Below are 114793 nucleotides of genomic sequence, written 5' to 3'. Positions count from 1 at the left end.
TGATCTTGGGAAGACCGTCCTTCTCGGCCGCCAGCACATAGAGTGCGCCGACGCGGTCACGATAGAGGCCGAAGTTCTTGTCGCACGAATAGCACACGATCGCCTCGGGCACCGATGCGATGACGCGGCGCAGGCCGTAGGCGTCTTCTTCCATGCCGTTGCCAAGCCCCTGATAGGCAAGGTCGATAATCGGCAGGATGCCCTTGTCGGCGATGAGGCCGACGATCTCGTCCCACTCGGCGTTCGAGTAGTCGATGCCGGTCGGGTTGTGGCAGCAGCCATGCAGCAGGATCGCGTCGCCCGGCTGGGCCTGCGCTATTGCACCGCGCACCGCGTCCATGTCGGTCTTGCCATCGGCATTGGCATGGCCGAATTCGAAGACTTCAAGGCCGAGATCGGCGCAGATCTGGTTGTGGTTCGGCCAGCTGGGCTTGCCAACGATCAGGCGGGTCACGCCGGCGCGCTTGGCCATCGCAATGGCAAGGCGCAGCGAACCGGTACCGCCCGGGGTCTGCATGCCTTCGATGCGGCCGTCCTGGGTCGGGTTCGCCTGGCCGAAGACATAGGGCATCAGCGCTTCGACGAAGCCCATGTCGCCCTCGGGGCCGAGGTAGGCCTTGGAGTCCTGCGTCTCGACGAGTTTCTTCTCTGCCGCCTTGATCGCACCGAAGACCGGGGTTTCCCCGTCACCGGTCCGGTAAACACCGACACCGAGGTCGATCTTGTCGGCGCGCGGGTCCGAATTGTGGAGCTTGATCAGCGCAAGAAGCGCGTCGGCGGGCTGTTGCTGAAGATTGTTTAGCATGGCGGGCGCGGCCTTACTCTCGCCCGGGAGCGGAAGCAACAGGCGATCTGTGCGAAGCCGCGCCAGCGACGCAACAACGATACAAAAAAGAAAGCCGGTGCGGCAAAAGTGTTACCTTCTGCCGCACCGGCTCCAGCCCACTCCCCATTCCAGCCCCTTCGCGGGCGCCCTGCCCTTCAGTCCTGAAGGGGCTCGGATGGGGAGCGGACCGATCCAGTGATAACTTTCTGACCCTGCCCGGTCAGAAAGGCAGCCAGCGCTGCTTGTGCGAGAACTTCATGTAACCGACGTTGGCGCCAAGGCGCAGGCCGGCGCCGGCCCGAACCGGGATCAGGACGATGTCGCCGCGGCGCAGGTAGCTGACGGTGAAGCCACCGATCAGATAGGCCTGCCCCTCACCCGCCCCGAAGCGATGATAGAGGTCTTCGGTATCGTAGAGGTTGTAGACGAGCACGAAAGCGTTACCCGCATTGGCCCCGGCATCGAAGCCGATGGAAGGTCCGGTCCAGTAGACCGGCCTTTCGCCTTCCACCTTGTGATAGAGCGTGCCCGAGCCGTACCGCAAACCGATTGCGATGGCGCCGCCTGCTTCACGCCCGACGATGTAGCCATTAGGCTCCCCCTGCTTGGCGAGCAGGTCCTTGATGACATCGGCCAGCCCCTTGGCGCCCTTGCCGAACACGCCCTCAGCTGCGCCGATCAGGTCGTCCTCGTGGTACGTTGTCGAATTGTCGGCGGCGGGCGTCGCAGGCGCGACCGGAGCGGCCATCTTGTCGGCATTCCAATCCGAGACGCTGCTGCTCGGCTCCATCGGCGTGCCGTTACCCGATGCTGCAGCCGGTCCGTCCTGCGCGGGCAACTCGCCGCTAGGGTTGGACGAGAACGTGGTGTCTCCGCCCTTGAGATCCCCATCAATCGCCGCGTCGGGATCGACAGTCGTCACTTGCGCCGCAGCGGGCGCAAGAGGCGAGACTATGGCGAGAAAGGCCGCCGCGAGCGCGATCAGCGATCGTGATGCACGCGCGCCAGCCCGTTTCGGAGCCTTCTTCCGGCTCTTTTCGGTGATTGGCTTGCAGACTGACATGACTTTCCGATCCTCCCTCGCGGTACGGCGGTAAAACTGGCGCCGAAGCGCGGCAACATTGCGACATCGCACAAGAATCCACTGCTAGGGCGCCTGCAATGAACGGGCGATGGACCGAGTCGGTTTTGCGGCAGACCGAATCGCCAAGCCCCCGAATCAGCCCTCGAGAACTAATTTCACCTTCGGCGCTCATCCCCCCTTGATGCCCCCGATCCCCCCAGCTATAGGGCCCGCCTGCGCCGCATCCGGAGACGTGGGTGAGTGGCTGAAACCAGTTCCCTGCTAAGGAACCGTACTCTATCAGGGTACCGAGGGTTCGAATCCCTCCGTCTCCGCCACTGGCCAATCCCCCGCATCCTTGAAAATCTCGGAACGGCCAGCTTTTCTGCGGCTTTACGAGATAATTCACACCCCGCGCGATCCCGACCGGCCCGCTCGTGACCGATTGTATCCGTGGTTGAAAATGTGGGAATAATCGAGATCATGGGAAAGCTTGCCGGGACTGCTGCAACGGCGCGCAACGAAACCCCCAAACTTCATGGGGGCCAGGGTCCGGACCCCGCGCAAATTTACGCGCCGGCGCGCCAAGCTTCAGGCGTCCAGCGCAGCCCTTGCACTTCTCGCCACCAATGCATGATCAATGTCGCGGGGAGCTCGACTCAAGGGGTCATAAGGCTGGATGAGTTGCTTGTTTCGCAGAAGTGCGAGCCCGTAGATCGTTGACCAATAGCCCATCACGCGCATGGATCGATCATCGAAGGGTGCATCCGGCATGGCTTTCGTGACTGCACCAAGCAGCGCCTTGTAACCCTTTTGCTGGTATTCGAGCAGAACGGGATCCACGGTTGGATTGGTGAGCTCGCTCTCGTACATCAGTTCCATCATCCGCGGCTGCGAGTATGCGAACTCAAGGAACGCCTGCCCCATATTGATCAGTTGATCGAGCGGTGAAAGATTGGCCGTGTCGACGGCTTGCGCCCCGTCGATGAGTTCCTCAAAGCCTTCCAGCGCCAGTGCTAGAAGCAATGCTCTACGATCTGAAAAGTGGTGATACGGCGCTGCAGTCGTGACCCCCACTTGTTGGGCAAGGCCGCGCAGCGAGAGTGATGAGTGTCCGTTCCTGGAAACAAACTCGCGCCCTGCATTCAGCAGGTCGCGCCTCAGATCTTTCTTATGATAGCTCTTAGCGCGGGCCATTGCGTTCCTTCACCTTCCACATGTCCAAGTCCCTAACAGCGATCGAATGCGCAGCAAGCCGTCAAATTGGAGCTTGCGACATTTTCTAGCATCGCTTAGATAAATCTAAGCACCGCTGAAATTATAGGCAATTCGGAAGGGAAGAAGGATGAACGGCTCAAAAGGCCGCATTGCTATTGTGGGCGCAGGGCCGGCTGGCATGGCCGCTGCTCTTGCTGGGCTCAGGCTGGGTTTCGATGTCACGTTGTTCGAACGCGCGAAGGAGATTCGGGCTGCCGGTAACATCCTCAACCTGTGGCCGCCGCCGCAGAAAGTGCTGAAGCTCATCGGCGTCGACACCGAGGATCTCGGTGCGCCGTGTCACACCTACTTCGAGAATTCCAAGGGCAAGCGCCGCGCTGACGTCCAGTTGCCGGCTGAAGTCGAAGCCGAGTACGGCGGCGGCTTCATCGGCCTGCTGCGCTGGGGTCTTTACCAGCGCATGATCGATGCGATCCCGCCGGGCGTGGTGAAGCTGGATCACCAGCTCTCCCACATCGAGGACAAGGGCGATTTCGTTCGGCTCAAGTTCGCCAATGGCCTCAGCCACGACGCGGACGTGCTCATCGGAGCCGATGGCATCAATTCGTTCGTCCGCAAGCACCTGTGGGGTGACAAGCCCATTCGCCATCAGCGCTTGCACCTCGTTGGCGGCTACCTGTTCCTCGACGAAGAGCCGCAGGGTGTCGGCATTCTCGCGCACAACCGGACCACGCAGGTCAGCTACACGCCGATCCGCCATGAAGGTAAATGGGGGTACGAATGGTGGGTCCTGGAAGCATGCGACCCTGGCGCGGCCCCGCCGGAGGACCTCATCGGTTTCTGCCGGACCCGCGCAAAGGGCTTCTCCAAAACCGTGCGAGACTTGATCGAGGCCACTCCGCTCGAGCACATGCAGCGGTGGGAAATCCGTGACAGGCCACCTCTTAAAGCCTGGAGCAAAGGTCGTGTCACGCTGGTTGGCGACGCAGCCCACCCGACATCGCCTTACGCTGCCTATGGCGCAGGCATGTCCATCGAGGACGGCTACTTCCTGGCTCGTGAGCTGGACGCGGTATCCATGTCCGATACGGCAGCTGTTCGATCGGCGCTCGTCGCGTTCGAGACGCGGCGCATTCCCCACACCGTCCAGATTACCCAAGGGGCCTATTTCACCGGCAAGATCTTCCATCATTGCCCGGCTTTCCTGCGACCGCTTCGCGACTGGGTGTTCGATAACACGCCATTTCTCCAGAAGATGGTCGGTGATGAAATGCCCGCACATATCCTGTCGCAGCTGGCCGAGATCGAAGATGGCGAGCCCTATGTCCCGGTCCACAAGCGCGTGAAGGAGCCTGCGCTATGAGCGGTTTCAAATATGGCGTGTCGCTATACAGTTACACGGACGACCTCGGTACGGTCATGACCCTTGAAGATGCCTTCGACCATGTCGCTGAGACCGGATCAACCGGCATCGAGATCCTCGGCGAAGCCAACATTGCCGGATACCCCGAACCGTCCAGTGCCTGGCTCGACAACTGGTTCGCCTTGATCGACCGGTACAAGCTGGAACCTACCAACCTGGCCTCGTGGCTCGACACCTGCCTGACCCTCGACCACACCATGAGCGTCGAGGAAGGCACGGCACAGGTTGCGCAGGATCTGAGACTGGCGAACCAGCTCGGCTTCAAGTTCATTCGCCCCAAATTCGGCGTCATCGACGAAGAGCTGACGCCGCATCCGATCTGGGAAGCCACGATCGAACGCAACCTCGATCTGGCGCACCAACTCGGGATCGTGATCATTCCGGAAATCCATGCGCCGACCCCGATCAAGCATCCGGTGACGGATGCCTACATCGAGTTCATCGAACGCACGGGAACCAAGAATTTCGGCATCATGATCGATACCGGGATCTTCCAGGATCGCCCGCTGCCTTACTGGCCCGGCGAGACCCCGGAAATCCGCGCGGCGGCCCTGAGCTTCCTCGATGGCATCAAGGTACCGGTCGAACATCTTGCCGACGTCATTCAGTATGTGCCGTTCATTCAGGCCAAGTTCCATCACATCGACGAGAACCTGCACGACCACCATATCCCCTGGGAGAAGGTGATCCCGATGCTGAAAAAGCTCGGTTACACCGGCTATCTCTCCAGCGAATACGAAGGCGTCCGGGACCCCTGGGTCGCCATCGAGCAGGTTCGCCGCCAGCACTGTCTCATCCGCAAACTCGAACGCGATTTAGAAGTCGCCCCGGAGAAGCTCGATGCTTGAACGCACCCACATCCAAAGCAGTGGCTTTCGCAATACCGGGGTGCCCGGGGCCTATGATGGTTTTCAGGTCCGTCTCCGCCAACCGAACTACCGTGGGACGCGCCTTAGCCTCCTGGCAGGCATCGACATCACGGTGGATGGCGAGTCCTACCGGTCCACCGACAACCGGTTCGTCGTTGGAGGCCGGGAGTACACGCACGCTGAATTGCTTGCTGCCAAAGAAGATCGCTGGGAGGTCGGCACCTGCATGACCGTTCTGATCAAGCGCCCCGGAGGATTGCCGGCAGGAGTGCACGATGTGGCGAGCGAGATTGCCTTTCGGCATCCCTACTTCCCACCACAGTTTCAACCGACGTTCGTGCGAGACAGCCGCATGATCACAATAATTATCTGACCTTTGGACTGGTATAAGGGAGAGCGGGACGTGACAGCCATCAGGCAGGCCCAATTTGCGCCGCCGAAACAGAAAGCCGCAGGAGCTGGCCAGGGCATCGTCGTGGTACTGGCGGGCTTCCTGCCTATCCTTGCGATTGTTGCTCTGGCGCCGGTCGTACCGAGGATGGTCGAGCAATTTGCATCGGTCCCCGGTGCCACAACGCTCGTGCCATTGGCTGTCACCGCGCCGGGCCTGATGATTGCGCTGTTTTCTCCGCTCATGGGGTGGCTTGCGGATCGTTATGGCCGGCGCCGGTTGCTGCTGGTTTCGACCTTCATCTACGGTGTGGTCGGGGTCGCTCCGTACTTCCTGTCCGACCTCACCGCGATTTTTGCATCCCGATTGGCTCTAGGCCTTTGTGAAGCGGCGATCCTGACCGTCACCAATACTCTCATCGGTGACTATTTCGCGCAGGATCAGCGCCGCACATGGTTGATGTTCCAAGCCGCCATCGGTCCCGTGTTCGGTGTATCGGTTCTGACTTTTTCCGGATATCTGGCGGCAATCAGCTGGCACGTGCCATTCCTGATCTACGCTGTCGCAATTCCGATTTTCGCAGCGATGCTGGCTTTCATCTATGAGCCGGACGTCGAAGATACACGCGGTTCGCGTGATAGCAGCGTTGCGTTTCCTGTTCGCCACGCCGTGCTTTGCGGTGCCGTGACCCTCGTGTCGGCAAGTCTGTATTACGTCTATATCGTGCAGGTCGGACTGGCGTTCGGCGGAATCGGTGTGACATCGCCGGAAACCGTCGGGATGCTGATCGGTATAGCCAATGTAGGCGTATTCATAGGTGGCCTGCTCTTCAAGCCCATCTCCGCGCGGCTCTCCTCTTCGTGGCAGATTGCAATTTTCCTGTCGCTCATGGGAGCCGGAATGGCCGGAATTGGTCTAGCCCGCAGCGAACAGGTCATGACGCTGGCTGCTTGTCTGCAGCAACTTGGCGCGGGGATCCTGATCCCGGCTCTGGTGTTGTGGGCGATGAACGCACTTCCGGCGCAGCATCGGGGACGCGGAATGGGGATATGGAGCGCCTGCTTCTTCCTCGGCCAATTCACCAGCCCGCTTCTCGTGACCGGCGTAGGAGTCTTCACCGCCGGAATTGGCGGAGCCTTCCTGGCCCTCGGAGTCGCCGCATTGCTCTGTGCGCTCGCAGCACGGGTTTTCGCCCGATCGATCGACGCTTGATCGACAGCCAACGGCGTAATTCTGGGAGAAGAACCTGTAAAAGCGGCAAGTACGATAGCGGAGCCGCAAACGCCGTCGCTCGAGAAGTCGGCGCCTTAGGTAGCACCGATCGCCACAGGCCTCATGCCCAATGCGACAAACTCCGCTGAGGATGGGGGCGCAGTACATTCGCAAAAAGTCGCTGCCCGTACCGATGCATCAAGAGACCCGGGAGACAAGAATGACTGATTACGTGCGCAACCTGTGGTACATGGCAGCCTGGGATGATGAGATCCCTGAGAACGGTATGCTCTCGCGCACACTGCTGGACGATAAATGGCTGATCGCCCGCCTGTCCGATGGCAGCTACGCGATGCTGGCCGACCGGTGCCCGCATCGCTTCGTTCCGCTCAGCAAAGGCAAGCTCGAAGCAGACGTGATCCACTGTCCCTACCATGGACTTGGCTTCGACCGCACCGGTGCGTGCGTACACAATCCCTTCCCGGCCGAGCCGCCGGCCCATGTCCGGGCGCGCACCATGCCCGTCGTGCATCGTCACCATGGACTCTGGTTCTGGCCGGGTGACCCGCAGAAAGCCGATCCTGCCTTGATACCGGATTTCGGTTTCGTGGAGCGCGCGGGCATGAGCCGCAGTCGGCTGGTCATCAAGGGGCACTACGAACTGTTGACCGACAATCTCATGGACCTGACCCATGCCGAGTTCCTGCATGTCACCAGTTTCGGTGTGAACGGCTCAATCTTTCTCGGCAGCCAATCGGTCAAGACCGACGAAAGCGGGGCGATCTGGAACAACTGGGACATGGAAAATGTGTGCCCGCCCGACTGGGCGAAGGCCATTCTGCAAGACGAATCATCGGTGGACCAATGGCTTCACATGCGCTGGCACGCGCCGGCTTCCATGGCGCTGACGGTCGGCCTGGCTCGCGCCGGGACGGATCGTAACGACATGGTGGTGCCGCAAATGGTCAATCCCCACATCATCACGCCGCAGACAATACGCACCTCGCATTACTTCTTCGATCACGAAGCGAGTGAAGCGGCGGCGGTGCTGGCCCGCCAGGTTTTCGTCGATGAGGACGAGCCGATGATCGAGGCCGCCCAGGAAGCGCTGGGCGATATGGATTTCTGGGACGCACGCCCAGCCATCCTCGAAACCGACGCAGGCGCAATCCGCGCCCGACGGCGCTTGATGCAGTTGCGCAGGCATGAAGAGCGGGAGCGCGATCTCGAGTCAGACCGATCGGATACCCTGCGATAATCAGGCGGGCCGTCGCTGCCGGCTTATTGCAGGCTCTCTCGTATGAAGCCGCCCGCCTTCATGTGATAGTGGCGGGTGCGTAGCGCGATTGAAACATCCGCTACGTTCTGAATTTTTCGCGTTCCCGCGCCATGAGCGCGCAAAGTACTCCCAAGACTGACGTCAGGGCCTCGGCTCACAAGCAAGGGCGGCGCAGACCAAATGTCTACGCCGCCCTGAATATCGATGCTTGAGCGGCATCAGCGCCAGCCCGGCCCCTCGAAAGGGGCCGGGCTGGCGTCGATCAAGCGGCCTGCGGCGGAGCGAACTTGGTCAGGTCGATACCCTGCACGGCGCTCTTGTACTCGTCCATGTTCGGCGTGCGGCCCAGGATCGTGGAAAGCACCACGAGCGGAGTCGAGGCCAGCAGCGATTCACCCTTCTTATCGGCAGCGTCTTCCACGACGCGCCCCTGAAACAGGCGGGTCGAGGTGGCCAGAACGGTGTCGCCCTTGGCAGCCTTTTCCTGGTTGCCCATGCACAGGTTACAGCCCGGACGTTCGAGATACAGGGTGTTCTCGTATTCGGTGCGGGCAGCCTGCTTCGGCGCGACGTCGTCGAACTCGAAGCCGGCGTACTTCTTGAGCACATCCCAGTCGCCTTCGGCCTTCAGCTCGTCGACGATGTTGTAGGTCGGCGGAGCGACGACCAGCGGCGCCTTGAACTCGACCTTGCCTTGCGCGGCTTCGATGTTCTTGAGCATCTGAGCCAGGATCTTCATGTCGCCCTTGTGCACCATGCACGAGCCAATGAAGCCCAGGTCCACCTTCTTGGTGCCGCCGTAGTACGAGACCGGGCGGATGGTGTCGTGGGTGTAGCGCTTGGACACGTCCGCGTTGTTCACGTCCGGGTCGGCGATCATCGGTTCGTCGATCAGGTCGAGGTCGACGACGACTTCAGCGAAGTACTTGGCGTTGGCGTCGGGGGCCAGAGCCGGCTTTTCGCCCGAACGGATTTCCGCGATGCGGGCGTCGGCCTTGTCGATCAGGCCCTGCAGGGTCCGGGCGGCGTTGTCCATGCCCTTGTCGATCATGATCTGGATGCGCGACTTGGCGATTTCCAGCGACTCGATAAGGGTCTCGTCCTGCGAAATGCAGATCGAGGCCTTGGCCTTCATTTCTGCCGTCCAGTCGGTGAAGGTGAAGGCCTGGTCGGCCAGCAGCGTGCCGATGTGGACTTCGATCACGCGGCCCTGGAAGACATTCTCACCGCTGAACTGTGCCAGCATCTGCGCCTGGGTTGCGTGCACTACGTCACGGAAGTCCATGTAGGGCTGCATCTTGCCCTTGAAGGTCACCTTGACCGACTGCGGGATCGGCATGGTCGCCTCGCCCGTGGCCAGAGCCAGAGCGACGGTACCCGAGTCCGCGCCGAAAGCGACGCCCTTGGACATGCGGGTGTGGCTGTCGCCGCCGATGATGATCGCCCAGTCGTCCACGGTGATGTCGTTCAGCACCTTGTGGATGACGTCGGTCATCGCGTGGTAGACGCCCTTGGGGTCACGCGCGGTGATCAGGCCGAACTTGTTCATGAAGGACATGAGCTTCGGGATGTTCGCCTGAGCCTTCTTGTCCCACACCGAGGCGGTGTGGCAGCCCGACTGGTAAGCGCCGTCGACCAGCGGCGAAATGACGGTGGCAGCCATCGCTTCCAGTTCCTGCGCGGTCATCAGGCCGGTGGTGTCCTGCGATCCGACGATGTTTACCTTGACGCGCACGTCCGACCCGGCGTGCAGCACCTTGCCCGGCGTCACGCCTACGGCATTGCGGTTGAAGATCTTCTCGACAGCGGTCAGGCCCTGGCCTTCGACGGAGATTTCCTTGTTCGGCGCGAAGACTTGGGTCGGCTCGACGCCCAGCGTTTCAGCCGCGAAGGTCTGGAGCTTCTTGCCGAAGACGATGGCATACGAGCTGCCCGCCTTCATGAATTCCATCTTCTGCGGCGTGAACGAACTGGCTACGTTAACCAGCTCATTGCCGGCTTCGTCGCGCAGGACCTTGTCCTTGACGTCGATCTTGAGGATCGTGCCGGTCTCGACCGAGAACTTCTGCTCCAGGACGGGGTTACCGTCGTTGTTGAGGATCGCCTTCCCGTCTTCGCCGAGCTTCTTGACCCAGTTCTTCAGGTTGATGCCGATGCCGCCGGTCACGTCGACGGTGGTCGCGAAGATCGGCGAGATGCCGTTGGTGCCCGCAACGACCGGCGCATAGTTCACGAAAGGCACATAAGGGCTGGACTGCTTGCCGGTCCATAGCGCCACGTTGTTCACGCCCGACATGCGCGAGGAGCCCACGCCCATCGTGCCCTTCTCGGCAATCATCATCACGCGTGCGTCGGGATGCTGCGCCTTGAGCGCGACGATCTGTTCCTGTGCTTCGGGCGAGATCATGCACTTGCCGTGCAGTTCGCGGTCGGAGCGCGAGTGAGCCTGGTTGCCCGGCGAAAGGAGGTCAGTCGAGATATCGCCTTCGCCGGCAATGAAAGTGACGACCTTGATCTCGTCCTCGACGTCAGGAAGCTTGGTGAAGAATTCGGCCTTGGCGTAGCTTTCCAGCACGTCCCTGGCGATGGCGCTGCCGGCCTTGTAGGCATCCGCGAGGCGGGCCATGTCGGCGTCGTAGAGGAAGACCTGGGTCTTGAGCACATCGGCAGCTTGCGCGGCAACTGCTGCCTCGTCGCCCAGCGCGATGTCGAGCAGGACCTTGACCGAAGGACCGCCCTTCATGTGCGAGAGCAATTCGAGCGCGAAGCCGACCGAAATTTCCGGGACGATAGCTTCGCCGAGCACGACTTCCTTCAGGAAGGCCGCCTTTACCGCAGCAGCGCTCGTAGTGCCGGGCAGCGTGTTGTAGATGAAGAACTTGAGAGCATCGGCGCGGTGTTCGCTGCCGGCATCCTTGATCAGGACGATGATCTCTTCGATGAGCTTGCCATCGTCGATGGGCTTGGGCGCAAGTCCTTGCGCAGCTCTGCTGTCGATTTCGGTCAGATAATCCAAGTAGATGCTCATCGTAATCCCAAGCTCATGAGTGAATGGAGCCAAAAAAGTGCCGTCATCCGGCCTTCTTCGGTTGCCCGAAGGCATGCGCGGCTCCCGCTACGCCAACGCAAATCAACTGGCAAGGCATCACGATTCAACAAAACCGCCTCGGGACAAAGACGAAACGGAGGTCGGCGAGGCGAAGCAGCTGCCCGTCCGCCCTCCTTCAGGATATACCGAAAGTGCGCAGGGCCCTGAAACGTCAGTCCATCTCGTCGACCGGCACGCGCATGCGCAGCGATGTGGAGCCCGGGTTCGAGACAATCTCCAGCGTCCCCCCGCGCTCGGTCAGGCGTTCGCGGATGGAGCGCGGGAAGATCGGCTCATTGCTCTCGCCGAAGCCCTGGCCGTTGTCCGTCACCTCAATCTCGATCCCGATCGCGCGCATGCGGCACTTGATTGTCACTCTGGTGGCCTCCCCATGACGCACGCCGTTCGAAACGGCCTCGCGCACGATCTGCTGGATCTCCAACGAGAGCCATACAGGCACCGGCACGCGATAGTCGGACTCGATAATGTCGACAGTGATCTGCCAACGCAGCGCCAGCGCTTCGCTCGTCGCCTCCAGATCGTCAATCAGATTGCGCACACGCGCGTCCGAATCCGTCTCGCGCAATTGCTCGATCAAGCGGCGAACATGGATGTGCTCGGCAGCCAGTGCATCCTTGATGGCGTCGATCTCGCCTGTGATCTCGGCATCGGCACCCGCCTTCGAACGCAGCGCGACGAGCAGGAACTTCGCACCGACCAGAGAATGCGCAACGCTGTCATGCAGGTCGCAGGCAACCGACTTGCGCAGCCGGCTCAAGGCGCGGTCGAGCGCATTGACCGCACTGACCTGCCAAGCCACGCCCTGCGCCACTTCCGAAGCGATGGCGTGGGCAAGGTAGAGATGCCCCCACCCCAGCATCGGAATGCCGGTAAGGATAAGGCAATTGGAGCCCTCCTCGCCGCTGGTCGGGATGCACAAGCCCCGCTCCACTCCAAGCTCCCTGAGGAGCTGGAAGCCCGGTAGCGCGGTGACTTTACATGCCCTCAACATACCTTCTGCCGAAACGATCGCGCGATCGCGGGCGAGATCGAACAGCATCGGCTCAAGCTGTCGCAGGCGATCGGCCGCGCCGAAGCTCAACTTCCTGGGCTGGAGCCGTTCCTCGAGCGAGGCAGGCGTGCAGGAATAACAGCCGAGATCTTCGCGATCGATCCAGCACAGCACGGCATCGGAAGAATCGGCGGCTTCCATGGCATAGCCCATCGCCGATGCGGTGACCGGATAACCGGGCCCCGGCGTCTCTCCCGCGAACCGGGGGAGGTTCGTCTTGATCATCTGGCCGCTCGCCCAGACGAGCACCAGCGAGCCGAGCGGAACGAACAGCCCCCACCGCACCACGCTAGCCCAGGCCACCGTCCCACGAGGAACTTCGACAAGCAGGATATCGCCGATCCACACCGCATTGAGGAAAGCGGCAATGGCGAGAACGAGCGCAAGCCGCCAGCGCAGGACACTGCTGAACAGGATATGCCCGATCAGGCACAGGGACAGCACGACCCACGTCACGCCTTCGTCCATGGCCGGGACCGTCAGTGCCAGGAAAGCCAGGACATCCAGCCCAATAAAAGCTTCGGACGCGATGAAGTCGAGATACCAGTCATTGAAGGCAATGATCAGTGCGACGAACGCAAAGACCGCATAGGTCAGCGCGAAGACGTCGAAGTATCCGCCTTGAAGGCCCAGCCCCGAGGACTTTGTGAAAGCGAACAGCAGCAGCACGAATGCGCAGAAAACCCGACTAACTGCAACGATGTGATTGGAGTGGGCGCCGCATGTCAGTTCGGACAGGAAATGCATTAGCCGCGCCCCGGCGCCGGACTGCTCGCCCGCCTCCGGCCCGAGCAGCTGCTCCCCGGTCTTGTCGAAGTCATGAACCACGCCGTTCACGCCACTATTCTTTGAAGGAAACGTACTTGCCTGACAGGGAAGCGCGCGAAACTGCGCGCAGCAAACCTCGCCGCTGGGTGCTGCACCGAAGCTGGCGGCATTGGGCCTGAGACCGCGAAAGCCATTCGAACGCCATCTTTCTTTGTGTGAGCCTGCGTCCGGAACGATGGCTGAGGGGCACGCGCGCCCCGGTGGCTCAACTTTCGCAACCTTGAATACGCCCCTAGATACGAAGCAGGAACCTCAATAACCTGCCCTCACAGGCATCTTTTGCTTATGCACTTCGACTGGCCGAAATTAAGTATCTATCGATAGTTAGTCAAGTTTCCTAACTGAGGTAGCTGATGTGGTGCTTCAAGGCCAATCCTGCGAGTCTCCGAGGGGTGACCTGCCCGCCTGCGATACAACCGGTCATCGACCGCGATATCAGGCCGAATGGCTCCATCCTGCTGCAGAAAGGCTATTCGCCGGCATCTTTCAGACTGTTCGCCAGCTCGGTCCGATTCGAAATGCCCAGCTTGGTATAGATATTGTGGAGGTAGACTTTCACCGTCCCCTCGGTCGTCCCGAGGCGCGCCGCGACCTCACGGTTCCGCAGGCCGCGAGCCACATGCTGGGCCACGTCCAGCTCCTTTGGGGTAAGGCCCGCAAGACGGGAAGACGGGCTTGCGGAACTGGCGTGGGCAATCGCCTTGTCGATCAGATCGCCATCCAGGTAGCGCATGCCATTCTTGACCGAGTCGATCGCCTTGAGCAGACAGTGCTCGGCATCGTGCTTGAAGACGATCCCGTTTACCTGCGACCGGATCACCGAAAGCAGCTGTTCGTCGTTCATTTCCACGGTCAGGATGATCACGGGCCGCGTATCGCCCCGCCTGCGCAGTTCCGAAAGCGTCGAAACGCCGTCACGACAGGGCATGCGCACATCGAGCAGGACGATGTCAGGATCCTCACGCTCTATCGCTACAAGCGTTTCATCGCCGTCGCCGGTCATGGCGACGACTTCGTGCCCCCCCATTCGGAGTACGGCTTCGACACCCAGTCGAAAAAAGGGATGATCGTCGGCAACTAATATTCGCGACACGATTTATACTTCCCACCCGACGACTGCCTTTCGGCAGCTTGACGCCCCCAACCCGATGGTAACGCCCGATCATTACCTATCGCCGGATTTTGCAGGGGTGCACGGACAAGGTCAATAAAATAGCACCCCCCGCTCAACCGATTTTCACAATCGATTTAAGTTCTGGCGCCCGGCGCGGCACCGGTACTCAGATAGTATGACTTGCCCAGGCCAGGTCACAAACCGATGCATTAACTTGCGTTAGGAGGATTGACTAACGGTCTATATCTTTAGATACTAAGCGCGTCTTTCAGCACAATGACCGATCATGGATAACGGCTCAGGACGCGGAGTTGTCAGATGACAGTGATGGCCAAGATAAATCTGCGCAGCCGAACGGGCTACCTGCACGGGCAACCCACCCGCAAGCTCAGCCTTGAAGGGACCGCCGCCAGCTTCAAGGGGCAGCGCGAGTCGGTGTCCGTCACCAATCTCTCGAAGACAGGGATGTTGCTCGAAACATCGGCTCCCCTCTCGGTCGGCGAACCGCTGTCGATCCTCTTTCCCGAAGGAGAAACGCGCAACGCCAGCATCGTCTGGGCAGCCGAAACGATCTTCGCATGCGAATTCGAAAAGGCCCTTTCCATCGCCACGATCAGGAAGGTGCAACTGCAAAGTCCACCGGAACCGCGCGCCGATGAAGAAGCCGTCACTTCCGAAACTCTCGGTGCCCGCATCAAACGACTGCGCCGCGAGCGAGGCTTTGGGGTGGATCATTTCGCCAGCCAGATCGGCGTGAGCCGCCCTACCCTGTGGAAATGGGAGAAAGGCACTGTCTCTCCGCGGCAGAACATGGTCCAGACGATCGCCAGGGTGCTCGGCGTTCCGGAAAGGGAACTGCTCTACGGCAAACGTCCCGACATGGTGCAGGACGAAGCGCGCCAGGTTACTGCATTCGATGCGTCAAGCTCGGTCATTGCCAGCAAGAAGGTGGAGATTGCACAGCTCATCGGCGTCGATCCCCATCGCGTACGCATCCTGATCGAAACCTGATCCCTGAGCCACTGCTGAGGCGAAACTCGCGCCAGCCTCAAGGCGCGAGGTCAGGTCTGACGGCCGCTATCGCCTGGTGCTTTCGCGGATCACCAGCTTGCCCGGCACCGGGGTCGTATCGATGGCATCGCCCGAAGATACCCCGATGAAGTTCGAGACGAGCCGTCTGGCAATGCCCGGCATGTCCTGTTCGACAGTCGTGATCGATGGATTGGTAAGGCGCGTCGCATAGATGCCATCGAAACCGCACAAGGCCACTTGCCCGGGCACACGCAGCCCGCGCTCGTGCAAGGCCCTCAACGCTCCGATTGCCATGAGATCACAGGTGGCGAAAATTCCGTCGACCTCTGCGCCTTCGTCGAGCACCTGGTGCATCAGCTTGAAGCCCTGCTCGAGCCGATCTGTCGGCACATCAGAATAGCGCACCACTTCCTTCATGGTGCAGCGGCTCATGACCGACCGGTAGCCCTCGACGCGATCGGCAAATTGCCGCTGGTCGCCAGGCCGCGGCGAGAGACAGGCGATCGCCCGGCAACCGATGTCAACGAGATGCTCGACAGCGCCGGCTGCCGCGGCGAAATTGGCCGCGGAGATCGCCGAGAGGCGCTGCGAGGCGATGCCCCATCCCACTACCGGAACCCCATCATCGGCGAGCGCCCGGAAACGATCCCAGCAGACCTTGTCCCGGCCGCTGCCGATGACGATGTAACCATCGGCCAGCCCTCGCATGACAAGGCCGACATCGCCCATCTTCTCGCTCATCAGCGAGGTGAGGACGGCATAACCCTTAGCATTGGCCGCCACTGAGATGTGGCCCTGCAAGGTGGTGTAGAAGGGATTGAGCGAGCCGATACCTTCCTGATCGTCATAAAGCACGACAAGAGCAATTGTGCGCGTGGTGCTGCGCCGCAGGTTGGAAGCGGTGGCATTGGCGATATAGCCCAGCTTGCGGGCCGCTTCCTCGACACGCACACGAATGTCCGGCCGCACCGAAGTCTTGCCGTTGAGGACGCGCGATACCGTCGACTGCGATACGCCCGCCAGACCCGCAACATCATATGCCGTGACGCGGCCCGAATTCACGCCTTCCCCTCCTGCACGACCCGACCGGGACAGCGAACGTCCGGTCAGCCCCTCTATCGGCACAAGCCCATAGCAGCGCAAGCCCGGTGTAGGAACGCCAGAGATCGGCGATGCGTCTATACGGCCTACCGCGCAGGTACGGCCTTGCGGCATCGCATGCGGAAAGAACGCCACAGCCTCCCGGATTACGTCATGCTTCGGGCCGCTTCGCGCGCCTCCTTGTACCGGGCGCGCCGCCCTTCCTCGATCTTGAGCCGGGCATCCAGCCCCGGATCTGCAGGATAATCCCGAAATGCGTCGATCACTTCGGCAAAGACCTCTGCAAGTTCCTCGCGGAATTCCGGGTGCGAGAAGATGTAGAAGCGATTCTCCTTCACCGCATCGATCGTGCGCTGCGCGATCACTTCGGGCTCCATCCCGGCTTCATGGACTTTTTCAAGCTGGCTGACGAATGCCCTGTTCACGTCTTTCGCCCCGGCCCGGAGCGTCGAAGGCCGTATCTCATCGCTGGCGAAGATATGCGTCTTGACCAGGCCAGGACAGAGCATCGATACACCGATCCCGTGCGGGGCAAGGCTGTAACGCAGCGATTCGCTCAATCCTCGTACGGCGAATTTGGTCGTATTGTAGATGCCGGGCACACCGCTGCCCAGGAAAGCGGCCATGGAGGCCGTGTTGCAGATATGGCCACCCTGCCCTCGCTCCTTCATGCGCGGCGCGAAAGTCGCCACGCCATTGATCACACCGTGCAGGTTGACCCCAAGCAACCAGTCCCAATCGTCGTATGAAGATTCGTCGATCGACTGGAAGAGGTTCACGCCGGCATTATTGAACAGCAGGCTGACCGGTCCGAGTTCGCGCTCCACCCTATCGGCGGCCTCGGCGAAGCCCTCACGCGAGGAAACGTCGAGCTGCACGCCCATCACTTCCTGATTTTCGAGGAGCTTCAATGCCTGCTCCAAGGCATCCTCGCGAATGTCTGCGATGGCGACCTTGCAGCCCTCCGCCACGAGCGCACGCGCGAGCCCCAGCCCGACACCGTTTGCCCCGCCGGTTACGAAGGCCGTTCTTCCCGAAAGATCCTGCATAACCATTTCCTCAGGCCGCGCTGATTTCGGAGAGCTGATCGGCGCGCAGCGCGGTCTGGCGCTCAATTTCATCAGCGATGGCCGGATTTCGGAACAAAATTGCGAAGGTACGCTTATATTCTTCATTCTCCGGGAGGTGGGTCTGAACCGCAGCAGTGGTCGCTTCGCCCCGTTCGCGCACACCGTCCAGGAACTCACTGTGCGTGAGGATGTAAAGCTCATCATTCACAATGCCGCGCAGCACCCGCTGCCCCACCTCTTCCTTCGTCTGGTAGAGGTGGAAGAACTGGTCACCTGACTGCCGGCGCTTGTCCGCCTCGGCATAGCCGGTTGCACTCAGTTCCTCCGGCCGGGTCTTGCCCGCCTCGGCGATGTTCGACTGAACGGCGCCCGGACAGAAGGCCGAGCAGATCACGCCGCGCGATTCCAGTTCCGGTCGCATGCATTCCATCATGGAAACGACCGCGGCCTTGCCGGATGAATAGATCGTCGTGCCTGCCGCCGGCACCAATGCAGACATCGACGCCGTGTTGACGATATGCCCGCCTTCGCCATGGGCCAGAATTCTCGGCAAAATCGTGACAATCCCGTTGATTGCGCCACCGAGATTGACGCCCATCACCCAGTCCCAATCGGCATAGGTCGCAAGGTCGGTGGGGCCGACAACCGCAACGCCTGCATTGTTGAGCAGCATGTGGATCTTGCCGAACTTCGCCTCTGCGCGGTCTGCAGCCGCGGCAAAGGCCTCGCGGTCGGTCACGTCCAGCTTGATCGCAAGAACCCGGCCACCGCCATCCAGTTCGGCAACGGCTTCGTCGAGATGGTCCTGGCGGATATCGGCAATCGTCAGGTTCATGCCTGCGCCCAGCAAGGCCTTGGCAATGCCGAGCCCAATGCCGCTGGCGCCGCCTGTCACGAATGCGGTCTTACCCTGAAGATCCTGCATGATTTGCGTCCTCTCTGAATGTTTTTCCTGCGTCGAAACGAATCTCCCCTCTTTTGTTCACCATCCAAAGTTAGTATGCAAGACAAACATTCACGATTGATCCCGTGCCCAAGAAGGCATTTGTAGGACGAATGGGAGAAGCCATGGCCTTAGCAACTGCCAATGTCGCGACGCTGGAACAGTCCCCGCAAATTGCAGCACCGGAGCGTGCAGACGCGCGGGAATGGCCAAGTTCAGCTTCAGCCTATTGGGCCCTGACTGTCATCGTGCTCGCGACCTTCATGACCTTCTTCGATCAGGTTGTGTTCGGAATGCTGGCCGAACGAATAAAGATCGATTTCGGACTGAGTGATTCGCAACTCGGCTTCCTCGCGGGCCCCGCCAGCATCATCTGCTATCTCTTCGTCGGCATTCCACTTGCGCGTCTGGCAGACATCTGGCCGCGCAAGTACGTGCTCGCCGGAGGCGTTTCCGTCATCGGTTTCGTCACCGTTCTTGGCGGGATCGCGCAGACCTTCACGCAGTTCGTGGGGACCCGCGTATTCCTTGCAGCGGGTGGCTCTGCCCATGCCCCCTCATCCTATTCGCTCATCGCTGACATGTTCCCCCCTGCGAAGATCACGCGCGCTTTTGCGATCCTGCAGTTCGGTTTCATCGGCGGATCGACCCTGGGACCGCTGGTCGGAGGACAGCTCATTGCGCTGACCGCGTCCTGGGCACCTACCGAGATCGGACCGATCCAGATCCTTGGCTGGCAATGGATCCTGATCTGGACCGGACTCCCAGCTTTCTTCATCGCCCTGCTCTTCCTGACCGTTCGCGAACCGCGCAGAAGACTGCCTGCCGGCGAGGCACCCGCCATGCGAACCGGTACGGGTCTCGTCCGGCGGGCGCTCACCTTCACCGGCCTCGATGCGGCCAAGGCCATCCGCGCCAATCGCAAGGTCTATTACCCGATGTTTCTCGGTCTTGCCCTGAGCGCACTGGAAAGCACCGGGTTCGCATTCTGGCGGGTTCCCTTCCTGATCCGCACGTACGGCTGGACCGAGGCCCAGATCGGCGCCGTGACATCGGCCTCGATACTCGTAGCTTCGCTTCTCGGCCTGCTGCTAGGCAGCACCCTCGTCGAATGGCTCGCAAGGCGGCACAAGGATGCGAACGTACGCGCGGCCTTCATCTGCTTCGTTGCCGTCACGATCTGCGCGATCCTTGCGCCGCTCATGCCTTCCGCCGTGCTCTCCATTCTCGTCATGTCGATAGGCGTGATGTTTGGCATAGGTGGCGCGGTGCCGCAGAATGCGGCAATCCAGCGCGTCGCCCCAGGCGCCATGCGCGGACAGGTGACCGCCATCTACCTGTTCATGTTCACGTTCTTCGGAGCGATGGGCAGCTTCGCGATCGGCCTCGTTGCGCAGTACGTTGTCGTCGATCCGGCCAAGCTCTGGCTGGCACTGGAGATCACGGCGGTAGTCCTGATGCCGCTTGCAACCCTGTGCATCTACCGCGCCATTCGCCCCTATCGCGAAGAGATCGAGCGCCTCGAGGCAGCAGGAAGCTGATGTCCGGACGGCATTCATAACAACAAGGAGAAGACTGAAATGGCAGAGACCGACCGCATTGCCGTGCTCGAGGCACAAGTTGCGAACCTCTCACAGCGCCTTACCCAGCGTGAAGACGAACTGGACGTGCGCAAGCTGCAGCACCTCTACGGCTATCTGATCGACAAATGCATGTACAACGAAGTCATCGACCTGTTCACGGACGACGGCGAAGTCCGCTTCTTCGGCGGCGTCTGGAAGGGCAAGGAAGGCGTGCGCCGGCTCTACGTCGAGCGGTTCCAGAAGCGTTTCACCCACGGCAACAACGGCCCGATCGACGGCTTCCTGCTCGATCATCCGCAGCTGCAGGACATAGTTACCATCGATCCGGACGGCGTGACGGCCCATGCCAGGGCCCGTTCGATGATGCAGGCCGGTCGTCACCGCGATTTCGTCGATGCCTCCAATCCGCTCACCGCAAGCGCGCGGCAATGGTGGGAAGGCGGCATTTATGAGAACACCTATCGCAAGGTGGACGGCGTGTGGCGCATCCATGTACTCAACTACTTCCCGCACTGGCATGCCGATTTCGACAAGGGCTGGGCTTTCACGAAAGCCGAATACGTGCCCTTCCCTAAGGAGCTTTACCCGCAGGATCCTAGTGGCCCCGATGCCCTGATCGAAGATCACTGGCTCTGGCCGACACACAAACTTCTGCCTTTCCACATGCCGCACCCGATCACCGGAAAGCCGATGGTCGCGCAGAGATGGCAGGGCGACATCGATCGCGAATATGCACGCAAGGAAGGCTTCCCGGCCACGTAATCCCTGCCATCCGCACCTGCCAACCTGTCACCGCGCGCCACTGTACGGCGACAGGTTGGCCACCAGCTCGATCCAGGTGAGGCATGATCCAGTACCCTACGCTTTCCATGATAATCGACGGCGAACGCATCTCCGGCGAAGGACGACGCACCCACACCGTGCTAAATCCGGCCACTGGCGAAAAGCTGGCCGAACTGCCGCTCGCTCGGACTGAGGATCTCGACCGCGCCCTTGACGTCGCCGCTTCCGGCTTTCGGCTCTGGCGCAGGTCATCGCCTCAGGAACGCGCTGCAGTGCTGCAGGGCGCGGCGCGACTGATGCGCGAGCGATGCGAGGACATCGCGCAGGTCGCCGTGCTCGAACAGGGCAAGACCCTTGCCGAAGCGCGCATCGAAGTAGCCATGAACATCGGCCTGTTCGAATTCTACGCAGGCGAAACCTTTCGCATCTACGGCAGGACCCTCGTGCGGCCCGAGGGGATGCGATCGACCGTCCAGTATGAACCGGTCGGCCCGGTCGCCGCCTTCGCGCCCTGGAACTTTCCGATCGGCAATCCCGGACGGAAGCTCGGAGCACCGATTGCTGCGGGCTGCTCGGTCATTCTCAAGGCGGCGGAAGAAACACCCGCGTCAGCCCTGGCTGTCCTGCAGTGCCTGCTGGATGCTGGCCTGCCCTCCTCCGTGGCACAGGCCGTATTCGGCGTGCCGCATGAAGTCAGCCGACACCTGCTGGCAAGTCCGGTGATCCGCAAGCTATCCTTCACCGGCTCGACTGCGGTGGGGCGCCACCTCGGCACGCTTGCCGCGGCGGGCCTGCAGCGCACGACGATGGAACTGGGCGGCCACGGCCCCGTGCTGGTCTTCGAAGATGCCGATCTCGACCGCGCGCTGGATACGCTTGTCGCGCAGAAGTATCGCAATGCCGGGCAAGTGTGCGTTTCACCGACGCGCTTCATAGTCGAAGACGGCATTTTCGAGGCCTTCTGCGACGGTTTCGCCGAACGGGCGCAGGCCCTCAATGTCGGAGAAGGCCTCGATCCCGCAAGCCAGGTTGGCCCGCTCGCCAATGCCCGGAGGGTGGAAGCGATCGATACGCTTGTGAAGGAAGCGCTCGAGGCGGGAGCCCGGCTGGAGACCGGCGGAGAACGCCTTGGAAACCGGGGTTTCTTCTATGCACCAACGGTCCTTCGAGACGTGCCGAAGACGGCCCGGATCATGAATGACGAACCCTTCGGACCGGTCGCCCTGATCAACCGCTATCCGAATGAGGAAGCCATGATCGCGGAAGGCAATCGGCTGCCCTATGGCCTCGCGGCCTATGCGTGGACGCGGGACAGTGCTCGTCAGAAGCGCCTCGCCGCGCAGCTCGAAACCGGAATGCTCGGGATCAACACGTCGATGATCGGCGGTGCGGATGCGCCCTTCGGCGGGGTCAAATGGTCCGGTCATGGGCATGAAGATGGACCGGAAGGGCTCATGGCCTGCCTGGTCGCAAAAGCCGTCCACGAAGGCTGAAGGAAATTCATACGATGTCAGATATCGCGACCGCTGCCGATTTGCAGACCGGCGGCAGGCAAGGCTACTTGCGCATCGCCACCGAGGAAGCCTTCGCCACGCGGGACCAGATCGATGTATATCTGCGAATGGTCCGCGATGGCACGGCCGACCGCGGGATGACCTCGCTCTGGGGGTTCTATGCGCAGAGCCCGAGCGCTCGGGCCACGCAGATCATCGAACGCCTGCTGGATCTGGGCGAGCAACGTCTCGCCGACATGGACGCAGCCGGGATCGACAAGGCAGTGCTGGCGCTGACCTCCCCCGGCGTTCAGCCGCTTCTCGACATGGAAGAGGCACGGCGCATCGCGGGCAACGCGAACGACCGGCTGGCCGAACGCTGCGCAGCCCATCCCGACCGCTTCATCGGCATGACCGCCGTCGCACCGCAGGACCCGCAATGGTCGGCGCGCGAAATCCTGCGGGGCGCAACGCAGCTCGGCTTCAAGGGCGTCCAGATCAACAGTCACACGCAGGGCCGGTATCTGGACGAGCCCTTCTTCGACCCGATCTTCCGCGCGCTGGGCGACGTCGGCCAACCCCTGTACATCCATCCCGGCACGCCGCCCGATTCCATGATCGGCCCTCTTCTCGATGCCGGCCTGGACGGGGCGATCTACGGCTTCGGAGTCGAGACAGGCATGCATCTTCTGCGCCTCATCACGGCTGGCATCTTCGACCGCTACCCCGATCTGCAGATCATGGTCGGCCACATGGGCGAGGCCCTGCCCTACTGGCTCTATCGCCTCGACTACATGCACCAGGCCGGCATCCGCTCGCAGCGATACGAACGCATGCGCCCGCTGAAAAGGACGATCGCCGGGTATTTTCGCAGCAATGTCCTCGTGACCTGCAGCGGCATGGCCTGGGAACCTGCCATTCAATTCGCCCGGCAAGTGATGGGCGAGGATCGGGTAATGTACGCCATGGACTACCCTTACCAGTACGAAGCCGATGAAGTCCGCGCTTTGGATGTGATGGACCTCTCACCGGAGAGCAAACGCAAGTTCTTCCAGACCAACGCTGAACGGTGGTTCGACCTGTGAAGGCAGACGTCAGGAACGCCTTCAAAGCGGATCGCACTTTCGAGCCACCGCGCAAAATCGCCCGTGGCGGATGGTACGCGCTTGCGCTGATTTCACTCACCAATGCGCTAAGCCTACTCGATCGCCAGATACTCGCCATTCTCGCGCCAGCGATCAAGGAGGACCTGAAGATCGGCGATGCCGAGATGGGTCTGCTGTTCGGAACGGTCTTCGCCTTGTTCTACGCCCTGTTCTCGCTGCCGGTCGGACGCCTGGCGGACGGCTGGCTTCGGGGTCGTCTCCTGTCGTTGAGCATCCTGTTGTGGTCGGCAGCCACCGCCATCGCCGGCCTGACCTCCAGCTTTGCGATGCTCGCAGCTTCGCGCCTGTGCGTGGGCATCGGCGAAGCGGCGACGCAACCTGCGGGCACATCGCTGATCTACGACTACTGGCCGCGCCATCGTCGCGGCTTCGTAATGGCGGTCCTCGCCGCGGCCATTGCGCTGGGGCTTGGCGGATCGCTCGTCTTGGGCGGGGTCGCCGCACAGACCTGGACCGATGCGTTCCCGCCTGGCGAAGCCCCGTTCAAATTGCGCGGCTGGCAGTTCGCCTTTCTCGTCGCCGCGACGCCGGGCTTCATCCTTGCCTGGTTTCTCTGGCACCTCAGGGAGCCGGAACGCGGCGCGATGGACGGCATTTCCTCCCCTACCGATCCGCATCCGTTCCGATCCAGCCTTGCCCTGCTCGGCGCTGTCACGCCGGGCCTGCACCTCGTGGCCATGAAGCGCCGCAAGGCTGGCGCGCGCAGCATCGCCCTGAACCTTGCGGTGCTCTTCGCGCTCGTCCTTGGCATGGCTGTCCTGTCCCGGATTGGCGCAGCACACTCGCCGCGCCCGCCACTAGGCTTCGGGTCATTCGCCATCGACCCCCACGTCCTGCAATGGCTGGTCATCGGCATCGGCCTGCTGACCATCGTGAACCTTCTGCAAGGCATCAAGGCCAGCGACAGTCAGGCATTCCGCGTGCTCGCCGGTTCGCCGACACTCATCATGGCAATCGCGGTAGGCACGCTGCAATCGGCAATCAACTACGGGTTGATGGCATTCAATCCAAGCTTCCTGATCCGCACCTACGATCTCTCGCTTTCCGAAGCCGCCTTGCAGTTCGGCCTGCTCTCGGCCGCGACAGGCATAGTCGGCCCGTTGTTCTGGGGGTCGTTGTCGGATCGCCTTCACCAGCGCTTTCCCAGCAGCGGCCGCGCCATGATCGCGCTCGTATCGATGGGCGTTTCGCCCCTGCTTTCGCTATGGGTTTACACCGCAGATGCGCCTTCCGACTTCTACTTGCGCTTCGTCTTCTACGGCCTGCTTCTGACCGGTTGGATGCCCCCGCTTTATGCGATCCTGTATGATCAGGTGCTCCCGCGCATGCGCGGCCTAACCGCCAGCCTCTATCTGCTGGTCATGACAATCCTTGGCATGGGAGTCGGGCCTTACGTCGTCGGTCTGGTGTCGGACGCGACGGGCGACCTTCGCCTTGCAATGCTGTGCATCAACTTCGTGGCAGTGCCGATTGTCGTCCTGATGGTACTGATCGCCCGGCGCTCTGCACGCGACGAAGGCAATCTGCTGAAGCGCGCCGGCCAGTCTGGCTGAAGGCCGGCGCGACTTCCCCTACCGGTGCTTCAGGCAGCGAGGCCGATGGCGTCGGCGTCGGCCCAGTTGCCGTGAAGCCCGAAGCGCAGGCGGATCGGCACTTCGATAGTCGCCACGGGACCCTTCTCGATCTCCAGCGCATCGAAGATCAACAGGTCGCTGCGATGCTCCTCCAGGCGATTGCAGACCTGCAGGATCCAGCCGTCGCCTTCCGGGGCATCCGGTGAGCGCGGCACGAAACAGGGTTCCTGCAGACTGCTGACGGGACCGCACCACCAATGCTGCTCACGTCCTGTCTCCAGGTCTTTCAGGAACAGACAGTTCATCAGCAACCCACCTGCACTTCCACCACGGATCTCTACCGGACGGCGCATGTCCATTTCCAGCATCCAGCCGTAGCGGGTCCTGAGACCGGTAAACCGATCATCGATGCGGGGAAACTCGGCCGCCGTGTCGGTCAGGCGGGTGATCGCCGAAAACTCGGCTCCGTTGGATGCCATGTCGACCGTCCAGTCGGTCAGATAGCTCATCGCTTCCTGCCCGTTGAACGGTGCTCCATGCACATCCGGAAAAAACGGGAACATGTTGTTCTTTGCCTCGGCGGTCAGGAAGTGGATCTGCGATCCTTCCTGCCAGGCATTCAGGACATGGCTGGCAAAGCAATTGTCCCGACGGAACCAGCGGATCTGATCGCCGCTCACGCCTTCGCGCCGCGGCAAAACGCCAAGGTAAACGGGCATAGTCGTATCGAAGCCGAAGTGCGGGAGCCCCTGCTCCAGTCGCTCCCAGCTGCCGATCGAGGGGACGATGTGGATGACGAGGTAATCTTCGGTAATCGCGAAGTCATGCATCATGCAGTAGTAAGGCGCCTTGAACCAGACCTCGCGCACCAGTGCTCCGCTTTGATCGACCTCGTAATAGGCCACGTCGTCGCTGCACAGGCCCGAGGCGGCATAGCCGATCGCCACCATGTTGCCGGTCTTCGGATCCACCTTGGGATGCGAAGTGAAAGTCTGCCCCCGCATGGTCCCTCCGAAGGTCTCGAATCCGATCGTCTCCATCGAGGCGGGATCCATCAGCAAGGCAGGGCTGTCTTCCTTCATCGCCCAGAGCTTTCCTGCATAGATCCATGCATTGGTATTGGCAGTGGACCGGTAGACACCCTTGACCGCCTCGTCGTCCGTCAGTGGGTTGCGATAGGCACCGAACAGACCGCGCCCAGCCGCTCTCTCATGCAACCACTTGTCGGTTCTGGCCCAACGCTGGCGCAGGTCGCATTGCCCGTCGTGAATGTGGAAGCGGGTGATCATCCCGTCGCCATTGAAGGAGATGTCGTCGCCAAGCCGAGGCGGGAACTGCGGGTCGGGCTGGACGCGGAAGAAAGCACCGTTGAGTTCGCCCGGGATCGTACCCTTGTGGGCAAGGTCAGCGATGTCGGCTTCTATGCGGGACGGGGTATTGAATCCCGTGAAGTTCGGCGTCTCGGGAAAGTGGGACATGGCCTCTCCAGCTCAGATATTTTCGGTGAATTTTGTATGCACTACTAACATATTTATTCCAAGCCATCGCTTGACGATTCCCGAAAACGCAAGCAACAGGGAAAAATGAAGGATGCCGAAACATTCGCAGGACTGACAGCTGGTCGCACCCTGGACCACGTACTGGATCTACATTTGCGCCTTGCGCAAAGTGCCACGCAGCGTCGCTTCTCGGAGATCTTCAGCGATCTGGGAATCACCCAGACACAGCTGACGGCGATGCTGCTGATTGCTGAAAATCCCGGCACCTCTCAGGCGGACATCGGCCGTACCCTGCAGATGGACCGGGCAACGGTAATGGGCATCATCAACCGTCTCGAAGGCCGCGGGCTGATCGTGCGCGGGCAATCGGCGGAAGACAGGCGCCGGCAGACCCTGGAAATCACCGAGGACGGCGTCGCCATGCTGTCGGCGGCGCATGAACTGAGCGGCGAACTGGGCAGATGGCTGCGCGAAAGGTTTTCCGAAGCCGAATTCCACATGCTGGCTGCCCTCCTTAAACGCATCCACGAGGTCGAAATCGGCGGGGTGTAAGCCTCAATCGAACAGGCTTCTGAAATCCTCAAGCCGATCTGCTCCCAAGCAGGCAAGATCGGCCGCCGCCGCTGCACGGATCGGCAATTCTGCAAGGAAGCAAGCCGCAGCAAGTTTCATGCGCCGGGCAACGCCGTCGTCACCCGCCCTGTGAAGGATCCGCAGGGCAATCCAACCGCTGGCGACCATCGTGCAAAGATCGAGATAGGCGACGGCGCCAGCATCAGCATCGCGCTGTCTGTCGCGAAGGGCATCTATCTCCTGCGTCACCCTCTCCAGGCTCGCGATGCCCCTGGCAAGAAGCCGGGACGGCTCGTCCTCGCGCAGGTCTGCCCGAACCATTGCCGCAAAGCGCGCCAGCCCCTCGCCTTCCTCCCGCCAAATGCGGCGATGGACCAGATCGGCGGCCTGCATCCCGGTGGTACCTTCGAACACCGCAAAGACCCGCGCATCGCGCAGGCGCTGCTCGACTGGCCACTCACGCGTATACCCTGCCCCGCCGAAAACCTGCAACGCCGTGCTCGACACATCGAAGGCCAGTCGCGCCGCGCCGTCCTTCACCAGTGGCAGCAGGAACTGCGCAATGGAGGACCAATGGTCTCGCCCTTCGGCGTCCGGGGCGCAAGTGGCAAGGTCCAGGGCAATTGCACAGGCCATCGATAGCCCTCGCGCGGTCTCGATACGTCCGGCCATCTGCAGCAGCATGCGCTGAACGTCGACATGTTCGCAAATCGGCACGGGAGGCGCGTCGGGCCGCCCGCCCTGCCGCCTTTCCCGAGAATAGCGCAAAGCCGACTCGAACGCGCCGGTCGCCACCCCGACACCCTGAGGCCCACAGGACAATCGCATGCGCAGCATCATGTGAAACAGCGTTTGCAGCCCGCGCCCTTCCGCACCGATCAAAACCCCGCGCGCATCCTCGAACCCCATGGCGCAAGTCGGCGATCCGTGAAGACCCAGCTTTTCCTCGATGCGCCGAACAAAGACCCCGTTAGGAGGTCCGTTCTCATCGCGATCGGGCACGAGGAAAAGACTGAGGCCGCGAACCCCGCTGTCGGTGCCTGAACGGGCCAACATGAAGTGCCCGATACGCGCCGTGAGGTCGTGAGCACCGAAGGAAATCCAGCATTTCTCACCGGTTATACGCCAGCCTCCGCGCCCGTCAGCGACCGCACGCGTGCGGATACGTCCAACGTCCGAGCCTGCATCGGGCTCCGAAATACAGATCGTTGCGCCCCACTCGCCGGCGATAAGGCGCGGCACCCATTCCCTCGCCAGCTCCTCCGATCCGGCCTCGGCGAGAAGTTGCGCTGCCGTGCGATTGGGCGTCGCCAACATCGCGAAGGCGGGCGATGCGCGATTGAGCAGTTCTTCGCAGGCGGTTTGCAAGGCGAGCGGCAGGCCCATGCCGCCATGCTGTTCGGACAACGGCAGACCGATCCATCCCCCTTGCGCATAAGCCTGCCATGCCGCGCAATGCCCCTGCACGGTGACGACCCTGCCATCGACGAACCTTGCCCCTTGCCGATCCATGACACAATCGACCGGCGCCACCACGCCTTCGCAGAGACCTCCGGCCTCCTCGACGACGGCCTGCCATGTGTCAGCGTCGTACTCGATACCGGCCGCCTCGAGGGCATCGCGAAACGGAGCGATCTCGAGGTGCCGGCAAAGCGACTCGATGTGGGACCGATATTCCAAGCTCATTCTCCTGTAGCCGGAAACGCAGGCTCGAATGCCTCAGTCGCGGGGACGGAACCGCATGGCAATGAGCGCGAGCGCAGCCAACAGGGAGCCAGCCGCAATAAGCGTAGAAACCCAGGCCAGGGAAAATCCCGCCTCGAACAGCACGCCTGCCAGGATCGGCGAGAGTGCGGCACCGCCGCGACCGATCCCGATGGCGAATCCGGTCCCGGTGGCCCGCACATGAGTCGGGAAACTTCGAGCAAAGATAACATAGAGGCCGGATACCGCGCTGTTGGTAAAGAGACCCGAGACGAAAGCCAGCGCCGAAAGGCCAGCCAATGTCCGTACACCCGAGGCCCCGAACAGGGCGATCATGAGCGCCGATCCGAACAGCATGGCAACCGTGGCGCCCTTGAGTGGCAGCTTCTGAACGACGAAACCGAAGATCCCGCCACCGATCGCTCCGCCAAGGTTCGCCGCAACCAACACGCCTGCGGCCTCCGGTGCGGGAAAGCCGAGGTCGACGACGATCTTCGGCGTCCACTTCAGAATGAAGTAGAAGCTGACGATATGGGCAAAATAGGCAAAGGTCACGAGGATCGTCGTGGCCAAGAGCCCGGGCCTGAAGATATCCATGATCGACGGCTTGTCCTTGCCTGACCCTTCAGGCGGCAAGGCTGCCAACGGGCCATGCCCGAAACGCGCCATCAGCCGATTGATCCGCTCCAGCGTATGGGGACCGCGGCGGACCAGCAGGTATTGCGCCGTTTCCGGAGCGAATGCCCAGACCAGCGGGATGAAACAGGCCGTCAGCGCGCTGCCGAACCAGAAGATGGCGCGCCAGTCGAACAGGACCAGCAATTCTGCCGAGATAAGCCCGCCGATGACGGCCCCCAGTGGATAGCCGATCACCATCAGGCCCATGGCAATCGTGCGGCGCCGGGCATTGGCGAATTCTGCCGTCACGGCATTGATCGAAGCGAGCATTCCGCCGATGCCAAGACCGGTCAGGACACGCCAGATCGAAAGTTCGGCGATGCTGCTGGCCTGTGTAACCATCGCCATGCCCAGCGCCATCACGGCAAGGCAGCCCAGGATCGTGCGCTGCCGTCCGATGCGATCCGCGACGCCGCCAAGGACAAGCGAACCGACGGCCATGCCGATCAGCTCCATCGACAGGACCGCTCCCAGCGCGACCCTGTCGATACCCCATTCAGCGGCAATACCCGGCGAAGCGAAGCTGATCGACAGCACATCGAACCCGTCCAGCGCGTTCAGACCGACCATGATGGCCACGGCCACGATCTGCGCGCGCGACATTGGGGCATTATCGACAATGTCCCGTGGATCCTTCGCGTTCACCCATTTCCTCCCTTGCAGGCGCAGCCGCCACAGGAAGGCGCTACTCCAATTTAGTATCCTCAAGATACAGATACGTGTCTGCGAAAGGAATTCAATCGGTTTGGCTTGCGGCGAGCAGATTGCCGAAACGCGGGTGCGCAAAATGCATCGGCACGTCGCGGCGATAGGGCCAGGTCGGACGATGCTCTCTGGACGCAAGCAGCCGATCGGGCCCGACCGGATCTTCCGGGAAGGTCTTCGTCGCCGGCTGGAGATGCGAAGTCGTGTGTGCCCAGCCGTCCTCGTAGTTGGACTGCCACTGCATCATGTAGTCGAGGCGCCTGATCTTCCAGACACCGTCCTCGCGCACATAGTCGTTCTCGTAGATCCTGGCTTCCATGAACTGCTGCGGCATCCCGGGCTCACGCGTATCCTGGAAATCGTCATGCCAGCCGCCGAAGAGCATGCCGCGAAATCGCCCCTTGGCAGTCTGCCGATCCGGCGCGACCGTGATGACGTCCTGCATCTGGAAATGGTCCAGAAGCAACCCATCGACCGGCCCGGGCCTGCCGCCGGTGAAGCGCTGCTGGATCCAGTCACCGTAAAGGCGCCGGACCCCAGCATGGCCGACATATTCGCCGGAAAGGAAGACCACGACACCGTCCTCGGCGAAGAGTTCAGCCACCTGGTCAGGCAAATTGAAGTCGATGTAATACCCGTATGCCCAGTGCAGGCGGCGGATCGCATTGACGTCCTCCAACTCGCCCACGCGATTCTCGAGCCCCCCAAGCCGGTCGAGAATGGAGTCTGCGTCAAGGTCTGGCATCTGAATCTCTCCTTGTATATTAGTATGTATTGCAAACCATAATTTATGTGCTTCCGAGAGGACTGACATGACTGAGAGCAGGCGCGTAGCCTTCATTACCGGCGGCATTTCAGGTATTGGCCTGGGTATAGCCAAGGCTTTCGACGAAGCGGGTTTCGCCCTCGCCCTGACCTACCGCAATGAAGATTACCGCGATCAGGCAAGCCAATGGTTCGCAGAAAACAGCGATATACCACCCCTTTTTCTCAAACTCGACGTCACGGACCGAAACCGCTTCTCCGAAGTCGCCAAGGAAATCGACGCAAGGTTCGGCAGGTTGGACGTGTTGGTGAACAATGCCGGTGTTTCAGTGTTCGGGCCAACCGACGAAGCCACCTTTGCCGATTACGACTGGATCATGAACGTCAATTTCGGAGGTGTGGTAAACGGTCTTGTTTCGCTCCTTCCTCTGATCAAGCGAACTGGGCCGGGCAGCCACATCGTCAATGTCGCCTCCATGGCGGCTTACCTTTCCGGCCCGCAGGCCGGGATCTACACGGCCAGTAAATTCGCGGTCCGCGGTCTCACGGAATCGCTGCGCTACAACCTCGCGTCTCTGGGCATCGGCGTCTCGCTGCTATGCCCCGGACTCACGCGGACGAACGCCTGGGACAGCGCCTTCCGCCGCCCGGATGCGTTCGCAGACACGGGCTTCGGTGCGGTGGACAGGGCGGACCTGACCGCATTCGGCAAGGCGTTCGAGATGGGCATGAACCCATTGGAAGTAGGGCGGAAGACCTTGCAGGGGATCGAACGCAACCAGGGCCTCATCTTCTCTCATCCCGAATATGCCGAGGATTTCCGCGAAATTTATGAGACTTCGATCGCCGCCCTGCCCGATGAGGATGCACCGGCCGAGCGCCTGGAGATCGAGCGCCTGCGCCGCGAAGCCAATCGGGCGGCGGCGGCAGGCCGCTCCATTTCGATCGATGACCTGACCTGACTGCCGAAGGGCGGACACCGGACGGTTTCCGCCCTCCCGAACCCGTCAGGCCTTCTCCGGCAGGTATGAGCCGATGACCGACTTGATCTCGAGGAATTCCTCGATGCCGAACTTACCGAATTCCCGACCGTTGCCTGACTGCTTGTAGCCGCCGAAGGGCATGTCGAAGACGAGACCGCCGGCATTGACGAAGACTGCTCCCGCCCGCAGCTTGCCGACGATCTTGCTCGCCTTGACAGGATCGCCGGCAATGTAGGCGCCCAGACCGTAAGGCGTATCGTTGGCGATGCGCACGGCGTCGTCCTCGTCCTCGTAAGGCATGATGGCCAGGACCGGGCCGAAGATTTCCTCCTGGGCGATCGTCATGTCCGGGGTCACGTTGGAGAACACGGTCGGCTTGACGTAGAAGCCACGCTCCAGCCCATCTGGACGCCCCAGACCGCCTGTCACCAGCGTTGCGCCCTCGTCGATGCCCTTCTGGATCAAACCCTGGATCTTGTCCCACTGCGACTTGTTCACCACCGGGCCGATATGCGGCCCTTCCGTCAGCGGATCCCCGACCGGCTTGGCCGCAAACATCTCGCCCACCATCCTGGCCGCTTCGTCATGCTGCGACTTGTGGACCAGCATACGCGTAGGGGCAACGCAGCTCTGACCGGAATTGATCAGCACACCGCCCACCCCTCCGGGCAGCGCGGCGTCGAGCGGGGTTCCCTCGATTATGATGTTGGGCGACTTGCCGCCCAATTCCTGCGACACGCGCTTGACGGTATCGGCAGCATTCTTGGCGACCATGATGCCGGCGCGCGTGGAGCCGGTGAAGCTGATCATGTCGATGCCCGGATGCTTCGCCAGCGCGGTGCCGACACCGGGCCCGTCCCCCTGCACGAGGTTGAAGACGCCAGCAGGAACCCCTGCCGCTTCCATGACCTCGGCAAAGATCGCGGCAGACGTCGGCGCTTCCTCGCTGGGCTTGAGGATCATCGTGCAACCCGCGGCAAGGCATGGGCCGACCTTGGCAACGATCTGGTTCATCGGCCAGTTCCAGGGGGTAATGAGAGCCACGACGCCGATGGGTTCGCGAACGACGGTGTTCTCGCCGAGACTTTCGGCGAACGCGAAGTCCTTTAGTGAGGCCAAGGCCTGACCAAGGTGCGCTACGCCCGATCCCGCCTGCGCGGTGGACGCCGTCGAGATCGGACAGCCCATCTCGATTGCAATGGCCTCTGCAATGTCGGGAATGCGGGCCTTGTAGGCCTCGATCACCCTTTCAAGGAGGGCCATGCGTTCTTCGCGGGTGGTTTGGCCAAAGCTTTCGAAAGCCCGCCGCGCTGCCGCGACGGCCCGGTCGACGTCAGCCGCAGTGCCCAGCACGATCTCCGAGCAGGCATCCTCGGTTGCGGGGCTCACGACTGGTTGTCTGACGCCGCCTTCGCTGTCGACCCAGCTGCCGTCGATATAATTCTGCAAGTAGCTCTTCATGAAAATGGTCCTGTTCTCGGCAAGAATGGAAATATTCGGGATCTCAGGCACCGACAGTCGCGGTGACGAGGCCCAGTTCGCGATCGGTGGCCGGCGTACCCCACTTGTCGCGCGGAGGCATGGGACGCTTCTCCCAAGCCGGATCGAGGGTGAAGCTGGAAATATGCCGCCCTTGAGGAAGGCGACCGTTACCACCGCCCTGGCTGTAATCGTAATACAGGGTCATCAGCTCGCGATGACTGTGCCTGTTCGCGACGGCCGGGTGTTCGGTACAGGCTTCGCGCCAGCGCAGCACGCGCGCCAGGTGCTGAGGCACTTCATAGCCTTCATAGTATTCCAGGAACCAGAGGCGCTTGAACATCGGTGCAAAGACAACTTCAGCCCAACCGAAAGAAGCGAACAGATAGTCGCCGTCAGGGCTATAGTGCCTCAGGAAATCGTCCAGCCGTGCATACTGCGCATCCACTTCCGCCTTGCAGTCGTCGCGCTTTGCGCGGTCCCGGTTGAGGATCATGCGATACCCGGCACCGGTAAACTGCCCGTCCGTGGCGCAAAGCATGGCCTCGACCGCATGTTCGAAGGGATCGCGTTGCGCTACCGGACGTTCGGGAAACCGCTCCTCGAAGTAGCGCAGGATCACCATGCTTTCCTTCAGGGTCTCACCATTCTCCAGCTCGAGCGCGGGAAGCGAGGTGGTTCCGCGCGTTTTCGACAGGAGCCAATCCGGCCGAGGCTTGGAAATGTCGACTTCATGGTCGTCCATGATCCCCGACAGCCCCTTCAGATCGAGCAGGATCTCCACGCGTTCCGAAAAGGGGCAGCCCGGGATGTGGTACATCCGCAAGGCGCCCGGCGGCGGCTCTTCGTGCCATGCCATCGTCACTCTCCTCTCAGTCCGCCATCTCGGCACTTCGTGCAGTCCCGCGGTTGACCGGAGCCACTTCGATCCCCGCCCCATCACGAGCGAACGGCTCTGGGTCTCCTTCCCGCAGGCGGAGGCCGAAGAGACTGTGCATCCCGGGGTGCCGACCAAGCCCGGCGTAGAGATCGAAACCGCGATCGAGCCAGCCGCGCAAGGGATCGTCCTCGGTCAAAGGCGGTGTCGTCGCGACCGAGGCCGTCCACAGAAAGACGGCAAGCGCCGTGTAATCGGCGAAATTGGGCGCATCTCCGCCAAGCCAGGGCGTATCGCGCAGCAACTTGCGGAAGGGTTCCAGCGTCGGAGGCACCAGCGGCAGGCGATCTTCCCTGCCCGCCTGCACTTCCTCCAGCGTCTTTCCGCCCAGAAACATCGTCTCGCGCGAGTGGCGGACGTAGGTCTGGTCCTGAGGCAAGGACAAGTCGTGATAATCCTGGATATAGCAACGGAACCAGGGGCCGATGGCAGTCTGCCACAGCCAGGCATCGAGAAACTTGGTGAGCTGTTTCATCGAAGGACCTTCGAACAGCATCGGCCGGTCCGGATAGCGCTCATCGAGGTATTCGGCGATTTTCCAGCTGTCGAGCACCCACTCACCGTCATCGACGATGACCGGAACGCGCTCGCTGCGCCCGCCCGTACGTTCGGCAATTCCGGTAAATCCTCCGGGCACGATATCGACATCGAACCCCTTGTGCGCCAACGCATATTTCGTGCGCCAGACGAAGGGGCTGATCGTGCAACCCGAAGCAAGTTGCAGATCGTAAAGGGTAATGCGGTTGTCTTTGGCCATCCCGTGAAGCTCCTTGGTCGCAGTTTGGTGGCGGCGGGGACCGTCAGGCGGTGACTTTCTGGCCGCGGTCGGCGAACTCGCTTTTCGAGTTGGCGAACATCGCCTTGCAGGCCGGACGATCATTGATCTTCTCGATCCAGGCCACGAGGTGCGGCGTGGCTTCGCGGTTGACGATATCGGAAAATCCGTTCTGCATGCCGTTGGCGATGGCGAAATTGCACACGTCGGCCAAGCTGAAATTCTCGCCGGCGAGCCAGGGGCTTTCCGCCAGCCGCGTTTCGAGCCGGTTCACCGATACGCCGATCTTGCGCATCTCTTCGTCCAGCACCTCCTTCGGGAAGCCGGTGCGCGCAGTGCGCCACTTCGTACGTTGCTCCGGGACAGGAATGCGCGCGACCTTCGCCTCGAATTCCTCGTCCGAAAGCGCCCGCGCCATTGGCCCGATCATCCGCTCCCAGCCGATCGTGGAGACGCACCAGCAGAAGTATTCGTCCACCCACTTGGTCCAGACCCGCATTTCGGCGATCATGACCGGGTCGACGGGCCGCAGGCGCGGCGCCTCGGGAAAGGCATCTTCGAGATATTCGCAGATCACCGTCGATTCGGTGATGATGTGTCCGTCATGGTCGAGAGCCGGAACCTGCCCTCGCGGATTGATCTTCTTGAACCATTCCTCGTGGTGCTCGAACCGCGTGGGATCGACGAAACGCGGCGTGAATTCCAACCCCTTCTCATAAAGTGCGAGCAGTGGCTTGAGCGAATTGGCCCCCGGACCAAAGCTGTAGAGCGTCAACATGAACTGGCAGTCCCTCTCCGTCTTTCATTCTCGATATGACATGCAAGGTGCGGCACGGTTCGCGGGTGAGGAAGTCCACCGCCAATACTATTAGAATCGCCAACTGGTTAAGCGCTCCGCGAAGCTGTCATTCCCACTAATACTGTTTTCGCTCTTCTGGTTGCGAGGGCGCTACTCTGCTTGTCTCGCCCCTCAAGGCGCGGCGAATCGCGCGAAATGCGGGGAGAGACGCTTGCTCGAATTGCTCACATCGGAAACGCCGAACGGCTGGAAGACCACGATCATGCTCGAGGAGCTCGGCGTGGCCTACAAGGTGCGCCCGATTTCGCTCACCGATCGGGAGCAGAAGGAAGAATGGTATCTCGGGCTCAATCCCAATGGCCGTATTCCAACGCTGATCGATCACGATGTCGAAACTGAGGGCGGTTCCTTCGCCGTCTTCGAATCCGGTGCGATCCTCATCTACCTTGCCGAGAAGTTCGACCGCTTCCTGCCCAAATTTATCACAGGACGCAGCGAAGCGATCCAGTGGGTCATGTGGCAGATGTCGGGGCTGGGGCCGATGATGGGACAGGCGACCGTCTTCAATCGCTACTTCGACGAAAAGCTACCTTCCGTGATCGACCGCTATACGCGCGAGAGCCGGCGCCTGTTCGAGGTGATGGACCGCCGACTCGCCGATCGGGAATTTCTTGCCGGCGACTATTCGATCGCGGACATCGCCTGCTTCCCCTGGGTCCGTGGCCGCGACTGGGCCTGCATCGACATGGATGGCCTGTCGCATCTCCAGCGATGGTTCGACACGGTCGCTGCCCGCCCGGCCGTGCAACGCGGACTCCTCATTCCCGAACCACCCGCGGCATCGGAAATGGCGGCTCAGACGACCCGACAGGGCAAGAACATCCTGGCCTGAAAGATGCAGTCATTCCTGATACGCGAGCATCGCATCGAATGGGGCCAGTGCGACCCTGCCGGGATCGTCTTCGCCCCGCGCTTCATCGACATGTTTGCCGAGAGCACGATCCTGCTTTTCGAGGCGGCCGGCCTGCCCCGCAAGCGCGACATGCTTGCCCAGATGGGGGTGGTCGGCTTCCCACTTGTCGACCTTTCGGCGCGGTTCACCTCCCCGGCCAGCTATGGCGATGTAGTGAGGATCGAGGCAGATGCGCCGATCTTCGGAAACAGCAGCTTCACGATCGCGCATCGTATCCTGCTGGGGGATCGACTCTGCGTGGAAGGCACCGAGAAACGCGTCTGGACGGTCGCGTCGCCTGGCTCACCCTCTGGCCTGCGCTCTGCCCCTGTACCGCAAGACGTGAGGGCCCGTTTCGCCGGATCGCAATGACCGAAGTCCTCAGAGCTTCGGAATAGAACAGAAGAGAAGTTCGGGAAGAGGGCCATGGCCATGGAGGAGACGAAGGATCGCAGCCGCCCCGCAGAAGCGATCCGGACGACGATCGAATACCTCGTCCCGACTTCGCGCATCAATCGCCGTTTCTGGGCTCCGGGCAAGGAATTCAACACGGGCATCTACCAGCCCTACCCCGTGACGATCTGCAATGCGCGGTTGGCCAGGCAGCCCTTTACGTTGGACAAGCACGGTTTCTGCCTTGCACGGTACCCCAGTGCCGTCACCGACTTCACTGATCCGGCTCAGCTGGAGATCTATCCGGACGAGGTCGCCAAAGTTGCGATGGCCCTGACCGGGGCCAACTTCATTATTCCGATGGGAGGCCAGTTGCGCTCTCCGCTCATTGCTGGCGAAGCCTATCAGCCTCCAGCGGCCGAGGCACACGTCGATTTCAATTCAAGTACCGCGCACAAGATCGCACGGCGCCTTTACGCGGCAGCGCGTCCCGATGGCCCGGACTTCGAGCGCTTCATTGCCTTCAGTCTGTGGCGCACGTTTTCACCGGCACCGCAGGACTGGCCGCTCGCCTTGTGCGAAGGCCCCTCGGTCGGCGAAGAGGACAGCGTCGCCAACGTGAAGATCGACGTGGACGAGATCCCTGAAGGCGACGCGCTCTACGCGCCGATCCCCGGTGAGGAAGACATGGTCGCAGCCACCATCTTCAAGTTCAGTGCCGAGCATCGCTGGTGGTATTTCCCCGACATGACCCGAGACGAGGTCATATTCATCAAGTTCCACGACAGCGACCACAACCGGGCGTGGCGCGCACCGCATACGGCATTCCACGACACCAGCCGCCCGGACGCGGCAATTCGTGAAAGCTATGAGTTCCGGGCCATCGCCTACTTCGAAAGGTCGCAATGAACGAAGGCGCGCTCCATTTCGGCCCCACCGACAGACGCGGTTCGGGGACGCTGGATCATAGGCCCGTTGTGCCGAGGGATGGAGAGCGTCCGCCCGATCCTCGCATGATCGCGATCATGGTCGCGTTCATCATGTTCCTCTCGATCCTCGAAGCCACGATCATTGCAACGGCCCTGCCGGATATGGCGCGTGACTTCAGGATCTCTCCCAGCGAGCTGGGAATCGGGATTACCGCCTACCTCCTGGTCTCGACGGCATGCCTGCCGTTAAGCAGCTGGCTCGCGCAGAAGCTGGGGCCGCGACGGGTGCTTGCGGTCGCCGTTCTCGGCTTCGGCGTCGCATCGCTGCTTTGCTCTCTCTCCACGACCCTCGCCCTTTTCGTAACGGCGCGAGGCTTGCAGGCGTTTTGCTCAAGTCTCATGGCGCCAGTGGGCAACCTCATCCTGCTGCGCATGACGCCAACGCACCGGCTGGTCGAAATGCTGGCGATCAGTACGACCCCCGCCCTCGTCGCGCCGGTCATCGGCCCTCCCCTTGGCGGCTTCCTGACTGAGGCCTTCGGTTGGCAGTCCATCTTCCTGATCAACCTGCCGCTTGCCCTCGTCGGTTCGGTCCTCGTGCTACGGCTGATCCCATCCATTTCGCCGCAACCGACCCGCTTCGATCCGCTTGGCTTCGTCCTGATCGCCAGCGCCCTGACCATGCTCATCTATGGATTCGACAGGCTTGGCGCGCATCCGGACAGCCCTTCCTTTCCAACGCTCATGCTGGTCGGCGGAGCGGCAATCGGGCTGCTCTCCTATCGCCATCTTCGACGGCATCCCGACAGCCTGGTTGCTCTCGACGCCTTGCGACATCGCACGTTTCGATCGATCGCGTTCGGGGCGGGCATGCTCATGCGCATTCCCTTCATGGCGCAGGCACTCGTCCTCCCGCTGTGCTTCCAGCTTGCCTTCAACCTCTCACCCGGCGCAGCTGGCCTGTTGCTTCTCGCCAACAACCTGGGCGACCTCGTGCTCAAACCGATAGTCGGGCGCGTCATTCGCCTGACCGGTTTTCGAGCCTCCCTCGCCTGGGGGACGGGCCTGATGATGGGCACGATGGCCGCCCTTGCGCTTCTCGATGCGAAAACGCCATTCTGGCTGATGGCGCTGACGATGTTCACGGCAGGCCTGGCTCGCTCGGTTCCGTTCACGGGGATGGTGTCCATTGCCTTCGCAGACGTCGCGCAAGAAGAACTGCCCGGGGCCATCGTCCTCAACAGCATCGGCAACGCCATGTCGGCCGCGGTTGGCATTTCGCTGGGTGCACTGTTCCTCAACCTGCCTTTCGCAAACGAAATTCAAGACGAAGCTTCGCCCTACCGGCTGGCCCTGGTCTCACTTGCGCTACTGGGGTTTGGCGCGGTTCCCCTCTTCGCCCGGCTTCCCGCCGGCGCCGGGGCGAAGATCATCGATCGCACTACGCTCGAACATCCAGTTCCGGCTTGAGCTTGCGCAGACGTTCGAGCAGAACGGCATCGCGTTCCTCGTTCGGCGCGAACAGGATCAGGCGCTGGCTCGGGGCTTCCTCGATCGCATAGGACGTGTGCCGAAACCAGATTTCTCCGATTTCCGGGAAGAAGCTGGAATTGATCCCCTCAAAGTGAGCCCGGATCTCACTACGCTCCCAACTCTCCCTGAACAGCGCGGATCGCTCGGTCATCTCGGCAATGATCTCGTCGAAGACTTCGGGCTGCGCGGTCTGGCTATAATCCCACTTGAAACGGGCTGTGAGGCGCTGTCCCATTTCACGGAAAAAATCGGGATCGGCCTGATAGCGCTCATTGAGCATCAGGATCTTGAACAGGTTGCGTTCGTTGCGCGGCAAAACGCTGTAGTCACGAAAGGCGACGGAAACGAAGGAGTTCCATCCCACGACCGTCCAGTCCTCGACGATCACGAGCGCCGGAATAGCGAGATGGTCGAGCAGATGCTGCGTGCCAGGACGTATCGTCTCATCGAAGCGTGAAACGAGTGGCGGCGGGCGATGTTGTGCCAACGCGAAGAGGTATTCGCGCTCGGTATCGGTCAGGTGCAGCGTACGGCCCAGCCGTTCGATCATCGGCGCAGATAACTGCACTTCGCGGCCCTGTTCGAACCAGGTGTACCAGGTCACGCTCATGCCGGCGAGCGCTGCGACTTCCTCGCGCCGCAATCCCTTGGCACGGCGTCGCTCGCCCGGCGGGAGTCCGACATCGCCGGGCTTCAGCCGACCGCGCGCGGACTTCAGGAATCGCGACAGCTCTTCGCGATGCGACATCGTTCTGCTTCCTCCTCCAGTGCCATCCTGAACCAGTTACCTTACCTGATAGGATAGGCGCTGGTCTGTTCCGACCTTTCCGAATTTGCGAATCCCTCGAATCAGCAAATCAGAAGAACCGAGGAGAGCGAGATTGGCGCGAAAAGTCTATATTACATGCGCAGTTACAGGAAGTTCACCGATGCCGGAGCATCCCAACTTTCCGTTTCGGCCCGATCATGTCGCCAATGAGGCCCTGGCAGCTGCCGAAGCGGGTGCATCGATTATCCACGTCCATGTCCGCGACCGCGAAACCGGCGAACCATCGCAGGCGCTCGACGATTATCGCGAAGTCGTGGGCCTGATCCGCGAAAAGAACCGCGAGGTCATTCTCAACGTCACGACCGGACCGGGCTGCAACTGGATGCAGAGCGAAGAAGATCCGGCCGTATGCGGCGAAGGCACGCTCATGTTCACGGCGGAGCGCAGGCTGGAACACATTCTCGATCTCAAGCCGGACATGTGCACGCTCGACATCTGCACCATGCAACTCTGGGGCGGTGTCGCGATCAATCTCGATCCGATGATCACCCGCATGGGCCACATGATCCAGGATGCCGGGGTCATGCCCGAGATCGAATGCTTCGAGGCAGGCGACTTCGTATTCGCCGATGACCTCATGGCGAAAGGGGCGATACCCAGCAACGCGCCGTTCTCCTTCGTCCTCGGTACCAAGTACGGATTGCCGGCGACACCGGAAGCGATGCTCTACGCATCCAACCAGATCCCGAAAGGCGCACATTTCACCGGCTTCGGCATCAGCCGTCACTCCTACCCCATGGCCGCGCAGTCAGTGCTCCTGGGCGGCCATGTCCGCGTTGGTTTCGAAGACACGATCTACCTGCGCAAGGGACTTATGGCGCCCGACAACGCCGCTCACGTGCGCTGGGCGGTCGAACTGATCGAACGCCTGGGGGCAGATGTCTCAAGCGCCGCAGAAACGCGCGACATGCTCGGGCTGGAGAACCACGCCTACGCCTGAAAAAACACGATGCTCAAGGGAGAGTGAAGATGACACAAGTCGCAGGCCGCACAGCCTTCATAACAGGCGGCGGATCGGGCGTGGCATTGGGCCAGGCCAAGGTCTTCGCGAAGGCCGGTTGCAGGATCGCCATTGCCGACATCAGGCAGGACCATCTCGACGAGGCGATGGCCCACTTCGCCAATACCGACGCCACGGTAATGCCGGTCCTTCTCGACATCACCGACCGCGAGGCCTACCGGCGCGCCGCGGACGACGTGGAGGCAGAGCTGGGACCGGTCGAACTGCTCTTCAACACCGCTGGCGTATCTCATTTCGGCGCTATCCAGGATGCCACGCACGATGACTGGGACTGGCAGATCGACGTCAATCTTCGCGGTGTCATCAACGGCATACGCACGTTCGTCCCGCGCATGGTGGAGCGGGGCAACGGCGGACACATCGTCAACACCGCATCGATGTCGGCTTTCGTCGCGCTGAAGGGAACCGGCATCTACTGCACCACCAAGATGGCCGTTCGCGGCCTGACCGAGACCCTGGCTCTCGATCTGGACGGCACCGGGATCGGCGTATCACTGCTCTGTCCCGGGGCCGTGAACACCAATATCCATGAAGCCTTGCTGACGCGGCCGAAGCATCTTGCCGAGACCGGCTACTATCAGGCCGACCCGGCCATGTTCGAGCACCTCAAAAAGGTAATCGAAATCGGAATGGAGCCCGAAACACTGGCCCAGCACGTGCTCAAGGGCGTGCAGGAAGACCAGCTGTACATCCTCCCCTACGCCGAATTCCGCGGCGCTCTGGAGGATATCCACGCCAGGGTCATGAGCGCACTTGCGCGGCCCGAAGACGATCCGGACTTTGATCGCCGCGTTGCCCGGGGCGTGCCCGGTGGCGAACGGAAGCAGGAGGAAGCGGCATGAACAGCCCCTTCATGGCTTTCGAGACGCGGATTCGCGCCCGCGTCGTCGCTCTCGATCACTTCAACGTGATCGTCTCCGACCTCGATCGAAGCGAGGCATTCTACCGCGATGTCCTTTCGCTGGAGAGCTGCGCTCCGCCGGCCCCGCTCACCCGGGAGATGGCGCGCTGGATCTACAACAGCGATGAGCGCCCCATCCTTCACCTGAATGCACAAGACGTGCCGCGCGCCATGGACCGGGACATGAGACCGGGACCGACCGGGGCGCTCCACCACATTGCTCTTCGCTGCGAAGGTTTCGATGAGATCCGGGATCGCCTGGAAGACCGCGGACTCCGCTACGAAAGCAATGTTATCCGAAGCATCGGCCTGCGCCAGATCTTCGTCCATGATCCGGACGGCGTCCTGCTCGAACTCAACTTCTTCGACGAGTAAGGCGGGCAAGCGAAGGCGCGTTCGCCTGGACAGACAGGGTCCCGAGCACGCCGCCATCTACCGCAAGGCTCTGTCCCGTCACGTGCGATGCGGCATCGGAGAGCAGGAATGCAGCGACACCGGCCAGTTCCTCGGCGCGGCCGGTGCGGCCTTGCGGGATGCGGGACGCCAGCTGCGACATGGCCTCATCCGGCAAGGCGTCGAACATCTCGGTCTCGATAAAGCCGGGAACGATGCAATTGCATCTCACGCCGAAGGGAGCCGCCTCCAAAGCCACGGCGCGCGCAAGCCCGAGAAGTCCGTGCTTCGATGCAACGTAGGCCGCGTTGTTCGCCATGCCGCGCTCACTCGCCAGACTTCCAATGACGAGTATAGCGCCCTTCCCCCGTTCCTTCATCATCGGCAGCACATGAGCGATAGCGCGAAACGCAGACAGGAGATTGACCTGCATGACATGCATGAAATCACTGTCCGGGTAACTCTCCACCGGGGCGAAGGTCCCCCCGGTTCCGGCGTTGAGGAAAAGGCCGTCGATTGGACCGTTAACCGCGACGGCCCGGTCGATCGCGACAATCAATGCTTCGCTGTCAGACACATCGACCGCATGCCACGCAGCCCCCTCCCCCAGAGAAGCGGCCAGCGCTTCGAGACGCTCGGCACGGCGCGCCAGCAAGGTCACACGCCCTGCTTGCGCGGAAATGCACTGAGCCGTCGCTCTTCCGATGCCGCTCGACGCGCCGGTAATGACAACGTGACGGTCCGAAAACGGCATCCAGCGAGACGATGCTGAAGCGCGGTCAGTCAAGGCCGAGCACTCTGACCGCATTGTCCTTCATGATCCCGGCCATGACGCTTTCCTTGAAACCGATATCGCGAGCCGCCTCGATCCACTTGTCAGGCCGGATCAAGGGGAAATCCGAACCGAACATCATTTTGCCCGAAAGTTGCCCGTTGGCGTAGCGTACGATCTGGGGCGGAAAGTACCGGGGGCTCCAGCCCGAGAGGTCGATGAAGACGTTCTCCTTGTGCAAGGCCATCGACAGGCTCTCATCCACCCAAGGCCAGCTGGGGTGGGCCAGGATGATCTTCATGTCGGGAAAGTCCGCCGCGATATCGTCCACCAGCATGGGGCGGCCGTATTTCAGGCGTAGCCCTCCGCCGCCGCGCATCCCCGTGCCCATGCCGGAATGCCCGGTGTGGAATATGGCCGGCAATCCGAATTCGGCGATGACCTCGTATATCGGATAGCCGACGCGATCGGCCGGGTGACAGTCCTGCACGATGTGATGGAACTTGAATCCCCGCACGCCGTGGTTCTCGACAAGATCGCGCGCTTCGCGAGCTCCGAGCTTGCCCTTGCGCGGATCGATCGAAGCGAACGGCAGGCAGATGTCCGCATGTTGCGCGGCGAAGTCCGCAACTTCGTAGTTGGACACCCGGCGCGCTCCCAGACCACTCTCCGCATCGACCGTAAACAGGCAGAAAGCGATATTCTGGCGCCTGTAGATCTCTGCGATTTCGGGCATCTTGGGACGTTCGCGCGGCGCCTTGAAATAGGCCGAGGCAGCATCGAAGAACTGGGCCATGACCGGATCCTCGGGATCATGACAGGACACTTCGGCGTGGACATGAACGTCGATCGCACGGATCGCCTTTACGTCGATGGTCATCGGCTAGCCGTCTTGGCGGATCCCGCGTCGAGATCGCGATCCTCGTTCGCACGATGGATGACGTATTGGCGGACTGCCTCGATTTCATCGGGGTTCAGCACATTGGCGAAACTGACCATGCCGTTGGCTTCGAGGGCACCGTCATGGACCACGGTCTGGAAAGCCGCCTTGTCTGCAACGATCGCAGAGCGACGCAGATCGGGCAGCAGGCCGCCGCCAATGGCCGCATCACCGTGGCAGGTTCCGCAAAAGCGACCATAGCGATAAGCGCCCCTCTTCACCTGCTGCATCGTGCCGGTGAAGGGCGGCGGATCGATCGGCATCTGATTGACCGGCGGGCTTGCAGGAAGCTTGGCCTTCCCGCCGAGCTTGAAGACGAGAAGCCGGCTGACATTGTGCACCGGCCCACCGTCCTGCGACAGCAGCCCCGGTGCGAGGGCCCAGATGCCGCCCCACCCCGCGACCACGGCCAGATACTGCGTATCGCCGATCTTGTAGGTCACCGGCGGGGCTACCACGCCCGTCTGGACCGGATAGGACCACAGCTTGGCCCCCGTATCGGTGGCGTAGGCCGCCATTTCGCTTTTCATGTTGCCCTGAAACACAAGTCCACCGCCGGTCGCCAGGAGGCCACCGTTATTGGCGCTGGGGAATGTGACCCGCCAGCGCTCCTTCTGTGCCACCGGGTCCCAGGCGATCAGGACGCCCTGCGTCGCCTGTTCGGCTCCGGCGCGGACCTTGCGATCGGCCGGCATGGCCCCGGCGGACATGTCGACGCCGGTATTGAATCCCTTCTTCGCCGGCTTCCAGTCCTTGTCCGCAAAATAGGGGAAGGCTGCGATCTGGGCCGGAATGAATACCAGCTTCTCCTTCGGGTCCCATGCCATCGGATGCCACGAGTGTGCCCCGCCTGCACCCGGCGATCCGATCCATGGGCGACCGGTCTTGTAATACCGCGCCTCGGGGTTCTCGATCGGCCGGCCGCTCTTCGGATCGAGGCCGCTGGCCCAATTGACCGGCACGAAGTTCTTGCCCGATATGAACTCACCCGTCTCGCGGTCGATCACGTAGAAAAAGCCATTCTTGGGCGCCTGCATCAGCACCTTGCGAATTTTTCCGTCGATCTCGAGGTCGGCAAGCATGATGTGCTGCGTCGCCGTGAAGTCCCAGGTTTCTCCCGGCGTTTCCTGGAAATGCCAGACATATTCCCCGGTTTCCGGGCGGACCGCGACGATCGATGAAAGATAGAGATTGTCGCCCTTGCCTTCCGACCGGATGCCGTGATTCCACGGGCTGCCATTGCCGACGCCAATATAGAGCAGATCGAGTTCGGGATCGTAGGCCATCGAATCCCAGACCGTGCCGCCACCGCCTTCGGCCCACCACTTCCCGTTCCAGGTCTTCTCGGCGTCCTTCAGATATTTCTCGCTATTCTTTCCGGGCTGGTCGGGCACCGTATAGAAGCGCCAGGCCTGTTTGCCGGTCTGAGCGTCATAGGCCGTGACGTACCCGCGCACGCCCATCTCTGCCCCGCCATTGCCGATGATCACTTTCCCGCCGATGACGCGCGGGGCACCGGTGATCGTATAGGGCTGGCTCTGGTCGACGGTAACCTGACTCCATAGCGTCTTTCCACTCTTGCGATCGAGAGCGATGAGGCGCCCGTCGAAGGTTCCCAGGAACAACTTGTCGCCCCAGGCCGCCAGTCCGCGATTGACCACGTCGCAGCAGCCATTGACGCCCGCCTTGCCGGGAACCTCCGGATCGAAGGCCCACAGTTCCTTGCCCGTCACCGCATCATAGGCTTTGACCTTGGACCAGGCCGTGGAGATGTAGATGACGCCATCGATCACCAGCGGCGTCGCTTCCTGGCCTCTGGAGGTATCAAGATCCGCAAACCAGGCAAGACCGAGATCCTTGACGTTCTGCCTGTTGATGTCGGTCAGCGGCGAATAGCGCTGTTCGTCGTAGGTACGCCCATAAGAAGGCCAGGCATCATTCGCTCCCTCAGCGATGAGTTTCCCGTTGACGCCGTCGCGGGCAAGATCCTCCGAGCCATTGGCGAGACCCATTCCGCAGCCTGACAGGGCCAGACATGTCCCCGACACGACAACCGCCAGCAACGAGAAACCCTTCGCAACCATTTCACTCTTCCCGCATTCCGGCCAACTGCTGTCCCGGATCATGATTTTATGGATTTATTCGGGGCGACGCACGGTCATCCCCAGCGGTTGATCTCCGGACCGGGAGCCCAGAACGTCGCGGCTCGAGCCCCGCCATCGGCGAGGGCAGAGGCCACAGCGGGACGAGAGCGAACGCGCTGTAGCCAGGCCGTCGTCAGCGGCTTGTCCCGGAAAGACTCGGGAAGGACCTGCTCCATTCCCGCAAGCCAGGCGAAAGTGGTGAGATCAGCGATTGTCAGTTCGCCCATGAGCCATTCGCGCCCGTCACCGAGCTGCTGCTCACAGCGCTCGACGGCCTGCAGGACCTTGGTCCGACTGTCTGTAATCTGCGCAAGATCCACCGCACCGTCGCGCAGGATCTCCCAGCGCGAACGCAGGTCTGCACTAACGATTCGATCCGTCAGTTCCTCGAACTGTTCATCCGACATCGCCCCGAGAGTTTCCTGCGAGAATTCGACATTGCCCAGCAGGGCCGCAGCCGGAGACAGGCGCTCGGTGATCTGGCGGCACCACATCATCATCTCCCAGTGCGCATAGGGATCGCTTGGCTGGAGCGAGGCCTTCTCCGAAAGCTCGTCGAAATACTGCGCCAGGAAGACGGCATCGGTCATCGCCTCGCCATCGACCACCAGCACAGGGCCTTCCCCTTCGATGCCCATGTTCAGGGCCACCGGTTCACTGATGCCGGGCAGGACGTGCCGGTCACCGGCAAGCAAATCGATCCGGCGCCGTTCAACGGCCACGCCGGTTTCGGCAAGGGCCGCCAGCACGATCAGCGACGGGCCATTGGGCGCTCCATGGTAGAGAATCATCGCCATCAGATCTGCTCCCCGTCGAGAATGGCGACACGCTTCACCATGTCGGTCCGGCCCAAGGCCCAGCATTTCTTCACGGCCGGCCGGGCATAGACCGCCCGCAGCCAGCGCAGGAGATTGGGCGTCCTTTCATCGTTGCAAAGTGACGGTTGTGAGAGCGGGATGGCGTAGGCAAGATTGAAGCCGTTGATATCTGCGAGGCTATAGGCGTCGCTGGCAAGCCACTCGCGCTTGCCCAGTTCTTGTTCCAACATGCCGATACCCAGGGCCACGCGCCGTTGGCTTTCGCCGATCTCCGCTTCGGAAAACGTGCCGTGGATTGCCTTGCGCCAGGACACGCGCCGCTCGGGCAAGGGAATGCGCTCAATCGCCGCTTCGAGTTCGGCCGGATCCCGCTGGCGAACCATCGGGCCGACAAAGACGCTCCAGCCAATCATCGAGAAACTCGGCGCCAGCCACTGATCCATGAATTTCATCCACCAGCGGACCCGCCAGCGATCCAGCGCATCCTTCGGCATGAGGTCCGGCCCGGAGAACTCCTCGTTCACATATTCCATGATCGCCGTGCTCTCGACCAGGACCCGGGAACCATGCGTCATGGCCGGTATCGTGCCCTGCGGATTGATTGCCAGGTATTCAGGACGATGCTGATCGAACTCCAGCATATCGATGTAGTGACTATCGAATTCGACACCCTTCTCCATCAGGGTCAACATCGGCTTGCCTGAATTGGCATTCGGCTCCCAGTGGTACAGTGTCACTTGCGCCATGGCGCTTGTCTCCCGTTCGTATTCATGCCCGTCCCTGAATCGGGCCAGATCGCCTTGATCCCACTAGCATTATGCGGTTGCAGCAGGCGGGGGAAGCCAGCTGCAACCGGAATGATCAAAAGGTCTTCCGGGCGGTCACGGCCCATTCGCGCGGTCGCCCAACCGTGCTGTACCCGGTCCCCGCCGTGGCGTAGACAGCCACGAACCGCAGTGGGAGCAGGTAGTACTTGTCGAAAAGGTTCTGGACTTCGAACGAGATGGAAAGATCCTCGTCCCTGTTTTTCCAGGTAAGCCGCGCATTCGCCAGGATGAAATCAGGCCGGTATTCCAGCGGAGAAGTGAGCGTCAGACGCCCCACACTGCGCTTGCCGGTATAGGCAAGATCGAAGCGCGGCGTGATCGATCCGAATTCGCCCAGATCGGCACGATACTGAATGCCCGCGCTCCACTTCCAGTTGGGCGTGGTAATCGGATCATCGATCTTGATGGCTCCGCCCACAACCTCATCGATCCGTTTCCACTTGCCATCGATCCAGCTGAGCGACGCATCGATATCGAGACCATCGACGAAGTTTGCGAAGAACTCCGCCTCTAGGCCGTACATCTTGCCATCGCCTGCGTTCTGGATTGCCGCGCAAGTATTCGTACCCGTTCCCACCGGCACTTCATCGAGTACCGAACAGTCCGAAATCGGCAACTGGATATTCTTGTAGTCGTTATAGAACCCGGAGAGGTTGAGGCGCACACGATGACCGAGGAAGTCGGTCTTCACGCCCATTTCATAGGCCGTGAGCGTCTCCGGATCGAAAGCACCGTTGATGGCCTGGAGAGCCGTGAAAGGCCGCGCAACAACGCCGCCGCCCTTGAAGCCGGTGCTCACCGTCGCATAACCCATGATCTCGGGGCTGAAACGATAGTCGGCGGAAATACGCCAATCGACACGATCACCGTCGTAAAGGCCAACGAGCCCATCGAGGAGGCCGACCCCGAAGCTGTCATTCAGCACGCCCCCATCCAGGCCCTTGCGAACGAATGTATAGTCCTTGTGCTCCTTGGTGTACCGCAAGCCGCCGGTCAGTGTGAGCTCGGCAGTCGGACGCACGATGACCGTACCGAATACCGCCTTGCTGTCGGCATTCACGGGATCGTTGCCCTGGAACTGCAGGTTGCAAGCGCCCATGCCTCCGCAGAAGGCATAATCGATGTAGCGGATATCCTGCCGCGTGAAATAGAGAGTCTTCTGATCGCTGTAGAAGCCGCCCAGGGTCCATTCCGCGTCAGGCCCGATATCGCCGGAAAGGCGCAGTTCCTGGCTGAAGAAGCGAAACTTCAAGTCATTGAAGCCAGCGCCAACGATGTTGGGATTGGGCGTGAAATCGTCGTCGGTGCCAAAGACCTGTCGATAACGCCGGTAAGCGGTGATCGACTGCAACTTCAGATGGGAACTGAACTCGTAGCTAACGTTGCTCGAAACGCCCCAGCCCTCGAACTTCGTCTTGCTGGGCATGTAATATGCCTGATCGATAATGCCGCCCGCCGGTGCGAAGAAATCCGCGTATGTACAGAAGCGTCCGCAGATGAAATTGACGCCGTCGGTCTTGCTCGTATCGTTGACCGTCAGGACGCTCGCGCTGTAGGAGCGATTTTCATAAGTGTAATCGCCCGTGATCGTCCAATCGAGCTTGTCATCCGGATTGAAGCGGAGCGAACCGCGAAGGCCCGTATAGTTCTTCTCGCCGAACTTATCGACGACGCAATCCGAAGGCGTAGATGGACGAGCACCGATGCCTAGCGGGTTGCCGGGATTGGCGCAGCCGAAGTCAACCTGATCGACGTAGCCATCCTGCCGCTTGTGGACGGCAGCGATACGGGCATAGAGGTTGTCTGTCAGCACGAAGTTGGCACTGCCGCGCAAGTCCGTGCGATCGCGCGAACCGTAGGCGACCTCTACCGAGCCGCTGTTCTCGTTGCTGGGCTTCACCGAAAACAGCTTGATCGCGCCGCCGATCGAGTTGCGCCCGGTCAGAGTACCTTGAGGCCCCCGCAGAACTTCGACACGTTCGAGATCGAGCAGGTCCATGATCGAACCGGTCAGCGTCGCATAGTAAACGTCATCGACATACATACCCACGCCAGGTTCGTAGGCCGGGTTGAAGTCGTACTGCCCGATCCCGCGGACATAGACCGCCATCGACGAACCGAAGGCGCCGCCCATCTGCGTAAGCTGAACGTTCGGCGCCTGAGCGGCGATCTGGGAAATGTCCGTCTGGTTTCTTGACGCCAACAGGTTTGCATCGACTGCCGTGATCGACAGCGGCGTATCCTGCAGGTTCTGCGCGCGGAACTGTGCGGTGACGATGATTTCATTGAAAGAGGGCGATTGCTCCGCCCGTTCTGTCTGCTCCGCTTCATTGGGCAGGTCCTGTGCAAGGACAGGCGCAGCAGCGAACAACCCGCTCCCCGAAACCGTTACAAGCAACACGCGACGCAAGCGTGCCCTGGTGAAGATCTGCATCATGGTCCTCTCCTGAACCGGCGCCCGGACGGTGTTCCGAACTCGGCGCCATGTGGTCGCCTGGATAGCGACATTATGTTTGTATGACATACTATTTTTGGATGGCAAGAGTATAGTCACGAATGTTACCCATTCATCCCATCGAAGCGCGGCCAGCCATCTGCATGAGAATCACGGAAACATGGATTTCGAGACCCGTTCCTGCGGGACGCCAAGTATTTTATGCACTGTTAAAATTAGGAAATATCTATGATTTCTGAAATCTCCTACGCGGTAAGGACAGCATCCAGAATGCTCTACCACGCAAATGATACTTCACGCGACACCGTCACGATTGACTCTAGAGCGATGCCGATTCACGATGCCAGAGGATCGAAAACCTCGCTCGATTTTGAAGGATTCCAAATCATATCGGATGTTATGGCTACGCAGATTCTGCCAACTGATGGCCAGACATCCGACTCACGACAGAATGAACTGGCGTCGCTTCTGACCCAAGTTACCGGCGCGGACCTTGTGATCCCGACAGGACGGGGCATACAACGCTTCTCGGAGCGCTCGCCCCTTTGCGGCACGCTCGACAATTCCCGTCCAGCCCGCTTTGCACATGTCGACGTTTCCGGCCGAACGGCCGAGACCTTCTCCCGGCGCTTCGCACCAGGCGGACAACCAAGACCCAGTCGCAGCGCGCACTACAACATCTGGAGCATCCTCACACCTCCACCCCAGGACGTTCCGCTGGCGCTTTGCGATGCAAGAACCGTCTCACCAGACGATCTGCTTCCCGCAGACGCCATCTTCGATCGCAACGGAGAAGACCTCTGGTCATTCGAAGGGCTGGTTCTGGCCCATTCCCCCCGACATCGCTGGTGCTGGTTCAGCAACATGTCGCCGGGCGAAGCACTTGTATTCAAGACGTACGACAGCGCACCGGACGTCGCTCGATGCGTCCCACACGTCGCCTTCGACAATCCTGACGCGAAGCACCACGCCGTGCCGCGCGCCTCCATCGAACATCGGGCGATCGCATACTGGTTCTGATGCAAGACGCCCCGCCAAAGCCAGACGGACAGGTCCGCACAAGCTTTGGCGGGGCGCCTAACGATTAGCGAAGTCAGGCGTCGACGCGCTGGGTACGCCAACCTTCGTGGTAGGTTTCACGGGCCACGCGCGAATAGGGAACCGGCGAAACGATGGCCCGCACCGCGAGCTGTTTGTGAGGCTCGACCGTGGTCTTGCGCGTGCCGCCGTCCTCTTCACCCCAGACAACCTGCACTTCGCTGCCGATGGGGATTTCAGGATCTATAGTCGCCAGCGAAAGCGCCTGCTTCTCATTGTAGGAGTAGCCGGTAAACATCGACAGGCCGACCGTCTTGCCGTCGGCATCGGTCACGCGGTCGTAGTTCGACGAAGCATAGTTCGCGAGGGGGACATCGAAGAACTTGTACTGCTCGCCATCCGGATCGAACAGCGATGCCATGATCTTGGCCATGTCCTCAGGGTGCCAGGCCAGGGTCACCTTCCTGCGCTGCTCAGCCGGATCGATCGCTTCAAGCGCCTCGCGCCCATGGAAGTCGTGGTCGAACTTCACGAAGGGGCCATAACCCAGTTCCCAGGGATTGAGGTAATAGTCCTCGATCGACTGCGAGACGAAGCTGCCACCGATCGACCCCGTCGCTTCATAACTGTCAGCCCCCAGCCATTCGCGATAGCCCTTGAGCTTCTCGCCCGTGTAGATCGCCGGCAGCGGTGAGGGAATCCAACCCGATTCCAGCGTATTGGAAGGATAGGCGCGGCTGCCGCAGGCGATCAGGCCGAATTCCTTGCCTGCCTCGAGAATGGCCGCGCGGACTTCCTCCTGCTCCTCATAAGGCCCCCAAATTTCAAGGCCCGGCGCGCCGGACATGCCGTGGCGCAAGGTCCTGATTTCCCGGCCGGCGATTCGCATCGTGCTCATGCTGAAGAAACGCAGCTGCTCGAGCGGTCCGCCATTGAGCTTCTCGATCACGTCCCAGGCCTTCGGACCCTGGATCTGGAATCGCCAGACCGAGCGTGACACCGGCTTGCCCATGGGCCGCATCGGCGAACGATCGTCAAGTTCGAGTTCGACATCGTAGCCCTGCTCGGCCTGATAACGCAGCCAGTTCGAAGCCGGAGCGCGGCCGACGTAGCAGAACTCTTCGGGAGCGAGCCAAAAGATGATCCCGTCGCCGATGACATGGCCATACGGCGTTGTCGGCACGTACTGCTTGGCCTTGTCGACCGCCCACCCCTTGGGTGAATTGATCATGGTATCGGTCAGAAGCTTGAAGGCATCCTTTCCGCGGATATACAAATTCACCATGTGGTGGGACTGATCGAACAGAACCGCGCTGTTCTGCCAGGCCCACTGCTCCGAACGCCAGTTCGAGAATTCCGGCGCCACGACAGGATAGACGTAGGCACCCAACTGCGAATTTCGCAGCATCTCGACGGGATTACCCGCGCCCTGCAAAACCTGCTCAAGATTCATGGCCATCTAAATTCTCCCGCATCATGCGCACAACCTCTTGGCGCTTTCGCCCAGCCTAATACCGGCACGGCCCTTGAGACAAGGGGAATGTTTGCCAGAATGATCGTCACGTATGAAATGATATTCATCCATCCAGACACCAGTCCGATGCTGCGATTGCAGCAGATATGCGCGATAACGCGCAACGAAAATGCCACGATTGACAGTGTCGCATTTTCACATAAAAATATCATTTGTTACTGTATAAGATGAAATGTGGGCTTGGAGCAGGATGCAAACAATAGGCTCGAACAAGGCAAGCGAAGACCGTGCCGGACAATCTCGTCCCGGCACCATCAGACCCGCAAGGGGAGCCAAGCAATGAACGCGCCCTTACCGGACCTCGCAACGATCAAGCGCGCCAGGAACCAGTTCATCGCCGCCCTTGGTGCGTCGCAGGTCTTCTTCAACGAAGAGGATATCGCGAGCTATCGGGACAAGTTCGCAGTCGACGACACCTTCCACTTGCCTGCCGGTGCGATCGCGCCGGACAGCGTCGAGCAGATCCAGGCCGCCTTGCGCATCGCCCAAGAGAACGGCATCCCGCTTTGGCCCATCAGTCGCGGCAAGAATCTCGGCTATGGCGGTAGCGCGCCCGTGCTTGCAGGCTCGGTGATCCTCGACCTCTCTCGCATGAAGAAGATCGAGTACGACGAAGCGAACGGCACTGTCCTGTTGGAGCCTGGTGTCGGGTTCTACGATCTTTACGATTTCCTGCAGGCACGCGGGATGAAGCACTGGCTTTCGACGCCGGGCAATTCCTGGGGCTCCGTAGTCGGCAACGCGCTGGACCGCGGCGTCGGCTATACACCTTATGGAGAGAACACCAGCAAGATCTGCGGCATGGAAGTGGTGCTTGCCGATGGCACGCTCGTGCGAACCGGCATGGGCGCGCTGGATGGTTCGCCGACCTGGCAGCTCTATCGCTATGGCTTCGGCCCTGCCTGGGACCAGCTGTTCGTTCAGTCGAACTTCGGCATCGTGACCAAGATGGGTCTCTGGTTGATGCCGGCGCCGGAGTCGCTGATGGGCATGGACATCGAGTTCGATAGTCCGGACGATCTCGGCCCATTGGTGGACGCCATCGCCCCCTTGCGCCGCGAGGGGCTACTGCAGCAATCGCCGACCATCGGCAACTGGCTCCGCGCTGCAGCGGTCCTCACCACAAGGGACCAGTGGACCGACGAGCCCGGGGCTTTGAGCGACAAGGTCATCCAGGCGATCCGCAATCGCTACAAGGTGGGATGGTGGGGCGTGAGCCTGCGGCTCTACGGCAGAGAAGACGTGAACAAGGCTGCCTATGCGATTCTCGAACGAGAGATGGACCGGCTCAAGCCGATGAGCAAGAAACCGGCCCAATGGAAGCAAGGCGAGCCACTGGAAGCCTCGGGCTGGACCGGCACCCCGCTGACCTTCCCCATGCAGAATGCCAACTGGCACGGCGGACGCGGCGGCCATATCGGATTCTCCCCGGTCCTGCCCCAGTCCGGCAAGGCTGCCATGGAACAGTTCAAGCGGACCTACGAGCGCTATCGCGAATACGGCATGGATTACCAGGCGAGCTTCGCCTTCGGCGAACGCCACCTGATCAACGTCAATGCGGTCCTGCTGAACAAGGACGACCCGGCAATGATGAAGAAGGTCGATCCATTCCTCAAGACGCTGATCGCCGACGCCCGGGCCCAGGGATACGGCGAGTATCGGACCCACCTCGACTACATGGATCTCGTCGCCTCGACATACGACTTCAACGGTAATGCCCTCGCGAAATTGAACCAGCGGGTGAAGGATGCGCTCGACCCGGTCGGCATCATTGCCCCTGGCAAGAGCGGCATCTGGCCGGGCAAGACCGGGGGAGCGCGCGCATGAACTTCAAACCCCTGGCTTTGCTCAGCGGCCTCGCGCTGCTCAGCGGATGCAGCGCATCGGACGAAACAGCTTCGAACCAGGCGCCACCCGCCGGACCGCCGGCACCGGTAACCCTCAATGCGCGGCCCGATGCGAGTCCGGGCGAGCGTCTCTTCATCGAGAAATGCGCGATGTGCCACACCGCTGGAGGCATGGGCACCGGCCTGCTCGCCCGGCGCTCCGACCAACCGCTGCTGGAAAAGCGTGAGGACCTGACGACAGAGTTCGTTATCCAGGCAGCCCGCTTGGGGATCGGCAACATGCCGGCAGTTCCGCGAGGCGAGGTGAGCGACGAGGAGATGGACCAGATTGCCGCATACCTCGCACACGATCCCGCCACCCCCTCCAAGACGACATCGAAAGAGCAGCCATGACCTGGCTTTCGCGTCGGCAAGCCTTGAGCGCGGCAGCCTGCACGGCGCCTCTTGCGATGTTGAGCGGATCGCTGCCGCTTCTCTCCACGAACGGCAAGCATACTACGCATCTCGTTCATGACACGACGCTTCCGGCCGCCTGCTGCTTCGCTTCCCGCGCCATGGCTCTGGGCGCCCGGTCGATCCCCATAGAAGGCGACCGGGTGCGACTGTTCACGAAAATGCTGGACGCGGGACCTTCCCGGATATTCGGCGTGACCCGCCACGCCGAATATCTGCTTTTCGAGGAAGTCGCGCGCGAATACCGTTTTGCAGAGACTGTGCTGGTCCAACACAGCGCGTGCAGTGCCGCAACCGTGCATCATGACAGGGCCAATCTAAGCATGCCGTCGCTTGTTGCTGCGGCCGGGGCATTCTGGCCTGAAGCCTTTGCCGACCTCTCGCAAAATGAAACAACCGCACCGCCACCCGCAAGAAGAGCTAATCTTTCCGATGGCGCATTCAGCTGGGTGTTCGCGCGCGTTTCCTGAAGCGCTTGCGGGGCCGGACGCCAGACACGCCCAGCCCCATTGCTCACCGGTCGATGACGAGCGATTCCGGGCGTTTGCGCGGCACCCATTCGCCCTTGCCCGGAAAGTTCTTCAGGATCTCTCCGTCCCACAAGCGGACGGTACGACGATGGAAGCGCCAGCGTTCGTCCTCGCACTTGACCGCATGATCGTCATACCAGCCGGTAAAGCGCAGCACATAGGGGGGCTCACCATCGCATTCGGTAACAAAGGCGAAAGCGCGCATCTTGACCGAGCCGTCGTCCTGCGGCCTGAACTGGATCTGCGTGACATGATGCTGCCGCCCCGGAAATCCGGGGGCATTGCGATAATGTTCAGCGATCCCGCGAATACCCTCGTGCCCTTCCCAGATATCGGGATCCTCAAACACTTCCTCGACCATGCGCGCATCGGGCGTGAAACAGGCGACAAGGGCATCGACGTCCCCGGTGTCGAGCGCCCAGCTGTAATCGGCAATCAGGTCCTGGAGGGCCAGGCGGTCTTCAAGCGGTAACAACAATGTCATCATCTCCTCAAATCGACAACTTGACCAAAACATAACATTCGTTACGTTTATCGGCAAGCAGCCTGATACATCCGGGCTCGTTGAAAGAGAGGACAAGTGGGCAAGATTATCGTCACCGGCGCTTCTGGCGCATTTGGCAATGCAGCCGCGGAACTTCTGCTCGACCGCTGCGCGGCGGAAGATCTCATCCTCCTGTCGCGCACACCGGACAAGCTCAAACACTTCGCGGAAGCCGGCGCGATCGTGCGCCAGTCCGACTTCGACGATCCGACCTCCCTGCCCCAGGCTATGGAAGGCGGCGAGCGCATGCTGCTGATCAGCACGGCGCGTGTGGGCACCCGGGTCTCGCAGCATCGCAATGCGGTCGAAGCCGCCGTCGCTGCCGGGGTTCGACACATCGCCTATACCTCGCTCATGTCCGCCGACGCCCCAGCCAATCCGGCGATCGTCAAGCTGGATCACCGCGCGACGGAAGAAATCATCGAGGCTTCGGGTGCGCAGTGGACCCACTTGCGCGACAGCCAGTATTCCGAAGCGGTGGCGCTGGCGATGGTGATCCCCGCCCTCGCCAGCGGCCGCAAGCCGGACAACTGCGGGGACGGCAAGGTCGCATTCGTGAGCCGGGACGACTGCGTTTCATCCGCAGTCGGTGTGCTGACCCAGGAAGGCCACGGCTGCAAGGCCTATACGCTGACCGGGCCCGAAGCGCTCTCCGTGCCCGAAGCTCTCGCCATGGCCAGCGAGATCGCCGGAAAGCCGATCGAAGTCGAACAGGTCGATGACGAGGGCATGTTCGCCTACTTCGATTCGCTCGGCGTCCCCCGCCACGCATCCGACATCATCCCCGATGGCCCCATTCCGTGGTCCAGCGACGACATGGTGACCTTCGGCACCGCCATACGCGAAGGGTACTTCGCGCAGGCCACGGATCACGTCGATCGCCTGACCGGTCACCCCCCGCGCTCCTTGCGCGAAGTCATGCTGCAGCATTGCGGAGCCTGGCCCAAATGAAGCATTTGACGGTGCGGCTGTGCGGCTTCGTCCTGCCCCTTGCACTTCTTGCGGGCTGCGCACCAAGCGCGCCGGATGAGGGAACGGGAGACGACTGGCCATCACCCAAGGGTGATAGCGATGCATCGCATTATTCGGCGCTGACCCAGATCGACAAAGGCAACGTTTCCCGGCTCGGCCTCGCCTGGTCCTATGACCTCGGCACCAACCGCGTGCAGGAAGCAACGCCCGTCGTCATCGACGGCATGATGTACACGAGCGGCAATCTGGGCCGCGTGTACGCACTCGACGCCGCATCCGGAAAACCGAAGTGGACCTTCGAGCCCGAAGTCGACATGCAGGTCAATCGCACGGCCTGCTGCGACCAGGCCAATCGCGGCGTCGCCGTGGCAGACGGCAAGGTCTTCGTCGGCACGCTGGACGGCCGGCTCTACGCTCTGGATGCCAAGACCGGCGAAGTCGCATGGAATGTCGACACCGTTGCCGACCATACGCGCGGCTACACCATTACCGGCGCCCCGGAAGTGGCCGGCGACCTCGTCGTGATCGGCAATGCCGGTGCTGAGTTCGATGCGCGCGGCTACGTCACCGCCTACGACCTGAAGACCGGTCGGCAGGTCTGGCGCTTCTTCACGGTACCGCACGATCCCAAGCTCGGCCCGCAAGAGAATCCGGAGCTGGAAGCGGCGGTCAGGACATGGGCAGCAGACAGCCGCTGGGACATCGGCGGCGGCGGCACCGTCTGGGATGCGATCAATTACGACCCGCGCTTCGACACCGTCATTATCGGCGTCGGCAATGGCGGCCCCTATAACATCACGCGGCGCTCGCCGGGCGGCGGCAGCAACCTCTACCTGTCATCGCTCGTCGCGCTCGACCGCAAGACCGGACGGGTCAAGTGGCACTACCAGGAAACACCCGGCGACGCCTGGGACTATACGGCCACGCAGCCGATGCTGTTCACCGACCTCGAAGTGAACGGAAAGATGCGCCCCGTCCTGATCCATTCGCCCAAGAACGGCTTCCTTTTCGTGCTGGACCGGGAAACCGGAAAACCGCTGGCCATCAACGCGCTGGCTCGCACCAGTTGGGCGAAGGGCTTCGATCTCAGCACCGGCCTCCCCAAGAAGACGCCCGCGGGCTCGGCCTACTGGCAAGGTCCCAAGATCGTCTTTCCCGCCTCGTCCGGCGCGCGCAACTGGTATCCGGCAGCATTCGATCCGGATCGAGGCCTCTACTTCGCCTCGGTGCTCGACATGGGCAACCTCATGTTCACTACGCCCCCGCTCGAAAAAGGCGATCCCCGGCGCAAGAAGGGTCTGAACGTATCGGCGGCACTGATGTTCACTGCAGATCTGCCGACGGCCATGCCGTCCTTGCCGAAGCCGCTGCAGGATCAGGTCAGGGCCCTGCCGGAATGGCAGTGGGTCAAGGACAAGCCCTATAGCTCGCAGCTACGCGCGATCGATCCGCTGACGGGCAAGGCGAAATGGGCGGTCGAAACCGAAGGCTGGCAGGACCGGCCCGGTGTGCTCGCGACCAAGGCCGGCCTGATATTTCACGGCTCCGTCGGCGGGAAATTCATTGCCCGCGATGCCGACACTGGCAAGGTACTGAAGCAGATCGACACCGGCAGCTCGATCATGGCCGCACCCATGACCTACCGGATCGACGGCGTGCAATATGTCGCCGTGGCCGCCGGCTTCGGCGGTGGCGGCTGGGGCTCGGTTCCCGCCTATTCCGCCGCCTACACATACGGCAATGCGAACCGTTTGTTGGTCTTCAAGCTGGACGGAGGTGAAGTCCGCAAGCCCGAACCGCTGGGCCCGCTCGAAGTGGCCCCGGCTGCCCCGCCTCAAGCCCCGGGTGTCACGCCTGCCACCATTGCGCGCGGCCAAGCCTTATTCATGGGCACTTGCATTCTTTGCCACGCCAACCAGCCGCGGGCGGCCCTGCCCGACCTCAGACGCATGAGCCCGGAAACCCATGCGGCGTTTGACGATATCGTAATGGATGGCCTGTTTCTTCCGGCTGGAATGCCACGCTGGGACGATCTGCTTTCCAAGGACGACACGAAAGCCATCCATGCCTACCTGATCGATGAGCAGACGAAGCTGCGAGCCCGTGAACTGCGCCTCAAGGCGGATGGCAAGCCGCTTGGCGCGGGTCCCTCGGGCGCCCGGGCCGGATATTGATCGACCTGCCACCCGCCATCACCGATAACGAATCGCATTGACACATTCATAACGACCGTTATCTTTGTTGACAGCATGATATGCAGTCCTGTCGAAGCCTGTCTTCAACGGCGTAGCAAAGCAGAATTGCATATCCATTGCGGCACAATGCCCCGCTAACCCGGGCGACAATACAATCACGGCCCCGACACCGGACAGCGAATGTGCGCCTTGCCGCCTGCAGCAGGCCGGCCTGTCAGAGACTGCGGCGATCGGGTGCCGAAGGGAGGAAGCATCTATGAAACGCAAGTTGGGCGGCTATTCTTGTCATGGCGCAGCGCTGGCCGCGATCGCCCTGTCACTTTTTTCGAGCGAAGCATACGGGCAGGAAGTCGCATCCGGCGATGCGCCGCAAGAGAACGTCTCCGCGCCGGAAATCATCGTAACCGCGCAATTCCGTGCCCAGCGCCTTCAGGACACGCCGATCGCCATCACCGCAACGACCGGTTCGCAACTGGCGGCCAAGAACGTCGACAGCGTCACCGACCTCACGGCCATCGCGCCCAACGTCAATCTCTCCGAAGCGACGGGCCTGAACGGGAGTGCAGTGCAGGCCTATATTCGAGGTATCGGACAAAGCGATTCCAGCTTCGCGCTCGAACCGGGCGTAGGCATCTACATCGACGATGTCTATTACGGCACCACTTTCGGCGCGATCCTCGACCTCAATGACCTCGACCGCGTCGAAGTCCTGCGCGGACCGCAAGGCACTCTGTCCGGCAAGAACTCCATTGGCGGGTCGGTCAAGCTGTTCAGCCGCAAGCCGGATGAGGACACGGACGGCTTCGTCGAAGCGACCACGGGCAGTTTCGGCCGGATCGATTTGAGAGGCAGCGCCGGCTTCGTCATTGCCGACGGGTTCTATGCCAGGGTTTCCGGCGTCTCCAAGCATACCGACGGCTATTTCGATCTGCTCGACTATGGCTGCGTCTTCCCGGACTCCGGTATCGCGTCGACCGGTTCCGGCGGAGACTGCAAGGTCGGCACGGAAGGCGGCGTCGACGTCAAGGGAACGCGCCTGGCGCTTCGCTATGCACCGGTCGGCTCATCGCTCGAAGTGAACGTGGTTGCAGACTACGCGCACAACACGTCCGACCAGGTCGCCACCAAACTGCTCTATGCCGACAATCCCAACACGCGCAGCTACGTGGCGGGCGACCCGACGGGCGGCATCCCACTGGATGATCGCTTCCTGACCGGTCGCCACGCCTATTCGAGTTACGCGAATTATGCAGCTGGCGGCAATTACACGACGGTCTTCGGAACAAACTATCAGGTCGAGCCGGGCAGCTTCAATTCCAGCCCCGACAGCTCCGCGAAAAGCTGGGGCGTGGCGGGAACCGTGGACTATGAGTTGACCGGCGACCTCAGCATGAAGTCGATTACCGCCTACCGGAAAGCGACAGGACGCACCGGCATCGATCTCGACGGCTCGCCCCTATCGATCCTCGTGCAGGAGTTCGACTACGAACACCGGCAATTCACGCAGGAACTGCGCATCTCGGGACGGATCGGCACACTCGTCGACTTCACCACCGGAGCCTACTACTACGATGCTCACGATCGCTTCTCGGGTCGCGTCCTCATTCCCAATGCATTCTTTAACTTCGTGCAGGACGATCCGGTCACCAACCGCAGCATTTCAGGCTTCCTGCACACTGAGTTGCACCTGAGCTCCAACCTCAACCTGATCGGCGGCCTGCGCTACACCGATGACCGCAAGACCTACGGATTCAGTCGAAGGAACGTCGATGGTTCCTTGCCAACCGGGGAATTCCTGACGGACAATTTCCTGATCGTTGGCCTCGATGGCCAGAGCGGAACTTTCAAGGGTGACCGCCTCGACTATCGCCTTGGCGTGAACTACCGGTTCAGTCCGTCCGTAATGGCCTATGCGCAAGTGGCTACGGGCTACAAGGGCGGCGGCATCAATCCGCGACCCTATACGCCCGACCAGATCGTGAGCTTCAAGCCGGAAACACTGACGACCTATGAAGCGGGATTCAAGTCGGATCTTTTCGAGAATCGCATTCGCCTGAACGGCACGGTGTTCTACAACGATTACCGGGACATCCAGATCAATCGCTATCTATGCCCGGAAAGCGCCAGCACAACCTGCTCGCAACCCGCGAATGCCGGCGATGCAAAGACGTGGGGTATCGAAGCGGAATTCTTCGCAGAACCTGTCTACGGCCTCACAATCGACGCTTCGACCGGCTACCTGCACTTCAAATACACGCGGGTCGATGCGACCACACTGGTCGAGAAAGACTTCAAGGCACCCTTCAATCCATCATGGCAGGCGAGTGCAGGCATCCAGTATGCGGCCAACCTGGGCGAGAATTGGGGCACGATTACTCCCCGGTTCGATTGGAACTACCAGTCGTCGTTCTACTTCGGATCGATCAACAACGAATACAACCGCGTTGCCGCGCGCAACCTGTTCAACTTGCGCGTAACCTATGATTCCCCGGACAAGTCCTGGCAATTGAGCGCCGGTGCAACAAACCTGTTCGACAAGTTCTACTACACCGGCGCAAGCGAAAACGTGGCCAACTACGGGGTCAGTTCCGGCACGGTCGGGAGGCCGCGTGAATGGTTCGTCTCGCTTCGAAGGAACTTCTGAAGCGAGACCGGCACCTGCTTGAGAGGAATGGCAGTGTACGGCGCCCCTTGCGCCGTACACACATCCTCAGGTCAGGGCGTAGTAACGCAGGACATTTCCATCGGCCCTTCGCTCGCCAACGCCGATGAAAACATGCTTGGTCAACCAGTCATGCTTGCCGACCGGACATTCGAACGTAGGATTTCCGCGCAGATAGTATTCCTGCTGGTCGACAGGCTCGCCCTCCTTGAAAGCCCAGTCGCGCAGCCGCTCCATCGTGTCGGGCCTGCGCCCCCACAGAAAACCTCGGTTGTTGAGCAGGATCAGGGTCCCGTCGCATTCCTCGAGCATGTAGCGGGCATCGAAGACGGCAACGTCGTCCGGCCGAAAATAGGCGTAGTCGCCGCCCGATCCGGGCACGGCCGTTCCCTTAATATTGGGTCCTTCGAAAGTTCCTCCTTCGACGTACACCGCGCTGCGGTTACCGCCCATGGGTGTCCCGACAATCGTCTGCACCCGCGGAAACGTTAGACGCACTTCCATGGCGAATTCGAGACGCGGATTGTCGAGAGTGGAAAACGGGCCTTCATGCATATCTGGATCTATCCTCATCCGATTTCGACGGCACCGCCATCGACGAAAAGATTGGCGGCGGTAATGAAACTGGCCTCCCCGGATGCAAGGAAGAGCACGGCGGCGGCGACTTCTTCCGGACGGCCCATCCTTTTCATCGGCACGGCGGCGACCATCTGCTTGCGCATGGCCGCCACCTCATCCTCGCTCATGCCCGGGTTGCGATAGAGCAAGGGCGTTTCGATCGGCCCGGGGCTCACCATGTTCACCCGAATTCCGCGCTCGACCAGCTCGCCGGCAAACTGCCTCATGGAGAACGCAAGTCCAGCCTTGGCCGAACCATAGGCCAGGTTGCCCGGAACGAAAGCGTGACCGCCGATCGAGCCGGTCACGACGATCGCGCCGCCCTCTCCCATGAGCCGCGCAGCCTGTTGCATCGCGAAAACGCAACCGCGCAAATTGATGGCATGGACTTCATCCCAGTAGTCGACGGCAAGATCGTCGACGGTAGAAAAGCCGCCCATTCCTGCATTGACGACCAAAACATCCAAGTTGTCCCACTCGCGTTCGAGCACGCTGAAGTAATTCTTCGTCGCGTTCATGTCGGATATATCGACGCTGTCGCCCCTGCTGCCGGGCAAGTCCCGCGTCGCCCGTGCAAGTGTCGCCGGATTGCGTCCGGTGATCCGCACTGCGCCACCTTCACGCGCGAAGGCATGCGCACAGGCAAGACCGATCCCGCTATTGCCTCCCAGGACCAGGACTTTCCTGTCTGCGAAACGCATCTTTATCCTCCTCAAAACGGGCCCAGGGGGTTTGGACTATCTTCCGGGACGTCCTGAACGACGTCCCAGTGCTCCACGATCATGCCGCCTGAGAGGCGGAAGATGTCGACCACGGCCCAACCTCGGTCCTGCGGCCAGCGCCGGACGTGACAGTGGACGATCACGTGGTCTGCGTCAGCGAAGATCCGTTTGATATCGTGCACGGCCTGCGGAGTTTCGCTGCGAATTCGACGAAGCAAGGCCTGGAGCGGCTCGAGTCCCTGGCCCACCGCCTGGTTGTGCTGGATATATTCACGGTCAATGAACTCATGCGCCGCTTCGGCATCAAGCGCATTGAGGACCTGGTCGAACATTGCGCGGACATGCCGGACATTGGCCTGCTCCTGCTCGGTCCATGTCTCCATTCGCATTGCCTGCCATTCCCATCCCATTCGTGCACCTGTCGTGCCGCTTACGCCCGGACAATCATCATAAGCTGCGTGAAGATCTTCTGGACACGCTAAGTTCATAACGATAGTTATTGATACAGTCATTGCAAGTGTAAAGATGGCTGAAGGAAACATCGCAATGGCGCGCTAATCCGTGCCTCAGGCCCTCAAGGTTCGATATAGCAATAATGCAAACCGTTACCGTCACAGCCGGCAGGAGCGTTGAAAGGGCGCGGGAGAACACAAGATGAAGAAGGCAACCACCACCAGCCCCCGCGCGAAGATCCTCCACCGAGTGCTCAAGCTGTCGAACCGGCTGCTGGCCCCGTTCTCCGCGCACCTTGAAGACCAGCACAGGATCAGCCTCAACGAATTCCGCGTGCTGATGCTCGTCGGCCACCTCGGGCGCGCTGCCAGTCATGAGATAGTCGAAAGAACCGGTGTGTCCGCCATGAGCGTTTCCAGGGCAGCCATCACTCTAGAGCGCCAGGACCGCATCCGCATCGAACGAGACCCCGCAAACCGCAGGCGCAAGCAGATCACTCTCACTAACGAAGGCCAGCGCCTCTACCGGGCTCTGCAACCGAACGCAGGAAGAGTGGCAGACTACATGCTGTGCAACCTGCAACCCCATGAAATTGCCATGCTCGATCACATCCTGGACACCCTCATCGCTGCACTCGAAGCGACGGACGAGAACGGACACTCCAGCTTCCTGGAGTTCACGAAGCCCGAGAACAAACAGGCGCCAACACCCTGAGCGAGGCGCCTCGCTTGCAACAGCGACCAATATATAATAACGAACGTTATTATGATTCTGATAAACCGCAATGCATGCGCCACTCACGGCAGCGCGAAGTGACAACGGCCAAAGCCGGACCAACCACAAGAGAGCCCGGTCTCGGCCTTGGTATTGCCCTGGGATTTCTCTCCGCGCTCGGCCCCTTCGCCATCGATCTCTACTTGCCGGCCATGCCGGACATGACAGCGTCGATCGGAGCAGCCGAGGCCAATGTCCAGCGAACGCTCTCCGCATTCTTCCTGGGCCTGGCCATTGCCCAGATCCCTATTGGATCGCTGTCCGATCGCTTTGGCCGCAAGGCTCCTCTCTTGGGTGGCCTTTGCCTTTTCGTTGCAGCATCCATTGCCTGCATGCTGGCCACCGACCTGAACCAGCTGGTCGCTTTCCGTTTCCTTCAGGGCATGGGCGCGTGCGCCGGAACGTCAAGCGCACGCGCCATCATTCGTGATCTTCACCGCGGCCACAAGGCCGCAAGGCTGATGGCGTTTACCTTCCTGATCATCGGGATTTCCCCGATGGTCGCACCGCTGCTCGGAACCGGACTGCTTCAGCTCTTTTCCTGGCGCGGCCTCTTTGGCGTCCTTGCAGGCGCCGGTGCACTTGCCGCAATACTGGTGCTGTCTTTCCTGCCCGAGACACTCCCCCCGACCAACCGAACGAAGGACTGGTCCAATCTACCGCGACACCATGCAAGGCTGCTGCAATCGCCAAGGTTCGTCGGCTGGGCATTGGTCGCGGGACTGGCAACGACGATCCCCTTCGCTTTCATCACCGCAGCGCCATTCATCTATTCAGGACTCTACGCACTCACTCCGGCAACCTTCAGCCTGTTGCTCGCAGCCAATGCCGCAGCCTCGGTGCTGGCCACGCAATTCGCGCCCAACCTGCTGCAGCGCGTGGGAGCCCCGCGACTGGCCGGGAGCGCGGCTTTCGTCGCCCTGGCCGCAACGACTTCGCTTGCCCTTCTCGGCACCAGCGGCGTGTCGCTGGCCCTATTCCAGACATATTCGATGTTCCTTTTCATGATCGCCGGGCTGCTGCTCACTCCAGCGGCGACAAGCGCCCTCGATTCGGTGCGCTCAGGGATCGGTGCTGCAGCCGGGCTGCTCGGGACGATCCAGCTCGCCGTAACGGCTCTGGCCAGCGCAGCCGTCACCTTATGGCCGCCGACGTCGCTGCGTCCGCTCACCTCGGTCCTGGGAACCGCATTCGCGGCCATGGTCGTGATCGTGGTTGTCCTTGGCCGGCTGCCTTCACCCGCGGAGGACACCCGGGCGAACTGATCCTGCGCCGCCCGGGTGCTTGCACCGGACAGGCTCAATCCTCTGCCGGTCCGGTCCGGTCCGGTGCGGCACTGCCCGCCCAAGAAAAAAGGGGCCGCGTTACCGCAGCCCCTTGTTCCGGATTTCGAATTGTCGAAAGCCTGTCAGTCTTCCTTGAGGAAGGCCGGCATGTGGTTGGGATCGCCACCGCCGTTGTCGTCACGATCGCGGCGCGGGCCACGGTCGCGGCCGCGGCCACCACCGCCTTCGCGACGCGGACCACGGCGATCGCCACCACGGCCGCCGCCTTCACGGTCGCCGCGCGGTTCGCGGGGCGGACGGGTGTCCTCCAGCTCTTCACCGGTTTCCTGGTCGACGACGCGCATCGACAGGCGGACCTTGCCGCGGTTGTCGATCTCGAGGACCTTGACCTTCACTTCCTGGCCTTCCGACACGACGTCAGTCGGCTTTTCCACGCGCTCGTTCTTCATTTCGGAAACGTGGACGAGGCCGTCCTTGCCACCCATGAAGTTCACGAAAGCGCCGAAGTCGACGATGTTGACGACCTTGCCGGTGTAGATCTTGCCGACTTCCGCTTCCTCGACGATGCCGAGGATCCAGTTCTTGGCGGCCTCGATCTGGTCGAGATCCGAGGACGAGATCTTGATCACGCCTTCGTCGTCGATGTCGACCTTGGCGCCGGTTTCGGCGACGATCTCGCGGATGACCTTGCCGCCGGTGCCGATGACGTCGCGGATCTTCGACTTGTCGATCTGGATCGTCTCGATGCGCGGCGCGTGGGCCGACAGCTCGGTGCGGGCCGAGCCGAGAGCCTTGGTCATTTCACCCAGGATGTGCGCGCGGCCGGCCTTCGCCTGCTCCAGCGCCTTGCCCATGATTTCCTTGGTGATGCCGGCGATCTTGATGTCCATCTGCATCGTGGTGATGCCGTTCTCGGTGCCAGCCACCTTGAAGTCCATGTCGCCGAGGTGATCCTCGTCGCCCAGAATGTCCGAAAGGACAGCGAAATCGTCGCCTTCGAGGATGAGGCCCATCGCGATGCCCGAAACGGGGCGCTCGATCGGAACGCCTGCGTCCATCATTGAGAGACAGCCGCCACAGACGGTCGCCATCGAAGACGAGCCGTTCGACTCGGTCACGTCCGAAAGGACGCGGATGGTGTAGGGGAAGTCCTCCTTGGCGGGCAGGACCGGGTGCAGCGCACGCCACGCCAGCTTGCCGTGGCCGACTTCGCGGCGGCCCGGGGCGCCGAAGCGGCCGACTTCGCCGACCGAATAGGGCGGGAAGTTGTAGTGCAGCATGAACGCCGAGTACGACAGGCCTTCGAGGCCGTCGATCATCTGCTCGGAATCCTTGGTACCCAGGGTGGTGGTGCAGATGGTCTGCGTTTCACCGCGGGTGAACAGGGCCGAACCATGGGTGCGCGGCAGGAAGCCGACCATCGATTCGATCGGGCGGACCTGGTCGAGCTTGCGTCCGTCGATGCGCTGGCCGTCCTTGAGGATGGCGCCGCGAACGATTTCGGCTTCGACCTTCTTCATGGTCTTGATCGCGACCATCTGGGTCTGCGGCTCGGCGTCGGCGAAAGCTTCCTTCGCCTTGGCGCGCGCTGCGTTGAGCGCGTTCGAGCGAGCCGACTTGTCGGTCAGCTTGTAGGCGGCGGCAACGTCCTTGCCGACGACTTCCTTGAGCTTCGCCTTGATGTCGGCCGTGTTGTCCGACAGGTCGATTTCCCAAGGCTCCTTGGCGGCCTGTTCGGCGAGGTCGATGATGAGGTTCACGACCTTCTTGCACTCGTCATGCGCGAACATGACGGCGCCGAGCATTTCTTCCTCGGTCAGCTCCTTGGCTTCCGATTCCACCATCATCACGGCATCGCCGGTAGCGGCAACGACGAGGTCGAGGCGGCCATCGGCCAGCGCGGCTTCCTGCTTCGGGTTCAGCGTGTACTGGCCATCGACGAAGCCGACGCGGCAGGCGCCGATCGGACCCATGAAGGGCACGCCCGAAATGGTCAGCGCGGCCGAAGCGGCGATCATCGCAACGACGTCGGGCTCGGTCTCGCCATCATAGCTGAGGACCTGCGCGATGCAGTTGATCTCGTTGTAGAAGCCTTCGGGGAACAGCGGGCGAACCGGGCGGTCGATCAGACGGCTGGTCAGCGTTTCCTTTTCGGTCGCGCCGCGCTCACGCTTGAAGAAGCCGCCCGGGATACGACCGGCGGCGGAGAACTTTTCCTGGTAGTGCACGGTCAGCGGGAAGAAGTCCTGGCCTTCCTTCACCGACTTGGCGGCAGTAACCGCGCAGAGCACAACAGTTTCGCCATAAGTGGCGAGGACCGCGCCGTCGGCCTGACGGGCAATACGGCCGGTTTCCAGAGTGAGGGTCTTTCCGCCCCACTCCATCGATACGGTTTTGACGTCGAACATAGAGTTTTCCTCAACCCACCGGCCCTATTGCCTGGTGGGGTTTACTGCCGGGGATTCCGTCCCGGTCCGGTGCGGGGCCTTTCTCGGCCCCAAGGCCCCTCGCCGAATTGCGAGGATACCCAGAAAGGGTGGCCCAGATGCAAGAAGCGGCCCGCTCAGGGGCCGCCTCCGCGTCAGTCTTACTTGCGCAGACCGAGCTTCTGGATCAGTGCGTTGTACCGCGCGACATCCTTCTTCTTGAGGTAGTCGAGCAGCGAGCGGCGCTTGTTGACCATGGCCAGCAGACCGCGACGCGAATGGTTGTCCTTGTGGTGCGACTTGAAGTGTTCGGTCAGGTTGACGATGCGCTCGGTGAGGATCGCGACCTGAACTTCCGGGCTGCCCGTGTCGCCAGAGGCGCGAGCGTTGTCCGAAATAATTTCCTGCTTCTTATCAGCGGTAACCGACATTCATTCTACTCCGCGACATCCGAAAGATTGAACCCCCTGACGACGCGGGCTTCACCGCCCGAAAGCTCCATCAACGCGACCGGAACAATTCCTTCTCGCGCCCAATGCAGCCCGTCTTCATGGGGCAGCCCGGTCAGAACGCGGCCCTGTCGGACCGCCCTTGCCTGCTCCGGACCGAGGTCGATGGCCGGGATGTCGTCCAGCCCCACCTCCAGTGGCAAGAGTATCTGTTCAAGAGGGGCGCCCTTACCGATTTCGTTCAATTTGTCCAGCGAAATCGCCTGAGACAGGTCGAACGGACCGGCCTTGACGCGGCGCAGCATGGTCACCGTGCCGCAGCTACCCAGAGCCCGGGCAATGTCGCGCGCCAGCGACCGGATGTAGGTCCCCTTGGATACGTGGGCCAGAAATGTCGCCTCATTCGCCGCTTCACCCTCGGGATCGCACAGCGACAGCGCATGGATCGTCACTGCACGGGACTTGAGCGCGACGTCCTGCCCGGCACGGGCAAGGTCATAGGCGCGCTCACCGTCGACCTTCAGCGCCGAATAGGCCGGAGGCACCTGCTCGATCGGGCCGGTGAAGCGCGGCAGTACCGCTGACACCAGATCGCGCGTGGGCACGACATCGCTGCGCGAGACGACTTCGCCTTCGAGATCGAGCGTCGTGGTCTCCTCACCGAAGCGGACGGTGAAGGCATATGCCTTGCTGGCGTCGAGCATGCGCCCGGTCAGCTTGGTCGCCTCGCCAACGGCGATCGGCAGGATGCCGGTCGCCAGCGGATCGAGGGTGCCGCCGTGGCCGACCTTGACCTTCTTGCCATAGCCTGCCTCGCGCAAGTTGCGCTTGACGGCGGCCACGCCCTGGGTCGAGCCGAGCCCATGCGGCTTGTCGAGAATGATCCAGCCGTGCGGCATCACGAAACGGTAACGGGAAGCTTCATTGCGCCTCCCAAGGCCGCCGGCATCGATTTGTCAATCGCGCCGGCCCTTGGGACTACTTTGCAGGCTTCGCCTTCGGAGCATCGATCCGGTGGGAACCCTTGGATCCCTTCTTGGGCGGACCGTCGACTCGCTCGAACGAAGCGATCTGGTAGCGCTGGCCCTTCACGATGATCGCGCCAAACTTGTCGAGTGTGCCGTTGGGACGGGTATCGATGGCGATATCCTCGACATAAGGCAGATCGTACGAGGGCGACATCAGCTCGGCGCGATACCATTGGCGGTGATTGTCGCGAAAATAGATCGTGTGACTGTCGCCCGCGCGCCAGTCATCGACACCGCCGTGATCGGCGAACGGAATGGAAGCTTCGCTTTGCCGGGCCGACGCAGCGAAAGCCGGTCCGGCCATCGCCGGCGTAGCGACAAGCAAACCGAGCGGGATCAGCATAGCGGACATCTTCATGGTGACTTCCTTTCGAACTCTCGAACGGTTTCACCCCCTTGCCTTCCCATTTCGGGCCCGGCGCGGGTCACTTCAAGGGCAACGACACTTTGTTACAAGCTCGCGCCGAAGCGGATCAGCCTCCCGCGACAGCTGCGGCCAGGGCATAGTAGTGATCGCTGGCCCAGATCACCGGCGGCAGCACCAGCCGGCGCACAATGCCCCAGTCCGGGAACAGGTAGGGGATCACCAGCAGGACAAGAAACAGCAGCGGCAGTCCGTAGGGTCGCATCCGCGCATAGACCCGCGCCGCATGGCGCGGCAGCGCGCCCTCGACGATGTGCGAACCGTCGAATGGCGGGATCGGCAGCAGGTTGAACAGCGCCAGGAAGACGTTGATCAGGATGAAGTTGTTGAAGTTCATCGCCGCGAACCTCTCGACCGGTCCCAGCTCCGCTCCGGCGAAGCGCACCAGCAGGCCCAACATGACTGCGCCCACCGCGGCGAGCACGAGATTGGTTCCCGGCCCTGCCGCAGCCACGGCCATCATTCCCTTGCGCGGATCGCGCAGGCGGTGGTGGTTGACCGGCACCGGCTTGGCCCAACCGAATATCGGCATGCCGGTAAGCGCAAGAAAGCCCGGCAGGACGACCGTGCCGATCGGATCGACGTGGCGGAACGGGTTCAGGCTGAGGCGGCGCTGCTCATAGGCCGTCGGATCGCCCAGCGCCCTCGCGGTCCAGCCATGCGCCACTTCGTGGAACACGATGGCGAAAATGAGGGGGATGATGAGCGCTGCGGCCTGCAGCAGTGTATCGTTCATGCCTACCATCTAGGCACGGAGCGCCTGACCCGCAATCTCGGCCGCAAGATATGTCCGGCTGCGCGGGACCTGCGGGCATCACACCGGGTAGCCGAGTTCCTCCAGCGGCAAGTCGCGCAGCGCCATCAGCCGGCGATTGCTGTCAGGATAATGCTCGGCGATGCGGCTGCGCAACCGGGGCGAGAGCTGCGCCGGCCTGCGGTTGATCACGGGAACCTGCCCGAGCAGCCACTTGGCACCGTGCCGCAGGGCCTGCCCTCCCGGCAGGTCGACAATGCGGTCCTTGTTGACCACCGACTGGCGCGTGAACAGGTTGACCGCGCGCATTGCCGTCAGCCCCGCCCCGCCCAGCGAGCGGTTGGAGCGCGATCCTTCCGGCGGCAGCGCCTCGAGCGAGAGGCCAAGGTCACCCTCCAGTCGGGCAATCAGGGCAGAGCGATCCTTGAGCCACTCATAAGGATAGACGTGTACCCGGTCGGCCCCGAAGAGACCGTCGTAGTGCGCCACGAGACGGTCGTACTCGAAATGCTCGAACTGGAAGACCGGGGCCTTCCAGGGACGGGTCAGCGCGCCGCGCACGAAGTTCGCCGTTTCGAAATAGCGCCGCTGCCCCCAGGTTCCGCCGCCCGAGACATATTGTGCATAAGTGGCGCGGCAGATGTCGAACTGGTTGCGGATGAAGATGACGATGCGGGCATCGGGCAGCACCGACTTGACCCGGCGCGCCACTTCGGGGGCGAGGAACCCGTGCAGGCCGCCATTGTGCAGATAGCCGGAGAGGTTTTCCTCGCTCAGCAGCACCGGTCGGTTGCGACCCTTGAGCGCAAGTACATCGCGCGCGCGATCCGGGCAGAAATGCATCCCGCAAGGCGCAAGGAAAGCCTCCTGGACCGTCTTGCGCGGCAGGAAGTCGTGACTGCTGGCCATCGGGAAGAACTGCTTTTGCAGCCAAGTCGTGGCGGTCTTGTGATAGCCCAGATGGACAATTGCGTTCTGCATGGCGGACCCGTTTTCTGCCGTCGTTGTCGCGGCGGAATATCGAATGCCCGTGTTGCATGAATTTTTCAGGTCCGTGCGCCCACTTTTGCAATCGAATGCGGGGGAGCGCCCCGGATATGCGGCAGCGCGAGTGCGCAGCCCGTTATCGCAGCCTCAGGCAGAACCCAGTGCCTCTCCGAAATGCCGGCGGCACAGCGCGACGTAGCGATCGTTGCCGCCGATCTCTGTCTGCGCACCATGGCTGACTGCCGCGCCTTCGGCATCCACGCGCAAGTTCATCGTCGCCTTCCGGCCGCAATGGCAGACTGCCTTGAGCTCGACGAGCGCATCGGCAATGCCCAGCAGCACCGCAGAGCCGGGGAACAACTCGCCCCTGAAATCGGTCCGCAAACCGTAACACAGAACCGGGATGTTCTCGCCATCGGCAAGGCGCGCCAGCTGCCAGACCTGCTCCGCACTGAGGAACTGCGCCTCGTCCACGAGGACGCAGGACAGCGGCCGCGCGCGGTGCAACGCCAGGACGCTTCCATGCAGATCGGTATCTGCAGCGAAGCGATGGGCATCGGCGTGCAGGCCTATGCGGCTCTCGATCGCGCCTGCCCCGCCGCGGTTGTCGATAGCCGCAGTCCAAAGCATCGTGCGCATCCCGCGTTCGATATAGTTGAAGTTCGCCTGCAATAGCGTCGCCGACTTACCGGCATTCATGCTGGCATAGTAGAAGTAGAGCTTGGCCATCGTGACAGTGGATAACACGGCCAATTCGGCCCCGCACGAGGACATCGACAGTTCTCCCCGCTTGAATGAATTCGTTTGAAGTACTCTAAGATGAACGACGCAGGCCGTGGGAGTTCGCAATGAAGAAATTGCTCGCCATGTTCGCTGTCTTCGGGTTGGTCGCACTCGCCGCCGCCTATGTGGCGCTGGCTCCGCTATCGACTTCCGGCCCCGGAGCCGTGCAGACCGCGCTCGCCTTTCTGGACGAAGGTGCAGCGCGCATTTCCGCCATTGCCGGGCGCAGCGAAGCCGTCCTTGCCCTGCTCGGCTCGGGCATGGTGCTTGGGCTCATTGCGGCCCTGGTCGTGGGGAAAAGCTCCGCCACCCCTCAAGACGAGGACGTAACGCCCGCGCCCGGCCCGGTCTGGCGTCCCGAACCGCATTCGCACGAAGACCGTATCGCCGGTCTGCGTCGGCGGGCAAGCGGCACGACTGCTTCCGAACCGGATTATGAAAGCCCCGTGATCACCGCGCTTGTCGACGAAACGGAGTATGGCCAGACGGCCGATGCGCAGGCCTGCGAAGCGGCAGAACCGGAAGTCATTACTGCAGAGCGTCCCCGGCCGGTTATCCTCGTGCGCAAGGCGCGCGAACGCAATCGCGACTGGACCTGGGACCTGAGCTGGCTGGGCGGGTTGCCGCGGCTGGGCTCGGCGCCATGGCCGCGCGATTCCCACGGCACGCCCCTGCCCTTCGCAGCGCAGGTCAATCTTTCCGAGCTGGCCGGGGCCTGCGCTGAAAGCCCATTGCCCCATTCCGGGTCCCTGGCCTTCTTTCTGGGCGAAGGCGCGGTCGTCGCGGTCTCGCCGGGCGAACACGATTTCACCGATCCACCCGCCGACCTGCCGCCCGCCTACGAGGAAGACGGCACGCCGCTGCCGTCAACGCCGACACGGCTCAGCCGCTACCTGTTCCCGTTCTGGCCGGTCGAACCGGTAGCCGAGCCTGGCGACGAGGAGCCGGGCCCATCCACCCTGCAAGAACACGGCATGACTTCGGCGGCGCTGGCCGAGGTCGGCGAGGACAACTTGTGGTGGTACGGCGTCTTCCATCTGACCGACCAGCTGCGTGAGGCACTGGACGGCGCGCAACGCGACTACGATGCCGAACTGTCGCAGGAAGGGAAAGCAAAGGACGCCCTGGCAGCGCTCGAAGCGCGCGGCGACGCGCTTCCTGAGGCGGTCGCCGGGGCGCGTCGGAAGATCCACGATATCGATGCCCGGCTGCGCGAGATCGAGGAGCAGGCAAGCGAGATGCCGGCCATGATCGAGGCGCTGGAGGGGTTCAGTTCAGGCCGCGGCCCCTGGGAACCGATGACCGAGGAAGAACGCGGCCTCGTTACGGAGATCCTTGGAGAAATTCACGCCCGCCACGGCAAGCTGGTCGAAGCGCGCCTGCCGCACGCGCTGGCGCCGCTGCGGGCCCTGTGCATCCGCGCCATGGCGACCGGCGCGCCCAAGGCCTTTGCCGCCCTGCCCGACGACCTGCTGGAGAAAATCGCCGGAAACTGTGCGGTCCCGCCCCGCGACCATCACCGGATCTTCACCGGCCCGGCTCATGGATCGCAGGACGACGACCTGCTGCTGCTGCAACTGGCCAGCGACGACATGATGGAATGGCGCTGGGATAATCTCGGCCGCTACCAGTTCCGCATCGACCGCAAGGACGCGCTGGGCGGTAACTGGCAGAACGCAAGGCTGATCTTCGAACCGGCGTGATCCGGCTCGACGGCGATCAGTCTTCCTGGTCGAGATCGCGCTTCACGCGCGGATCGGACAGGAGCGCGTCGATGCGGCTTGCCTCGTCGAAAGTCTCGTCGGCGCGGAACCGGATCTTGGCCGCAAACTTGAGCTTCAGGCGCTGTGCCACTTCGCGCTGGAAATAGGCCGTGTTGGTCCGCAGCGCCTTGAGCACCGCTTCCTCGTCCATGCCGAGCAGTGGCTTCACATAAACGGTGGCCTGCCGCAGGTCCGGCGTCATGCGCACTTCGGTGACCGACACCGAATGCCCGCTCAAAGTGTCGTCGTGCACCTGCTGCCGGGTCAGAACTTCACTGATCACATGACGCACCTGTTCGCCCACCTTCAGGAGGCGGACAGAATGCTGTTCGGGGGTAACTTGCTGGCGTGCCATCGTCTGCGTCCATTTGGGTGCCCGGCGGCAATTTGCAACACGTGAGAACGGCCCGCAGCCGTCCCCTGGCGGTGTCCCTCATGAGATTGCCTCACAAGGGAAATGGGGCAGCGATTCGCGATCGCCACCCCATCAATCCATCGATCCTACCGGTACCGCACCGCGGCACCGGGGAACGCGCGAAGGGCCTCAGCCGATCGTGCGCTCGCGCTCGCTGACCTCGAAGACTTCGAGGTGGTCGCCCGGCTTGATGTCGTTGGTATCAGCCAGAACCACGCCGCACTCGAGGCCGGTGCGCACTTCGTCGACGTCGTCCTTGAAGCGACGCAGCGAAGCGATGGTCGTTGCCGAAACGATGACGTCGTTGCGGGTAAGACGGGCATGGAGCCCCTTGCGGATGACGCCTTCGACGACCAGCAGGCCGGCCGCCTTGTCCTTCTTGCCGGCCGGGAAGACCTGCTTGACCTCGGCGCGACCGACGACTGTCTCGACCTTTTCCGGACCCCAGATGCCGGCCATCTGCTTGGCGACTTCCTCGGTGAGTTCGTAGATGACATCGTAGTACATCATCTCGGTCTTGGTCTTCTCGATCTGTTCGCGCGCCTTGGCGTTGGGACGGACGTTGAAGCCGACAATCGGCGCGCCCGAGGCCGAAGCCAGGGTCACGTCGCTCTCGGTGATCGCGCCCACGCCCGAATGCAGGATGCGGACCTTGATCTCGTCGTTCGAGAGCTTGTGGAGCGCGTTGTTGATCGCTTCCACCGAACCCTGGACGTCCGCCTTGATGACCACCGGATACTCGATGACGTTCTGCTTGGCGGCCAGCGCCGAGAACATCGTGTCGAGGCTCGCCGGCGCCGTCGCCGTGCGCTTGGCGGTCGCCTGCTCCTGACGATAGGACGAGACTTCGCGGGCACGCTGCTCGCTCTCGACCACGGTCAGCACATCGCCGGCCATCGGCACGCCGCCGAGACCGAGGACCTCGACCGGCATCGACGGTCCGGCTTCCTTGACCTGGCGCCCCTTGTCGTCGTTCATCGCGCGAACACGGCCGCTCTCGGTGCCGACCACGAAGATGTCGCCACGCTTGAGCGTGCCGCGGTTGACGAGGACGGTCGCGACCGGGCCCTTGCCCTTGTCGAGCTTGGCTTCGATGACGGTCGCTTCCGCGGCGCGGTCCGGATTGGACTTGAGTTCCATGAACTCGGCCTGGAGCAGGATCTTCTCGATCAGCTCGTCGAGACCCTTGCCGGTCTTCGCCGAGACTTCAACGTCCTGAACGTCACCCGACATTTGCTCGACGATGATCTCGTGCTCGAGCAGGCGCTCACGCACCTTCTGCGGGTTGGCGTCTTCCTTGTCGCACTTGTTGATCGCCACGATCATCGGAACGCCCGCGGCCTTCGTGTGATTGATGGCCTCGATCGTCTGCGGCATGATCCCGTCATCGGCCGCTACCACCAGGATGACGATGTCGGTGACATTGGCACCGCGCATGCGCATTTGGGTGAAGGCCGCGTGACCCGGCGTGTCGAGCACGGTGAGCTGAGCCCCGTTCTTGGTCTTGATCTGGTAGGCACCGATGTGCTGCGTGATGCCGCCGGCTTCGCCGCGCACCACGTCCGTGCCGCGCAGGGCGTCGAGCAGGCTGGTCTTGCCGTGGTCGACGTGACCCATGATCGCCACGACCGGAGGACGCGCCTTCAGCGTCTCATCGGCATCGACGTCGCCGGTTGTGTCGATGTCGACATCGCTTTCCGAAACGCGCTCGATGTTGTGGCCGAACTCGGTGACGAGCAGTTCTGCGGTATCCTGGTCGATCGTCTGGTTGACAGTGACCATCATGCCCATGTTGAACAGCGCCTTCACGAGGTCGGCACCCTTCTCGGCCATGCGGTTGGCCAGTTCCTGAACGGTGATCGCCTCGGGGACGATGACGTCGCGAACCTGCTTCTCACGCTGCTGGCTCTGGCCCGAGAAGTGCGCACGACGCTCCTTCTCGCGGGCGCGCTTGAGTGCAGCGAGCGAACGTGCACGTGCACCTTCGTCCTCGTTCAGCGCGCGGCTGACGGTCAGCTTGCCGGACTGGCGACGATGATCGGGAGCCTTGCGGTCGCCACCACGCGGAGCGGGCGCGCCCTTCTTGGCGCCCGCCGGCCCCTTGCTGGCTCCGCCGCCGGCGGCACCGCCACCCGATGCGCCGCCCTCCGGCTTGCGGGCCGCAGGTTCGGGGCGCTTGACCGGAGTGAAGCGGCGCGGCGCGGGCGCCGGGGCTCCGGCTTCCCTGGTCTTGCCTGCGGGAGTGGGAGCAGCAGCAGCCTCGGGCGCGTCCTGCTCAGCTTCCTTGGCCTGCTCGGGTTCTGCTGCAGTTTCCGCTGCGGGTTCAGCCTTGGCTTCGGGCTGCGGCTCAGGAGCGGCCTTGGCCACTTCCTGTTCGGCTTCCTTGGCCTTGGCGGCCTCTTCCTCGGCGCGGCGATTCTCCTCGGCGCGGCGCTTTTCTTCCTCGATGGCGCGCAGCTTTTCTTCCTGCTCGCGACGATTGGCTTCCTCCAGCGCGGTGAGTCGGGCTTCCTCGGCCTCGCGCAGCAGGCGAGCCTGCATTTCCTGACGGGTCTCACCCGCAGGAGCAGCCGGCTTCTTGGGCGCGGGCGCCGGAGCCGGTGCAGGCTTCTGGGGCGCTGCCTTGGCTTCGGGCGCCGGAGTTTCCTCGGCCTTGGTTTCCACGACGTCGCCCGCCCCCGGCTTTCCGAGGATCTTGCGGCGCTTGACCTCGACCACCACCTTGTTGGTGCGGCCGTGGCTGAAGGTCTGCTTGACCTCACCCGCTTCCACCGAGCGCTTAAGCCCAAGCGGCTTGCGGCCCAGGGTCGGTTTGTTGTCGGTCTCGCTCATATCTCTCGTCGTGCCCTTCAATCTCAATTCGTCGTGACGGGCGCGGCGCCAGCCTGCCCGTTATCTTCATCCATACCGACCGCGTGCCCTTCGGACGCGGCCTGCCCCTGGAAATGCAGGAGGCGCTGCAGCAGCGATGCGACTCGATTAGCCGCGCCGCGATCGGTCAGCGCCAGGTGAACGACGTTGTCGCGGCCCAATGCCACAGACAGTGTCTCCCGGTCCAGTGGCAAGCGCGTCCCTTGCAGGCCGCTTCCCTCCGCCTCGCTACCGACCCTCCAGGCCTGATCGAGCTTTCGCGAGCCGTCCTGGCTCGCATCGGCGGAATGACCAAGCCACTCGACCCGGCCCTCACGCGCGTTCTGCGCAATGCGGTCCGAACCCATGAGCAGCTTGCCCGATTTCAGTTCAAGGCCCAGCCTTTCGGTCAGCGCGCGAATCAGCGCCTGCTCGATCCGATCTGCCAGGTCGTCGGGAACGGACAGTGGCGCACCCTTGAAGGCGCGAGCCAACGCTCCCTTAAGTTTGCCCTTCGCGACCGCTTTTTCAAGAGCCTCGCGCGACACGCCGATCCACGCGCCGCGCCCGGGGGCACGCGCGTGGACGTCCGGAAGGACGAGGCCGTCGGGCGAGATCGCAAGGCGCAGGAGTTCGTCCCGCGCAGCCGTCCCGCCGGAAAGGATGCAGGTCCTTTCCGGGCTGGCACTATCGATGTCGGAGCTTAAGCGCTCATTGCGAGGATTCCGCATCGGCGGCCTCCTCGGTTACAGGCGCTTCGTCCGCCGGTTCGTCGTCGAACCAGTGGGCGCGAGCGGCCATGATGATTTCATTGCCCTGCTCTTCGGTCAGGCCGTACTCGCCGAGTACACCGCCCTTGTCCTCTTCGCGGGCGCGTCGGTTGACCGAGCCGTCGCGGCGACGCTGCTCGGAACGCTTCTTGGCGATGAGTTCGTCGGTGGCGAGGTCGGCAACGTCGTCGAGCGTCTTGATCCCGCCCTTGCCGAGCGTGACCAGCATCGCTTCGGTGAGGTGCGGCAGCTCGGCCACGGCATCCTCGACGCCCAGCGCGCGGCGTTCCTCGCGGGCGGCCTCCTCGCGGCGCTCGAGCGCTTCGTGGGCGCGGCTCTGAAGTTCTTCGGCAAGTTCCTCGTCGAAGCCCTCGATCGCGGCCAGCTCGGACAGTTCGATGTAGGCGACTTCTTCCAGCTCGGTGAAGCCTTCGGCAACCAGCAGCTGCGAGAGGGTCTCGTCGACATCGAGTTCGTCCTCGAACATCTTGGAGCGCTCGGTGAATTCCTTCTGGCGCTTCTCCGAAGCCTCGGCCTCGGTCATGATGTCGATCTGCGAACCGGTGAGCTGCGAAGCGAGGCGCACGTTCTGGCCGCGGCGGCCGATCGCCAGCGAAAGCTGGTCATCGGGCACGACGACTTCGATGCGGCTTTCTTCTTCGTCGATGACGACGCGGCTGACGGTCGCGGGCTGCAGCGCGTTGACGACGAAAGTCGCGGTGTCCTCGCTCCAGGGAATGATATCGATCTTCTCGCCCTGCAGTTCCTGCACGACGGCCTGGACGCGGCTGCCCTTCATGCCGACGCAGGCGCCGACCGGGTCGATCGAGTGATCGTGGCTGATCACGCCGATCTTGGCGCGCGACCCCGGGTCGCGGGCGGCCGCCTTGATCTCGATGATGCCGTCGTAGATCTCGGGCACTTCCTGCGCGAAGAGCTTCTTCATGAACTCGGGGTGTGCGCGAGACAGGAAGATCTGCGGACCGCGGTTCTGGCGCTCGACACGCAGGACCAGCGCGCGCACGCGCTCGCCGACGCGGGCCGCTTCGCGCGGGATCTGCTGGTCGCGGCGGATGACGCCTTCGGCGCGGCCGAGGTTGACGATCACGTGGCCGAATTCGACCGACTTGATCACGCCGGTGATGACTTCACCCGCACGATCCTTGAATTCCTCGTACTGGCGGTCGCGTTCGGCATCGCGGACCTTCTGGAAGATCACCTGCTTGGCCGACTGCGCATCGATGCGACCGAGATCGACCGGCGGCAGCGGATCGACGATGAAGTCACCGATCTTGGCGTCCTTCTGCAGCTTTTCGGCCTGCTTGAGATCGACCTGCTTGAAATAGTCTTCGACGTGCTCGACCACTTCGACGACGCGCCACAGGCGCAGGTCGCCGGTACGCGGATCGAGCTTCGCACGAATGTCGTTCTCTGCACCGTAACGGTTGCGGGCCGACTTCTGGATGGCTTCTTCCATCGCCTCGATGACGATCGACTTGTCGATCATCTTCTCCGATGCGACGGAGTTCGCGATCGCAAGCAGCTCGGCGCGGTTGGCGGAAATCGCACTGGCCATGGCTTAGTCTTCCTGTTCCTCGAGAATCTCGTCGGCGCCGCTCGTATCCAGCGGGCGGGTTGCAGCAATCAGCTTGTCGGTAAGGACCAGCCGCGCGGAATGAACGTCGGACAGCGGGAAAGTTACCCGGCCCGATTTCCTGTCTTCGAATTCGACCGTTTCACCGTCGAGGCCGACAAGTTCGCCATTCAGCGTCTTGCGATTGCCCTCGATGGGAGCGGTCAGATTGATTCGCGCCTCGTGACCGGCCCAGTTGACGTAATCCTTGGGACGCGTGAGCGGACGATCGATACCCGGCGAGCTGACTTCGAGGCGGTAGGCCTCTTCGATCAGGACTTCACCCGCCTCTTCAAGAGCGTCCATGCGATCGGAGATGCGATGCGAAAGCTTCACACAGTCGTCGAGGACGAGCTGCCCGGTCTTCGGGTTCTCGGCCATGATCTGCAGCGCATGCTCATCGTCGCCGACTTCCGAACGGCCGAACAGCTTCACGCGCACGAGATCGAATCCCAGGGCTTTGACCTCAGGTTCGATGACTTCGACAAGGCGCGCGATATCGACCAAACGAAACTCCACGTTAAATCACTGGTTTACCCGTAGCACATCGATGCAACGCGGTTCCGCGCCGGCCCCTTCCGGCGCCAGCCCGAACCTTGTTTCACCAATGTCGGGATGAGGCGCAGATAAGCGCATTGCCTTCAAAACGCAAGGCCCGATGAAAGCGGCGGCAATCTGGGCGAAGACCCGAGAAACCCGAAGCGCGACCTGCCGTACCGGACGCTGACCACACCGGTAACGACAGGCCGCTACTCCCCCATGCAGCTCTTGCCCCGAGACCCCGCGCCTGCCCGGCGCACGATTCGTATCCCGCGATAGGCAGGGATGTCGGCTAAGTTTTGGACCGGCCGGGACGGCCGATCATCAATCCCGCCCTGCGCATGCTTACGGCCATGCGTCCGGCAATGACGAGATGATCGAAAAACTCGACTTCCACCGCTCGCGCGATCGCGGCTAGCTGGCGCGTGGCAGCAATGTCCGCCTCGCTCGGGCTCGGATCGCCGGAGGGATGGTTGTGGACGAGGACCAGCCCTGTCGCGTCAACATCGAAGATGCGCTTGAGCAGCGGACGATAGCGCCCGCGCACCGATGCGCTTGTCCCTTCACTGCCGGACAGACAGGTTACCAGTATGCCGCGAACATCGAACAGGAGCGCAACCACGACTTCATGGCGCAAACCGCCGATCTGGCTCACCAGCGATTCGAGGGTCGCTCCGGATAGCGGCCTGACGACGCAGGCCCCCGGGACCAGTTCTGCCATGAGGGATCGGCTCCATTCCGCTTCAATCTGACCATGTGCAGGACCGTCCCCACCAGCAGGGCCGCCAGGGCCACGAAGGTCGGAGAGCCGCGCATCAGCGCGTAGACGAACGGCGGCACGCCGATGTCCGCCCACCGCGCGAAGTGCGCGCTCACGCTGAGGAGTTGTAGGGACGCTGCCCATATCGGCCAAATTCTCCGGGCTTGAACAGCCAGTATTCCAAAACCCGTAAGACCGACGAAATCGGTCACGAGTGCCGCCGGATCGACGCTGACGAAATGGCTGGGCACGAAGACGATGGCGATCCGCTGGATCACGGCCATCGCGACGATCACCAGTGCTCCGTAACGCTCCGGCGCCCCGCCCTTCCATGTCGCCAGAATGAGGGAGAGGGGCAGCAACAGGAAGAATGCCAATTGTTCACTTCCCAAACCTGCCCCTCCTCATTCCTCAGGCGACGGCGCGCTCCAGGTCGAGGTCGCGCAACTCGCCGCGATTATCCGGGCACTCGTAAGGAATGTCCATGCGTTCCGCGAGCTTGGACAGATCGGAGTGCGCACGAACCAGTTCCGAACGCGCTTCCATCAGATTGCGCTGCATGTTCGCGACCCTCATCATCGGGCGCTGACCTTCATAGGCATCTTCGGTCGTGGCGATACGCCCCCGAGCGATTTCGGCAAGAAGTTCTCCGGCCTTGGCGAGCAGTTCGTCCATGCCCGTTTCCACCGACTTGATGCTGCGGGAAATCCGCATTCCAGCAATTTCAGGAGTCATGCTCTTCATCTCCGCTGGCGCCCCCGGCGCTCATTCAGGTTCGAAGGCAATCGGTGCTCAACCGGGCCGGTTCGCCCCGTCAGGGCCGACCGTCAGATCAGCCTGCCCAGGGCATCGGCAATGGCCAGCGAAGACGCGAGCGTCATCGCCATGATCATGGCCAGAACGAGAATGGCCACCAGCCGCCCCGCCCTGCCGAATTTCGCATCGAAAGCCTCCAGGCCCGCCGGTCGCCGTCCCTTGTCCTCGTACCACTCGCGATGCATCGCCATCGGCCTTGCATCGGAGAGGACGAAGACCGGATCGACCGGCAAGTCCTGATCAGCGTCATCCCCGCCGCCGGGCTCACCGTCGACACGTGAAAAATCACATATGGTTTTGTCACATAGCTCAAGAAGCTGGACATAGCGCCGCGTGGTATCCTTGCGGTTGGTCGTCCCCCACTTGTCACGAACCGCGGAAATGCGCTGGTCGACCGTATTGGGCGCGATGTTCAGCTCACGCGCGATTTCCTTGGTGGTGCGGTGCATCGCGAGCAGGTCCAACACTTCGACCTGCTTGGCCGTCAGGCTGTCCAGCAGTGACCTGGCTTCATCTTCGTCGAACACCGGAATACGACTCGCCCGCCTATTGTATGCCTACCCTACACGACAAACCGGCACGCCATAAACGACCCCGGCCTTATCCTAAGCTGTCAGTTAATTGCATGGCAAAGCGACCCGCCCGTGACAAGGTCGCGCGCCAGTTATTCCGTCGCCATGATTCGGTGCTTGCGGATACAGTGCCTGATCTGATCATAAGTAAGCCCCAGCGCAGCAGCCGCTCGACGCTGGTTCCAGCGGTGCCGATCGAGCGCCGCGCGCACCAGGCTGTTTTCGTAGGCGTCGACCGCCGCGCGCAAGTCGTCGACCTGCTCCGGCTCCGGCGCCGACAAGGCCCGCTCCTGAGACGGCGTCCCGTCTACCCGAATGCGGGCGCGTGGCTCTTGTAGCGAATCCGGTCGATGCCATGGGCTTTCGAAGGGATCGAACACGATTTCGGCAATCGGTTCGTCTTCCAGTCCCCAGCGATAGACCGCCCGCTCCACGACATTGCGCAACTCGCGAACGTTGCCCGGCCACTCATGACCTTCGAGCGCATCGCATGCGGCCGCGCTGAAGCCGGGCCACCCCTGCCACTCCAGTTCGGCGGCCATGCGTCTCCCATAATAGTCCGCCAGTTCGAAGACATCCCCCTCCCTCGCCCGCAGCGGCGGAAGATTGATGACTTCGAAACTCAACCGATCCAGCAGGTCGGCGCGAAACCTGCCTTCTTCGGCAAGGCGCGGAAGGTCGGCATTGGTGGCGGCCACGATGCGCACATCGACCATAGAGGGCCGCGAAGATCCGATCCGGGCGATTTCGCCATACTCGATCGCGCGCAGCAGCCGTTCCTGCGCGGCCATTGACAATGTTCCCAGCTCATCGAGGAAGAGGGTGCCGCGGTCCGCTTCCTCGAAGCGCCCGACCCTTGCCTTGACCGCCCCCGTGAAGGCGCCCGCTTCATGACCGAACAGCTCGGCCTCGATCAGTGTTTCGGGAAGTGCCGCGCAGTTCATGGTCACGAGCGCCTCGTCCCAGCGGGGAGACAGGCGATGAAGTCGCTGGGCAATCAGTTCCTTGCCGGTCCCGCGCTCCCCGATGACGAGAACCGGCCGGCTGACGGCGGCGGCCCGACTGGCCCGCTCCACCGCATCGAGGAAGGCCGTCGACTGGCCGATGAACTGCACATCGCGATCCATGACCAATAATTAGCGAAATTTCCCATTAGTTGGCAATTCATCTTTTCCGTGGACCTTCAATCTTCGGATGAACCACAGGAATTCCGCCATTTCGGGCAATTGGCACGCCCTTTGCGTTCGATGGGGCGTAGTGAACGCAAGACCGGAAACTGAGGGAATTCACGTCATGTCGACCAGCATCGCAAGCACCGAACGCACCGACCGCCAGCCGGAAGGGCCCACCGTGCGCAGCAAGCTTGACTGGGCGATCATCGCCAGCGTCCTCGCCATGGGCACTCTCAATATCCTGGTCCTGTCCGACCAGGTCGGTCCGGCCAAGGCCTATGCCGCTTCGCCCGTCTGCGGAGTGCCGCTGCAATGAGCAGGCTCGACGCGGAAATCGAAATCCTCCAGAATCCGGTCAAGCACTCCTGCACCGGCGAGGCCCGCTTCGGCAGCGCCCCAACCGACGCCCAGACCCAGAACTTCGGCCCGACCTACATCAAAGGAAACATCAGGATGGGTATCTTCTCCCGCACGCGCGACATCATCGCCGCGAACTTCAACGACATGCTCGACAAGGCCGAAGATCCCGCCAAGATGATCCGGCTGATCATCCTCGAGATGGAGGAGACCCTCGTCGAGGTCCGCACTTCGAGCGCGCGCACGATCGCCGACCAGAAGGAACTGCGCCGCCATGTCGCCAAGCTGGAAAAGCTGCAGGACGACTGGGCGGACAAGGCCCAGCTGGCCCTCAGCAAGAACCGTGAGGACCTTGCCCGCGCCGCGCTGATCGAACGCAAGAAGGCCGCGGACATGGCGACCCAGCTGCGCGAGGAAGTCCTTGTCCTGGACGATGCGCTGCGCGCCTACGAGGAAGATATCGAAAAGCTGCAGAGCCGTCTTCGCGAGGCCCGCAGCCGCCAGAGCTCCATCGCCGCACGCTTGCAGAGCGCCGAAAATAGGGTCAAACTGCGCACCCTGCTTTCGAGCGAGCGCGTGGACGAGGCGATGGCACGCTTCGACCAGCTTGAGCGGCGCGTCGATTATGCCGAAGGTCGGGCCGAGGCGCTGGGCCTCGCCGACAGGCGCCAGCCGACGCTCGCCGAGGAAATCGCCGCGCTTGCCGATGGCGACAAGATCGAGGCCGAGCTTACCGAGATGAAGCGCAGCATGGGCCATGCCCCCGAGAAGTCCAGCGACGCATCGGGCAAGCGCGCCGAAGATCAACCGGAATAATTGCGGCGCGCGCCAGGCTCCCGGAAGCGCGCTCCGCCCGCGATGGGCCAGGACCGGGAAACAGGGACAGCGCACGCCCATTCGCAAACAGGGGCACGCGCAAACAAGGGAAGGAACACCAGTGTCACGCGGACAATTCTATCTCGACAAGTCGAATGCCAAGCTCGCAGGCGTATGCGCCGGCATCGCCGACTATACGGGCGTCGATGCGCTCTGGATCCGTCTGGCCGCCGTTCTGCTGACTTTCTTCGGCTTCTACCTTACCATTCCGATCTACATCGCGGTCATGGTGCTGGCCGACAAGCGCCCCAACTACCTCTACAGCGAGGAAGAGGAAGAACGCCTGCTGCGCCGCATGGAGCGCCGCCGCTCCAGGCAGGGCCGCTCGACGCGCCTGCGCTCGGAAATCTCCGACATCGACCGCCGCGTGGCGGACATGGAAGCCCACTACACCAGCAGCAATTCGCGGCTCGCCGCCGAGATCGAGAGCCTGCGCTGAGCGCAGGCCTCACGAAAGGACCGCTTCTCATGTTCAACTTTGCGGAACTCATCCCCATCGTGGCGCTGTCGATCCCGATCGTAGCGATCTGGACCCGGCACCAGCGCAAGATGGCGGAGCTCCAGGTTAAGGCGACCGCCGAAAAGGCCGCTCAGTACGCAACCAGCAACGCCGAACTCGAGGAACGCGTGCGGGTACTCGAGCGAATCATCACCGATGGCGGTTACGACACCGCCCTGCAGATCGAGGCCCTGCGCGATACGCGCGACGGCGACGCACTGCGCAAGTCCGAAAGGGACACATCCGTCAACTGAGAGCCGCTTGCGGCCGGGTTACAGGGGCAGAATACGATGGGTTTCGGTGATGTCATCGCCTTTGCCGCGCTCATGGGCGCACTGATCGCCATGGTCGCGCTCGCATCGGGTGCCTACAAGCGCCGGCTTGACTTCCAGCAGCGGAAGCTGGAACTCCTTGCCGGCAAGGAAACGCAGCATGCAAAGCAGCTTGAGGTGCATTGCGCCGAGCTGGAGCAGCGCCTGCGCGTCCTGGAAAGAATTGTCACCGATGCCGAGAGCAAGAACCCGATCGCCATGCAGATCGAGGCCTTGCGCGACAGCGATGCACAAGAGGTTGTCACGCAATGAGTTTTTGGACTGCCGTCGTCGTTCTCTTCGCCATCGCGTCGATTACCTGGCTGCGCTCGCAAAAATACCGCGCCATGGGCGACCGTCGCGGGCCGGGCCACAGCGCCCGCGAGGAAGAACTCGAGCACGAGGTGGAAGCCCTGCGCAAACGCATCTCGGTGCTCGAACGCATTGCCACCGACGATCGGCGCAGCTCCGATCTCTCGCGCGAGATCGAATCGCTGCGCGACTGATCAGGGCAGCCGCGCTTCCAGTTCCGCCAGCCAGACTGCCGCGCTCGCATCGGACGGTGCACGCCAGTCCCCGCGCGGGCTCAGCGCCCCGCCAGAAGACACCTTGGGCCCGTTGGGGATCGCCGAGCGCTTGAACTGGCTGAAGGCGAAGAAGCGGCCCAGGAATTTCTCGAGCCAGCTGCGGATGGTCTCCAGGTCGTAGGCATTCTTGCGCTCGTCAGGAAACCCGGCCGGCCAGGTGCCCGCCGCCGTGTCATGCCAGGCATGCCAGGCAAGGAACGCCACTTTCGAAGGCTTCTGCCCGAACCGCATCACGTGGTGCAGGAAGAAATCGTTGAGTTCGTATGGCCCGATCTTGGCCTCGGTGCTCTGGATCGCGCCGTCGGCCCCGGCCGGGACCAGTTCGGGAGAGATTTCGGTAGCCAGGATCGCCAGCAGGATCTTCGCGGTCGGCTTGTCGAAGTCGCCAGTCGTCGCACACCAGCGGATCAGGTACTGGATCAGCGTCTTGGGCACGCCGGAATTGACCGCGTAATGGCTCATCTGGTCGCCCACACCATATGTGCACCAGCCCAGCGCCAGTTCGGACAGGTCGCCGGTCCCGATCACAAAGCCGCTGTTCTGGCTGGCCAGGCGGAACAGATAATCGGTGCGCAGGCCCGCCTGCACGTTCTCGAACGTCACGTCGTAAACCGGCTCACCGTCGGCGAAGGCATGGCCGATGTCCTCCAGCATCCGGGTCGAGGCGGGAATGATGTCGATTTCGTCGGCAGTGATGCCCAGGGCCTTCATCAGCTTCCAGGCATTGGACTTGGTGCCCTCGCTCGTGCCGAAGCCGGGCATCGTGTAACCGCGGATGAATGTGCGAGGCAGGCCCAGCCGGTCGCAGGCGCGCGCGGCGACGATCAGCGCATGGGTCGAATCGAGACCGCCCGAAACGCCGATGACCATCGACTTCGCGCCGGTCGATTCGATGCGGCGCATGAGGCCGTCGACCTGGATGTTGAACGCCTCGTAGCAGTCCGCATCGAGCCGCTCTGCGCGGTCGGGAACGAAGGGAAAGCGGCTCACCTGCCGGATCAGGCCTATATCGCGCCCCGCGGGCGCGTGTCGGAACGACACGGTGCGGAACGTCTCGTCGGGCCGCCCGGCCACTTCGCCGGAATCGCTGAAGGTCGGCAGGCGCATCCGGTCGTTGAGGATACGGTCGCAGTCGACGTCGGCGATGCACAGCTCGGGATCGAGCGAGAATCGCTCGGATTCGGCGAGCAGGTCACCCAGTTCGTAGATGACGCCCTGCCCGTCCCAGGCAAGGTCGGTCGTGCTCTCGCCGTGCCCGGCGGCGCAATAGACATAGGCCGCGGTCGCGCGGGCCGATTGCGAGCGGCAGAGCATGTGCCGCTCGTCCGACTTGCCGATCACGATGTTGGAAGCCGAAAGGTTGCACAGGATCGTCGCCCCGGCGAGCGCGCCAAGCGAACTGGGCGGGGTCGCGGCCCAGAAATCCTCGCAGATCTCGGCGAAGAAACGGAAGCCCGGCAGAACTTCGGAGGCAAAGACGAGGTCCGTGCCGAAAGGCACATCGTGCCCGTTGACCCGGATCGACTGACCGCGAATGTCCTTCCCGCTGGCGAACCAGCGCTTTTCGTAGAATTCGCGATAGTTGGGCAGGTAGGACTTGGGAACCGCGCCCAGAAGCTTGCCATGAGCGATTGCCAAAGCGCAGTTGTAGAGCCGGCCGTTCTTGCGCAGCGCAGCGCCGATCAGAAGCACAGGCGTCAATTGCGCGCTTGCCTTGACGATTTCGCCGATCGCCGCCTCGACTGCCTCGATCATGGCCTGCTGCAGGTGCAGGTCGTCGATCGCGTAGGAGGACAGGCACAGTTCGGGATAGACCAGCAGATCGACATGCGCCTCGTGCGCGCGGCGCGCCTCGGCCAGAATCGCGTCGCGATTGAAGGCGACGTCAGCCGTGCGCACGTGCGGCGTGGAGGTAGCGACGCGCACGAAACCGTGCTCATGCATGGCGTAGAACGGGTGGCTGTGCGTGGCGTTCAAGGTTGCGGGGCTCCGTACGTCTCTTGAGTGACTCCACTGACAGCAAGACGCTGGCGAGGCAAGGAATCCCCTTGCCCTTGCCCATTCGGCGCTTAAATGGCCTAGCATGCGCAGCCTCGACGATATCCGCGAAGAGTACGAATTCCTCGATGGCGACGAACGCTATCGCCTGCTGATCGAACTCGGTCGCGAACTGGACGCCATGCCCGATGCGCTCAAGACCGATGCGACCAGGGTGCGCGGCTGCTCGGCCAGCGTCTGGGTCTATCCGATGGCGCAGGACGACGGCAGACTGCACTTCCTGGCCGACAGCAACGCGGCCATCACCAAGGGCATCGTCGCGCTGGTGATCTCTGCCGTGCAGGACAGGCCCGCCGCCGATGTCGCTGCAACCGACATCGCCGCCGCGCTCGAACCTTTCGACCTGAAGAACCAGCTGTCGTCCAACCGCACTCAGGGCGTGCCCAACATGATCACCCTGATTCGCGAAACAGCAGCCCGGTATGCGGCAAGTTAAACGCGGGGTCTGGCTGGCGGCGGGGATCTTCTTCGTCGCGCTGGGGACCATCGGCATCTTCCTGCCGATCATGCCGACCGTGGTGTTCTACCTCCTGGCGGCCTGGTGCTTTTCCAAGAGCCATCCCGAATGGGCGGAAAAGCTTCACAACCACCCCATTCACGGCCATCACCTGCGCGCCTGGCGCGATCGCCGGGCGATCAGCCGCAAGGGCAAGGTCTCCGCGATCCTCGCGATGACCGCCTCGATACCCTTCACATGGCTGCTGACCGGCTGGCCCTGGTTCCTGATCCCGGTCGCGGTGCTGGCGATTCTGGGCCCCTGGATATGGACGCGGCCCGAATAGGGCCGGAAGCCTGGCTCAGTCCTCGACCGCCTCGCGCAGGACAGCGATGCCGGCCTGGCGCTGCTCGCGCAGTTCGCGCTTGAGCACTGCCGGATCGCGGGCGACCACGAAGCCGAAGCTCACCCCGCCTTCCTTGCCGATCGTTGCGTGGTGCAGCTTGTGCGCCTGCACCAGCCGCTTGGCATAGCCGCGCTTGGGCACCCAGCGGAAATAGCGCTGGTGGACGAGGCCATCGTGAATCAAGGTGTAGATCACACCATAGACGAGGATGCCGAGGCCGATCCACGTAGCCGGCGCCCAGGCGCTCTCTCCGAGGACAAGCGGAGAGCCGAGCGCGAACATCGAAATGCTCATCCCCGCGCCGACGAGCGCGAAGAGGTCGTTCTTCTCCAGCAGGTTGTCGTGCGGTTCGTGATGATCGCGGTGCCAGGCCCAGCCGAACCCGTGCATGACGTACTTGTGGCTCGACCATGCGACGAATTCCATCGCGGCCACGGTGGCAAGGACGATCAGGCTGGCAACAACTGCGGACATGCGGATCGCTATAGCACTGCAATCGCGCCCTGCGACACTCTCTTACAAATGCGCATGGATTTGCGACGGGTCATATTCCTGCCGTTCATCTTCGCAGTCATATTTCTGAATGCACGGAACGCCGAGCAGCAACCCCGAGTTGCCCCGCCCTTTCCGGACAGATGCAAAGAAGGAAATGACATCATGCGCACCCTGACCAAGATCGTCGCCCCCGCCCTCGTCGCCGCACTGGGCATCGCCACCATCGCCCCTGCCTCGGCCCACGAAACCGCCCGATACGACAATGTCCGTCATGACGCGGCGCGCCACACCCCGGCCCGCAATGCATCGATCCGCAGCGACATCAATGACCTGCGCCGCGACATTGACCGTGCAGCCGCCCGCCGGACGATCAGCCAGCGCGAAGCCAAGGGCCTGCGCCGCGACGCTGCCGAAATCCAGCGCCTCTACGCCAGCTATGCCCGCAACGGCATCTCGGCCCGGGAGATGCAGATCCTCCAGCGCAAGGTCGATCGCGTCCACGTCGCCCTGCGCATGGAGCGCCGTGACCGAGACAACCGCCGCGGCTGACGCTGGGCACCCGGCACCGCCTCCAACATCCGCTCTACGATTAGGTCCGCTCGTTCCGCTTGAATTGCGGGGCGAGCGCGCCTAATCGCGCCTCATCATGAGCACGAAACCGCGTACACTCTACCAGAAGATCTGGGACGCCCACGTCGTCGACCAGCGCGACGACGGTACCAGCCTCGTCTACATCGACAGGCACATCATCCACGAGGTGACCAGCCCGCAGGCCTTCGAAAGCCTCCGCGCCGCAGGCCGCCCCGTGCGCCGCCCAGACCTTACGCTCGCGGTTCCCGACCACAACCTGCCGACTACGGCGCGCAAGGACGCTGCAGGTAATGTCCTGCCCATTGCCGACCCGCAGAGCGCCCAGCAGCTCGCCGCGCTTCAGAAGAATGCGCCCGAGTTCGGCATCCGCTACATCGATTCGACCGACCCGGAACAGGGCATCGTCCACGTCGTCGGCCCCGAACAGGGCTTCTCGCTGCCCGGCGCGACGATCGTGTGCGGCGACAGCCACACCGCCTGCCACGGCGGCCTGGGCGCACTGGCATTCGGCATCGGCACGAGCGAAGTCGAACACGTACTCGCTACGCAGACCCTGCTGCTCAAGCAGTCCAAGACCATGGAAGTGCGCGTCGAGGGCACGCTGGGCGCGGGCGTCACACCCAAGGACGTGATCCTGCACATCATCGGCCTCATTGGCACCGCTGGTGGCACCGGCCACGTGATCGAGTATCGCGGCAACGTCTTCGAGGAAATGTCGATCGAGGGCCGCCTGACGGTCTGCAACATGTCGATCGAAGGGGGCGCGCGCGCCGGCCTGGTCGCTCCCGATGAGACCACTTTCGCCTACATCAAGGGACGCCCCTACGCGCCCAAGGGCGAGGAATGGGACAAGGCCATCGCCTGGTGGAAAAGCCTTGCCACCGACGAAGGCGCGACTTTCGACAAGACCGTCTCGGTCCGCGCCGAAGACATCCAGCCGACCGTGACCTGGGGCACCAGCCCCGAGGATACCTCCGCGATCGGCGGCGTCGTTCCGGCACCGGAAGACTTCGCCGACCCTTCGAAGCAAAGCGCAGTCAAGGTTAGCCTGGAATACATGGGCCTGACGCCCGGCACGAAGCTGACCGACATCGAAGTGCAGAACGTCTTCATCGGCTCATGCACCAACAGCCGCATCGAGGACATCCGCGCTGCCGCCGAAGTGCTCAAGGGCCGCCACAAGGCCGACAACGTCAAGTGGGCGATCATCGTCCCCGGCTCGGGCCTCGTCAAACAGCAGGCAGAGGCCGAAGGGCTCGACAAGATCATCATCGAGGCCGGTCTCGAATGGCGCGAACCGGGCTGCTCGGCCTGCCTTGCGATGAACCCGGACAAGGTTCCCGCCGGAGAGCGCTGCGCCTCGACCAGCAACCGCAATTTCACCGGGCGCCAGGGCCCCGGTGCCCGCACCCACCTGATGAGCCCGGCCATGGCCGCGGCGGCTGCCGTCACCGGCAAGCTGACAGACGTGCGCGATCTGGTAGGATAAGAAGATGTCCGAGGAATCCGAAAGCAATCTGGCCAGCAAAGCCGCCATTGCCGCCGGCGCCGCCATTGGCTCTGCCGCCATCGCCGCCGCCCTGCTCTTCGTGAAGCGCCGCAAGGCCCGCAACGAGGAAAAACCGCTCCACCCCGAAACCGCGCCCGAGACCGACTGATGGAATCCATTTCGCATGTATCCGGCCGCGCCATTCCGTTCGGCCGCAAGAACGTCGACACCGACGTGATCATCCCGGCCGCCTGGCTCAAGACGATCACCCGCGAAGGGCTTGGCCAGGGTGCCTTCGAGGCGGTCAAGCAGGAACCGGGCAACGTCTTCACCGACCCGGAATATGCCGGGGCGCCGATCCTGATCGCCGGCGACAACTTCGGCTGCGGCTCCAGCCGCGAACACGCCGCCTGGGCCCTGCTCGACATGGGCGTGACCTGCGTGATCGCGCCCAGCTTCTCCGACATCTTCTCCAGCAATGCTTTCAAGAACGGCATTCTCACCGTGGCGCTGCCGCAGGATGCCGTCGATCGCTTGCTGGAAGTCGCGAAGAGCGATGCCATCGACGTCGACCTCGAAGCGCAATCCGTGACCACGCCGTTTCAGGACCGCTTCACTTTCGAAATCGATCCGTTCCGCAAGCATTGCCTGCTTGAGGGTCTTGACGAAGTCGGGCTTACCATGGCGCAGGGCGAGGCCATCAAGGCTCATGAAACGCGCGCGAAAGTGGAAATGCCTTTCCTTGCCCGCACCATCGCGACGGTCGACTGAAAAGGCCTTCGCCAAGTCGAAGGATTAAGGGCAATCGGCGAATCTGGATTGAACCAAGTCAATCCGGGCCTTATCCGCTTCTGGTAAGCAACAGGGGCCCTATTCCCGTGGGCATTATTCTCGAGGTTGTCATATGACGAGTTTTGAAGACCGCGAACGCGCAGAAGAAGCCAAGTTCGCACATGATGCCGATACGCAGTTCCGCATTCAGGCGCGCCGCAACCGGCTTGTCGGGGAATGGGCCGCAGAACGCATGGGCCTTTCGCAGGCCGAAACCGAAGCCTATGCCAAGGCCGTCGTCCAGGCCGACTTCGAGGAAGCCGGCGACGAAGACGTCATCCGCAAGCTGCTCGGCGACATCACCGCCGCCGGCGTAGAAACCACCGAGGCCGAAGTGCGCACCGCACTCGAAGCCAAGCAGGTCGAGGCCCGTCGCGCCTTTCTCGGCGAAGTCTGAGAAGCGCAGGGCACAGGAAACTCAGGGAACCCAACCATGGCAATGTCCGCAGAACAGATCGAAACCCTGATTCGGGCCTCGCTGCCCGATGCGCAAGTGACGATCACGGACCTTGCCGGTGACGGCGACCATTATTCCGCGCACGTGGTTTCCGCCGCATTCACCGGCAAGCCGCGCGTTGCGCAGCACAAGATGGTCTACGAAGCACTGGGCGGTCGCATGGGCGGCGAACTCCATGCCTTGCAACTGACGACCGCCGTTCCCAACTGAGCTTGCGTAGAAGATTAAAAGGTCAGCCTTCACCATGTCCGAAGTCAACGCCCGCATCGGCGAGATTGTAAACAAGAACGACATCGTCCTGTTCATGAAAGGGACGCCGCTATTCCCCCAGTGCGGCTTTTCCAGCCGTGCCGTGGCGATCCTCGAACACCTCGGCGCTCCCTATGAGAGCGTCGATGTGCTGCAGGACATGGAAATCCGCCAGGGAATCAAGGCCTACTCGGATTGGCCGACGATCCCCCAACTCTACGTGAAGGGCGAATTCGTCGGCGGCAGCGACATCATGATGGAAATGTACGAGGCCGGTGAACTGCACCAGCTCTTCATCGATTCCGGACTCGCCACGCAGGGCTGACCTGCGCAGGGTATCGCGCCGCATCGCAAGATCAGGACGCTCGGAAGGAAACTTCCGGGCGTTTTCTCTTGCACTCAAGGGATTGGCGGCGACGCAAACCTCTCGGCCTGTCGCAGTGCAAGATCGTCGATGCCGGGAAGTGTCTCGGGGAGACGGGGCCGTGGAGACTGGTCGGCCCCGTCTCTATTCGAGACTACTCGGGGGTACGGACCTATAAGCATATACCATGCCAATTTCGATTTTCGCCGGTTTTCCGCGTTTCCGGTCCGGCTCGCCCAAAGGCCACCGCAGGATAGTGTAAAGGCACCCGACACCATTCCAGTGCCGCGCGCGCGCCTCTCACATTTATGCCTTGCCTGCTTCGCCCCGTCGCGCGACAGCAAGGCCATGTTCGAATTCCCTCAGACCGATGAGCCCATTCCCGCAGATGGCCCGAATGTCATCCCCGCCGCGACGGTCGTCATCTTCCGCCAGTCGAGGACCGGAGGCGCGCCTGAACTGCTGATGCTGCAGCGGGCGAAAGAAATGCGCTTCGCTGGTAACGCGACCGTCTTTCCCGGCGGGCGGGTCGACCCTGCCGACCGCGATCTCGCCAAGGCCTTGCTTCCCGAGGTGCCAATCGAAAGGGCAGCGGCCAAGATCGCGGGAATTCGCGAAACGCTGGAGGAGACGGGGCTGATGATTGCCGTGCGCACTCCGGTCAGCCCGAAGGAAGCCGCTGCTGCCCGGGTCATGCTGCTCAAGGACGGCAGGCTCGCACCGGTTCTCGATCATTTCGGCTGGGAACTGGCCACCGACAGTCTCACGCTCTATGCCCACTGGTGCCCGATCTGGGAGCGCGCTTTCGACACGCGCTTCTTCATCCACGACCTCGGCACCGGCTCGGTCGATGTCGAAGTCGATGCGACGGAGAACACGCGCCTGTTCTGGACCAGCGCCGCCGATACCCTGGCCATGGCAGGCCGCGGTGAGATCAAGATCATCTTCCCGACCAGGCGCAACCTCGAAAGGCTCGCACAGTTCAATTCCTACGACGAGGTTCTGGAGGACATTGCACGCCATCCCGTGCGTCGCATCAATGGGATTACCATCGACCACGATGGCGAGAAGTGGCTGATGCTGCCTGAAGATGCGGGCTATCCGGTCCTCGGCGAACCCCTCTCAAGCGTCAGGCGCAGCTGACTTACCAGTCATCCCGGCAGGCAGGCACGTGCCCTAGCCTGCCTTCGCTCAAGGCTCGATGGCGTGCCTCTGCGCGAGGTGATCGACAACGGGAGCGTAGATCGGCCGATCGAACTCGATCCCGGCCACATCGTTCTTGTTCCAGCGCACGACGCCGGTCAGCGCTTCCATGCCCTCGGGCCGGATAATGACACGCGTGCCGACGCGGAAGAACAGGCTGCGCGGCCGGATGCAACATCCTTCGACCGAAATGTCGGAGATCTCGCCCTCGTCGCGCATGCCCGCCTGCGTCCGGCACTGCACGGGCAGGGACACGGGCCGACGGATATAACGGCGAGGCAACATGGGTCGGGTCATGGTCGCTCATCATGACCGAAACTGGTTGATCAACTTTTAAAGCGGCCTGCAGACATGTCGAAGCGAACCAGTAAACATCCAGTAGACTACCGGCATTACTGAGATTCTAAAGGCACTTGGCAAGATAACGATCAAGCACAAGCACTCGCCTTTTCTCACGGAAAGACTTTCAGAATCGACCATTCACCTGCGCTGCAAAACAAAAATCGGCTCAAGCGAAGAGCCCGGCGAACTGTTCGCGCAAGAGCTTTTTCTGGATCTTGCCCATCGTGTTGCGCGGTAACGCATCCAGGGTCAGAATGGTTTTCGGCACCTTGAACGCCGCCAGATCCTTGCGCAGGTCCTCGCGCACCGCATCGGGATCGAATGCTCCCGCGGGCTGGACCACGGCGACGACCGCCTCGCCGAAGTCGGGATGGGGCACGCCGATCACGGCGGCTTCGGCCACGTCATCGCGGTCGTCCAGCAAGGCTTCCACTTCGGCCGGGTAGACGTTGAGGCCGCCGGAGATGATCAGGTCTTTCTCGCGCCCGACCAGCTGGACGTAGCCCTCGGCATCGATCACCCCCATGTCGCCGGTAATGAACCAGCCGTCGGGCCGAAACTCGGCCGCGGTCTTCTCGGGCATTTGCCAATATCCCTTGAAGATATTGCGCCCCTGGACTTCGACGATACCGACTTCCCCCTGGGGCAGCACCGTGCCGGTCTCGAAGTCGGCAATGCGCAGCGAAACGCCGGGAAGCGGCGGACCGACAAAGCCGGCGCGGCGCTCACCGTCATAGGGATTGGATGTGAGCATCCCGGTCTCGGTCATCCCGTAACGCTCAAGGACGCGGTGGCCGCAGCGTGCCTCGAATGCGCGATGGATGTCGACAGAGAGCGGGGCCGAGCCGGAGATGAACAGGCGCATGTTCGACGCCGCCTCGCGCGTGAATGCAGGATCGGCAAGCAAACGAATGTAGAACGTGGGCACCCCCATCAGCACGGTCGAATGCGCCATCAGCTCGATCACCCGCCCGCTTTCGAACTTCGGCAGGAAAACCATCGAGGCGCCTGAGAAGAGTACACAGTGAACCGCCACGAACAGGCCGTGGACATGGAAGATCGGCAAGGCGTGAATGAGCCGGTCGTCAGGCGTGAAACGCCAGAATTCGATCAGCATTTCGCCGTTCGAAGCTAGGTTGTCTTGGGTCAGCATAGCTCCCTTGGGCTTGCCGGTCGTGCCCGAAGTGTACAGGATCGCCGCGATGTCGTCGCTCTGGCGCGGCACGGGCGCCGCCGCCTCTTGCGGCATGTCGGCGAAGAGCCGTTCGAGCGTCGTCACCTGCATCTTGCCGCCGCCGATGCGCTCGAAAAGCCCGGTACTCCGATCGCGGCAGACGGCCAGGACAGGCGTTGCATCGCTGGCAAAATAGGTCAGCTCGGCTTCGGTATAGTCGACGTTGAGCGGCAGGTAGATCGCCCCGGCCCGGATCGCGGCGATGTAGAGGATCAGCGTCTCGACGTTCTTGTCGGTCTGCACCAACACCCGCTCGCCCGGCGCCACGCCCAGCGCCTGCAGCCGCGCGGCCAGTCGTCCAGCCTCCTGTTCAACCTCGCGATAGGTCCAGCAACGCTGCCCGTCTTCGACCAGAATCCTGTCCGCGAACACACCGAAACTGCGCGCAAAGCGTGAATAGAGATCGCCCGACACGTATTGCCTCTTCCCTTGCGTCAATGCCTGAAGCCTCGAATGGGGGAGGCGCTGGGGATACGCAACCCCTGCGCCAAAAGCAGCCTTTCCCAATTTCCTCAAGTGGGCTGCAGAACCCACTGCAACTTAAGGAAATATATGACGAATATTACCGCAGCTCTTTCCCGGCGTGCAGCATTCCTTGCAAAGCGATCCAATGGACGCGGCCATGAACGCACGGGGCATAAATTCAACTAACGCAATACATCCCCGGAATACTGCCGAAGCAGCCCACCGGACAAGAGTCCGGATGCAAGGAGCCGCCACGAGAATGCGTTGCAATAGTGCCACTACGGTCACTCTTGCGCTTGCCCTGCAAGCACTCTCCTGCGAAACGAAGCAATCAGCACAACTCCGGACTTGACCAAAACCCATCGCAATTGACGTTTTCACATGCATTATCGAAAAAATAACCAAATATTTTCAATAGCGTAAAATCAGAGCACAAAAGTAATTCGGATCGCCGCGCTCAAGGAATTTCAGAAGATAATGCCCCCCATTCCACCGAATGATGCAGAGCGGGTCGCAGCGCTCAGGCAACTCGAATTGCTCGACGGTCCCGGACACCCATCGTTCGACGATGTCGTGCAGGTCATCAGCCGAACGCTCGATTCCTCGATCGCGATGATCTCGCTGATGGATGAGCAACGGCAGTGGTTTCTTGCCTCTCGAGGGATCGATGTCCGGGAAACGCCGCGCGAGATGGCGTTCTGCAATTATCCGGTTGCCTTTGGCGAACCTTTCCTGGTTCGGGACGCTCACAGCGACACGCGTCTCGCCGATAGCCTGCTTGCGCACGAGGGCCCGCAGATCCGCTCCTACATCGGTTATCCGGTGCGCGCCCCCGACGGCCATATCCTCGGCACGGTGTGCGCAGCTGACCCGGCCGCGGACAAGTTCGACACTTCGCACCTCGACCTGATGGGAAATCTATCGACACTGGTCGAACAGCTTGTCGCGGCCCATGCCCTCACGCTCGAGCTGGATCGCATGCATCGCAACCTGGCAGCGGAGAAGACGAGGCTAGAGCAGGTCAACATGACCTTCAGCCAGATGGAACGGATCGCCCGGATCGGGGCCTGGGAGTACGACATCGAGTCCGCCCGGCTCTCCTGGTCCGAGAGCATTCACACGATCCATGGACACCCCATCGATCAGCCCATCGATAGCAAGACCGCCATGGACTACATCGTCCCAATGCACAGGCCGATAGTGCGCGATGCCATTCGGGCCATGGTGGACGGTGCGAACGAGATCGACTTCGAGGCCGACATCATCACCCGTACCGGCAAGTCGAAGCGCATACACATCGTCGGCCAGAGGCATGAGGAAAGCGAACGCGCCCGACGCATCGTCGGTGTCCTCATGGATGTCACCGAACGATACAAAACGCACCTTGCGCTGAAGCGCGCGGCCGAAATCGACGAGCTGACCGGGCTGCTCAATCGCAATGCCTTTGCCGCGCACCTGGATGACACGGTCCAGTTGAACGGCGCCGGCAATCGGCCGCCACACCTGCTCATGTTCGACCTCGACGGACTGAAGGATACAAACGAGATCTACGGCCACACCGTGGGCGATCAGGCTCTGCGCGAGGTCAGTGCGCGGATCGCCGCTCTGGCGACGGACCGGCTTTCCGTCTCGCGCTGGGGAGGCGACGAATTCGCCGTCACCATACCGGGCGACATGCCGGTCAATGCGATCCGTGAATTCGCCCGCAAGGTGATCGACGCCATCGCGGTCCCGATCGAGCAACCCCGCCGCACGATCTACCTGAGGGCCACTTGCGGCGTCGCGGAAAGCGAACCGCACATTTCGGGCAAGGAACTGGTGCGACGCGCCAACCAGGCGCTCCACCTCGGCAAGACCACCGGGATGGGCCTCGTCCATTTCTACGACCAGTCGTTCGAGCAAAGGAAGCAGGCGCGCAAGGCAATAGAGCTGGAAATCCGTTCGGCGCTCGAACAGGGGCGGATCTTTGCGCGCTACCAGCCCATCGTCGACCTGCATACCGGCCGCACCGAAGGCTATGAAGCGCTGCTGCGACTGACCAACGCAGCAGGCAAGGAACTGACGGCGGCACAGCTCCTGCCCGCTCTTGTCGATCCGGAACTGTCCAGACTCGTCGCCTCCCGGATGATGAACCTCGTCGCCGCCGACTTCGCGGAGATTTCACGCTCTGCCGGAATCCCGGGCTTCATCAGCATAAACGCCACCGAGGCAGACCTGCTGGGCTGCGACTATGTCGATATGCTGCTCTCCACCCTCGCCGCGCATGCCGTTCCCACAGAGCACATCACGCTGGAAGTGACGGAAACGATGCTGCTGGTAAACGATCTGGACCGGATGCGCGCCGTGCTCGAACGCCTCAAGGCCGCGGGGATCTCGATCGCTCTCGACGATTTCGGGACCGGATTTTCCTCGCTGACCCATCTCAAGGTCTTCCCGATCGACAAGGTGAAGATCGATCGCAGTTTCGTGTGCGACATCACGCAGGACCGCTATGCGCATTCGATCGTGGCTGGCGTCATTGCCATGGCACGCAGCCTCTCGGTCGACATCATTGCCGAAGGTATCGAAACCCGGGAGCAGTTGGCGATGCTGCGCGAAATGGGCTGCGTGATGGGCCAGGGCTTCCTTCTGTCCAAGCCCGTCCATGCAAGCGATTGCCGGCCGCACGCCGCCTTCGTTGCAGCTACTGAAAACGGCTTATGACAAAACTAATCTTTTCAGATTAGGGATAAATGCGTCGCGCTGCCGGCACAAGCCGGCAAGCTGGGAGAGAAACAGGCGTGCCATTGAGTTCGACAGAGCCGCTCAACGACAGGGTTTATGTTGAGCTCGTCCGCAGCCTCTACGCCAACATCACGCCCGCCCTGATCATGATGCTGGCCTTCATGCTCGCGTTTGGCATCATCTGGCTGGAATCCCCGGGCGAGGATCCACTCCTGATCGTCCTCGGGACGGTGAGCACGCTGGCAAGCCTGGCCCGGTTCCTCGTAACGCTCGCCTATCGCAACACCGCGCTTACGGCAGCCCTTGGCCGCCGCCGGGCGCGCCGGCTCGAACTGGTCTTCGCGGTCCCCTACATCGGCTTTGCGGCTCTGCTCGGGCTTTATGGCGCATACGTCTTCTGGATGCCTTTGACCGAGGCCCATACCATGATCATCGCCCTGCTCGTCGGCTATTGCGCCGGCGTTGCCACAGGCACCGGGCTGCGTCCGAACATCGCCGTTCCCAGCATGTGCCTGGCAATCGGGCCGACGATCCTGATTTCCGCAATCCGCGCCGACCCGGTGCACATCGGCCTTGCCGTCATCACCCTCGCGTTCCTCTTCGCCGGTTCGCAGACAGTGCTGATGCGCCACGATACGACGCGCGCGGAGATCGCCAAACGGCTGGCATCGGTTTCGCTCGCCCGGCGCGACACGCTGACCGCCCTGCCCAACCGGCTGGCGCTTCAGGAATATTACGAGGAAAACGCCGCGACTATCTCTCCCAACGGATTGATCGCCGTGCATTATCTCGATCTCGATGGCTTCAAGCCGGTCAACGATACTTATGGCCACGGGGTCGGCGATGCCCTGCTAACGTCGGTGGCCAGCCGCCTGCGCGGCGCGATCCGCAGCGGCGATATCGTTGCGCGTCTGGGCGGAGACGAATTTGCCGTCATCCAGTTCGGTCTGCAGCGCGCGGACGAGGCTGACCTGCTTGCCCGCCGGATCGGCGCAAACATCGCGCAACCTTTCGAAATCGGCGATCACAGCGTCTCGATCAGCACCTGCATCGGAACCGTGGTCAGCACAGACCGCGGCCAGCGACTCGACCTGTTGCTGCAGGAAGCGGACGAGAAACTCTACGCCCGAAAGCGGGCCCGCGGCGAAACCGCGGCACTGCGCGACATCGCCTGAATTGCAGCCCGGAAATCACCCGCGAGAGTCTTCGCGGTTGTCTTGGGGCCCTCTCCTGACCTAGGTGCGCGGCCTTCAATCATGGAGAGAGACGCATGTTGCTCAAGCTTGAGGGAGTGATGTCCCCCGATGACGTTGCCGCCTGCCGCGCCCTGATCGATTGCGGAGATTGGGTCGACGGCAACGAGACGTCCGGCCACCAGTCGCGTCTGGCCAAGAACAACCTGCAACTGCGCAGCGGCAGCGCCGAGGAGCGTCAGGCCGGGGAGATGGTCGCCGCCGCGCTTGGCCGCACGCCGCGGTTCGTTGCGGCCGCCCTGCCGCTCAAGGTCTTCCCCCCCTGTTCAACCGCTACGGCGGCGGGCAGGCGTTCGGCGCCCATGTCGACAATGCGATCCGGCAGGTCCAGGGCACAGAATTCCGCATTCGCAGCGACTTGTCCTGCACCCTGTTCCTGACCGAGCCCGAGGACTACGACGGCGGCGAACTGGTGATCCAGGACCTCTACGGCGAACAGCGGGTCAAGCTGCGCGCCGGAGACATGGTGCTCTACCCCGCGTCGAGCCTGCACCGCGTGACGCCGGTCACGCGCGGTGAGCGCATCTCCAGCTTCTTCTGGCTGCAGAGCATGGTTCGCGACCACGGCGAGCGCGAACAGCTCTATCGCCTCGACTGTTCGATCCAGACGCTGTCGGCCGAGCGCGGCGGGCAGGATCCGGTCGTTCTGGAGCTGACCAACCTCTACCACAACCTGCTGCGCCGCTGGGCGGACACCTGATTGTTAATGAAAATAATTCTCATTAAGCATTGACTCGTTGCGACTGACTCGCAATAGCCCCTGTCGAGATTCAACAGGGGAGTTTTATGACGCGTACCCGCATTACTGGCGGCCAGGCGGCCGCCAGCTTCGTCGCTCTGAGCTGCGTTGGCTTCATTGCGACAGCACCGGTTCAGGTCTCGGCGCAGGAAGCCAAGGACCAGCCGGTCCGCCTCGAGGGCGTCTCCGTCACAGAAAGCGCCATTGAAGAAGATTACGGCGCCGATCGCGTCCAGAGCCCCAAGTCCACGGCTCCGCTGATCGACACCCCGCGTACCGTCAATGTCATCACCACCGACGTGCTCAAGGACACCGCGTCATTCGATTTCGCCGATGCCCTGCGCACGGTACCCGGCATCACGCTTGGCGCCGGCGAAGGCGGCGTCGCCAGCGCCGACATTCCACTGATCCGCGGCGTCGACGCCACCTCGGACACTTACGTCGACGGCGCCCGCGACGTCGGCTCGCAGACCCGCGAGACATTCGCGGTGGAGCGCATAGAGGTCTTCAAGGGGTCCACGGGAGCGTTCGGCGGCCGAGGCTCGGCCGGCGGCGCCATCAACATCGTCTCCAAGATGCCGCGCGACGGCAACTTCGCCAATGCTGACGTGACCGTAGGCACCGACGACTTCAAGCGCGTCGCCGTCGACGTAAACCAGAAGCTGGCCGAAAAGCTGGCCGTGCGCATCAACGGCATGTGGCACGATGCCGATGTCGCCGGGCGTGACGCGGTCTTCAACAAGCGCTGGGGCATCGCTCCTTCCGTCACCTGGGGGATCGGCACGGAGACCACCGCGACGCTCTCGTACTACCACTACGAAACCGACGACATGCCGGACTACGGCATTCCGATCACCTCGCGCGGCCAGCTCGACGGCGTGCTGCCCGAGGGATCGCGCCGGCCCGCCGACACCGACTACGACAACTTCTACGGCCTGGCCGACCGCGACTTCCAGAAGACCAAGGTCGACTCCGTCACCTTTCAGTTCCAGCATGACTTCGGCCGCGGCTGGGTCCTGTCGAACACCGCCCGCTGGTCGCGCGTGCGCAACGACTACATCGTCACAAACCCCGATGACAGCAAGGGCAACGTCGCCAACGGCCTCGTCTGGCGCGGGGTCAAGAGCCGCAATTCGCTCAACCAGAGCCTCGTCAACAACCTGAACCTGGCAGGCCGGTTCAAGACCGGCGGCATTGAGCACAGCATCGCGATGGGCTTCGAGATGTCGGCTTCCGACACCGACCGCTACTCATACTCGGTCGATACCGGCGACAGCACCTGCGCTTCACTGGCGGACTACAACTGCACCACGCTCGACAATCCCAACCCCTCGGATCCGTGGACCGGGACGATCACCCTCAACCCGGACAGCGGTGTCCTGACCCGCGCCGAAGACTACAGCTTCTACGCCTTCGACACGGTCACGATCATCCCGCAGCTGCTGGTCAACGGCGGCGTACGCTGGACCAGCTTCAATATCCGTGCGAGCGGTTCGAGCCGCGGCGTTCCTTACTCGGTCGACAAGAAGACCGACTTCTGGACCTGGCAGGGCGGCGTCGTCTTCAAGCCGGTCGAGAATGCCAGCATCTACTTCTCCTATGCGGACTCGGCCACGCCTCCGGGCGCGGACGTCGGCGAAGGCGCAAATGCCGTGAGCGGCACCAACGCCAATTACGAACCGCAAACCATGGAAAACTGGGAAGTGGGCGCCAAGGCCGATCTCCTCGGCGGTGCACTCAGCCTGACGGCAGCCGCATTCCAGATCGACCGCAGCAACATTCGCGACTTCAATCCGGAAACCGGGGATCAGATGATCATCGCCAACAAGGCGCGCATCAAGGGCTTCGAAGTCGGTGCGTCGGGCCGCGTCGGGCCGGTCTCGCTGCTTGCCGGGTATAGCTACACCGACAGCTCGTTGCGCGACAGCAGTGCGGACAACGGCAACGCCCTGCCCAACACGCCCAAGCACAACGTGGCGCTCACCTCGACTGTCGACGTGACCGACCGGTTCAGCATCGGCGGCGGCGCCTATCACGCCTCCAAGCGCTATGCCGACACGGCGAACCTCATCGAGGCGGACGGCTACTGGCGCTTCGATGCCAATGCCGGCTTCCGCTTCAACGAGAACTTCTCGGTCAAACTGAACCTGCGCAACCTGACCGACAAGCGCTACGTCACGAAGCTGCGCAACCCGCACTTCGCGGTGCCTTCCGCAGGACGCCAGGCGCTCGTCACGCTCAGCGCGAGCTACTGAGGCCAGCCTGACTCCGCCCCTTCCCTGCCCCCCGAAATTGCATGTTGAGGACGACCATGGAACTATCCATTACCGATACCCTTGACCCGATCGCATCCGGGCAGGCGAAGGGCGCGGCGCGCCCGAAGGAACGCGCGCCGAAGGACGAGACGACATGGATCGTCCCATTCGCGCCCACCCCGGTCGCCCGGGAACCTGAAATTGACCGAGTTCTTGAACCATCCGGTGCGCGCTATGCCCCGGGCGGCTTCAACTATCGGGCCTTCGCGATCGTCGCCGCGATCCATGTCCTCGCCATTGCCGTCCTGCTCGGTATGGGCGTGGTCAAGGTTGCGAAGGCGCCGCAAAAGCACCTGACGGTCTTCGCCGTCTCCCCGCCAGCACCCCCGCTCGAGCCTGCGCCTCAACCCGAGATCGAGCCGCAACCGCTGGTCCAGGAAGCGCAGCCGACAGTCGTCAAGCCGATGATCGAGCTGCCGTCGAAGTCCCCGATGGTGATCGACGCGGCCCCGGTGCAGAGCGCGGTTGCCGTCAAGGTCGATGCGCCGCCAGCGCCCAAGGCCCCGCCCGCGCCACCGGCCCCGGTGACCCCGCCCGATTTTTCCGCCGCCCAGCTCAACAATCCCGGCCCCACCTATCCCTACGCCGCACGCCGCGCGCGGGAGCAAGGCACGGTGATGCTCAAGGTCCTGGTCACGCCCGAAGGCCGCGCCGGTGACATAGAGATCAACGAGTCCAGCGGCTTCGATCGGCTCGACAAGGCCGCGATCCAGACCGTGCGCAAGTGGCGCTTCGTTCCGGCCAAGCAGGCCGGGAAGCCCGTTGCCGCCTGGGTGCTCGTGCCCGTCGGCTTCCACCTGAACTGATCCATGAACGAGACCGCCTTGCCCGATACGACCACGACCATGCGCGTCGGCGCCAATGCCACCCCCTCGGGTCGATCGGGCTGCACAGCCCGCCCGCGCAGGAAACTGACCCGCGGCTTCTGGCTGCGCCACCTGCACACCTGGCACTGGATCAGCTCGGCCATCTCGCTCGTCGGCCTGATGCTCTTCGTGTTGACCGGGTTCACCCTCAACCACGCCGCCGACATCAGCTCCCAACCGCAGGTCGTCGAGGGATCGGCAAACCTCCCGGCCGAGATGCGCGAAAGCCTCTCCGGCCTCGCCACCGAGGGCAAGGCCCCGCTTCCCGGCGACCTGCGAACCTCGCTGTCCAGCCAGACCGGCATGGCCGTTTCGCAGGCTCCCGCCGAACTGAGCGAGGACGAGGTCTATCTCGCCATGCCGCGTCCCGGCGGCGATGCCTGGATCGCGATCGATCGCACCAGCGGCAACGTCACCTGGGAAAGCACCGACCGCGGCTGGATCTCCTACCTCAACGACCTGCACAAGGGCCGCGACACCGGCAAGGCATGGCGCATGTTCATCGACGTCTTCGTGCTGTCGGCCATGGTCTTCATCGGCACCGGCTTCGTGCTGCTCTGGCTCCATGGCCGAAACCGCCCGGCGACCTGGCCGCTCACCGGCCTCGGCTTCCTGGTGCCCTTCCTGCTCGCCCTTTTCTTCATTCACTGAGGACATCATGCGCAAGACTTCGCTTTTCGCCCTGACCGGCGCTGCCACCATCGCCAGCCCGGCGATGGCCGACACGATGACCGTCGACATCACCATCCCGCGAATGTCGGTCGCCGAATACCACCGCCCCTACGTCGCCGTCTGGCTGGAAGGCGAAGGCGGCAAGGTGCGCACGCTATCCGTCTGGTACGACAAGGACAAGCGCGGCGGCGAAGGCAAGAAGTGGCTCAACGAAATGCGCACTTGGTGGCGCAAGGCGGGCCGCAGCGCATCGATTGACGGCGTCTCGGGCGCAACGCGTGCCCCCGGCCCGCAGAAGCTTTCGATCCCGGCCGCCGCCCTGCGTGGCCTGCCCGCCGGGAATTACCAGCTCGTGGTCGAGGCCGCGCGCGAAGTCGGCGGCCGCGAAGTCGTCAAGCTGCCCGTCTCGCTGGGCGGCAAGAGCGCATCGACCGCCCGCGCCAGCGGCAAGACCGAACTCGGCAGCGTTGCCGCCACCATCAAGCCCTGAAAGGACTGACCTCATGAAAATGCGCAGCCGTCTTGGCGCCCGCGCCGCCTTCCTTGCCATCTCGCTGGCCGTCGTCCTGCCCGGATCGGCCCAGGCGCACCGAGCCTGGTTCCTCCCCTCCGAGACGATCCTGTCCGGCGAAGATGCCTGGATCACAGTGGACGGAGCGGTTTCGAACGACCTGTTCTATCCCAACCACTTCCCGCTCGGCACCGACGGCGTGAAGGTCGAGAAGCCGGACGGCAGTGCCGGGTCGATCGAGAACGCGGCCAGCGGCAAGATCCGCTCCACCTTCGATCTGCACCTGGACCAACCAGGCACCTGGAAGATCGGCAACATGCGCAGCGGCGTGTTCGGCCGCTACAAGCTGAACGGCGAGCAGAAGCGCCTGCCGCGCGGCGCTCAGGCAAGCGAGATCGAGAAGCTGATCCCGGCCGGCGCAACCGATGTCGAAGTCCGCGAAAACCTGATGCGCAACGAGTTCTTCGTGACGCTCGGCGCACCGACCGACACCGTTTTTACGCCGAGCGGCAAGGGCTTGGAATTGGTTCCCGTAACCCACCCCAACGATCTCGTCGCAAACGAGGAAGGCGTGTTCCGCTTCCTGATCGACGGCAAGCCTGCTGCCGGCATTGAACTGACCGCCATCCTCGGCGGCGGCCGCTATGCCAACCAGCCGGTCGAAGTGAAGGCGACCAGCGACGCCAAGGGTGAAGTCAGGCTCGCCTGGCCGCAGCCGGGCATGTACTGGCTCGAGGCCGAGACCAAGGACAAGAACACCAGCGTCCCCGGCGCGACCGAGCGCGGCCTCGGCTACGTCACGACGCTGGAAGTCATGGCGCCCTGATCCGGCTGCCCATGACCTGAAGGAGAGCCGCAATCCGCATCGCCATTCCGTCGGTCGACTGGCCTGACGCGCTGCTGACCCCGCCTGTGGGAGAAGTCGTTTCGTTCGGCGGACGGTCCATGGCCACGACATGGTCGGTGCGGCTCGTGGCCGAACCCAGCCTGGAAGTCGGCAGGTTGCGCCGCGATTGCCAGTCCGCGCTGGACCGCGTCGTCGCGCAGATGAGCCAGTGGGAACCGGACTCCGATCTCAGCCGCTTCAACCGCGCCGGTGCGGGCGAATGGCTTCCGCTTCCGCCCGAATTCGCAGCGGTCATGGCAGAAGCGCTCGACATCGCACAATTGACGGGCGGGGCCTTCGATCCCACGGTCGGCGGGGCGAGCGAGGCCTGGGGCTTCGGCGCCAGCCCGGCCACGCTAGCGCCAACCTGCGACGCGCTCGATACCCTTGCCTCGCCCCAGGGCTGGAAGCGGCTGGACTTCGCACCCGATCCGGCACGCCTGCGCCAACCGGGAGGGATCGCCCTCGACTTGTGCGCCATCGCCAAGGGCTACGGGGTCGACCGGCTCGCCGAAACAGTCACCGCCGCCGGCGCCTCATCCTTCCTCGTCGAAGTCGGCGGCGAATTGCGCGCGCAGGGCCTGAAGCCCGATTTCCAGCCATGGTGGGTGGATCTCGAGGAGACTGGCGGCGAGGGGCTCACGCCCTTGCGCATTGCGCTGAGCGGCTGCGCGGTCGCGACCAGCGGCCACACGCGCCGGTTCCATCAAGTGGACGGCATGCGGCTTGGCCATACCATCGACCCGGCTACCGGCGCGCCGCTGCGCAATGGCGCCCAAAGTGTGACGGTGCTGGCCGAGACCGCGATGCGCGCCGACGCGCTCGCGACGGCGCTGATGGTGATGGGTGAGGCCGCCGAGGACTTCGCAAGGCAGCACGGCATCGCAGCGCGCATCGTGGCCGAGACCGAGATACTCACCCCCGCACTGGCGGCAATGCTCGATTAGGCCATCGCCTCGCGGGTGGCCTGCGCGGCATAGCGACGCGCGAGAATGGCGCAGACCATCAGCTGGATCTGGTGAAAGAACATCAGCGGCAGGATGATCGCGCCCACTTGCGCCTGTGTGAACAGCACGCCCGCCAGGGGAACGCCGGTCGCAAGACTCTTCTTCGAACCGCAGAAGACCAGGACGATCAGGTCCTCTCGCGAAAAGCGCATCGCCCGACCGAGCATGTTCGCCGCCAGCAAGACGAGGGCGAGGATGGCAATCGATATTCCCGCGATCAGCGCCAGTTCGCCGATGGTCACGCGGCTCCACAGCCCGTCGATGACGGCAGCCCCGAAAGCGGTGTAGACGACCAGCAGGATCGAGCCGCGATCGGTGTAGCCCAGCACTTTCTTGTGCCGCGCCACGAACTCGCCGATCCAGGGGCGCAGGAAATGGCCGGCAAGGAACGGCAGCAGCAGTTGCACGGAAATCGTGATCACCGGATCGCTCGAGAAACCGCCCTGCTTCCCGGTGATCAGCACCGCAGTCAGCAAGGGCGTCACGAAGATGCCGGCAAGGTTGGAGAAGGAGGCACTGCACACCGCAGCGGCAACATTGCCCCCGGCAATCGCGGTAAAGGCGATAGATGACTGCACTGTGGAAGGCAGCAGTGTGAGGAACAACACGCCGGTAGCCAATGCCGGGTCCAGACCGGGAATCGCAGAAACCGCCAGCCCGATCAGCGGGAACAGGACGAAGGTGAGCGATGCCACCGAGACATGCAGCTTCCAGGCCCGCGCGCCGTCCACGATCGCCTCGCGCGAGAGCTTGGCCCCGTGCAGGAAGAACAGCAGCGCAATGCCCGCGTCGGCAACTCCTCCGGCAATGTCGGCAAAGACCCCGCGCGCCGGCAGGACCGAGGCAAACGCAACGGTCGAGACCAGCAGCAGCAGGTAGGGGTCGATATTGAAGCGGGCGAGCAATCGGTTCATCGGGTATCCTGTCCGGCGCGGCCGCCTAGCACGGGAAACCGAGCCAGGCGACGCTACTTTTGCTTGAAACTGTCTCCACCGGCCGCACTCAACCGAATACCGGTCCCTCGCCCGCTCCGGCGCTGCGGATGGCCTGCGCGATCTGCCCCAGATCCGTCGCGTCGAGTTCGAGCCCGGCAGCTGCGACCCAGCCATCGACCTGCGCCGGACTGCGCGCGCCGACTATGGCCCCGGTCACGCCCGGCATTGCCAGCGCCCAGGCCACCGCGACTGCCGCCTGCGAAACTCCGTGGCGCTCGGCCACCGGCTTCATCGCCTCGGCCACGGCAAGATTGCGCGCCAGGGCATCGCCTGTGAAGTCCGGGTGGCTCGAACGCCAGTCGTCCGAGGGCAGTCCGGCCACCCGCTCGGCAGAAAAGCCGCCGGAAAGAAGCCCCGACTGCATCGGACTATAAACGATCACCCCGGTATCGCGGGCCAGGCACCATGGCAGTTCCCGCGCCAGCGCACCGCGCTTGATCGCCGACAGCGGCGGCTGGAGGGTGTCGACATGGCCAAGCGCTTCGGCTTGCTCGAGTTGGACGGCATCATGGTTCGAAAGGCCGACGGCCCGCACCTTGCCCTCGGCTTTCAGGTCCAGCAAAGCCTGCCAGTATTCATCCAGCTCGCTGCCGTCTTCCGCGGGCCAGTGCATCTGCAACAGGTCGATGACATCGACCCGAAGTCGGCGCAGCGAATCCTCGCATTCACGGCGGATGGAATCCTTGCGACCGACGCGCAGCTTGCTCTTGCGGTCCGCCGGATCCCAGACCTGCCCGCACTTGGTGAAGACATAAGGCCGCTCGGCCTGCGGGATTTCGGCAAGCGCGCGAGCGACCACTTCCTCGGAATGACCGAGACCGTATATCGCCGCAGTATCGATCCAGTTTACCCCGCGCTCGGCCGCATGACGGATCGCCCGCACCGAATCCGCATCGTCCTGCGCCCCCCATCCGACTGCCCAGTCCGGACCGCCGATGGCCCAGGCCCCGAAGCCGACGCGACTGATCTCCATTCCCGTGCGGCCCAGCGTGGCCTTGCGTAGTGTTGTAGGCGAAGCGGTCGCAGTCATGTGGCCTCCCGGGCATGTCCATCCATTCACATGCATTGGCCTTTGGCAGACGCGGGCCGTGCGGTCTTGATGCTGGGTACGCCCGCGCTTTGACCTGAGACGCCATCCGCGCACTTCTTGCGCGGTGCAACCGGTCGCCGACCCTGTACCAGAGCCTCGTTCGCGACCTGAAATAAAGGGATATTCCCCCTCTTGCCGCATGGCTCCGGGGGGGCTCCAGTCAAGTACTTATTCGCAAGTGCACAAGACCCGTTGCCGCCGAACCGCCAGATTTCAGGACAAGCGGCCGACCCAGACAATGACGAGCCGCAGACCGGGAATGGGTTCTGTCGTCATGTTTCGGGGAGCTTTCATGAACACCAAATCTCACATCGCCTATGCCCTGGCCTGCAGCGTATCCATGCTCGCATTCGCATCGAATAGTGCCCATGCCGCCGAGGCCGAAGCCCAGGCACCGACGCCGGGGGAAACCGGCATCACCGACATCGTCGTCACGGCCGAGCGCCGCGAGGTGAGCCTTCAGGAGGCCCCGCTCTCGGTCAGCGCTGTCACTTCCGAAACGCTCAAGGCGGCAAACATCACCGACATCACCGGCCTCAACGGGTCGGTGCCCGGTCTCGTGGTTGCGCGCAGCGGTGGCGGCGAACGGATCATCACCATCCGCGGCATCGGATCCGAAACGCCGGAGAACACCAACACGCAGCCGGGCGTCTCCTACCACATCGACGGGGTCTACATTTTCAACTCGATCGCCGCGAGCGCAGCCTTCATCGACGTTGCCCAGGTCGAAGTCCTGCGCGGCCCGCAGGGGACCCTGTTCGGCCAGGGTTCGACCGGCGGCACGATCAACGTCGTCTCGATCGAACCGAGCACCGATGCGCTGTCCGGCAACGTCAGCGCCGGGATCGGCAACTACAAGTACATGGAAGGCTCCGGCGCGCTCAACGTACCGCTGAGCGACACGCTCGCGATCCGCGGCGCGATCCAGTACACCAAGCACGACGGCTACGCCTATGCGACCAAGGTCCCCGGCGTCGACAAGTACGACCTCGACGATCAGGACGAGACCGGCTGGCGCATCGGCGCCAAGTGGTCGCCCGCGCCGAACTTCTCGATCACGCTGAACACGGTGCAGTACGACAGCAAGACCAACGGCCCGGCACAGAAGAACATCCTCGATCCCGATACCGATCCGCGCGTCCTGACGCAGGACTATCCCGGCAGGTCGGAGGTGAAGACCGAGCTTTATACCGGCGTGATCAAGTGGGAGACCCCCTTCGCCACGATCAAGTCGATCACCGGCTACCAGAAGCTGCATTCCGAGCAGGCATGGGATGCCGACGGGCTCGATACCGAGCTCTTTTTTGCCAACACCTACAATCCGATCAGCTTCACCGGCGTCAGCTACGACCACGTTCCTCTCTGGGCTTCCGATACCGAGAGCTGGAGCCAGGAAATCAACATGACCTCGAACGGCAACGGTCCGTTCAATTGGGTCCTGGGCGGCGTCTACCTGCACTCGAAGAACAGCCAGTACATCAACGAGTACCGCAGCTACGACGACAACTTCCTGCAGCCCGCGCTGCCGGTCGATACAGCCTTCGACGATCCACTGGTCGGCAATCTCACATACGCCGAGCTATCGTCGATCAAGCGCGAGCTTTATGCCTTCTTCGCGCAGGGCACCTACGAAGTGACGAGCCAGCTCAAGCTCACGGCAGGCGTGCGCTACAACCACGACAAGGCCTCGGGAGCCTATGACAGCCTGTCGGGCGGGACGTCCAACCAGACTTCAGGCGCCTACATGCAGCCGGCATCCACTGGCAGCCGCAAGGCCGATGCCTGGACCGGCAAGGTTGCGCTGGATTACCAGATCACCCCGGAAAACATGGTTTATGCAAGCTGGACCCGCGGCTTCAAGCCGGGGGGCATCAACTCGGCTTCGGCTTCGGGCGGCAGCTTCTCGGTCCTGCCGACCTACAAGCAGGAGACCGTGGACTCCTTCGAGGCCGGCACCAAGAACCGCTTCATGGACGACACGCTGCAGATCAACGCTTCAGCCTTCCTCTACCAGTACAAGAACATGCAGTTCCTCGAGGAAGATCCGATCCTCTACGGCGAGGGCATCAGCAATGCGCCCAAGGCGCGGGTCTATGGCCTGGAACTGGAAAGCACCTACGTGCCGACCGACGGTCTGCGCTTCGACGCTTCGCTGTCCTGGCTGGAGGGCAAGTTCACCTCGCACTACGCAGCGCTCGATCCCACCGCGGCGACCGATGCGCAGAACGCGGCGGGCTATCCTGACTACCTGTTCTGGACCAACTTCTACAACGCGGTCCTTGCCCGCGATGCCGCGCGCGCCGACATCAAGGGCAACCGCATTCCCAAACTGCCGCGCTGGCAGGGCACCATTGCCGCAACCTACAATGCTGAGGTCGGCCCCGGAGAACTCACCACCCGCGCGCAGTTGATCTATCGCGGCAAGTACCAGTACCGCCTGTTCAACGACGGCGCCGTCGACCTCACCCCGTCCTACACGCAGGTCAACCTGATGGCGAAGTACGAGCCGGAGGGGACCAACACCGACATCACCCTGCGCGTGATCAACCTGTTCGACGAGGACGGCGTGAACTCGCGCTTCTCCGATCCCTATGGCAGCGCGCAGGTGTTCGACACCTACATCCCGCCACGGCAGGTGATCCTCTCATTCGGGTATCGCTTCTGATCTGACTGGAAGCCCTCACCTCCAGCGCCGGGGCGCGTCGACCGAAAGGCCGGCGCGCCCCGCTTCGTCTCGGCACCTCTTCACCGGACGATCAAGTCTTCAGGCGCGCACCATCAAGAGTGTACGGCGGCACCGTGAGAGCTTCGAGCCTGTCGAATCCCGGAAAAGGTTTCCGGATCGCAATGCCTGCAGGAGCCCCCATGCCGCGTAACGTACAGGTCATGTTTGCCGCTTCGCTTGCCTTCTTCTTCGTCACGGCAACGACCTTCACGTCGCTGGGATACGTCCTTTACACCATGGTTGCAGAACTGGGCTGGTCCAAGGCCGCGGCAGGCCTCAGCTTCTCTCTGCTGGGCCTGGCCTGCGGGATCGCCAGTCCCCTGCCGCCAGTGATGATGAAGACGGTCGGCACGCGCATGACCATGTTCCTGGGCTGCCTGGTGCTTGCCGCCGGTTTCCTGATCGCCTCGATGATCAGCGACCTGACCTACTTCTTCATCGCCACCTCGCTCATGGGCATCGGCTTCACCCTCGCCGCGCCTTCGCCCGCGGTGTACCTGCTGGCGACGTGGTTCCCGCGCACCTCGGCGCGGATGATCGGCTTCTACTTCATGATCGGATCGTCGGGTGGCATCGCCGGTCCGCTGATCGTCGGCACCATCGTCGGCCTGACCGGCGACTGGCGCCTGCACTGGATGGTCATGGCCATCTGCGCGGCACTGGTCGGCCTCGTCTGCCTGATATGCGTGCGCGACGCGGTGAAGGTCGAAAGCGTCGAACAGGTCAAAGGCCCGGGCGACAAGCGCGATGGCGCCGCCGCCCAACCCCGGAACTGGACTGTACGCGAGGCCCTGTTCAACCCGACCTTCGTGACCCTTGCGGTGATCATGACGGTCGTGCAACTGGTCGTTACTTCGACCCATTCGATCCTTGTCGCCCACATCGCCACCCTCGGCGACGGCGCCGCACCCGGCGCAATCGCCATGAGCCTGCTGGCCTTTGCCGGAACCGGGGCCAAGGGCGTGACAGGCGCCGTGTGCGAACGTTATGACCCGCGCCGCATCCTGATCGCCGGGCTCATCCTCCAGGCCGCGGCCATGGCGGTACTGTGGTCCTCG

Annotated in this window: 108 protein-coding genes, 1 tRNA gene and 1 pseudogene (2 of these 110 only partly in view); 58 read left to right on the top strand and 52 right to left on the bottom strand. The window is 62.5% G+C overall.

Annotation, left to right across the window (positions count from 1 at the left end):
• Both PP1Y_RS12155 and PP1Y_RS12150 read right to left on the bottom strand, forming a co-directional pair.
• On the bottom strand, positions 1-805 hold the 5' portion of the coding sequence (locus PP1Y_RS12155; protein WP_013832509.1) for an amino acid aminotransferase. The gene continues 374 nt to the left of window position 1, outside the view; the window shows 805 of its 1179 coding nt (coding positions 1-805); the start codon lies at positions 803-805; its stop codon lies off the left edge, out of view.
• A 241-nt stretch (positions 806-1046) separates the two neighbouring features.
• Positions 1047-1889: a DUF1134 domain-containing protein gene (locus PP1Y_RS12150; protein WP_013832508.1), complete on the bottom strand. Its 843-nt coding sequence runs from the start codon at positions 1887-1889 to the stop codon at positions 1047-1049.
• 247 nt (positions 1890-2136) lie between these two features.
• Between PP1Y_RS12150 and PP1Y_RS12145 the strand changes: the two genes are divergently transcribed.
• A tRNA-Ser gene (locus PP1Y_RS12145) sits at positions 2137-2227 on the top strand.
• A gap of 253 nt (positions 2228-2480) precedes the next feature.
• Here the strand turns inward: PP1Y_RS12145 and PP1Y_RS12140 are convergent.
• A complete protein-coding gene (locus tag PP1Y_RS12140) occupies positions 2481-3086 on the bottom strand; it encodes a TetR/AcrR family transcriptional regulator (RefSeq protein WP_013832507.1) in 606 nt (201 codons plus the stop codon).
• A 148-nt stretch (positions 3087-3234) separates the two neighbouring features.
• On the opposite strand from PP1Y_RS12140, the gene PP1Y_RS12135 reads away from it, so the two are divergent.
• From PP1Y_RS12135 to PP1Y_RS12115, 5 genes are all read left to right on the top strand, one after another.
• Complete coding sequence (locus PP1Y_RS12135; RefSeq protein WP_051010025.1) at positions 3235-4470, top strand: NAD(P)/FAD-dependent oxidoreductase; 1236 nt, start codon at positions 3235-3237, stop codon at positions 4468-4470.
• A complete protein-coding gene (locus PP1Y_RS12130) occupies positions 4467-5378 on the top strand; it encodes a sugar phosphate isomerase/epimerase (RefSeq protein ID WP_013832505.1) in 912 nt (303 codons plus the stop codon). The genes PP1Y_RS12135 and PP1Y_RS12130 overlap by 4 nt, the downstream gene beginning before the upstream one ends.
• Entirely contained in the window at positions 5371-5772 is a 402-nt protein-coding gene (locus tag PP1Y_RS12125) for a DUF6379 domain-containing protein (RefSeq protein ID WP_013832504.1), read from the top strand. The genes PP1Y_RS12130 and PP1Y_RS12125 overlap by 8 nt, the downstream gene beginning before the upstream one ends.
• A gap of 30 nt (positions 5773-5802) precedes the next feature.
• Positions 5803-7002, top strand: a complete 1200-nt coding sequence (locus tag PP1Y_RS12120) for an MFS transporter (protein WP_051010024.1) — start codon at positions 5803-5805, stop codon at positions 7000-7002.
• Between the two features lie 220 nt (positions 7003-7222).
• Positions 7223-8260: an aromatic ring-hydroxylating dioxygenase subunit alpha gene (locus PP1Y_RS12115; RefSeq protein WP_148274959.1), complete on the top strand. Its 1038-nt coding sequence runs from the start codon at positions 7223-7225 to the stop codon at positions 8258-8260.
• A 283-nt stretch (positions 8261-8543) separates the two neighbouring features.
• On the opposite strand, the gene PP1Y_RS12110 is transcribed toward PP1Y_RS12115, so the two are convergent.
• The 3 genes from PP1Y_RS12110 to PP1Y_RS12100 form a co-directional block, all read right to left on the bottom strand.
• Complete coding sequence (locus PP1Y_RS12110) at positions 8544-11309, bottom strand: bifunctional aconitate hydratase 2/2-methylisocitrate dehydratase (protein WP_041558820.1); 2766 nt, start codon at positions 11307-11309, stop codon at positions 8544-8546.
• A 232-nt stretch (positions 11310-11541) separates the two neighbouring features.
• Positions 11542-13278 (bottom strand): sensor histidine kinase, encoded by a 1737-nt coding sequence (locus tag PP1Y_RS12105; RefSeq protein WP_041558819.1) that lies wholly within the window; start codon positions 13276-13278, stop codon positions 11542-11544.
• Positions 13279-13738: 460 nt separating this feature from the next.
• Positions 13739-14362, bottom strand: a complete 624-nt coding sequence (locus tag PP1Y_RS12100) for a response regulator transcription factor (RefSeq protein ID WP_013832499.1) — start codon at positions 14360-14362, stop codon at positions 13739-13741.
• Between the two features lie 348 nt (positions 14363-14710).
• Here PP1Y_RS12100 and PP1Y_RS12095 point away from each other — a divergent pair, with 348 nt between their 5' ends.
• Complete coding sequence (locus PP1Y_RS12095; RefSeq protein ID WP_013832498.1) at positions 14711-15394, top strand: helix-turn-helix domain-containing protein; 684 nt, start codon at positions 14711-14713, stop codon at positions 15392-15394.
• A gap of 66 nt (positions 15395-15460) precedes the next feature.
• Here PP1Y_RS12095 and PP1Y_RS12090 read toward each other — a convergent pair whose 3' ends face one another.
• From PP1Y_RS12090 to PP1Y_RS12080, 3 genes are all read right to left on the bottom strand, one after another.
• Complete coding sequence (locus tag PP1Y_RS12090; protein WP_232512653.1) at positions 15461-16477, bottom strand: LacI family DNA-binding transcriptional regulator; 1017 nt, start codon at positions 16475-16477, stop codon at positions 15461-15463.
• 185 nt (positions 16478-16662) lie between these two features.
• Complete coding sequence (locus PP1Y_RS12085; RefSeq protein WP_013832496.1) at positions 16663-17565, bottom strand: SDR family NAD(P)-dependent oxidoreductase; 903 nt, start codon at positions 17563-17565, stop codon at positions 16663-16665.
• Between the two features lie 10 nt (positions 17566-17575).
• Entirely contained in the window at positions 17576-18511 is a 936-nt protein-coding gene (locus PP1Y_RS12080) for an SDR family NAD(P)-dependent oxidoreductase (protein WP_013832495.1), read from the bottom strand.
• A gap of 143 nt (positions 18512-18654) precedes the next feature.
• Between PP1Y_RS12080 and PP1Y_RS12075 the strand changes: the two genes are divergently transcribed.
• The 5 genes from PP1Y_RS12075 to PP1Y_RS12055 all read left to right on the top strand — a co-directional run bounded on the left by PP1Y_RS12075 (position 18655) and on the right by PP1Y_RS12055 (position 25107).
• Complete coding sequence (locus PP1Y_RS12075) at positions 18655-20070, top strand: MFS transporter (protein ID WP_013832494.1); 1416 nt, start codon at positions 18655-18657, stop codon at positions 20068-20070.
• A gap of 39 nt (positions 20071-20109) precedes the next feature.
• Positions 20110-20874, top strand: coding sequence for a nuclear transport factor 2 family protein (locus tag PP1Y_RS12070; RefSeq protein WP_013832493.1), 765 nt, complete (start codon positions 20110-20112; stop codon positions 20872-20874).
• An 83-nt stretch (positions 20875-20957) separates the two neighbouring features.
• Complete coding sequence (locus PP1Y_RS12065) at positions 20958-22388, top strand: NAD-dependent succinate-semialdehyde dehydrogenase (RefSeq protein ID WP_013832492.1); 1431 nt, start codon at positions 20958-20960, stop codon at positions 22386-22388.
• A 14-nt stretch (positions 22389-22402) separates the two neighbouring features.
• Positions 22403-23473: an amidohydrolase family protein gene (locus tag PP1Y_RS12060; protein ID WP_013832491.1), complete on the top strand. Its 1071-nt coding sequence runs from the start codon at positions 22403-22405 to the stop codon at positions 23471-23473.
• Positions 23470-25107, top strand: a complete 1638-nt coding sequence (locus PP1Y_RS12055; RefSeq protein ID WP_013832490.1) for an MFS transporter — start codon at positions 23470-23472, stop codon at positions 25105-25107. The genes PP1Y_RS12060 and PP1Y_RS12055 overlap by 4 nt, the downstream gene beginning before the upstream one ends.
• Positions 25108-25136: 29 nt before the next feature.
• On the opposite strand, the gene PP1Y_RS12050 is transcribed toward PP1Y_RS12055, so the two are convergent.
• Positions 25137-26606 (bottom strand): carotenoid oxygenase family protein, encoded by a 1470-nt coding sequence (locus tag PP1Y_RS12050; protein WP_013832489.1) that lies wholly within the window; start codon positions 26604-26606, stop codon positions 25137-25139.
• A gap of 105 nt (positions 26607-26711) precedes the next feature.
• Between PP1Y_RS12050 and PP1Y_RS12045 the strand changes: the two genes are divergently transcribed.
• Positions 26712-27179, top strand: a complete 468-nt coding sequence (locus tag PP1Y_RS12045; RefSeq protein ID WP_013832488.1) for a MarR family winged helix-turn-helix transcriptional regulator — start codon at positions 26712-26714, stop codon at positions 27177-27179.
• A gap of 3 nt (positions 27180-27182) precedes the next feature.
• Here PP1Y_RS12045 and PP1Y_RS12040 read toward each other — a convergent pair whose 3' ends face one another.
• The 3 genes from PP1Y_RS12040 to PP1Y_RS12030 form a co-directional block, all read right to left on the bottom strand.
• Positions 27183-28880, bottom strand: a complete 1698-nt coding sequence (locus PP1Y_RS12040) for an acyl-CoA dehydrogenase family protein (RefSeq protein ID WP_158511845.1) — start codon at positions 28878-28880, stop codon at positions 27183-27185.
• Between the two features lie 39 nt (positions 28881-28919).
• A complete protein-coding gene (locus tag PP1Y_RS12035; RefSeq protein WP_013832486.1) occupies positions 28920-30227 on the bottom strand; it encodes an MFS transporter in 1308 nt (435 codons plus the stop codon).
• A gap of 91 nt (positions 30228-30318) precedes the next feature.
• Positions 30319-31032 (bottom strand): nuclear transport factor 2 family protein, encoded by a 714-nt coding sequence (locus tag PP1Y_RS12030; RefSeq protein ID WP_013832485.1) that lies wholly within the window; start codon positions 31030-31032, stop codon positions 30319-30321.
• A gap of 67 nt (positions 31033-31099) precedes the next feature.
• Here PP1Y_RS12030 and PP1Y_RS12025 point away from each other — a divergent pair, with 67 nt between their 5' ends.
• A complete protein-coding gene (locus PP1Y_RS12025) occupies positions 31100-32014 on the top strand; it encodes an SDR family oxidoreductase (RefSeq protein WP_013832484.1) in 915 nt (304 codons plus the stop codon).
• A gap of 45 nt (positions 32015-32059) precedes the next feature.
• Here the strand turns inward: PP1Y_RS12025 and PP1Y_RS12020 are convergent, their stop codons facing one another.
• From PP1Y_RS12020 to PP1Y_RS12005, 4 genes are read right to left on the bottom strand one after another with little or no spacing between them, the layout of a single operon-like run.
• A complete protein-coding gene (locus PP1Y_RS12020; RefSeq protein WP_013832483.1) occupies positions 32060-33496 on the bottom strand; it encodes an aldehyde dehydrogenase family protein in 1437 nt (478 codons plus the stop codon).
• A gap of 43 nt (positions 33497-33539) precedes the next feature.
• Positions 33540-34373 (bottom strand): glutathione S-transferase family protein, encoded by an 834-nt coding sequence (locus PP1Y_RS12015; RefSeq protein ID WP_013832482.1) that lies wholly within the window; start codon positions 34371-34373, stop codon positions 33540-33542.
• 13 nt (positions 34374-34386) lie between these two features.
• A complete protein-coding gene (locus PP1Y_RS12010) occupies positions 34387-35208 on the bottom strand; it encodes a beta-etherase (RefSeq protein ID WP_013832481.1) in 822 nt (273 codons plus the stop codon).
• Between the two features lie 43 nt (positions 35209-35251).
• The gene (locus tag PP1Y_RS12005; protein ID WP_013832480.1) at positions 35252-36004 is read right to left on the bottom strand and encodes a glutathione S-transferase family protein; all 753 of its coding nucleotides are present in this window, start codon (positions 36002-36004) and stop codon (positions 35252-35254) included.
• 232 nt (positions 36005-36236) lie between these two features.
• On the opposite strand from PP1Y_RS12005, the gene PP1Y_RS12000 reads away from it, so the two are divergent.
• The 4 genes from PP1Y_RS12000 (at position 36237) to PP1Y_RS11985 (ending at position 39769) form a co-directional block, all read left to right on the top strand.
• Positions 36237-36917: a glutathione S-transferase family protein gene (locus PP1Y_RS12000; protein WP_041558817.1), complete on the top strand. Its 681-nt coding sequence runs from the start codon at positions 36237-36239 to the stop codon at positions 36915-36917.
• Between the two features lie 3 nt (positions 36918-36920).
• The gene (locus PP1Y_RS11995; RefSeq protein WP_013832478.1) at positions 36921-37349 is read left to right on the top strand and encodes a thioesterase family protein; all 429 of its coding nucleotides are present in this window, start codon (positions 36921-36923) and stop codon (positions 37347-37349) included.
• Positions 37350-37409: 60 nt separating this feature from the next.
• Entirely contained in the window at positions 37410-38279 is an 870-nt protein-coding gene (locus PP1Y_RS11990) for a CmcJ/NvfI family oxidoreductase (RefSeq protein WP_013832477.1), read from the top strand.
• A 104-nt stretch (positions 38280-38383) separates the two neighbouring features.
• Positions 38384-39769, top strand: a complete 1386-nt coding sequence (locus tag PP1Y_RS11985) for an MFS transporter (protein WP_065762427.1) — start codon at positions 38384-38386, stop codon at positions 39767-39769.
• On the opposite strand, the gene PP1Y_RS11980 is transcribed toward PP1Y_RS11985, so the two are convergent.
• Positions 39741-40580, bottom strand: coding sequence for a helix-turn-helix transcriptional regulator (locus tag PP1Y_RS11980; protein ID WP_013832475.1), 840 nt, complete (start codon positions 40578-40580; stop codon positions 39741-39743). The two genes, PP1Y_RS11985 and PP1Y_RS11980, sit on opposite strands and share 29 nt — an antisense overlap.
• 181 nt (positions 40581-40761) lie before the next feature.
• Here PP1Y_RS11980 and PP1Y_RS11975 point away from each other — a divergent pair, with 181 nt between their 5' ends.
• Genes PP1Y_RS11975 through PP1Y_RS11965 form a run of 3 tightly spaced genes read left to right on the top strand, consistent with a single transcriptional unit; the run spans position 40762 to position 42958 of the window.
• Entirely contained in the window at positions 40762-41601 is an 840-nt protein-coding gene (locus PP1Y_RS11975) for a 3-keto-5-aminohexanoate cleavage protein (RefSeq protein ID WP_051010022.1), read from the top strand.
• A gap of 29 nt (positions 41602-41630) precedes the next feature.
• The gene (locus PP1Y_RS11970; RefSeq protein WP_013832473.1) at positions 41631-42524 is read left to right on the top strand and encodes an SDR family oxidoreductase; all 894 of its coding nucleotides are present in this window, start codon (positions 41631-41633) and stop codon (positions 42522-42524) included.
• A complete protein-coding gene (locus PP1Y_RS11965) occupies positions 42521-42958 on the top strand; it encodes a VOC family protein (RefSeq protein WP_232512650.1) in 438 nt (145 codons plus the stop codon). Before PP1Y_RS11970 ends, PP1Y_RS11965 begins: the two co-directional genes overlap by 4 nt.
• Here PP1Y_RS11965 and PP1Y_RS11960 read toward each other — a convergent pair.
• From PP1Y_RS11960 to PP1Y_RS11935, 6 genes are all read right to left on the bottom strand, one after another.
• On the bottom strand, positions 42939-43763 hold the full coding sequence (locus PP1Y_RS11960) for an SDR family NAD(P)-dependent oxidoreductase (RefSeq protein ID WP_232512648.1): 825 nt from the start codon (positions 43761-43763) through the stop codon (positions 42939-42941). The genes PP1Y_RS11965 and PP1Y_RS11960 overlap by 20 nt on opposite strands.
• On the bottom strand, positions 43756-44628 hold the full coding sequence (locus PP1Y_RS11955) for a 4-hydroxyphenyl-beta-ketoacyl-CoA hydrolase (RefSeq protein WP_013832470.1): 873 nt from the start codon (positions 44626-44628) through the stop codon (positions 43756-43758). The genes PP1Y_RS11960 and PP1Y_RS11955 overlap by 8 nt, the downstream gene beginning before the upstream one ends.
• Entirely contained in the window at positions 44625-46772 is a 2148-nt protein-coding gene (locus tag PP1Y_RS11950; RefSeq protein ID WP_013832469.1) for a PQQ-dependent dehydrogenase, methanol/ethanol family, read from the bottom strand. The genes PP1Y_RS11955 and PP1Y_RS11950 overlap by 4 nt, the downstream gene beginning before the upstream one ends.
• Before the next feature lie 74 nt (positions 46773-46846).
• Positions 46847-47629, bottom strand: coding sequence for a glutathione S-transferase family protein (locus tag PP1Y_RS11945; protein ID WP_013832468.1), 783 nt, complete (start codon positions 47627-47629; stop codon positions 46847-46849).
• Positions 47629-48396 (bottom strand): glutathione S-transferase family protein, encoded by a 768-nt coding sequence (locus PP1Y_RS11940; RefSeq protein WP_013832467.1) that lies wholly within the window; start codon positions 48394-48396, stop codon positions 47629-47631. Before PP1Y_RS11940 ends, PP1Y_RS11945 begins: the two co-directional genes overlap by 1 nt.
• Positions 48397-48511: 115 nt before the next feature.
• Positions 48512-50914, bottom strand: coding sequence for a TonB-dependent receptor (locus PP1Y_RS11935; protein WP_232512646.1), 2403 nt, complete (start codon positions 50912-50914; stop codon positions 48512-48514).
• Between the two features lie 246 nt (positions 50915-51160).
• On the opposite strand from PP1Y_RS11935, the gene PP1Y_RS11930 reads away from it, so the two are divergent.
• Positions 51161-51952: a CmcJ/NvfI family oxidoreductase gene (locus PP1Y_RS11930; RefSeq protein WP_013832464.1), complete on the top strand. Its 792-nt coding sequence runs from the start codon at positions 51161-51163 to the stop codon at positions 51950-51952.
• A 73-nt stretch (positions 51953-52025) separates the two neighbouring features.
• Here the strand turns inward: PP1Y_RS11930 and PP1Y_RS11925 are convergent, their stop codons facing one another.
• A complete protein-coding gene (locus tag PP1Y_RS11925; RefSeq protein WP_013832463.1) occupies positions 52026-53423 on the bottom strand; it encodes an aminomethyltransferase family protein in 1398 nt (465 codons plus the stop codon).
• 360 nt (positions 53424-53783) lie between these two features.
• Here PP1Y_RS11925 and PP1Y_RS11920 point away from each other — a divergent pair, with 360 nt between their 5' ends.
• The 3 genes from PP1Y_RS11920 to PP1Y_RS11910 are packed head-to-tail and all read left to right on the top strand — an operon-like array spanning position 53784 to position 56274.
• Positions 53784-55331, top strand: coding sequence for an FAD-binding oxidoreductase (locus tag PP1Y_RS11920; protein WP_013832462.1), 1548 nt, complete (start codon positions 53784-53786; stop codon positions 55329-55331).
• The gene (locus tag PP1Y_RS11915) at positions 55328-55744 is read left to right on the top strand and encodes a cytochrome c (protein WP_013832461.1); all 417 of its coding nucleotides are present in this window, start codon (positions 55328-55330) and stop codon (positions 55742-55744) included. Before PP1Y_RS11920 ends, PP1Y_RS11915 begins: the two co-directional genes overlap by 4 nt.
• A 56-nt stretch (positions 55745-55800) precedes the next feature.
• The gene (locus tag PP1Y_RS11910; RefSeq protein WP_148274958.1) at positions 55801-56274 is read left to right on the top strand and encodes a hypothetical protein; all 474 of its coding nucleotides are present in this window, start codon (positions 55801-55803) and stop codon (positions 56272-56274) included.
• Positions 56275-56317: 43 nt separating this feature from the next.
• On the opposite strand, the gene PP1Y_RS11905 is transcribed toward PP1Y_RS11910, so the two are convergent.
• A complete protein-coding gene (locus PP1Y_RS11905; RefSeq protein WP_013832459.1) occupies positions 56318-56818 on the bottom strand; it encodes a nuclear transport factor 2 family protein in 501 nt (166 codons plus the stop codon).
• 96 nt (positions 56819-56914) lie between these two features.
• Here PP1Y_RS11905 and PP1Y_RS11900 point away from each other — a divergent pair, with 96 nt between their 5' ends.
• From PP1Y_RS11900 to PP1Y_RS11890, 3 genes are all read left to right on the top strand, one after another.
• On the top strand, positions 56915-57829 hold the full coding sequence (locus PP1Y_RS11900) for an NAD(P)H-binding protein (protein ID WP_013832458.1): 915 nt from the start codon (positions 56915-56917) through the stop codon (positions 57827-57829).
• Entirely contained in the window at positions 57826-60024 is a 2199-nt protein-coding gene (locus PP1Y_RS11895) for a PQQ-dependent dehydrogenase, methanol/ethanol family (RefSeq protein WP_013832457.1), read from the top strand. The genes PP1Y_RS11900 and PP1Y_RS11895 overlap by 4 nt, the downstream gene beginning before the upstream one ends.
• Positions 60025-60301: 277 nt before the next feature.
• Positions 60302-62689, top strand: coding sequence for a TonB-dependent receptor (locus PP1Y_RS11890; protein WP_013832456.1), 2388 nt, complete (start codon positions 60302-60304; stop codon positions 62687-62689).
• A gap of 66 nt (positions 62690-62755) precedes the next feature.
• Here PP1Y_RS11890 and PP1Y_RS11885 read toward each other — a convergent pair whose 3' ends face one another.
• The 3 genes from PP1Y_RS11885 to PP1Y_RS11875 are packed head-to-tail and all read right to left on the bottom strand — an operon-like array spanning position 62756 to position 64430.
• A complete protein-coding gene (locus PP1Y_RS11885) occupies positions 62756-63262 on the bottom strand; it encodes a DUF3237 domain-containing protein (RefSeq protein ID WP_013832455.1) in 507 nt (168 codons plus the stop codon).
• 14 nt (positions 63263-63276) lie between these two features.
• The gene (locus tag PP1Y_RS11880) at positions 63277-64026 is read right to left on the bottom strand and encodes an SDR family oxidoreductase (RefSeq protein ID WP_013832454.1); all 750 of its coding nucleotides are present in this window, start codon (positions 64024-64026) and stop codon (positions 63277-63279) included.
• An 11-nt stretch (positions 64027-64037) separates the two neighbouring features.
• A complete protein-coding gene (locus PP1Y_RS11875) occupies positions 64038-64430 on the bottom strand; it encodes a nuclear transport factor 2 family protein (RefSeq protein WP_013832453.1) in 393 nt (130 codons plus the stop codon).
• Positions 64431-64701: 271 nt separating this feature from the next.
• On the opposite strand from PP1Y_RS11875, the gene PP1Y_RS11870 reads away from it, so the two are divergent.
• Positions 64702-65214 (top strand): MarR family winged helix-turn-helix transcriptional regulator, encoded by a 513-nt coding sequence (locus PP1Y_RS11870; protein WP_013832452.1) that lies wholly within the window; start codon positions 64702-64704, stop codon positions 65212-65214.
• A 98-nt stretch (positions 65215-65312) separates the two neighbouring features.
• Positions 65313-66539 (top strand): multidrug effflux MFS transporter, encoded by a 1227-nt coding sequence (locus PP1Y_RS11865; RefSeq protein ID WP_232512644.1) that lies wholly within the window; start codon positions 65313-65315, stop codon positions 66537-66539.
• A gap of 143 nt (positions 66540-66682) precedes the next feature.
• Here PP1Y_RS11865 and pnp read toward each other — a convergent pair whose 3' ends face one another.
• The 7 genes from pnp to PP1Y_RS11830 all read right to left on the bottom strand — a co-directional run bounded on the left by pnp (position 66683) and on the right by PP1Y_RS11830 (position 73357).
• Positions 66683-68968, bottom strand: a complete 2286-nt coding sequence (pnp, locus tag PP1Y_RS11860) for a polyribonucleotide nucleotidyltransferase (RefSeq protein WP_013832450.1) — start codon at positions 68966-68968, stop codon at positions 66683-66685.
• A gap of 179 nt (positions 68969-69147) precedes the next feature.
• Positions 69148-69417 (bottom strand): 30S ribosomal protein S15, encoded by a 270-nt coding sequence (gene rpsO / locus PP1Y_RS11855; RefSeq protein ID WP_013832449.1) that lies wholly within the window; start codon positions 69415-69417, stop codon positions 69148-69150.
• Positions 69418-69422: 5 nt separating this feature from the next.
• Positions 69423-70334 carry a tRNA pseudouridine(55) synthase TruB gene (gene truB / locus PP1Y_RS11850; RefSeq protein ID WP_013832448.1) on the bottom strand — a complete coding sequence of 304 codons (912 nt, stop codon included), beginning with the start codon at positions 70332-70334 and terminating at the stop codon, positions 69423-69425.
• A gap of 79 nt (positions 70335-70413) precedes the next feature.
• Positions 70414-70821 (bottom strand): DUF6491 family protein, encoded by a 408-nt coding sequence (locus tag PP1Y_RS11845; RefSeq protein WP_041558814.1) that lies wholly within the window; start codon positions 70819-70821, stop codon positions 70414-70416.
• A 115-nt stretch (positions 70822-70936) separates the two neighbouring features.
• Positions 70937-71623: a site-2 protease family protein gene (locus PP1Y_RS11840; RefSeq protein WP_013832446.1), complete on the bottom strand. Its 687-nt coding sequence runs from the start codon at positions 71621-71623 to the stop codon at positions 70937-70939.
• Between the two features lie 78 nt (positions 71624-71701).
• Complete coding sequence (locus tag PP1Y_RS11835) at positions 71702-72622, bottom strand: hypothetical protein (protein WP_013832445.1); 921 nt, start codon at positions 72620-72622, stop codon at positions 71702-71704.
• A 153-nt stretch (positions 72623-72775) separates the two neighbouring features.
• Positions 72776-73357, bottom strand: a complete 582-nt coding sequence (locus tag PP1Y_RS11830) for a thymidine kinase (RefSeq protein ID WP_013832444.1) — start codon at positions 73355-73357, stop codon at positions 72776-72778.
• Between the two features lie 119 nt (positions 73358-73476).
• Here PP1Y_RS11830 and PP1Y_RS11825 point away from each other — a divergent pair, with 119 nt between their 5' ends.
• On the top strand, positions 73477-75114 hold the full coding sequence (locus PP1Y_RS11825) for a DUF1963 domain-containing protein (RefSeq protein ID WP_041558813.1): 1638 nt from the start codon (positions 73477-73479) through the stop codon (positions 75112-75114).
• Positions 75115-75130: 16 nt separating this feature from the next.
• Here the strand turns inward: PP1Y_RS11825 and rbfA are convergent, their stop codons facing one another.
• The 10 genes from rbfA to pspF all read right to left on the bottom strand — a co-directional run bounded on the left by rbfA (position 75131) and on the right by pspF (position 84657).
• A complete protein-coding gene (rbfA, locus tag PP1Y_RS11820) occupies positions 75131-75529 on the bottom strand; it encodes a 30S ribosome-binding factor RbfA (protein WP_013832442.1) in 399 nt (132 codons plus the stop codon).
• 189 nt (positions 75530-75718) lie between these two features.
• On the bottom strand, positions 75719-78421 hold the full coding sequence (gene infB, locus PP1Y_RS11815; protein WP_041558812.1) for a translation initiation factor IF-2: 2703 nt from the start codon (positions 78419-78421) through the stop codon (positions 75719-75721).
• Between the two features lie 23 nt (positions 78422-78444).
• The gene (locus tag PP1Y_RS11810) at positions 78445-79170 is read right to left on the bottom strand and encodes a DUF448 domain-containing protein (protein ID WP_013832440.1); all 726 of its coding nucleotides are present in this window, start codon (positions 79168-79170) and stop codon (positions 78445-78447) included.
• The gene (gene nusA / locus PP1Y_RS11805) at positions 79151-80785 is read right to left on the bottom strand and encodes a transcription termination factor NusA (RefSeq protein ID WP_013832439.1); all 1635 of its coding nucleotides are present in this window, start codon (positions 80783-80785) and stop codon (positions 79151-79153) included. Before nusA ends, PP1Y_RS11810 begins: the two co-directional genes overlap by 20 nt.
• Positions 80786-80788: 3 nt before the next feature.
• On the bottom strand, positions 80789-81349 hold the full coding sequence (rimP, locus tag PP1Y_RS11800; RefSeq protein ID WP_041558811.1) for a ribosome maturation protein RimP: 561 nt from the start codon (positions 81347-81349) through the stop codon (positions 80789-80791).
• Positions 81350-81674: 325 nt separating this feature from the next.
• The gene (locus tag PP1Y_RS11795; RefSeq protein WP_041558810.1) at positions 81675-82037 is read right to left on the bottom strand and encodes a JAB domain-containing protein; all 363 of its coding nucleotides are present in this window, start codon (positions 82035-82037) and stop codon (positions 81675-81677) included.
• Positions 82034-82519: a hypothetical protein gene (locus PP1Y_RS11790; protein WP_041558809.1), complete on the bottom strand. Its 486-nt coding sequence runs from the start codon at positions 82517-82519 to the stop codon at positions 82034-82036. The genes PP1Y_RS11795 and PP1Y_RS11790 overlap by 4 nt, the downstream gene beginning before the upstream one ends.
• Positions 82520-82553: 34 nt before the next feature.
• Positions 82554-82877 (bottom strand): hypothetical protein, encoded by a 324-nt coding sequence (locus tag PP1Y_RS11785; protein WP_232512642.1) that lies wholly within the window; start codon positions 82875-82877, stop codon positions 82554-82556.
• A gap of 92 nt (positions 82878-82969) precedes the next feature.
• On the bottom strand, positions 82970-83485 hold the full coding sequence (locus tag PP1Y_RS11780; RefSeq protein ID WP_013832435.1) for a helix-turn-helix transcriptional regulator: 516 nt from the start codon (positions 83483-83485) through the stop codon (positions 82970-82972).
• 137 nt (positions 83486-83622) lie between these two features.
• A complete protein-coding gene (gene pspF / locus PP1Y_RS11775) occupies positions 83623-84657 on the bottom strand; it encodes a phage shock protein operon transcriptional activator (RefSeq protein WP_013832434.1) in 1035 nt (344 codons plus the stop codon).
• Positions 84658-84823: 166 nt separating this feature from the next.
• Here pspF and PP1Y_RS11770 point away from each other — a divergent pair, with 166 nt between their 5' ends.
• The 6 genes from PP1Y_RS11770 to PP1Y_RS11745 all read left to right on the top strand — a co-directional run bounded on the left by PP1Y_RS11770 (position 84824) and on the right by PP1Y_RS11745 (position 87251).
• A complete protein-coding gene (locus PP1Y_RS11770; RefSeq protein ID WP_051010021.1) occupies positions 84824-85018 on the top strand; it encodes a hypothetical protein in 195 nt (64 codons plus the stop codon).
• Positions 85015-85875, top strand: coding sequence for a phage shock protein PspA (gene pspA, locus PP1Y_RS11765; RefSeq protein ID WP_013832433.1), 861 nt, complete (start codon positions 85015-85017; stop codon positions 85873-85875). The genes PP1Y_RS11770 and pspA overlap by 4 nt, the downstream gene beginning before the upstream one ends.
• Before the next feature lie 121 nt (positions 85876-85996).
• Positions 85997-86374, top strand: coding sequence for a PspC domain-containing protein (locus PP1Y_RS11760; RefSeq protein WP_007013667.1), 378 nt, complete (start codon positions 85997-85999; stop codon positions 86372-86374).
• Positions 86375-86403: 29 nt separating this feature from the next.
• A complete protein-coding gene (locus tag PP1Y_RS11755; RefSeq protein ID WP_007013666.1) occupies positions 86404-86688 on the top strand; it encodes a hypothetical protein in 285 nt (94 codons plus the stop codon).
• A 36-nt stretch (positions 86689-86724) separates the two neighbouring features.
• Positions 86725-87018, top strand: coding sequence for a hypothetical protein (locus PP1Y_RS11750; RefSeq protein ID WP_013832432.1), 294 nt, complete (start codon positions 86725-86727; stop codon positions 87016-87018).
• Positions 87015-87251 (top strand): hypothetical protein, encoded by a 237-nt coding sequence (locus PP1Y_RS11745; RefSeq protein WP_041558808.1) that lies wholly within the window; start codon positions 87015-87017, stop codon positions 87249-87251. The genes PP1Y_RS11750 and PP1Y_RS11745 overlap by 4 nt, the downstream gene beginning before the upstream one ends.
• Here the strand turns inward: PP1Y_RS11745 and PP1Y_RS11740 are convergent, their stop codons facing one another.
• Positions 87252-89276, bottom strand: coding sequence for an NAD(+) synthase (locus tag PP1Y_RS11740; protein ID WP_173364747.1), 2025 nt, complete (start codon positions 89274-89276; stop codon positions 87252-87254).
• Between the two features lie 139 nt (positions 89277-89415).
• Here PP1Y_RS11740 and PP1Y_RS11735 point away from each other — a divergent pair, with 139 nt between their 5' ends.
• Positions 89416-89826 (top strand): SufE family protein, encoded by a 411-nt coding sequence (locus PP1Y_RS11735; protein ID WP_007013661.1) that lies wholly within the window; start codon positions 89416-89418, stop codon positions 89824-89826.
• Positions 89813-90172: a YbaN family protein gene (locus PP1Y_RS11730; protein WP_007013660.1), complete on the top strand. Its 360-nt coding sequence runs from the start codon at positions 89813-89815 to the stop codon at positions 90170-90172. The genes PP1Y_RS11735 and PP1Y_RS11730 overlap by 14 nt, the downstream gene beginning before the upstream one ends.
• Before the next feature lie 15 nt (positions 90173-90187).
• Here PP1Y_RS11730 and PP1Y_RS11725 read toward each other — a convergent pair whose 3' ends face one another.
• Positions 90188-90706 (bottom strand): sterol desaturase family protein, encoded by a 519-nt coding sequence (locus PP1Y_RS11725; protein ID WP_013832430.1) that lies wholly within the window; start codon positions 90704-90706, stop codon positions 90188-90190.
• A gap of 183 nt (positions 90707-90889) precedes the next feature.
• Between PP1Y_RS11725 and PP1Y_RS11720 the strand changes: the two genes are divergently transcribed.
• The 8 genes from PP1Y_RS11720 to PP1Y_RS11690 all read left to right on the top strand — a co-directional run bounded on the left by PP1Y_RS11720 (position 90890) and on the right by PP1Y_RS11690 (position 95851).
• Positions 90890-91276 (top strand): hypothetical protein, encoded by a 387-nt coding sequence (locus tag PP1Y_RS11720; RefSeq protein WP_013832429.1) that lies wholly within the window; start codon positions 90890-90892, stop codon positions 91274-91276.
• Between the two features lie 97 nt (positions 91277-91373).
• Positions 91374-92807: a 3-isopropylmalate dehydratase large subunit gene (gene leuC / locus PP1Y_RS11715; protein WP_013832428.1), complete on the top strand. Its 1434-nt coding sequence runs from the start codon at positions 91374-91376 to the stop codon at positions 92805-92807.
• Between the two features lie 4 nt (positions 92808-92811).
• Positions 92812-92976 carry a hypothetical protein gene (locus tag PP1Y_RS26105; RefSeq protein ID WP_173364725.1) on the top strand — a complete coding sequence of 55 codons (165 nt, stop codon included), beginning with the start codon at positions 92812-92814 and terminating at the stop codon, positions 92974-92976.
• Complete coding sequence (gene leuD, locus PP1Y_RS11710; RefSeq protein WP_013832427.1) at positions 92976-93578, top strand: 3-isopropylmalate dehydratase small subunit; 603 nt, start codon at positions 92976-92978, stop codon at positions 93576-93578. The genes PP1Y_RS26105 and leuD overlap by 1 nt, the downstream gene beginning before the upstream one ends.
• 133 nt (positions 93579-93711) lie before the next feature.
• Positions 93712-94035 carry a DUF1476 domain-containing protein gene (locus tag PP1Y_RS11705; RefSeq protein WP_013832426.1) on the top strand — a complete coding sequence of 108 codons (324 nt, stop codon included), beginning with the start codon at positions 93712-93714 and terminating at the stop codon, positions 94033-94035.
• Between the two features lie 36 nt (positions 94036-94071).
• Positions 94072-94305, top strand: coding sequence for a BolA family protein (locus tag PP1Y_RS11700; RefSeq protein ID WP_007013653.1), 234 nt, complete (start codon positions 94072-94074; stop codon positions 94303-94305).
• A gap of 34 nt (positions 94306-94339) precedes the next feature.
• Positions 94340-94669 carry a Grx4 family monothiol glutaredoxin gene (grxD, locus tag PP1Y_RS11695; protein WP_013832425.1) on the top strand — a complete coding sequence of 110 codons (330 nt, stop codon included), beginning with the start codon at positions 94340-94342 and terminating at the stop codon, positions 94667-94669.
• 387 nt (positions 94670-95056) lie between these two features.
• Positions 95057-95851 (top strand): NUDIX domain-containing protein, encoded by a 795-nt coding sequence (locus PP1Y_RS11690; protein ID WP_013832424.1) that lies wholly within the window; start codon positions 95057-95059, stop codon positions 95849-95851.
• A 48-nt stretch (positions 95852-95899) separates the two neighbouring features.
• Here PP1Y_RS11690 and PP1Y_RS11685 read toward each other — a convergent pair whose 3' ends face one another.
• Both PP1Y_RS11685 and PP1Y_RS11680 read right to left on the bottom strand, forming a co-directional pair.
• Positions 95900-96208: a PilZ domain-containing protein gene (locus PP1Y_RS11685; RefSeq protein WP_065762409.1), complete on the bottom strand. Its 309-nt coding sequence runs from the start codon at positions 96206-96208 to the stop codon at positions 95900-95902.
• Positions 96209-96419: 211 nt separating this feature from the next.
• Positions 96420-97901: an AMP-binding protein gene (locus PP1Y_RS11680; protein ID WP_013832423.1), complete on the bottom strand. Its 1482-nt coding sequence runs from the start codon at positions 97899-97901 to the stop codon at positions 96420-96422.
• A gap of 528 nt (positions 97902-98429) precedes the next feature.
• On the opposite strand from PP1Y_RS11680, the gene PP1Y_RS11675 reads away from it, so the two are divergent.
• The 9 genes and pseudogenes from PP1Y_RS11675 (at position 98430) to PP1Y_RS11635 (ending at position 108865) form a co-directional block, all read left to right on the top strand.
• Positions 98430-100655, top strand: coding sequence for a bifunctional diguanylate cyclase/phosphodiesterase (locus PP1Y_RS11675; RefSeq protein ID WP_013832422.1), 2226 nt, complete (start codon positions 98430-98432; stop codon positions 100653-100655).
• 77 nt (positions 100656-100732) lie between these two features.
• Positions 100733-101851, top strand: coding sequence for a GGDEF domain-containing protein (locus tag PP1Y_RS11670; RefSeq protein WP_232512640.1), 1119 nt, complete (start codon positions 100733-100735; stop codon positions 101849-101851).
• Positions 101852-101946: 95 nt separating this feature from the next.
• Positions 101947-102629: pseudogene (locus tag PP1Y_RS11665) on the top strand (Fe2+-dependent dioxygenase).
• An 86-nt stretch (positions 102630-102715) separates the two neighbouring features.
• Positions 102716-104923, top strand: coding sequence for a TonB-dependent siderophore receptor (locus tag PP1Y_RS11660; RefSeq protein ID WP_013832419.1), 2208 nt, complete (start codon positions 102716-102718; stop codon positions 104921-104923).
• A 56-nt stretch (positions 104924-104979) separates the two neighbouring features.
• Positions 104980-105789, top strand: coding sequence for an energy transducer TonB (locus PP1Y_RS25750; RefSeq protein WP_051010020.1), 810 nt, complete (start codon positions 104980-104982; stop codon positions 105787-105789).
• Between the two features lie 39 nt (positions 105790-105828).
• Entirely contained in the window at positions 105829-106500 is a 672-nt protein-coding gene (locus PP1Y_RS11650; RefSeq protein ID WP_013832417.1) for a PepSY-associated TM helix domain-containing protein, read from the top strand.
• A 7-nt stretch (positions 106501-106507) separates the two neighbouring features.
• Positions 106508-107011, top strand: a complete 504-nt coding sequence (locus tag PP1Y_RS11645) for a DUF2271 domain-containing protein (RefSeq protein WP_013832416.1) — start codon at positions 106508-106510, stop codon at positions 107009-107011.
• Between the two features lie 13 nt (positions 107012-107024).
• Positions 107025-107858, top strand: a complete 834-nt coding sequence (locus PP1Y_RS11640; RefSeq protein WP_013832415.1) for a DUF4198 domain-containing protein — start codon at positions 107025-107027, stop codon at positions 107856-107858.
• A 119-nt stretch (positions 107859-107977) separates the two neighbouring features.
• Positions 107978-108865, top strand: a complete 888-nt coding sequence (locus PP1Y_RS11635) for an FAD:protein FMN transferase (RefSeq protein WP_013832414.1) — start codon at positions 107978-107980, stop codon at positions 108863-108865.
• On the opposite strand, the gene PP1Y_RS11630 is transcribed toward PP1Y_RS11635, so the two are convergent.
• Positions 108862-109839 carry a bile acid:sodium symporter family protein gene (locus tag PP1Y_RS11630; protein WP_013832413.1) on the bottom strand — a complete coding sequence of 326 codons (978 nt, stop codon included), beginning with the start codon at positions 109837-109839 and terminating at the stop codon, positions 108862-108864. The two genes, PP1Y_RS11635 and PP1Y_RS11630, sit on opposite strands and share 4 nt — an antisense overlap.
• An 88-nt stretch (positions 109840-109927) precedes the next feature.
• The gene (locus PP1Y_RS11625) at positions 109928-110950 is read right to left on the bottom strand and encodes an aldo/keto reductase (protein ID WP_013832412.1); all 1023 of its coding nucleotides are present in this window, start codon (positions 110948-110950) and stop codon (positions 109928-109930) included.
• A gap of 352 nt (positions 110951-111302) precedes the next feature.
• Here PP1Y_RS11625 and PP1Y_RS11620 point away from each other — a divergent pair, with 352 nt between their 5' ends.
• On the top strand, positions 111303-113675 hold the full coding sequence (locus PP1Y_RS11620) for a TonB-dependent receptor (protein ID WP_041558804.1): 2373 nt from the start codon (positions 111303-111305) through the stop codon (positions 113673-113675).
• A 200-nt stretch (positions 113676-113875) separates the two neighbouring features.
• Positions 113876-114793, top strand: the 5' portion of a protein-coding gene (locus PP1Y_RS11615) for a CynX/NimT family MFS transporter (protein ID WP_232512636.1). Its footprint extends 351 nt past the window's final position; the window shows 918 of its 1269 coding nt (coding positions 1-918); the start codon lies at positions 113876-113878; its stop codon lies beyond the right edge, outside the window.

Origin of the sequence: Novosphingobium sp. PP1Y (assembly GCF_000253255.1) — a bacterium.
GTDB lineage: Bacteria > Pseudomonadota > Alphaproteobacteria > Sphingomonadales > Sphingomonadaceae > Novosphingobium.
The sequence above is the reverse complement of the archived record's forward strand: the minus strand, read 5'-3'. Positions and strand labels throughout refer to the sequence as shown.

Coding starts and splice junctions, on each gene's coding strand:
- PP1Y_RS12025 (WP_013832484.1), top strand. CDS start 31,100: ATGACTGAGAGCAGGCGCGTAGCCTTCATTACCGGCGGCATTTCAGGT.
- PP1Y_RS11660 (WP_013832419.1), top strand. CDS start 102,716: ATGACGCGTACCCGCATTACTGGCGGCCAGGCGGCCGCCAGCTTCGTC.
- PP1Y_RS11990 (WP_013832477.1), top strand. CDS start 37,410: ATGGAGGAGACGAAGGATCGCAGCCGCCCCGCAGAAGCGATCCGGACG.
- PP1Y_RS11930 (WP_013832464.1), top strand. CDS start 51,161: ATGATTTCTGAAATCTCCTACGCGGTAAGGACAGCATCCAGAATGCTC.
- PP1Y_RS12045 (WP_013832488.1), top strand. CDS start 26,712: ATGAAGGATGCCGAAACATTCGCAGGACTGACAGCTGGTCGCACCCTG.
- PP1Y_RS11835 (WP_013832445.1), bottom strand. CDS start 72,622: ATGCAGAACGCAATTGTCCATCTGGGCTATCACAAGACCGCCACGACT.
- PP1Y_RS11955 (WP_013832470.1), bottom strand. CDS start 44,628: ATGACCATCGACGTAAAGGCGATCCGTGCGATCGACGTTCATGTCCAC.
- PP1Y_RS11740 (WP_173364747.1), bottom strand. CDS start 89,276: ATGCATGAGCACGGTTTCGTGCGCGTCGCTACCTCCACGCCGCACGTG.
- grxD (WP_013832425.1), top strand. CDS start 94,340: ATGTCCGAAGTCAACGCCCGCATCGGCGAGATTGTAAACAAGAACGAC.
- PP1Y_RS12085 (WP_013832496.1), bottom strand. CDS start 17,565: ATGCAGGATCTTTCGGGAAGAACGGCCTTCGTAACCGGCGGGGCAAAC.
- PP1Y_RS12070 (WP_013832493.1), top strand. CDS start 20,110: ATGGCAGAGACCGACCGCATTGCCGTGCTCGAGGCACAAGTTGCGAAC.
- PP1Y_RS12005 (WP_013832480.1), bottom strand. CDS start 36,004: ATGTTGACGCTCTACAGCTTTGGTCCGGGGGCCAATTCGCTCAAGCCA.
- PP1Y_RS11730 (WP_007013660.1), top strand. CDS start 89,813: ATGCGGCAAGTTAAACGCGGGGTCTGGCTGGCGGCGGGGATCTTCTTC.
- PP1Y_RS11650 (WP_013832417.1), top strand. CDS start 105,829: ATGCGCGTCGGCGCCAATGCCACCCCCTCGGGTCGATCGGGCTGCACA.
- PP1Y_RS11880 (WP_013832454.1), bottom strand. CDS start 64,026: ATGCGTTTCGCAGACAGGAAAGTCCTGGTCCTGGGAGGCAATAGCGGG.
- PP1Y_RS12110 (WP_041558820.1), bottom strand. CDS start 11,309: ATGAGCATCTACTTGGATTATCTGACCGAAATCGACAGCAGAGCTGCG.
- PP1Y_RS11830 (WP_013832444.1), bottom strand. CDS start 73,357: ATGGCCAAGCTCTACTTCTACTATGCCAGCATGAATGCCGGTAAGTCG.
- PP1Y_RS12135 (WP_051010025.1), top strand. CDS start 3,235: ATGAACGGCTCAAAAGGCCGCATTGCTATTGTGGGCGCAGGGCCGGCT.
- PP1Y_RS11690 (WP_013832424.1), top strand. CDS start 95,057: ATGTTCGAATTCCCTCAGACCGATGAGCCCATTCCCGCAGATGGCCCG.
- PP1Y_RS12020 (WP_013832483.1), bottom strand. CDS start 33,496: ATGAAGAGCTACTTGCAGAATTATATCGACGGCAGCTGGGTCGACAGC.
- PP1Y_RS12130 (WP_013832505.1), top strand. CDS start 4,467: ATGAGCGGTTTCAAATATGGCGTGTCGCTATACAGTTACACGGACGAC.
- PP1Y_RS11620 (WP_041558804.1), top strand. CDS start 111,303: ATGAACACCAAATCTCACATCGCCTATGCCCTGGCCTGCAGCGTATCC.
- PP1Y_RS12015 (WP_013832482.1), bottom strand. CDS start 34,373: ATGGCATGGCACGAAGAGCCGCCGCCGGGCGCCTTGCGGATGTACCAC.
- PP1Y_RS12065 (WP_013832492.1), top strand. CDS start 20,958: ATGATCCAGTACCCTACGCTTTCCATGATAATCGACGGCGAACGCATC.
- PP1Y_RS11995 (WP_013832478.1), top strand. CDS start 36,921: ATGCAGTCATTCCTGATACGCGAGCATCGCATCGAATGGGGCCAGTGC.
- PP1Y_RS25750 (WP_051010020.1), top strand. CDS start 104,980: ATGGAACTATCCATTACCGATACCCTTGACCCGATCGCATCCGGGCAG.
- PP1Y_RS11720 (WP_013832429.1), top strand. CDS start 90,890: ATGCGCACCCTGACCAAGATCGTCGCCCCCGCCCTCGTCGCCGCACTG.
- PP1Y_RS12075 (WP_013832494.1), top strand. CDS start 18,655: ATGGCCTTAGCAACTGCCAATGTCGCGACGCTGGAACAGTCCCCGCAA.
- PP1Y_RS11905 (WP_013832459.1), bottom strand. CDS start 56,818: ATGACATTGTTGTTACCGCTTGAAGACCGCCTGGCCCTCCAGGACCTG.
- PP1Y_RS12060 (WP_013832491.1), top strand. CDS start 22,403: ATGTCAGATATCGCGACCGCTGCCGATTTGCAGACCGGCGGCAGGCAA.
- leuC (WP_013832428.1), top strand. CDS start 91,374: ATGAGCACGAAACCGCGTACACTCTACCAGAAGATCTGGGACGCCCAC.
- PP1Y_RS12150 (WP_013832508.1), bottom strand. CDS start 1,889: ATGTCAGTCTGCAAGCCAATCACCGAAAAGAGCCGGAAGAAGGCTCCG.
- PP1Y_RS11840 (WP_013832446.1), bottom strand. CDS start 71,623: ATGAACGATACACTGCTGCAGGCCGCAGCGCTCATCATCCCCCTCATT.
- PP1Y_RS26105 (WP_173364725.1), top strand. CDS start 92,812: ATGTCCGAGGAATCCGAAAGCAATCTGGCCAGCAAAGCCGCCATTGCC.
- PP1Y_RS12030 (WP_013832485.1), bottom strand. CDS start 31,032: ATGCCAGACCTTGACGCAGACTCCATTCTCGACCGGCTTGGGGGGCTC.
- PP1Y_RS11985 (WP_065762427.1), top strand. CDS start 38,384: ATGATCGCGATCATGGTCGCGTTCATCATGTTCCTCTCGATCCTCGAA.
- PP1Y_RS11630 (WP_013832413.1), bottom strand. CDS start 109,839: ATGAACCGATTGCTCGCCCGCTTCAATATCGACCCCTACCTGCTGCTG.
- PP1Y_RS11935 (WP_232512646.1), bottom strand. CDS start 50,914: ATGATGCAGATCTTCACCAGGGCACGCTTGCGTCGCGTGTTGCTTGTA.
- nusA (WP_013832439.1), bottom strand. CDS start 80,785: ATGGCCAGTGCGATTTCCGCCAACCGCGCCGAGCTGCTTGCGATCGCG.
- PP1Y_RS11645 (WP_013832416.1), top strand. CDS start 106,508: ATGCGCAAGACTTCGCTTTTCGCCCTGACCGGCGCTGCCACCATCGCC.
- PP1Y_RS12095 (WP_013832498.1), top strand. CDS start 14,711: ATGGCCAAGATAAATCTGCGCAGCCGAACGGGCTACCTGCACGGGCAA.
- PP1Y_RS11625 (WP_013832412.1), bottom strand. CDS start 110,950: ATGACTGCGACCGCTTCGCCTACAACACTACGCAAGGCCACGCTGGGC.
- PP1Y_RS11870 (WP_013832452.1), top strand. CDS start 64,702: ATGAAGAAGGCAACCACCACCAGCCCCCGCGCGAAGATCCTCCACCGA.
- PP1Y_RS11825 (WP_041558813.1), top strand. CDS start 73,477: ATGAAGAAATTGCTCGCCATGTTCGCTGTCTTCGGGTTGGTCGCACTC.
- pnp (WP_013832450.1), bottom strand. CDS start 68,968: ATGTTCGACGTCAAAACCGTATCGATGGAGTGGGGCGGAAAGACCCTC.
- PP1Y_RS11785 (WP_232512642.1), bottom strand. CDS start 82,877: ATGACTCCTGAAATTGCTGGAATGCGGATTTCCCGCAGCATCAAGTCG.
- PP1Y_RS11700 (WP_007013653.1), top strand. CDS start 94,072: ATGGCAATGTCCGCAGAACAGATCGAAACCCTGATTCGGGCCTCGCTG.
- truB (WP_013832448.1), bottom strand. CDS start 70,334: ATGCCGCACGGCTGGATCATTCTCGACAAGCCGCATGGGCTCGGCTCG.
- PP1Y_RS11940 (WP_013832467.1), bottom strand. CDS start 48,396: ATGGCGCAAGTGACACTGTACCACTGGGAGCCGAATGCCAATTCAGGC.
- PP1Y_RS11975 (WP_051010022.1), top strand. CDS start 40,762: ATGCCGGAGCATCCCAACTTTCCGTTTCGGCCCGATCATGTCGCCAAT.
- PP1Y_RS11980 (WP_013832475.1), bottom strand. CDS start 40,580: ATGTCGCATCGCGAAGAGCTGTCGCGATTCCTGAAGTCCGCGCGCGGT.
- PP1Y_RS11755 (WP_007013666.1), top strand. CDS start 86,404: ATGTTCAACTTTGCGGAACTCATCCCCATCGTGGCGCTGTCGATCCCG.
- PP1Y_RS11965 (WP_232512650.1), top strand. CDS start 42,521: ATGAACAGCCCCTTCATGGCTTTCGAGACGCGGATTCGCGCCCGCGTC.
- PP1Y_RS11635 (WP_013832414.1), top strand. CDS start 107,978: ATGGCCACGACATGGTCGGTGCGGCTCGTGGCCGAACCCAGCCTGGAA.
- PP1Y_RS12115 (WP_148274959.1), top strand. CDS start 7,223: ATGACTGATTACGTGCGCAACCTGTGGTACATGGCAGCCTGGGATGAT.
- PP1Y_RS11925 (WP_013832463.1), bottom strand. CDS start 53,423: ATGAATCTTGAGCAGGTTTTGCAGGGCGCGGGTAATCCCGTCGAGATG.
- pspA (WP_013832433.1), top strand. CDS start 85,015: ATGAGCAGGCTCGACGCGGAAATCGAAATCCTCCAGAATCCGGTCAAG.
- PP1Y_RS11705 (WP_013832426.1), top strand. CDS start 93,712: ATGACGAGTTTTGAAGACCGCGAACGCGCAGAAGAAGCCAAGTTCGCA.
- PP1Y_RS12050 (WP_013832489.1), bottom strand. CDS start 26,606: ATGTCCCACTTTCCCGAGACGCCGAACTTCACGGGATTCAATACCCCG.
- PP1Y_RS11945 (WP_013832468.1), bottom strand. CDS start 47,629: ATGGCGATGATTCTCTACCATGGAGCGCCCAATGGCCCGTCGCTGATC.
- PP1Y_RS11895 (WP_013832457.1), top strand. CDS start 57,826: ATGAAGCATTTGACGGTGCGGCTGTGCGGCTTCGTCCTGCCCCTTGCA.
- PP1Y_RS11915 (WP_013832461.1), top strand. CDS start 55,328: ATGAACTTCAAACCCCTGGCTTTGCTCAGCGGCCTCGCGCTGCTCAGC.
- infB (WP_041558812.1), bottom strand. CDS start 78,421: ATGAGCGAGACCGACAACAAACCGACCCTGGGCCGCAAGCCGCTTGGG.
- PP1Y_RS11950 (WP_013832469.1), bottom strand. CDS start 46,772: ATGGTTGCGAAGGGTTTCTCGTTGCTGGCGGTTGTCGTGTCGGGGACA.
- PP1Y_RS11745 (WP_041558808.1), top strand. CDS start 87,015: ATGAGTTTTTGGACTGCCGTCGTCGTTCTCTTCGCCATCGCGTCGATT.
- PP1Y_RS11750 (WP_013832432.1), top strand. CDS start 86,725: ATGGGTTTCGGTGATGTCATCGCCTTTGCCGCGCTCATGGGCGCACTG.
- PP1Y_RS11885 (WP_013832455.1), bottom strand. CDS start 63,262: ATGCATGAAGGCCCGTTTTCCACTCTCGACAATCCGCGTCTCGAATTC.
- rbfA (WP_013832442.1), bottom strand. CDS start 75,529: ATGGCACGCCAGCAAGTTACCCCCGAACAGCATTCTGTCCGCCTCCTG.
- PP1Y_RS11675 (WP_013832422.1), top strand. CDS start 98,430: ATGCCCCCCATTCCACCGAATGATGCAGAGCGGGTCGCAGCGCTCAGG.
- rpsO (WP_013832449.1), bottom strand. CDS start 69,417: ATGTCGGTTACCGCTGATAAGAAGCAGGAAATTATTTCGGACAACGCT.
- leuD (WP_013832427.1), top strand. CDS start 92,976: ATGGAATCCATTTCGCATGTATCCGGCCGCGCCATTCCGTTCGGCCGC.
- PP1Y_RS11770 (WP_051010021.1), top strand. CDS start 84,824: ATGTCGACCAGCATCGCAAGCACCGAACGCACCGACCGCCAGCCGGAA.
- PP1Y_RS11875 (WP_013832453.1), bottom strand. CDS start 64,430: ATGGAGACATGGACCGAGCAGGAGCAGGCCAATGTCCGGCATGTCCGC.
- PP1Y_RS11725 (WP_013832430.1), bottom strand. CDS start 90,706: ATGTCCGCAGTTGTTGCCAGCCTGATCGTCCTTGCCACCGTGGCCGCG.
- PP1Y_RS12080 (WP_013832495.1), bottom strand. CDS start 18,511: ATGCAGGATCTTCAGGGTAAGACCGCATTCGTGACAGGCGGCGCCAGC.
- PP1Y_RS12140 (WP_013832507.1), bottom strand. CDS start 3,086: ATGGCCCGCGCTAAGAGCTATCATAAGAAAGATCTGAGGCGCGACCTG.
- PP1Y_RS12010 (WP_013832481.1), bottom strand. CDS start 35,208: ATGGCCAAAGACAACCGCATTACCCTTTACGATCTGCAACTTGCTTCG.
- PP1Y_RS11735 (WP_007013661.1), top strand. CDS start 89,416: ATGCGCAGCCTCGACGATATCCGCGAAGAGTACGAATTCCTCGATGGC.
- pspF (WP_013832434.1), bottom strand. CDS start 84,657: ATGGATCGCGATGTGCAGTTCATCGGCCAGTCGACGGCCTTCCTCGAT.
- PP1Y_RS12125 (WP_013832504.1), top strand. CDS start 5,371: ATGCTTGAACGCACCCACATCCAAAGCAGTGGCTTTCGCAATACCGGG.
- PP1Y_RS11640 (WP_013832415.1), top strand. CDS start 107,025: ATGAAAATGCGCAGCCGTCTTGGCGCCCGCGCCGCCTTCCTTGCCATC.
- PP1Y_RS11890 (WP_013832456.1), top strand. CDS start 60,302: ATGAAACGCAAGTTGGGCGGCTATTCTTGTCATGGCGCAGCGCTGGCC.
- PP1Y_RS11910 (WP_148274958.1), top strand. CDS start 55,801: ATGTTGAGCGGATCGCTGCCGCTTCTCTCCACGAACGGCAAGCATACT.
- PP1Y_RS11970 (WP_013832473.1), top strand. CDS start 41,631: ATGACACAAGTCGCAGGCCGCACAGCCTTCATAACAGGCGGCGGATCG.
- PP1Y_RS11920 (WP_013832462.1), top strand. CDS start 53,784: ATGAACGCGCCCTTACCGGACCTCGCAACGATCAAGCGCGCCAGGAAC.
- PP1Y_RS11845 (WP_041558814.1), bottom strand. CDS start 70,821: ATGAAGATGTCCGCTATGCTGATCCCGCTCGGTTTGCTTGTCGCTACG.
- PP1Y_RS11810 (WP_013832440.1), bottom strand. CDS start 79,170: ATGCGGAATCCTCGCAATGAGCGCTTAAGCTCCGACATCGATAGTGCC.
- PP1Y_RS11685 (WP_065762409.1), bottom strand. CDS start 96,208: ATGACCCGACCCATGTTGCCTCGCCGTTATATCCGTCGGCCCGTGTCC.